The organism is Paenibacillus sp. E222 (assembly GCF_013401555.1).
Taxonomy (GTDB): domain Bacteria; phylum Bacillota; class Bacilli; order Paenibacillales; family Paenibacillaceae; genus Paenibacillus.
Window position 1 is genome coordinate 4,094,156 of sequence record NZ_CP058552.1, and the last position, 115,343, is coordinate 4,209,498.

At 43.6% G+C, this 115,343-nt stretch carries 120 protein-coding genes, 3 pseudogenes and 1 riboswitch (2 of these 124 running past the window's edge); of the genes and pseudogenes, 91 read left to right on the forward strand and 32 right to left on the reverse strand.

Going from position 1 to position 115,343, the window contains the following annotated elements; all coding sequences use genetic code 11:
* The 3 genes from HW560_RS18520 to HW560_RS18530 form a co-directional block, all read left to right on the forward strand.
* Positions 1–304 carry the final stretch of an abortive infection system antitoxin AbiGi family protein gene (locus tag HW560_RS18520; protein ID WP_090900084.1) on the forward strand. It extends 566 nt beyond the left edge of the window, so 304 of the gene's 870 nt are visible here — the last part of the coding sequence; the start codon falls outside the window, past its left edge; it ends in the stop codon at positions 302–304.
* A 3-nt stretch (positions 305–307) separates the two neighbouring features.
* A complete protein-coding gene (locus HW560_RS18525) occupies positions 308–1,498 on the forward strand; it encodes an abortive infection system toxin AbiGii family protein (protein WP_090900081.1) in 1,191 nt (396 codons plus the stop codon).
* 491 nt (positions 1,499–1,989) lie between these two features.
* Positions 1,990–2,142, forward strand: coding sequence for a hypothetical protein (locus tag HW560_RS18530; RefSeq protein WP_177185746.1), 153 nt, complete (start codon positions 1,990–1,992; stop codon positions 2,140–2,142).
* A gap of 284 nt (positions 2,143–2,426) precedes the next feature.
* On the opposite strand, the gene HW560_RS18535 is transcribed toward HW560_RS18530, so the two are convergent.
* A complete protein-coding gene (locus HW560_RS18535) occupies positions 2,427–2,897 on the reverse strand; it encodes a hypothetical protein (protein WP_179264213.1) in 471 nt (156 codons plus the stop codon).
* A gap of 315 nt (positions 2,898–3,212) precedes the next feature.
* Here HW560_RS18535 and HW560_RS18540 point away from each other — a divergent pair, with 315 nt between their 5' ends.
* From HW560_RS18540 to HW560_RS18570, 10 genes are all read left to right on the forward strand, one after another.
* Positions 3,213–4,145, forward strand: coding sequence for a hypothetical protein (locus HW560_RS18540; protein WP_179264215.1), 933 nt, complete (start codon positions 3,213–3,215; stop codon positions 4,143–4,145).
* A gap of 439 nt (positions 4,146–4,584) precedes the next feature.
* Positions 4,585–5,193, forward strand: coding sequence for a hypothetical protein (locus tag HW560_RS33910; protein ID WP_257031364.1), 609 nt, complete (start codon positions 4,585–4,587; stop codon positions 5,191–5,193).
* 19 nt (positions 5,194–5,212) lie between these two features.
* The gene (locus HW560_RS33915; RefSeq protein ID WP_257031365.1) at positions 5,213–5,494 is read left to right on the forward strand and encodes a hypothetical protein; all 282 of its coding nucleotides are present in this window, start codon (positions 5,213–5,215) and stop codon (positions 5,492–5,494) included.
* Positions 5,495–5,994: 500 nt separating this feature from the next.
* Complete coding sequence (locus HW560_RS33920) at positions 5,995–6,342, forward strand: S-layer homology domain-containing protein (protein ID WP_256222138.1); 348 nt, start codon at positions 5,995–5,997, stop codon at positions 6,340–6,342.
* Positions 6,343–6,372: 30 nt separating this feature from the next.
* Positions 6,373–6,510, forward strand: a complete 138-nt coding sequence (locus HW560_RS33925) for an S-layer homology domain-containing protein (protein ID WP_256222136.1) — start codon at positions 6,373–6,375, stop codon at positions 6,508–6,510.
* 187 nt (positions 6,511–6,697) lie between these two features.
* A complete protein-coding gene (locus tag HW560_RS18550; RefSeq protein ID WP_090900072.1) occupies positions 6,698–7,642 on the forward strand; it encodes an ABC transporter permease in 945 nt (314 codons plus the stop codon).
* On the forward strand, positions 7,636–8,532 hold the full coding sequence (locus HW560_RS18555) for a carbohydrate ABC transporter permease (RefSeq protein ID WP_090900070.1): 897 nt from the start codon (positions 7,636–7,638) through the stop codon (positions 8,530–8,532). The genes HW560_RS18550 and HW560_RS18555 overlap by 7 nt, the downstream gene beginning before the upstream one ends.
* Positions 8,533–8,641: 109 nt before the next feature.
* Positions 8,642–10,246 (forward strand): extracellular solute-binding protein, encoded by a 1,605-nt coding sequence (locus tag HW560_RS18560; RefSeq protein ID WP_090900067.1) that lies wholly within the window; start codon positions 8,642–8,644, stop codon positions 10,244–10,246.
* 121 nt (positions 10,247–10,367) lie between these two features.
* Entirely contained in the window at positions 10,368–11,813 is a 1,446-nt protein-coding gene (locus tag HW560_RS18565; protein WP_090900064.1) for a response regulator transcription factor, read from the forward strand.
* 21 nt (positions 11,814–11,834) lie between these two features.
* Positions 11,835–13,640, forward strand: coding sequence for a cache domain-containing sensor histidine kinase (locus HW560_RS18570; RefSeq protein WP_090900061.1), 1,806 nt, complete (start codon positions 11,835–11,837; stop codon positions 13,638–13,640).
* Between the two features lie 45 nt (positions 13,641–13,685).
* Here the strand turns inward: HW560_RS18570 and HW560_RS18575 are convergent, their stop codons facing one another.
* Entirely contained in the window at positions 13,686–16,391 is a 2,706-nt protein-coding gene (locus HW560_RS18575; protein ID WP_090900059.1) for an MGH1-like glycoside hydrolase domain-containing protein, read from the reverse strand.
* Between the two features lie 146 nt (positions 16,392–16,537).
* Between HW560_RS18575 and HW560_RS18580 the strand changes: the two genes are divergently transcribed.
* The 9 genes and pseudogenes from HW560_RS18580 to HW560_RS18620 all read left to right on the forward strand — a co-directional run.
* Positions 16,538–17,470, forward strand: coding sequence for a helix-turn-helix domain-containing protein (locus tag HW560_RS18580; RefSeq protein WP_090900056.1), 933 nt, complete (start codon positions 16,538–16,540; stop codon positions 17,468–17,470).
* Positions 17,452–18,369, forward strand: a complete 918-nt coding sequence (locus HW560_RS18585; RefSeq protein ID WP_090900053.1) for a helix-turn-helix domain-containing protein — start codon at positions 17,452–17,454, stop codon at positions 18,367–18,369. The genes HW560_RS18580 and HW560_RS18585 overlap by 19 nt, the downstream gene beginning before the upstream one ends.
* An 85-nt stretch (positions 18,370–18,454) precedes the next feature.
* Positions 18,455–18,832, forward strand: a complete 378-nt coding sequence (locus HW560_RS18590) for a VOC family protein (protein WP_090900050.1) — start codon at positions 18,455–18,457, stop codon at positions 18,830–18,832.
* 238 nt (positions 18,833–19,070) lie between these two features.
* Complete coding sequence (locus tag HW560_RS18595) at positions 19,071–19,292, forward strand: AbrB/MazE/SpoVT family DNA-binding domain-containing protein (RefSeq protein WP_090900048.1); 222 nt, start codon at positions 19,071–19,073, stop codon at positions 19,290–19,292.
* Between the two features lie 616 nt (positions 19,293–19,908).
* Positions 19,909–21,828, forward strand: coding sequence for a family 43 glycosylhydrolase (locus HW560_RS18600; protein ID WP_090900044.1), 1,920 nt, complete (start codon positions 19,909–19,911; stop codon positions 21,826–21,828).
* Positions 21,829–22,045: 217 nt separating this feature from the next.
* Positions 22,046–22,198, forward strand: a complete 153-nt coding sequence (locus HW560_RS18605) for a hypothetical protein (protein ID WP_177185745.1) — start codon at positions 22,046–22,048, stop codon at positions 22,196–22,198.
* A 373-nt stretch (positions 22,199–22,571) separates the two neighbouring features.
* The gene (locus tag HW560_RS18610; protein ID WP_256222135.1) at positions 22,572–22,898 is read left to right on the forward strand and encodes a hypothetical protein; all 327 of its coding nucleotides are present in this window, start codon (positions 22,572–22,574) and stop codon (positions 22,896–22,898) included.
* Complete coding sequence (locus HW560_RS18615; RefSeq protein ID WP_090900038.1) at positions 22,891–23,133, forward strand: uroporphyrinogen-III synthase; 243 nt, start codon at positions 22,891–22,893, stop codon at positions 23,131–23,133. The genes HW560_RS18610 and HW560_RS18615 overlap by 8 nt, the downstream gene beginning before the upstream one ends.
* A pseudogene (locus HW560_RS18620) lies at positions 23,073–23,514 on the forward strand (nitrilase-related carbon-nitrogen hydrolase); the annotation flags it as partial. The gene HW560_RS18615 and the pseudogene HW560_RS18620, both read left to right, overlap by 61 nt.
* Before the next feature lie 161 nt (positions 23,515–23,675).
* On the opposite strand, the gene HW560_RS18625 reads toward HW560_RS18620, so the two are convergent.
* The 3 genes and pseudogenes from HW560_RS18625 to HW560_RS34250 all read right to left on the reverse strand — a co-directional run bounded on the left by HW560_RS18625 (position 23,676) and on the right by HW560_RS34250 (position 25,814).
* On the reverse strand, positions 23,676–24,866 hold the full coding sequence (locus HW560_RS18625) for an MFS transporter (protein ID WP_256222134.1): 1,191 nt from the start codon (positions 24,864–24,866) through the stop codon (positions 23,676–23,678).
* A 105-nt stretch (positions 24,867–24,971) separates the two neighbouring features.
* Positions 24,972–25,064: pseudogene (locus HW560_RS34245) on the reverse strand (sugar ABC transporter permease); the annotation flags it as partial.
* A gap of 57 nt (positions 25,065–25,121) precedes the next feature.
* Positions 25,122–25,814, reverse strand: a pseudogene (locus HW560_RS34250) (DUF2306 domain-containing protein).
* 239 nt (positions 25,815–26,053) lie between these two features.
* Here HW560_RS34250 and xerS point away from each other — a divergent pair.
* Positions 26,054–27,133 (forward strand): tyrosine recombinase XerS, encoded by a 1,080-nt coding sequence (xerS, locus tag HW560_RS18635; RefSeq protein ID WP_090900035.1) that lies wholly within the window; start codon positions 26,054–26,056, stop codon positions 27,131–27,133.
* A gap of 213 nt (positions 27,134–27,346) precedes the next feature.
* On the opposite strand, the gene HW560_RS33935 is transcribed toward xerS, so the two are convergent.
* The 3 genes from HW560_RS33935 to gap (HW560_RS18650) form a co-directional block, all read right to left on the reverse strand.
* Positions 27,347–27,481 (reverse strand): SOS response-associated peptidase family protein, encoded by a 135-nt coding sequence (locus HW560_RS33935; RefSeq protein ID WP_306459202.1) that lies wholly within the window; start codon positions 27,479–27,481, stop codon positions 27,347–27,349.
* A gap of 122 nt (positions 27,482–27,603) precedes the next feature.
* Positions 27,604–27,843: a NifU family protein gene (locus HW560_RS18645; protein ID WP_090900032.1), complete on the reverse strand. Its 240-nt coding sequence runs from the start codon at positions 27,841–27,843 to the stop codon at positions 27,604–27,606.
* A 220-nt stretch (positions 27,844–28,063) separates the two neighbouring features.
* On the reverse strand, positions 28,064–29,074 hold the full coding sequence (gene gap, locus HW560_RS18650; protein WP_179264217.1) for a type I glyceraldehyde-3-phosphate dehydrogenase: 1,011 nt from the start codon (positions 29,072–29,074) through the stop codon (positions 28,064–28,066).
* Positions 29,075–29,307: 233 nt separating this feature from the next.
* On the opposite strand from gap (HW560_RS18650), the gene HW560_RS18655 reads away from it, so the two are divergent.
* Entirely contained in the window at positions 29,308–29,907 is a 600-nt protein-coding gene (locus HW560_RS18655; RefSeq protein ID WP_090905499.1) for a TetR/AcrR family transcriptional regulator, read from the forward strand.
* A 570-nt stretch (positions 29,908–30,477) separates the two neighbouring features.
* On the opposite strand, the gene rarD is transcribed toward HW560_RS18655, so the two are convergent.
* The 9 genes from rarD to hemQ all read right to left on the reverse strand — a co-directional run bounded on the left by rarD (position 30,478) and on the right by hemQ (position 39,889).
* Positions 30,478–31,380 carry an EamA family transporter RarD gene (gene rarD, locus HW560_RS18660; RefSeq protein WP_090905501.1) on the reverse strand — a complete coding sequence of 301 codons (903 nt, stop codon included), beginning with the start codon at positions 31,378–31,380 and terminating at the stop codon, positions 30,478–30,480.
* 43 nt (positions 31,381–31,423) lie between these two features.
* Positions 31,424–33,151, reverse strand: a complete 1,728-nt coding sequence (cydC, locus tag HW560_RS18665; protein ID WP_090905503.1) for a thiol reductant ABC exporter subunit CydC — start codon at positions 33,149–33,151, stop codon at positions 31,424–31,426.
* Positions 33,148–34,914, reverse strand: a complete 1,767-nt coding sequence (cydD, locus tag HW560_RS18670) for a thiol reductant ABC exporter subunit CydD (protein WP_090905505.1) — start codon at positions 34,912–34,914, stop codon at positions 33,148–33,150. The genes cydC and cydD overlap by 4 nt, the downstream gene beginning before the upstream one ends.
* Positions 34,915–34,957: 43 nt before the next feature.
* Positions 34,958–35,971: a cytochrome d ubiquinol oxidase subunit II gene (locus HW560_RS18675; protein ID WP_090905507.1), complete on the reverse strand. Its 1,014-nt coding sequence runs from the start codon at positions 35,969–35,971 to the stop codon at positions 34,958–34,960.
* On the reverse strand, positions 35,971–37,335 hold the full coding sequence (locus HW560_RS18680; protein ID WP_090905509.1) for a cytochrome ubiquinol oxidase subunit I: 1,365 nt from the start codon (positions 37,333–37,335) through the stop codon (positions 35,971–35,973). Before HW560_RS18680 ends, HW560_RS18675 begins: the two co-directional genes overlap by 1 nt.
* A gap of 58 nt (positions 37,336–37,393) precedes the next feature.
* Positions 37,394–37,669, reverse strand: a complete 276-nt coding sequence (locus tag HW560_RS34255; protein WP_306459203.1) for a chlorite dismutase family protein — start codon at positions 37,667–37,669, stop codon at positions 37,394–37,396.
* Between the two features lie 109 nt (positions 37,670–37,778).
* The gene (locus tag HW560_RS18690; protein WP_090905511.1) at positions 37,779–38,237 is read right to left on the reverse strand and encodes a Rid family hydrolase; all 459 of its coding nucleotides are present in this window, start codon (positions 38,235–38,237) and stop codon (positions 37,779–37,781) included.
* A gap of 205 nt (positions 38,238–38,442) precedes the next feature.
* Complete coding sequence (locus HW560_RS18695; RefSeq protein WP_179265848.1) at positions 38,443–39,000, reverse strand: NAD(P)H-dependent oxidoreductase; 558 nt, start codon at positions 38,998–39,000, stop codon at positions 38,443–38,445.
* A 142-nt stretch (positions 39,001–39,142) separates the two neighbouring features.
* The gene (hemQ, locus tag HW560_RS18700) at positions 39,143–39,889 is read right to left on the reverse strand and encodes a hydrogen peroxide-dependent heme synthase (RefSeq protein WP_090905515.1); all 747 of its coding nucleotides are present in this window, start codon (positions 39,887–39,889) and stop codon (positions 39,143–39,145) included.
* Positions 39,890–40,798: 909 nt separating this feature from the next.
* On the opposite strand from hemQ, the gene HW560_RS18705 reads away from it, so the two are divergent.
* The 3 genes from HW560_RS18705 (at position 40,799) to HW560_RS18715 (ending at position 43,787) form a co-directional block, all read left to right on the forward strand.
* A complete protein-coding gene (locus HW560_RS18705; protein ID WP_090905520.1) occupies positions 40,799–41,998 on the forward strand; it encodes an MFS transporter in 1,200 nt (399 codons plus the stop codon).
* Positions 41,999–42,234: 236 nt separating this feature from the next.
* Positions 42,235–42,810 carry a TetR/AcrR family transcriptional regulator gene (locus HW560_RS18710; RefSeq protein WP_090905521.1) on the forward strand — a complete coding sequence of 192 codons (576 nt, stop codon included), beginning with the start codon at positions 42,235–42,237 and terminating at the stop codon, positions 42,808–42,810.
* The gene (locus tag HW560_RS18715) at positions 42,807–43,787 is read left to right on the forward strand and encodes an NAD-dependent epimerase/dehydratase family protein (RefSeq protein WP_090905523.1); all 981 of its coding nucleotides are present in this window, start codon (positions 42,807–42,809) and stop codon (positions 43,785–43,787) included. Before HW560_RS18710 ends, HW560_RS18715 begins: the two co-directional genes overlap by 4 nt.
* Before the next feature lie 360 nt (positions 43,788–44,147).
* Here the strand turns inward: HW560_RS18715 and HW560_RS33945 are convergent, their stop codons facing one another.
* From HW560_RS33945 to gap (HW560_RS18735), 4 genes are all read right to left on the reverse strand, one after another.
* Positions 44,148–44,498, reverse strand: coding sequence for a hypothetical protein (locus HW560_RS33945; protein ID WP_257031367.1), 351 nt, complete (start codon positions 44,496–44,498; stop codon positions 44,148–44,150).
* 167 nt (positions 44,499–44,665) lie between these two features.
* Positions 44,666–45,655 carry an aldo/keto reductase gene (locus HW560_RS18725; protein ID WP_053779478.1) on the reverse strand — a complete coding sequence of 330 codons (990 nt, stop codon included), beginning with the start codon at positions 45,653–45,655 and terminating at the stop codon, positions 44,666–44,668.
* Between the two features lie 210 nt (positions 45,656–45,865).
* Entirely contained in the window at positions 45,866–46,105 is a 240-nt protein-coding gene (locus HW560_RS18730; RefSeq protein WP_163753924.1) for a NifU family protein, read from the reverse strand.
* Positions 46,106–46,325: 220 nt separating this feature from the next.
* Positions 46,326–47,336 carry a type I glyceraldehyde-3-phosphate dehydrogenase gene (gap, locus tag HW560_RS18735; protein ID WP_179264219.1) on the reverse strand — a complete coding sequence of 337 codons (1,011 nt, stop codon included), beginning with the start codon at positions 47,334–47,336 and terminating at the stop codon, positions 46,326–46,328.
* Between the two features lie 193 nt (positions 47,337–47,529).
* On the opposite strand from gap (HW560_RS18735), the gene HW560_RS18740 reads away from it, so the two are divergent.
* Positions 47,530–48,129 (forward strand): TetR/AcrR family transcriptional regulator, encoded by a 600-nt coding sequence (locus tag HW560_RS18740; protein ID WP_090900026.1) that lies wholly within the window; start codon positions 47,530–47,532, stop codon positions 48,127–48,129.
* Between the two features lie 366 nt (positions 48,130–48,495).
* Here HW560_RS18740 and HW560_RS18745 read toward each other — a convergent pair whose 3' ends face one another.
* Both HW560_RS18745 and HW560_RS18750 read right to left on the reverse strand, forming a co-directional pair.
* Complete coding sequence (locus HW560_RS18745) at positions 48,496–48,846, reverse strand: hypothetical protein (protein ID WP_090900023.1); 351 nt, start codon at positions 48,844–48,846, stop codon at positions 48,496–48,498.
* 287 nt (positions 48,847–49,133) lie between these two features.
* Entirely contained in the window at positions 49,134–49,955 is an 822-nt protein-coding gene (locus HW560_RS18750) for a hypothetical protein (protein WP_179264221.1), read from the reverse strand.
* A 1,178-nt stretch (positions 49,956–51,133) separates the two neighbouring features.
* Here HW560_RS18750 and HW560_RS18755 point away from each other — a divergent pair.
* From HW560_RS18755 to HW560_RS34275, 14 genes are all read left to right on the forward strand, one after another.
* Entirely contained in the window at positions 51,134–51,463 is a 330-nt protein-coding gene (locus HW560_RS18755; protein ID WP_090900014.1) for a hypothetical protein, read from the forward strand.
* Between the two features lie 232 nt (positions 51,464–51,695).
* Entirely contained in the window at positions 51,696–52,127 is a 432-nt protein-coding gene (locus HW560_RS18760) for a hypothetical protein (protein ID WP_090900012.1), read from the forward strand.
* 201 nt (positions 52,128–52,328) lie between these two features.
* The gene (locus HW560_RS18765) at positions 52,329–53,225 is read left to right on the forward strand and encodes a DUF6744 family protein (RefSeq protein ID WP_090900009.1); all 897 of its coding nucleotides are present in this window, start codon (positions 52,329–52,331) and stop codon (positions 53,223–53,225) included.
* A gap of 93 nt (positions 53,226–53,318) precedes the next feature.
* Positions 53,319–53,636: an AAA family ATPase gene (locus HW560_RS33950; RefSeq protein WP_256222133.1), complete on the forward strand. Its 318-nt coding sequence runs from the start codon at positions 53,319–53,321 to the stop codon at positions 53,634–53,636.
* Positions 53,557–54,414, forward strand: coding sequence for an AAA family ATPase (locus HW560_RS18770; protein WP_257031368.1), 858 nt, complete (start codon positions 53,557–53,559; stop codon positions 54,412–54,414). The genes HW560_RS33950 and HW560_RS18770 overlap by 80 nt, the downstream gene beginning before the upstream one ends.
* Before the next feature lie 3 nt (positions 54,415–54,417).
* A complete protein-coding gene (locus HW560_RS18775; RefSeq protein ID WP_090900006.1) occupies positions 54,418–55,785 on the forward strand; it encodes a vWA domain-containing protein in 1,368 nt (455 codons plus the stop codon).
* Between the two features lie 58 nt (positions 55,786–55,843).
* A complete protein-coding gene (locus HW560_RS18780) occupies positions 55,844–56,179 on the forward strand; it encodes a DUF262 domain-containing protein (protein ID WP_090900002.1) in 336 nt (111 codons plus the stop codon).
* A 1,327-nt stretch (positions 56,180–57,506) separates the two neighbouring features.
* The gene (locus HW560_RS34450; protein WP_373565004.1) at positions 57,507–57,650 is read left to right on the forward strand and encodes a hypothetical protein; all 144 of its coding nucleotides are present in this window, start codon (positions 57,507–57,509) and stop codon (positions 57,648–57,650) included.
* 613 nt (positions 57,651–58,263) lie between these two features.
* A complete protein-coding gene (locus HW560_RS18790) occupies positions 58,264–58,659 on the forward strand; it encodes a hypothetical protein (protein ID WP_090899995.1) in 396 nt (131 codons plus the stop codon).
* A gap of 405 nt (positions 58,660–59,064) precedes the next feature.
* On the forward strand, positions 59,065–59,511 hold the full coding sequence (locus HW560_RS18795) for a hypothetical protein (RefSeq protein ID WP_090899992.1): 447 nt from the start codon (positions 59,065–59,067) through the stop codon (positions 59,509–59,511).
* Positions 59,512–59,607: 96 nt separating this feature from the next.
* Complete coding sequence (locus tag HW560_RS34260) at positions 59,608–59,925, forward strand: hypothetical protein (RefSeq protein ID WP_090899989.1); 318 nt, start codon at positions 59,608–59,610, stop codon at positions 59,923–59,925.
* Complete coding sequence (locus tag HW560_RS34265; protein WP_306459247.1) at positions 59,876–60,067, forward strand: MFS transporter; 192 nt, start codon at positions 59,876–59,878, stop codon at positions 60,065–60,067. The genes HW560_RS34260 and HW560_RS34265 overlap by 50 nt, the downstream gene beginning before the upstream one ends.
* Before the next feature lie 73 nt (positions 60,068–60,140).
* A complete protein-coding gene (locus tag HW560_RS34270; protein ID WP_306459204.1) occupies positions 60,141–60,302 on the forward strand; it encodes a hypothetical protein in 162 nt (53 codons plus the stop codon).
* A gap of 17 nt (positions 60,303–60,319) precedes the next feature.
* Positions 60,320–60,475, forward strand: a complete 156-nt coding sequence (locus HW560_RS34275) for a hypothetical protein (RefSeq protein ID WP_306459205.1) — start codon at positions 60,320–60,322, stop codon at positions 60,473–60,475.
* 1,052 nt (positions 60,476–61,527) lie between these two features.
* On the opposite strand, the gene HW560_RS18810 is transcribed toward HW560_RS34275, so the two are convergent.
* Positions 61,528–62,019: a hypothetical protein gene (locus HW560_RS18810; protein WP_090899983.1), complete on the reverse strand. Its 492-nt coding sequence runs from the start codon at positions 62,017–62,019 to the stop codon at positions 61,528–61,530.
* Positions 62,020–62,541: 522 nt separating this feature from the next.
* Between HW560_RS18810 and HW560_RS18815 the strand changes: the two genes are divergently transcribed.
* From HW560_RS18815 to HW560_RS18845, 8 genes are all read left to right on the forward strand, one after another.
* Entirely contained in the window at positions 62,542–62,898 is a 357-nt protein-coding gene (locus HW560_RS18815) for a hypothetical protein (RefSeq protein WP_090899980.1), read from the forward strand.
* A gap of 914 nt (positions 62,899–63,812) precedes the next feature.
* Positions 63,813–63,986: a hypothetical protein gene (locus HW560_RS33955; protein WP_257031369.1), complete on the forward strand. Its 174-nt coding sequence runs from the start codon at positions 63,813–63,815 to the stop codon at positions 63,984–63,986.
* Positions 63,983–64,231: a DUF1963 domain-containing protein gene (locus HW560_RS33960; RefSeq protein ID WP_090899978.1), complete on the forward strand. Its 249-nt coding sequence runs from the start codon at positions 63,983–63,985 to the stop codon at positions 64,229–64,231. Before HW560_RS33955 ends, HW560_RS33960 begins: the two co-directional genes overlap by 4 nt.
* 387 nt (positions 64,232–64,618) lie before the next feature.
* On the forward strand, positions 64,619–65,161 hold the full coding sequence (locus tag HW560_RS18825; RefSeq protein WP_090899976.1) for a hypothetical protein: 543 nt from the start codon (positions 64,619–64,621) through the stop codon (positions 65,159–65,161).
* Between the two features lie 203 nt (positions 65,162–65,364).
* Positions 65,365–65,976 carry a DUF4073 domain-containing protein gene (locus tag HW560_RS18830; protein ID WP_090899973.1) on the forward strand — a complete coding sequence of 204 codons (612 nt, stop codon included), beginning with the start codon at positions 65,365–65,367 and terminating at the stop codon, positions 65,974–65,976.
* A 382-nt stretch (positions 65,977–66,358) separates the two neighbouring features.
* Positions 66,359–67,732, forward strand: a complete 1,374-nt coding sequence (locus HW560_RS18835; RefSeq protein ID WP_179264223.1) for an XRE family transcriptional regulator — start codon at positions 66,359–66,361, stop codon at positions 67,730–67,732.
* Positions 67,729–67,881 carry a hypothetical protein gene (locus HW560_RS18840; RefSeq protein ID WP_177185743.1) on the forward strand — a complete coding sequence of 51 codons (153 nt, stop codon included), beginning with the start codon at positions 67,729–67,731 and terminating at the stop codon, positions 67,879–67,881. Before HW560_RS18835 ends, HW560_RS18840 begins: the two co-directional genes overlap by 4 nt.
* A gap of 123 nt (positions 67,882–68,004) precedes the next feature.
* Positions 68,005–68,172: an aspartyl-phosphate phosphatase Spo0E family protein gene (locus HW560_RS18845; RefSeq protein ID WP_090899966.1), complete on the forward strand. Its 168-nt coding sequence runs from the start codon at positions 68,005–68,007 to the stop codon at positions 68,170–68,172.
* A 1,112-nt stretch (positions 68,173–69,284) separates the two neighbouring features.
* Here HW560_RS18845 and HW560_RS18850 read toward each other — a convergent pair.
* On the reverse strand, positions 69,285–69,839 hold the full coding sequence (locus HW560_RS18850) for a hypothetical protein (protein WP_090899963.1): 555 nt from the start codon (positions 69,837–69,839) through the stop codon (positions 69,285–69,287).
* Between the two features lie 18 nt (positions 69,840–69,857).
* Entirely contained in the window at positions 69,858–70,565 is a 708-nt protein-coding gene (locus HW560_RS18855) for a hypothetical protein (RefSeq protein WP_090899961.1), read from the reverse strand.
* Between the two features lie 261 nt (positions 70,566–70,826).
* Between HW560_RS18855 and HW560_RS18860 the strand changes: the two genes are divergently transcribed.
* Together HW560_RS18860 and HW560_RS18865 are read left to right on the forward strand one after the other, a co-directional pair.
* Complete coding sequence (locus HW560_RS18860) at positions 70,827–71,258, forward strand: hypothetical protein (protein ID WP_090899958.1); 432 nt, start codon at positions 70,827–70,829, stop codon at positions 71,256–71,258.
* 23 nt (positions 71,259–71,281) lie between these two features.
* Entirely contained in the window at positions 71,282–71,710 is a 429-nt protein-coding gene (locus HW560_RS18865; protein WP_090899955.1) for a hypothetical protein, read from the forward strand.
* A 123-nt stretch (positions 71,711–71,833) separates the two neighbouring features.
* On the opposite strand, the gene HW560_RS18870 is transcribed toward HW560_RS18865, so the two are convergent.
* Positions 71,834–72,505, reverse strand: a complete 672-nt coding sequence (locus HW560_RS18870) for an SOS response-associated peptidase (RefSeq protein WP_090899952.1) — start codon at positions 72,503–72,505, stop codon at positions 71,834–71,836.
* Positions 72,506–72,773: 268 nt separating this feature from the next.
* On the opposite strand from HW560_RS18870, the gene HW560_RS18875 reads away from it, so the two are divergent.
* Positions 72,774–73,061 carry a hypothetical protein gene (locus tag HW560_RS18875; RefSeq protein WP_090899949.1) on the forward strand — a complete coding sequence of 96 codons (288 nt, stop codon included), beginning with the start codon at positions 72,774–72,776 and terminating at the stop codon, positions 73,059–73,061.
* A gap of 621 nt (positions 73,062–73,682) precedes the next feature.
* Complete coding sequence (locus HW560_RS18880) at positions 73,683–74,018, forward strand: YolD-like family protein (RefSeq protein ID WP_090899944.1); 336 nt, start codon at positions 73,683–73,685, stop codon at positions 74,016–74,018.
* Between the two features lie 424 nt (positions 74,019–74,442).
* Here the strand turns inward: HW560_RS18880 and HW560_RS18885 are convergent, their stop codons facing one another.
* A complete protein-coding gene (locus HW560_RS18885) occupies positions 74,443–75,102 on the reverse strand; it encodes a CatB-related O-acetyltransferase (RefSeq protein WP_179264225.1) in 660 nt (219 codons plus the stop codon).
* 557 nt (positions 75,103–75,659) lie between these two features.
* Here HW560_RS18885 and HW560_RS18890 point away from each other — a divergent pair.
* Complete coding sequence (locus tag HW560_RS18890; protein ID WP_179264228.1) at positions 75,660–76,961, forward strand: aldehyde dehydrogenase; 1,302 nt, start codon at positions 75,660–75,662, stop codon at positions 76,959–76,961.
* 111 nt (positions 76,962–77,072) lie between these two features.
* Here the strand turns inward: HW560_RS18890 and lexA are convergent, their stop codons facing one another.
* The gene (lexA, locus tag HW560_RS18895) at positions 77,073–77,699 is read right to left on the reverse strand and encodes a transcriptional repressor LexA (RefSeq protein WP_090899937.1); all 627 of its coding nucleotides are present in this window, start codon (positions 77,697–77,699) and stop codon (positions 77,073–77,075) included.
* Positions 77,700–78,005: 306 nt separating this feature from the next.
* On the opposite strand from lexA, the gene HW560_RS18900 reads away from it, so the two are divergent.
* The 8 genes from HW560_RS18900 to HW560_RS18935 all read left to right on the forward strand — a co-directional run bounded on the left by HW560_RS18900 (position 78,006) and on the right by HW560_RS18935 (position 85,030).
* The gene (locus HW560_RS18900) at positions 78,006–78,383 is read left to right on the forward strand and encodes a LysM peptidoglycan-binding domain-containing protein (protein ID WP_090899935.1); all 378 of its coding nucleotides are present in this window, start codon (positions 78,006–78,008) and stop codon (positions 78,381–78,383) included.
* 96 nt (positions 78,384–78,479) lie between these two features.
* Positions 78,480–78,689, forward strand: a complete 210-nt coding sequence (locus tag HW560_RS18905) for a DUF896 domain-containing protein (protein WP_062325454.1) — start codon at positions 78,480–78,482, stop codon at positions 78,687–78,689.
* 126 nt (positions 78,690–78,815) lie between these two features.
* A complete protein-coding gene (locus HW560_RS18910; RefSeq protein WP_090899932.1) occupies positions 78,816–79,328 on the forward strand; it encodes a hypothetical protein in 513 nt (170 codons plus the stop codon).
* A gap of 27 nt (positions 79,329–79,355) precedes the next feature.
* Positions 79,356–80,162, forward strand: a complete 807-nt coding sequence (locus HW560_RS18915; RefSeq protein WP_090899929.1) for an HAD family hydrolase — start codon at positions 79,356–79,358, stop codon at positions 80,160–80,162.
* A gap of 569 nt (positions 80,163–80,731) precedes the next feature.
* Positions 80,732–81,661, forward strand: coding sequence for an ABC transporter permease (locus HW560_RS18920; protein WP_257032032.1), 930 nt, complete (start codon positions 80,732–80,734; stop codon positions 81,659–81,661).
* 12 nt (positions 81,662–81,673) lie between these two features.
* Positions 81,674–82,543 (forward strand): carbohydrate ABC transporter permease, encoded by an 870-nt coding sequence (locus HW560_RS18925; RefSeq protein ID WP_062325447.1) that lies wholly within the window; start codon positions 81,674–81,676, stop codon positions 82,541–82,543.
* A gap of 76 nt (positions 82,544–82,619) precedes the next feature.
* Complete coding sequence (locus HW560_RS18930) at positions 82,620–84,251, forward strand: ABC transporter substrate-binding protein (RefSeq protein ID WP_179264232.1); 1,632 nt, start codon at positions 82,620–82,622, stop codon at positions 84,249–84,251.
* A 104-nt stretch (positions 84,252–84,355) separates the two neighbouring features.
* Positions 84,356–85,030 (forward strand): GntR family transcriptional regulator, encoded by a 675-nt coding sequence (locus tag HW560_RS18935; RefSeq protein ID WP_090899923.1) that lies wholly within the window; start codon positions 84,356–84,358, stop codon positions 85,028–85,030.
* An 89-nt stretch (positions 85,031–85,119) separates the two neighbouring features.
* Here HW560_RS18935 and HW560_RS18940 read toward each other — a convergent pair whose 3' ends face one another.
* Positions 85,120–85,665, reverse strand: a complete 546-nt coding sequence (locus HW560_RS18940) for a cupin domain-containing protein (protein WP_090899920.1) — start codon at positions 85,663–85,665, stop codon at positions 85,120–85,122.
* 179 nt (positions 85,666–85,844) lie between these two features.
* On the opposite strand from HW560_RS18940, the gene metH reads away from it, so the two are divergent.
* The 27 genes from metH (at position 85,845) to HW560_RS19070 (ending at position 113,200) form a co-directional block, all read left to right on the forward strand.
* Positions 85,845–89,285 carry a methionine synthase gene (gene metH / locus HW560_RS18945; protein ID WP_090899918.1) on the forward strand — a complete coding sequence of 1,147 codons (3,441 nt, stop codon included), beginning with the start codon at positions 85,845–85,847 and terminating at the stop codon, positions 89,283–89,285.
* 73 nt (positions 89,286–89,358) lie between these two features.
* The gene (rnz, locus tag HW560_RS18950; protein WP_179264234.1) at positions 89,359–90,297 is read left to right on the forward strand and encodes a ribonuclease Z; all 939 of its coding nucleotides are present in this window, start codon (positions 89,359–89,361) and stop codon (positions 90,295–90,297) included.
* 128 nt (positions 90,298–90,425) lie between these two features.
* Positions 90,426–90,554 (forward strand): hypothetical protein, encoded by a 129-nt coding sequence (locus HW560_RS33965; protein ID WP_257031370.1) that lies wholly within the window; start codon positions 90,426–90,428, stop codon positions 90,552–90,554.
* A gap of 98 nt (positions 90,555–90,652) precedes the next feature.
* A complete protein-coding gene (locus HW560_RS18955; RefSeq protein WP_090899914.1) occupies positions 90,653–91,462 on the forward strand; it encodes a TIGR01457 family HAD-type hydrolase in 810 nt (269 codons plus the stop codon).
* Positions 91,463–91,469: 7 nt separating this feature from the next.
* On the forward strand, positions 91,470–92,291 hold the full coding sequence (locus HW560_RS18960) for an Fpg/Nei family DNA glycosylase (RefSeq protein WP_090899911.1): 822 nt from the start codon (positions 91,470–91,472) through the stop codon (positions 92,289–92,291).
* On the forward strand, positions 92,281–93,129 hold the full coding sequence (locus HW560_RS18965) for a deoxyribonuclease IV (RefSeq protein ID WP_090899908.1): 849 nt from the start codon (positions 92,281–92,283) through the stop codon (positions 93,127–93,129). Before HW560_RS18960 ends, HW560_RS18965 begins: the two co-directional genes overlap by 11 nt.
* 21 nt (positions 93,130–93,150) lie before the next feature.
* Positions 93,151–93,489, forward strand: coding sequence for a cyclic-phosphate processing receiver domain-containing protein (locus HW560_RS18970; RefSeq protein WP_179264236.1), 339 nt, complete (start codon positions 93,151–93,153; stop codon positions 93,487–93,489).
* Positions 93,489–93,806, forward strand: a complete 318-nt coding sequence (locus HW560_RS18975; RefSeq protein ID WP_053780884.1) for a thioredoxin family protein — start codon at positions 93,489–93,491, stop codon at positions 93,804–93,806. Before HW560_RS18970 ends, HW560_RS18975 begins: the two co-directional genes overlap by 1 nt.
* Positions 93,803–94,582, forward strand: a complete 780-nt coding sequence (locus tag HW560_RS18980) for an ABC transporter ATP-binding protein (RefSeq protein ID WP_179264238.1) — start codon at positions 93,803–93,805, stop codon at positions 94,580–94,582. The genes HW560_RS18975 and HW560_RS18980 overlap by 4 nt, the downstream gene beginning before the upstream one ends.
* 6 nt (positions 94,583–94,588) lie before the next feature.
* Positions 94,589–95,638: an SAM-dependent methyltransferase gene (locus HW560_RS18985; protein WP_179264240.1), complete on the forward strand. Its 1,050-nt coding sequence runs from the start codon at positions 94,589–94,591 to the stop codon at positions 95,636–95,638.
* A 179-nt stretch (positions 95,639–95,817) separates the two neighbouring features.
* Positions 95,818–97,296: a serine/threonine protein kinase gene (locus HW560_RS18990; protein WP_179264242.1), complete on the forward strand. Its 1,479-nt coding sequence runs from the start codon at positions 95,818–95,820 to the stop codon at positions 97,294–97,296.
* Between the two features lie 26 nt (positions 97,297–97,322).
* Positions 97,323–98,345, forward strand: coding sequence for an SAF domain-containing protein (locus HW560_RS18995; protein WP_090899893.1), 1,023 nt, complete (start codon positions 97,323–97,325; stop codon positions 98,343–98,345).
* Positions 98,346–98,413: 68 nt separating this feature from the next.
* Positions 98,414–99,127 carry a hypothetical protein gene (locus HW560_RS19000; RefSeq protein ID WP_090899889.1) on the forward strand — a complete coding sequence of 238 codons (714 nt, stop codon included), beginning with the start codon at positions 98,414–98,416 and terminating at the stop codon, positions 99,125–99,127.
* Positions 99,124–99,954, forward strand: a complete 831-nt coding sequence (locus HW560_RS19005) for a CpaE/TadZ family protein (RefSeq protein WP_090899886.1) — start codon at positions 99,124–99,126, stop codon at positions 99,952–99,954. The genes HW560_RS19000 and HW560_RS19005 overlap by 4 nt, the downstream gene beginning before the upstream one ends.
* Before the next feature lie 6 nt (positions 99,955–99,960).
* Positions 99,961–101,787: a P-loop NTPase family protein gene (locus HW560_RS19010; protein ID WP_179264244.1), complete on the forward strand. Its 1,827-nt coding sequence runs from the start codon at positions 99,961–99,963 to the stop codon at positions 101,785–101,787.
* Positions 101,777–103,843 carry a hypothetical protein gene (locus HW560_RS19015; protein WP_179264246.1) on the forward strand — a complete coding sequence of 689 codons (2,067 nt, stop codon included), beginning with the start codon at positions 101,777–101,779 and terminating at the stop codon, positions 103,841–103,843. Before HW560_RS19010 ends, HW560_RS19015 begins: the two co-directional genes overlap by 11 nt.
* A gap of 54 nt (positions 103,844–103,897) precedes the next feature.
* Positions 103,898–104,383, forward strand: coding sequence for an ABC transporter permease (locus HW560_RS19020; protein ID WP_076289114.1), 486 nt, complete (start codon positions 103,898–103,900; stop codon positions 104,381–104,383).
* Positions 104,384–104,399: 16 nt separating this feature from the next.
* The gene (locus tag HW560_RS19025; RefSeq protein ID WP_090899877.1) at positions 104,400–104,798 is read left to right on the forward strand and encodes a hypothetical protein; all 399 of its coding nucleotides are present in this window, start codon (positions 104,400–104,402) and stop codon (positions 104,796–104,798) included.
* A complete protein-coding gene (locus tag HW560_RS19030) occupies positions 104,795–105,346 on the forward strand; it encodes a hypothetical protein (RefSeq protein ID WP_090899874.1) in 552 nt (183 codons plus the stop codon). Before HW560_RS19025 ends, HW560_RS19030 begins: the two co-directional genes overlap by 4 nt.
* On the forward strand, positions 105,333–106,316 hold the full coding sequence (locus tag HW560_RS19035; protein WP_090899871.1) for a hypothetical protein: 984 nt from the start codon (positions 105,333–105,335) through the stop codon (positions 106,314–106,316). The genes HW560_RS19030 and HW560_RS19035 overlap by 14 nt, the downstream gene beginning before the upstream one ends.
* 132 nt (positions 106,317–106,448) lie before the next feature.
* A complete protein-coding gene (locus HW560_RS19040) occupies positions 106,449–107,999 on the forward strand; it encodes an ABC-F family ATP-binding cassette domain-containing protein (protein ID WP_090899868.1) in 1,551 nt (516 codons plus the stop codon).
* 64 nt (positions 108,000–108,063) lie between these two features.
* A riboswitch (TPP riboswitch) is annotated at positions 108,064–108,173 on the forward strand.
* Between the two features lie 238 nt (positions 108,174–108,411).
* Positions 108,412–109,086: a thiamine phosphate synthase gene (locus tag HW560_RS19045; protein WP_177185742.1), complete on the forward strand. Its 675-nt coding sequence runs from the start codon at positions 108,412–108,414 to the stop codon at positions 109,084–109,086.
* Between the two features lie 4 nt (positions 109,087–109,090).
* Positions 109,091–110,320, forward strand: a complete 1,230-nt coding sequence (thiO, locus tag HW560_RS19050; protein WP_179264248.1) for a glycine oxidase ThiO — start codon at positions 109,091–109,093, stop codon at positions 110,318–110,320.
* Positions 110,317–110,520 carry a sulfur carrier protein ThiS gene (gene thiS, locus HW560_RS19055; RefSeq protein ID WP_090899859.1) on the forward strand — a complete coding sequence of 68 codons (204 nt, stop codon included), beginning with the start codon at positions 110,317–110,319 and terminating at the stop codon, positions 110,518–110,520. The genes thiO and thiS overlap by 4 nt, the downstream gene beginning before the upstream one ends.
* Before the next feature lie 3 nt (positions 110,521–110,523).
* Positions 110,524–111,291 (forward strand): thiazole synthase, encoded by a 768-nt coding sequence (locus tag HW560_RS19060; RefSeq protein ID WP_090899857.1) that lies wholly within the window; start codon positions 110,524–110,526, stop codon positions 111,289–111,291.
* Positions 111,288–112,337: a MoeB/ThiF family adenylyltransferase gene (locus HW560_RS19065; protein WP_090899854.1), complete on the forward strand. Its 1,050-nt coding sequence runs from the start codon at positions 111,288–111,290 to the stop codon at positions 112,335–112,337. The genes HW560_RS19060 and HW560_RS19065 overlap by 4 nt, the downstream gene beginning before the upstream one ends.
* A 173-nt stretch (positions 112,338–112,510) precedes the next feature.
* A complete protein-coding gene (locus HW560_RS19070; protein WP_090899851.1) occupies positions 112,511–113,200 on the forward strand; it encodes a winged helix-turn-helix domain-containing protein in 690 nt (229 codons plus the stop codon).
* Positions 113,201–113,339: 139 nt separating this feature from the next.
* On the opposite strand, the gene HW560_RS19075 is transcribed toward HW560_RS19070, so the two are convergent.
* Both HW560_RS19075 and HW560_RS19080 read right to left on the reverse strand, forming a co-directional pair.
* Positions 113,340–113,840 carry a C40 family peptidase gene (locus HW560_RS19075; RefSeq protein WP_090899849.1) on the reverse strand — a complete coding sequence of 167 codons (501 nt, stop codon included), beginning with the start codon at positions 113,838–113,840 and terminating at the stop codon, positions 113,340–113,342.
* Positions 113,841–114,122: 282 nt separating this feature from the next.
* On the reverse strand, positions 114,123–114,764 hold the full coding sequence (locus HW560_RS19080) for a thiamine diphosphokinase (protein WP_179264250.1): 642 nt from the start codon (positions 114,762–114,764) through the stop codon (positions 114,123–114,125).
* A 186-nt stretch (positions 114,765–114,950) separates the two neighbouring features.
* On the opposite strand from HW560_RS19080, the gene HW560_RS19085 reads away from it, so the two are divergent.
* Positions 114,951–115,343, forward strand: partial view of a trimeric intracellular cation channel family protein gene (locus HW560_RS19085; protein ID WP_090902466.1) — the 5' portion only. The gene runs 276 nt beyond the window's last position; the window shows 393 of its 669 coding nt (coding positions 1–393); its start codon is at positions 114,951–114,953; its stop codon lies off the right edge, out of view.

Here is a 115,343-nt window from a genome sequence, read left to right on the forward strand (position 1 = left end):
ATGGAGATTCGTCCCCAATTTTAGTGATGTATATACAGATTTGAGTTTGATAATTCCACAATCGGTTTTGGTGAATAATTTGAACAATGTGGTATGTAATGCATACTCAGACGGCATTGAACAAAAAGAAGAACTGTGGTTGAAATTTGATTATGATAAGATTGAATATCTAATCGTGGATACGGTTGAAGATCGAGATAATTTAATTCATTTCATCATGAATGATTTACACACTGATCAAACCACAAAATATATTCTAATCTCTAAAATTATGGTATTTACTCAATTAGAGAAGGATTGGTGAAACATGTTTTCCAACTTTAAAGAATCATTTAAAAAATCAGACGGTCGTATAATCCCAAAAGAAATCGTTGAGTCTCTCAACAAAAGGTTGCCTGATGGTCTTATATATAAGCGAGTAGCTAATGACCTGGTTGTTGCAGTGCCTAGTGAAGGTAGGGCTATGCAGATGTCTGCCAATATCAAAATCCCTGAAAGTTTAAGAATCTACAAACCGGAGGAACTTTTCGATATAATCTATAGAAGTCAAACTGAACTTAAAATTGATAAAAATGTGCCAGTTAAAATAAACGGGATCGAGATACCATTAGATGAAGCGGCATTAGCTCCTTTATTAGCAAGTGAAAATACTGAATTCTACTTACAGCCAAAGCCATTCCCGCCACCTCACGTAGTTGAATTTTCTGGATATGGGCACACTAGATCTCTAACTATGCAAAGGCAGCCGCTTGCTGATCTTAATAAAACGCTATTAAAAAATATAGATAATGACGGTCTGCAGGTATCCATGACAGTACTTGAAGATATAGAAACACTTCAATTTTCCTTTAATTTTAATCTCCAAAAAGTTAATTCCATCGATGAATTATTAAGTGTTTTATTAGTATATCAGGCATTTATTCAAGGCGACGGGCAGGTAGTTGGAATGAGATTACCCCCTTCGCCAATCAACGATGTAGAGAGTGGGACATTGAATGAACTATTAACGTTTTGGAAAAAGATGAAAAGTGTTGAGAACAAGTTGGGAGTCCATTTTTCACTAGATTTGCCTCTTAGTGATGAGGAAGACATCTGGTTAATTAAACTGTACTCGTCCTTTGTAAAAGAAGTGCCGTTCAGAGAAAATATTAAGTATACTTCGATTACATTCGATCCTCCTGAGGATTTTGATAAAGATCGGTTAATCAGTCAAACCGCCGGTTTTACATTTGTGCAGCCTGAGAATATTAATTTACTTGAGGTAGATCTGGAATTGTTTGCAGTGATGGGCGTATATAATTTGCGTATTTCAGATATAATTCCTAGTATAAAAGAGCAAGGTAAGTTGGAATGTATACTTGAAAATAAGTCCTCTCAGAAAAGCTTTCGATCAATGAGATACTTTAAGACGTATGAAGAGGCTTTGGAGTTTCAAAAGAACATAAGACCACTTCATGAGGCCAGAGATTTGTTCAGCATTTTTGAAGAAAATAAATAACTTTATCTTAGTGAGCAGTTTTACTCTAATGTGTAGATTCAATTGGATTGATTTTTTCATATCGTGATAAGATCGATCTAATTTATAATATTGACTAACTAATATAGAGAATGGTGAATAGATGCTACTACGTAAGCGGCATGACACGATGATGGACCTTGAAGTATTTTATGACGACGTGATTCGGTAGTAGCGGTTTAATCTGGTGTTATTCAAATTTGGCCAATTTATTATGGCTGCCTTCATTGGCAGCCTTTCCAGTGCTTCATGAAGGATATACCATAGTTCTCATTTTTGTTTTCATTTTCCGAAAGTTAGTATTGAAGTGATTTGAATAATAGCCACAGGAAACAGTCGTTTACCGCGGTGGTGGTTATCTTGCACCGAATTTTGGATGGAGTCAGCTCGTAGTTCTCAAAAAGTTGTAACTTTATATCACATTAAAAGCCGCTAACTCGTTTTATATGCAAACTATAGAAGGAGTAATTGCTATGAGAACATTATCTTGCGTCGTCATCGGTGCCGAGTATGCGGGAATACATGCCATTAAAGAAATCCGAAAATTGTGGGGGGACAAGAACATGATCCGATTGCCGATTAGAAGTATATCTATTCTAACTCTGCCTGCTAAGTCATTAAGCTAACGGGCAGGTTAACGTAGGAAAATAGATATGGACGTGACTGAAACGGAGCTTTTAAATCTATATAGATTGAACTTGAAAATATCTTATAAGGGAAGAGAGACGGAGGAGAAGTTAGAAAATGTAGGAGCGATAGCGTCCGCCTTTGTCACCGGATTTCTACCGTGAATATCTGGGAACAACAGCGGCCGGAAGTAGAAGCATTCACTGGAGTCACGCTAATTCCAGAATAAAAAAAATCAGGAGCCATTGTCGAAAACAATGGCTCCTTCTTTATGAAATTACTATTATGATAAACTTGATGGAACATCAGTATCAGTCGGGTTTTCATCTTTTTCATTTAAGAGCAACGAATTGGGATACGATTTAAGAAATGTTGATTCATCTACTTTTAAAAAAAACTCGCCTTCAAAAATTAGTTGATTCGTATTAGGTCCGATTTGATCTAACTTTCTTGCTATCTCAGATTCCTTAAAGATACTTTGTTCATCTGCTCGCAAGAACATGCCATGAGGTGTATATAGTTGACTAAAATACCCTTTTGTGAGTTTTGATTCTACGGATTCTACGATTTTTACTGATTCTTCGAATTTTACGGATTTTACGTTATTTGTTGAAAAATTAGTGTTAACAGGATTTTCAACTGTCTTATTTACAGTTTCCATTTCTGGATTGGTGTCTGCTTTTGAATTCGATATTAATTCCACTCCTGAAATAATAGTCACTGCAAAGGCTATTAAATATATTTTTTTAAACATATTATCCTCGCCCTTTCTATACCAACAATTATTTCCTACTTTAAAACATTATATTCACTAAAATGGTAAGGGCCTATTTGGCTTTGCAGTACAACTAGTTTCCGAAACAAAATCCCGACTCATGGCAGCTCATTTCGCGCAGGACACCTATTGAACTAACGGGAAACGATAGCGTAATAAAACCAAGAAAGCAGCTGATCACTTTGATCAGTTGCTTTAATTCAACTAACGGGCAGGTCACTGGAATAAAAAGGGGTTTGCATTGATGATATAGAACTATTTTAATGACCAATATTTTTGAGGTGAGATTAAGTAGTGATAAACATACAACCTATAGATTTGCATAGCGTTAAAGACGGGGAGATTATCAACGGACTTATCTACATCACTGATTACACACCAAAGACAGATGCGGCAGGTAAGGCACCTATATACGGTACTTGTCATTACTACGGTAAGACAATAGGTTTCAAGATTTGTGACGAGTACCTTCAGAACAATCTCAACATCAACAACCTTGTAGGGGCTATTGCCTTGATTAAAGGCAATGTTGATTCCTACAACGATAAAATCGAGTTGACATTAACAGAAATAAACTTCCAGCACGGTGTAACGGATATCAATATCTTTTACAAGCGAGTAGATGTGGAATCGGTTTTCAAAAGTTTCGTGCAATTTGTAAACAGTAACCTCACTCAGCCCGCTGCAACTCTATTATTCGGCATTTTTCAGAAGGAAAATTTGTTCGATCCGTTCAAGGTTACTTGGGCGGGTGCGAAGATGCATGACGCTCAGATCGGTGGTTTGATGAACCATACGATGAAGATGCTTCGTCTTGCTAGAACCTTGATCGAAAATGATTCTCGACTAGCTCCTTGGGCTGATTTACTCTACCTGAGCATTATCCTTCATGTTATAGGTAAGGTGTTAGAAATTGAAGATGGTGTTTACACAGAGTTGTCCTATATAAGTCACAGGGTTTTTGGTGCTGAGATCACTATGAGAAATAAAGATGAAATCGTGGTGACGTTTGGCGAGAAGTTTTATTACGATATTATCTCAGTTCAGTTGGGGCATCACGGTGAATTTGCCGATAAGCCAGTAACCATTTGGGCTTACATCGTTCACCTCATTGACATGCTTGAAGCTCACACTACAGGATTCTTAGACAAGTTGGAGAATGGCGACTTTAAGACTAAGAATGGTCAGAAGACGGTGTATGTCAACTCGTCCAATCTGGTCGTATAGAAGGCGTATCTGATGTATCGATAGATAAGTTACCTTCATTTCTTCCCCTCTGGCAAATGATGTTGGAACGAAAGGGTTTGGTAAAGATTGATTCCGCCTAACGGGTTAACTAAGAGATGCCGTTAATAATCTTATGTATCAATACCTTTGAGCTTACCGGCTGGATAGCGACCGGCGGTGATGAACTTGATAGTTGAAATTGATGGTTATTTTGAAAATGTACTTATCATCGGCAAGACATGTTCAATTTCGGAATTAAAAAGGAAATATAAAAAAGGCAAAACCCGTTGTACAGACATAAGTAAATTTGCAGATATTTTTTGTAGGATGATTTTTGTTTTATTGAGCTAACGTTTCCCGTTAGTTCAATGTCTTGGCGCATAAATACGGTCAGTATCCGTATCAATTACAACATCTGGCCTAGGGTCTTGATGAGATCGTGAAGCAAGCTCGCAGCCGAATAGACAACTTCTCGTATCCGCTAGGCGAAGGGTTGGGAAGCTATAGCCGATCTGCGTACGATGCCCTTCTCGCTAAACTCGACCATGCGGAGGAATTATCTACCGACGCAAGTTTGACGGAAGAGCAATTCAACGAAGAACGGAGTTCCCTTGCCGAGCTGGAAGCCGCTCTGTTAGCTTCGCTCAATAGTACGCAAGATGGCGTGTTTTATAACGCTTATCGGGATTTCTCCAGCGATGAGACGGGTAAATACCCATTTGGCTTTAACATCGAAGACCTGACCAATGGCGCTACCGCAACAGTTCAGGAAGAGGAAGGAAATAAATTCCTTCGGTTGACCACAACCGCTACCGCAGGCAAAGCCAACCTGTTCCTGCCTTATCTGGGTGAGGTGACAGCTGGGGCAGATCAACGCATTGTTATCGAATATCGCGCACGATTAAACACCAACTTCCAGTACGCCAATGGCGCTATGACGAGGAACGACAGCGGGACTAGCAATTATTCTATGGTCTCTGCGTTTGAAGGGCAAGCTGATCGTGCAGGATGGCGCTTCCAAGAAGACCGTCCAAAACTACACCATTAACACGTGGTACAAAATTAAAATGGTAGCCAACTGGGATGCCAAGACTTATACCGTCTATATCAACGATAATCCTGATCCGGTCGCTACTGACTTCGTTTTCCGCCATACGGGCAGCAACAAGCTGACCGGCCAGCGGTTTGGCATCGACGGCTATGCCAACGCGTCCATCGACTTTGACGATTTCAAAGTGATGGTTACCGGAGGAGCTAAGGCAACTCCTGTTGGACTTGGGTCAAGTAATGAAACAGCGGCAGGCGCTAACGATGGAACCATCACGGGCGTGAACGCCTCTATGGAATGATCTTCGGACAATGGGAGCACGTGGTCCATTGTAAAGGGGGATACTCTGCACAATCCGGCTCCGGGAACTTATTGGATTCGTTACCGTGAGATCGATGACTATAAAGCCAGTGCCCATGTGGAGTTAACCATCAAAGGTTATGATCAACCGACGAACCCCTCTGGGCGGAGGTGGATCTAGCAGCTCTACCAACACGTCTACAACAGTCAAAAACGAGGACGGCAGTACGACAACCATCGTTACGAATAAGACAACCGGTACAGTAACCGAGACCACCACTTGGCCTAATGGAGTTAAAGTGAAACGATCACGACTTCCCTTGCGGAAGTAACCGCCAATGTCCATCTACCAGAAGGCGTGGCAGATGCGCGGATTACGATCCCCGCGAAAAATGCCTCTGCTTCGACTGTAGCCTTACGGTCAGGGAAGACGGCTCCTGAAAAATCATTGGAGACTCTGTTCTAACCAAAGATGGAGTGAGCTTTATAGCCAAAGGCGATATGACGGTTAAATTGATCGACAACAAGATTACCTTCAAGGATGTGCCTGACAGCTATTGGGCGGCCGAAGCGATAACCTTTGCCGCCAGCCGAGAACTGTTCCTTGGAACGGGGCAAGGCGTATTTATTCCGGGTGAATCCATGAGCCGTGCCATGTTCTTTACTGTGTTGGCTCGCCTCGACGACGTTGAGACCGAAGGCGGTGCGAATTGGTACACCAAGGCGCAAAACTGGTCTGTAACGGCCGGGATTAGCGACGGCAGCGCCCCGGATGCAGCCATTACCAGGGAGCAATTGATCACTCTTTTGCCCGGTACGCCGACAACCTGCAACAAGCGGCAACGGTAAGAGCTATGCCGACAGCGGCGAGGTTTCCGTTTGGGCAAAGGAAGCGATGAACTGGCTGTGGCGCAAGGGATCATGAACGGCAAGCCGGGGAACCTTCTGGCGCCTGCAAGCAGCGTCACTCGAGCTGAAGTATCTGCCATACTTGCCCGCTTTATAACTTCGCGCTAGCTAGGCATCACCCGTAAAGAGCCTTGAGCAATCAAGGCTTTTTACGGGTTTCTTTCGGATTACTTATATCACCACGATTTTAAGTTATTACAAAATTCATTTAAATGAGTACATTTTTATAATTTCCCCGGTAGCTATAATGAAAATATGAGAGCTCCTCTTAATACAGCCGGAAGGAGGGAAAGAAATGAAAGCGGTTTTAGAACAAGACTACGCTTCAATTAAGAAGAAAAATAAATTTCTTCACAACGTCAAAAGAGACAAATGGTTATACGCTCTTTTACTGCTGCCCTTTGCCTATATCCTGATCTTCAAGTATGCCCCGATCTACGGCGTTGTTATGGCCTTTCAAGATTACAATATTTTTGCGGGAATACAGGGGAGTGAGTGGGTTGGATTGGATGTGTTTGAGTTCATTTTCCAGCAGGACAGCTTCTACCGTGCGCTCAAGAATACGCTGCTGCTGAATGTTTATGACTTGATCGCGGGCTTCCCAGCGCCGATTATTCTAGCGATTTTGCTCAATGAAGTGAGAATGGTGAAATTTAAGAAAATAACGCAAACCGTATTATATCTGCCTCACTTTTTATCCTGGGTGATTATCGGCGGCATGGTCTATCTGATGTTCTCCAACAGCGGCATGGTCAACACGTTCCTGGCGAACCTGGGCCTTGTGAAGATCGAGTTTCTGTCGCAGAAGGTGCCTTGGTTAATGACTTATATCTCGGTTGGCGTATGGCAGCATATCGGCTGGGGAACGATCATCTATCTGGCGGCAATGACGGGAATCAACAAGGAATTGTACGAGGCCTCCGATATTGACGGATGCAGCAGACTTCGCAAAGTATGGCATATTACGCTGCCCGGCATTAAGTCAACGATCAATATTTTGCTGATACTCCAGATTGGCAGAATGGTTTCCATAGGGTTTGATCGACCGTTTGTAATGGGCAATTCATTAGTCAGCGATTACTCCGACGTGATCAGTACATTCGTATACAGAGTTGGTATTAGTTCGGGGGATTTCTCCCAAGCGACTGCGGTAGGATTGTTCCAATCCGTCGTTGGCCTAATCCTGCTGATGGGTGCTAACTATATCGCGAAGAAATTGGGTGAGGATGGGATATGGTGAGCATGGCGAGCAGTTTAGGCAAAAAGAAAAAAATGAGCGTGGCGGATATCGTCATTATCGTATTTATCGTGACGTTATCCTTCACGTGTATCGTTCCGTTCCTCTATATGATTGCGCTTTCCTTAAGCTCCAACGAAGCGATTATCTCTCAAAAGGTAGGGCTGTGGCCGGTGGGCTTCACCCTCGAAACGTACAAAACCATCTTAAGCGACGGGGAGATGCTGTATACGCTTGGTTACAGTATTCTGCTTACGGTTTTCTACACCGTAGTATGTATGTTCCTGACCATTTGCGGAGCGTATCCGCTGACGAAAAAGCGGCTGATGGGAAGAAACTTTATCTTGTCGGCATTGGTCTTCACCATGTATTTCAGCGGTGGTTTGATTCCTTCTTATATACTGGTTAAAAACCTGGGGATGATGAACACGGTGTGGAGCTTGGTGTTGCCGGGCGCCATGAGCGTGTTTAACCTAATCATCCTGAAGACGTTCTTCACCAATCTTCCAGAAAGTCTGGAAGAATCGGCTGCGATTGATGGCTGTTCGGATCTGGGCATTCTCATGAAAATCGTGCTTCCTCTGTCGCTGCCCTCGATCGCCACGTTAAGCCTCTTTTATGCGGTGGACAGATGGAACGGTTTCCAGGATGCCCTGTTCTACATTACGGATAAAAATCTGTATCCGATGCAGATGAAGCTGTACCAGATCATTTCGGCCAATCAGCAGCTGGACAGCCAGCAAGGCGGAGAAGGAAGCGCCGGCTCCTTCATTGTGCCCGAGTCATTGAAAGCGGCCAGCGTTATGTTTACGACCATACCGATCCTGCTCATCTATCCCAAGCTGCAGAAGTATTTCGTAGACGGCGTAATGACGGGAGCCATTAAGGGCTGATAAGGAAAATTCGGATGGAAAGGGGTGATTGCCGGGCTGGGCTGGTGGATGTAAAGAGGCTTTGCGATAAGAATCAGTTCATATCTATCATTTGAAAGGGTGGTTTTGAGTGAATACTGGTATAAAGAAAAAAGCAGCCATTCTGTTTAGTACAGCGCTGCTTGCCGGTGTTATGGCAGGCTGCGGTGGGAATAACGGCAATAATGAACCGGCGGCATCAAACGGTGGATCCCCGGCAGCAGAATCATCTTCTGGTCCCGTTGAAACCTTGACTGTAGAAGTGTTCGATAGAGGGATTCAAGGACAGCCGGACTTGAATAACAACACGTGGACCAAATACGTCAACGAAAAATTCGGTAAGCCTAATAACGCCGTCGTAAAATTTGTTTCCGTGCCTCGTTCCCAGGAAGTCGACAAGCTGAACGTACTCATGGCTGCCAACGAAGCGCCAGATATTTCCTTCACCTACGACGGTACGACCGTAACCCGTTTTGCCAAAAACAATGGCCTTTATACGCTGGACGAATTGCTCGAGAAGGATGGCCAGCAATTGAAAGCTTATCTCGGCGATACCGTTCTTGACTACGGGAAATACGATGGCAAACAGGTCTCCATCCCGGCGAAGCGGACTTTGCTTGCCTGGAACGGATTGTTTATCCGCAAAGATTGGCTCGATAAGCTTGGACTGCCCGTTCCGACGAACAAGGACGAATTGTACGATACGCTCGTTGCCTTCCGCGACAAGAACCCCGGCAATGTAAATGGCGTCATTCCGTGGGCGACTGCGGCTGCCGGCATGAACTACACCTTTGGCAATCTGGTTCCATCCTTCTGGAGTCCTATGTCGGAGGAAGAATTCGTTACCACCACCAACTGGCTGAAGCCCGGCAACAAGGATGCGTATAAATGGCTGAATAAGCTGTACGCGGAAAAACTGATCAGCCCCGACTTTGCTTTGGACAAAACGGCTAAGCAGGCGGATGCCGACGTAACGAACGGCAAGGTAGGCTTCTATGGGGCCAACTGGGATTATCCGATGGTGCAAAAAATTCGCGAGCCGCTGAAACAAAATGCGCCGGACGCGAACTATGTTCCGATCGATGCCTTCAAGAACGCGGAAGGAAAATATATCAAAGAGACGTATAATGAAAACGGACTTTTCTCTTTTATTCCGAAAAGCAGCAAACATGCGGAACTGGCTATGAAGTATCTGAACTGGATGGCCGATCCGGAAGTGTTGTTCTTCCTGCAGTTCGGCGAAAAAGGCGTCAACCACACGATGGTAGACGGCATCCCGCAAGGGATTGCGCAAACCGGCGAAAATATGCAGATGAGCAATCTCAATCTGGATTATACGCTCGTTGTTAACGGCGCGGAGCTGGGCGACACCGAAAAGAATGTCAAAACGTACGCGGCAGCCTTGGCGACCGGAGATAAAGACTATGAGAAAATGGCTGTTGATTCCTATAAGATCAACACGACAGACGGCTATACCGGCTTTTACTATGGTGTCCCGAACGAAGCCAGCATCAAATACGGCAAAACGCTGGGTGATATGAACAAGCAAATGACGGATCGGCTGATTGTTGTCAAGCCGGCCGAATTCGACGCCTTGTATGACAAGCTGGTGAAAGAATATATGGACGCTGGCGGTAAAGCGGTTCAAGAAGAGAACGTGAAGCATTACAGAGAAATTAAAGAGAGCAGCAAGTAATTCATAAGATACGGATAAACCCATCGTTTGCTAATGACCGTGGTTTATCCTATTTTAGATTGCTATTACCGGGAAGCTTTGCTATCATTTCGAAGAAATCCACAAGTTCAGGAGGATACCCATGTACAAGGTCATGATTATTGATGATGAGTCGTGGGCGATTAAAGGAATTCGCAACGCCTTTGACTGGGATAATTACGGTTTTGAAATTATAGGCCAATTTACAAGCGCTTACAAAGCGTGGGATGCTATTCTAGCAGAGAAACCTGACTTGGTATTTACGGATATACGCATGCCGGACCTTTCCGGACTTGATCTCATGAAGAGAGCCAAATCGCATAATCTGGACACTGAGTTTGTCGTCGTTAGCGGATACGCGGAATTTAAATATGCCCAGGAAGCGCTGCGCTTCGGCGCGCTTAATTATTTCCTGAAGCCTTTGGATGTAGATATGGCAGATTCATTTATTGAGGAGCTTGCCATGCATTTCTCCAAAAGAAGCGCGGCACGCAATCAGCTCCTTCTGGATGCGCTGACCTCGCCCAATGAGGAGGAGATCAAACGTTATTTGCCTCTTCCGGGTAGCGGGGAGGTATGTTACTACCAAGTGCTTTCTATCGATTTCGCAGGCGGCAACAAGGATTTCGGAAAGCTGCTCTCTTTGGAAGAAAAGCCTGTTACGGCTGTGGTCGTTGAATCCGGAACGAGTAAAAGGCTGATTGTTCTGATAACGGAACATAAAGCTTGTTTGGAAGAACTTTGGGATGAATTAGTCGCGAACAATACTGGCATGAATACGGTGGGCGTCAGCAGCATTTCCAGTCAGCTAACGCATATGAGCAAGCTGATTAAAGAGGCGGATCTGTCTGCCTCACAGGTTTTTTTGAACGAAATTGGAAGGGTCGTTCATTACGAACCGAAGGTTCATTTGGTGAAACCATGTATCGAAGAGATTAATCGGATCGTTCGGGAGGACCAGCCTGGCGACATGGATGCGTACTTAAACGGGCTGCAGGCATACTTCAAAGAACAGCAGCTCGGCATGAGCGAGGTTGTCTACTTATGGAACCAGGCAGTCGGGATCCTTATAAACGCCTACGCCGAAGAATTGAAGGATATGGAAATGGAATTCCTCAATTATTCCGAGATTAAAGAACGATTCGAACACTTCGAATCTTTGTGCAGCTTTTTGCATGACGTCCTCGCTTCCATTACGCAAGGGAACAACCGACCGTTGCAGGAAGGGGACATTGTATCTTGCTTTAACCGAATGGTAGCCTATATCGACGGTCACTATGAACAGAAATTGTATTTGAAAGATTTGTCCGCCCAGTTCTATATTAATCAGGTGTATTGCTGTCAATTATTCAAGAAAAATTTGGGCAAAACCTTCTCCAAATACGTGTCGGAGCTCAGGATTAAGAAAGCCCGCGAGTTGTTGAGGAAAACGGACCTGTCGATCGAGGAGATCGCCATTCAGACTGGGTATGTGGAATACTACTATTTCAATAAGGTTTTCAAGAAACATTGCGGAATAACGCCTTCTAAATTCAGAAAAAGCAGTTAACGATGAACGGAGCGGCAGGCCATGAAGACCAGTAGACTGAAATTGAAACATCAGATATGGCTTATCTTTTATTTCGCTATCGTTATATTTACAGTCATGGTGTTGTATTTCTTCAATAGCTTCTCTCATCTAACCCAGAATAGGGCCGCCAATTTTGGAAACCAAATGATAGAGCAAACGCGAAGCAAGATTGATACCGTGTTTAATGATATCCGGGTCAGCACCGGCATTGCGGTCAACAGCAAACTGATTCAGGAATATACCGTAGTGGATGATGATTACAAAAGGGCGTTTGATAGCGGTAATTATGCACTGGATCTCATGGATTATATGAGATCCTTTAATTCGTATGTGAGCGGAATTGTCATTGATGACGTTCGGGGGAAGCAGCTTTACAGTCTGGATTCCTCGGGCGGCGATATTTTCTTTCTAAAACGTTACGAAAGCTTTATCCGGACGTATAAGAAGGACCCTTCGCTTCGGGAAAAGGGGCAGTTCACCACTACTTTAAAAGACGATAGCACGGGATCGGAACAGTTTTTTTATATCGCGCCGATTTTGGAATCTATTGGTGGCATCTATTTCTCGCAAATAACGGGTTACTTCACCGTAATGGTTAATATGGACAAGCTTCAGGGGCTTGTGGAAAATACGGAATTGACGCCGCACTCCACTTTGTACATTCTGGACAGCCAGGATGAGGTTATTGCGTCCACGAATGCCAAGACACGAGGCATGTTGTTCAAGGATGTACTGTCTATGAATAAGGACAACCTGCTTAACGGCGTGAACACAACCATCGACGGGGAACGTATTCTCGTTCAGGTCAAAGGTTTGGAGCAGGCGGATGGGTGGCGAATTGTTAGTTTGATTCCGGTTCATGAACTAACTGCGGACATGAACCCTATGAGGAAGGTCAGCATTATCGTGGGGATCGGGATTATTCTCATTCTGATTATGATGGGCATTTTCTTCATGAATAGCCTGATGAATCCGGTGATGGGGCTTGTTATGGATATGAAGAGGGTAGGGAGAAGGGACAGGGGCTTCCGAATTAAAGTCCGCTCTACCAATGAAGTAGGCTCGCTGGCTCGCGATATCAATCGGATGATGGATGAGATGGAGGAAATGACAAGGGATATGTTTAATACCCAAGCCAGATTGTACAAATCCGAGCTCAGCCAGAAGCAAGCGGAGTTTTCTGCCCTGCAGAGCCAGATCAACCCGCATTTCCTGTATAATACGCTGAATTGCATCAGCAGCATCGGATTGGAATACGGAAGCAGGGAAATCGCGCAAATGACGTCAAGCATGTCCAAAATTTTCCGGTACAGCATCAAGCAAGATGAGCTTGTGCAGATCAAGGAAGAAGTGGACTGTATTCAGGCCTATATAAAGATTATCTCTATTCGGTATGATAATAAATTCTCTATGAACGTGGATGTGGAAGAGCGGCTGCTTGAGTTGAGAACTCCCAAGATGATTCTCCAGCCTATTGTCGAGAATTCCGTCTATCACGGGCTCGAGCGGATGGACCAAGGGGGGCGGCTAGAGGTTACCGGGAGCATGGATGAGCAGGGGGATGTGTGCTTCTGTATCAGGGATACCGGAAAAGGAATGGAACCGGAGGAACTGGCCGCTCTCCAGGCTAAGCTGGACACGGATTATCCGGAACGCGCGCAAGACGGCCAACCGTCGCAAAGCATCGGATTAACCAATATCCATAACAGGCTTCGGCTCCTTTTCGGAGAGCGCTATGGGATCACCATAGAAAGCCGGATTGGCTATGGAACAACTGTAGTCGTTAAGATTCCGTCATTGGAATAGCAGGCAACTAGTAAAGGCCTGAATGGCGTATTCAGGCCTTTACCTTTATTCAGCGGGCTGAATCCGGATCGACGCTTGCGACAGGCAGTTGGTTATCATGAGATCCACTCCTCCGTCAGGGTGGCTTGTGCATACGACTTCGCATCCTGTGCAGTTAGCCTCGTATTCGAATCCTTCGGCCAGATTGACCCGTATATGAAAGGGCTGATCGGATTGTCCGGCGTAATGAAACTCTGCCTCATATTCCGTAAAGTCATCCTTAATGCGTTGCTGCAGCATCCAGACGTTAAAGCCTGTCGTAACCTTACCCAACTGATAATAGGACGCAAACCAATTGATGACAGGCGCCGATAACCCTCCGAAGTGATGCCAGCCTGCGCCGCGTCCCGACTGCACGATAAAATGCTCGTAACAATTGTAAGTGGCTTCGTTCTCGCGTTTCCATAATTCCAGCGCCGTGTTTGCAATACGGTAAGCGAGGTCCGGATAACCGTAATCGAACATCGTTTTCCAGAAAAACCACTGATGAGGCATCCAGACCGCACCGTTCCAATAACCGTCTGCCCGATAATACGGGGCGCTTTGATCAACGGTGGATAAGCCGATTGGCGTCCAGAAACGTTGTTCGTCAAACAAGGCTTCAATCAGACGCCGGGCACGGTCTTTGCTGCAGATCCCTGCCAGGAGTGGGTATAAACCATCCATCCCCCTATTGTAATTCGCTCCGGAGCCGTGATGCAGAAGACCTTCGTATTCTCCTTTTTCGTTATGCAGCACATAGCCGTAATAGCCGGTCTCCTCATCCCAGGCATAAGCGTCAAGGGCATTGCTCCATCTACGGATATCCTTCTCGTATTCCTGGATGTCTATATCCCAATCATCAGAAGATGCCGCCGCCATCCTAAGGATTTTGGCGATTCGTATGAGCTGACTCGTCGTAATGACGGGAGCTGCTTTATTTTCTAATTTTTGCTCATGCACGTATTTTTGAGGAGGGTAGTCATCCCATCCCCCGGAGTTATAGAAATAATCCCAGGTTTGAAGCAGACCGGTTTGAAATACGTCCGTTGTTGAACCATTCAATTTGCCTGCAAGGAATAAGTAGTATTGCCGTAATCTCGGGTAGAAATAGTTAAGGAACTCTGGAGACTGCTTGCGGTTCCATAACTCGTGGAACAAATAATGCTGCACGGGAACCGGGCTGCCGTGATGAATAAAGGCTGCTTCAGGATCTCCCGGCTCCGTCATATAAGCATTTAAGCAATCAATCGCCCGGCTGTCATCGAGATCGGCGAAGCCAAGTCCGATAAACCCGGAATCCCATGTATACAGGGAATCCCACCATCTCCCCGGCGTGTTGTGACGAATAAATTGTCGCTTGGTGTAGACCGGGAAAACCGTATTAGTCAGCAAGGTCGCCCGCATGAGCTGCTGGCTGAAGGAATATCGGTCGCCCGAAGGATAAGCGGGAGGAGACTCCAGCTTTTTGCGTTCCGCTAGATAGATAGACTCGCAGCTGCTGGCATCCAATGCAAAGCATGCCAGACGGGCATGTACTTCTTCCAAAGTCCCGCCGCACACCAATCCGTGAAGAACAAGGGATGAAGCCGGGTTTAGGGGAATAGGACGCATAAACACATTCGTATAATTTCCTTTTCCGTTGCCTTGCAAAATAGCATTCACATGATTGTGCACCGTGTGACGGGCGAAATGATCAAGCTCGTCCGTTCTGAACTGTCTGATCTCCGCATCGGGATAATTCCACAACAAGCCGTAATAGCAGGGGTTATCCGGATAATGAAGAATAAGACTGCCGGGAACGGGACCTTCCAGTAGTTTCGGTTCCAAGCCCCAAGGGAGATACACGAACGCAACCTCTTCGGAAGTCTGCTGCTCGACAAGCGTAAAGCCGTCAAGAACAAGCGGGTTAGCACTCCGCGTGCGAAGACTAACGGCAACTTTTCCTGCAGGCAAGTTCCCGATATGCAGTTCTGACAACGTTAAGCTGCCGGATGGTTCCAGATGAAGCCGGTACTTCTGCTCCCCGAGCCGAAGCTCGAGCTCCGCTCCTCGAATGGCTTGACCGCGCAGCAGGAACACGGCGTCCTTCAGGGAGGTCTCGAGGTTTATCTCATATCGGAGCAGATCTCCGGGATCCGTTCCGAATGAACCGCCAACAGCCGATCCGCCCGTAAAATGCTGTCCGCGAATTTCCCCGCGCGCCAATCCGGCGTAGACAAGACCGTTTGCAGGCCGTGGCTTGGCAAAGATCAATTCCTTGTAATCCAGCGCATTTACCCATTTTGCTCCATCAGGAAGCCGTGCTTCCGCGAAGATTTGGACTTCGCCGTGTCCCGGCAGCCGGGGAGGCTGGAGCGAAGCCATCGCGTGCAACACCAGATTTTGCGGATACTCCGTTTGATTGGCGAAGTTAAGGCGGATAAGCCGACTCTGCTCATCAATCCGGCTGAACGATATATCCGCGTAGACGCGGTCCTTCCATTCGAGTTCATGACGATGGGAGAAATGGCTGAAATCCGGCGAAGCCTCCCAGGGATGATAGCCGGATTCCCATAAGACATTAGGAATGTCTATTTTTCGCCGATAGAATCCGGGCATTAAGCTTAAATCAAATCGAACGCCTTTCGACGGATCGTTAATGTGGGAGATACCTATATATTGCTTGGCATAAGGTCCCCAGGAAGGCAGGTTCAAGTCATGATTATTGGAAAGACGCTGATAGTCATTCATGTCGGACGGCTCCTTCGGCTATGGCATTTTCTCTTTATTGTAAAGGCAAGGTGCCCGAAAAAGCCTCTTGATAGCCGATTCCTTTGTCTTGAAAACGGACATTCATGATACGATAAAGGCACTATAGCCAATGTGGAGGCAGGAAAATGACGGTGAGTTTCAGTGCTTATGACAGGGAACAGGTCGATTACGCCGATCCATATTTTCGCATGAAAATATGGAAGATTAACCACCAAAGTTTAACCTCCGAGGAATACGGACCATGGCACTATCATGAGGAAGTGGAGTGGATTGCTGTTCTGAAGGGCACGATGGCCATTGAAACAACGAATCATCATTATCCGCTGCAAGGCGGCGACGTGATGCTGTTAGGCTCAAATGAGCTTCATCGATCCTATAAATACGGAACTTCCGAACTGATTTACATCGTGTGCCACGTTGATATGACCGCTTTTATGGACCCGTCCCTGCTGACGTATTATGCGGCTTTTACGGGCAAATCCGCCAATCTGACGACGCTGTACGAGCCGTTAAGCAAGTCCGGCTCAAAGGGACAAGCCTTGGAGTTGCTCAATAGAATGCTTCAGGATATTACGGCCAAGAAAAGAGGATACGAGCTCGCCGTTAATGCCAGCTTCAAAATGCTTTTGTATACGCTGATTCAAATCGATGACAGGAAGGTTATTGCGCCGATGGACCCGCATCTGGCGGAAAAACTGCGGCCTGCGTTAGCGCTGATTGAGCAGCAGCTCGAGACATCCTGCCTGATCGCCGATATCGGCAAAGAGTTGAATTACAACGGCAGTTATTTTTCCAAGCTGTTTAAGAGAGGAATGGGAATGACGTTTACGTCTTATGTGCAAATGCGGAGGATGAAGCGGGCCGCGCAGCTTCTACTCACGGAGTCTTGGTCGGTAACCGAAATCAGCGGCAGAGTGGGATTTGCAAGCCCGGCTCAATTTTATCAGTTGTTTAGAAGACATTTTGGTTGCTCCCCGAAGCAGTTTATATGCCGTCATGGACGGGATAACGGATCGATAGGGGAATATTCGCTCATGCAATGGGAAAGCGGAGACTGATGCGTTTTTACCGCAGAAAACAAAAAAAATCAGCCCTTATTCCTTATGGAATAACGCTGGACTCGTATAGCTATTTTTGGACCCACGATAAATACATAAATGAACAAGCAAATGATGGATCGGCTGATTGTTGTCAAGCTTCTCACAACTTCCGGGAGTTTGCGCCGAGCCGTCGCCTGGCGTCGCATGTAGCTGCCTACTGGACGGTGGATTTCCTGCCGGTACCGGGAAATCCGGGGCATCGAGTCATCCCCGATGGCTGTGTCGATATTACAGTGGACCTGCTCGCTTCATCAAGCAGGCAGGCCGCTTATGTCGTAGGGCTAACGACACAAGTCGAAGTTATGAACTTTACAATAGCACGCTCGGTATGGGGCATCCGGCTTTATTCGGAGTCGGCCCGCACGATCCTGAAGTCTCCAATATCGACATTAGCGGCAAATCGTGTGTTTTTGGAGGATCTCTGGGGACAAGAGGCTCTGGATTGGGTCGAAAAGCTGCTGACTGCCCAATCGTTACCAGACAGGATCGAGGTCGTCGAGCAGCAATTGGGCCAAATACTGGCTGCGACCGAGGCGCCTGCTCCCACTTTGGTCTACCAGAGCATGCAGTATATATACGAGGTCAAAGGTAATCTTTCCGTAACGGATTTGGCGGATAAAGTGAATTTCAGCGAGAGGCATCTGCGAAGGGCTTTTGAACTGGAGCTTGGCCTAAGCCCGAAGGAGATGCTCGGAATCGTCCGCTTTCAAAGCGTTCTTGAGGAATTGAACAGCGGAGACTATTTCAGCTTGACGGATTTGGCCCTTCAACACGGGTACTACGATCAGTCACACTTCGCTGGCGTTTTTAAACGATATTACGGACTTCCACTTAAACGGCTGACCAAGCAGGAGTGAGGAAGTCCGTTTTTACTATTTTGCAATGAGGGACAATTACTATAATGGGATTGAAAATCAAACAAGGAGAGGGGAGCTGCAAAGCATGACGGTAAAGTTGAAACGAGTCGCGATTTACGTAGAAGAGATGAAGAGGTCGTTGGATTTTTATAGCGTGCTGGGGCTGGTTATTCCGGACGGCGCAGACGAAGCGCATCACGTAGACGTGGAGCAAGAAGGAATTGTGTTTGCATTCGATATGCTGGAATCGGTAAAGAGTGTTTTTGAAGGCTGGGAAGATCCTGTCGGCTACCGGACCGAGCTCGCTTTTCAGTTCTCCAGCAACGAAGCGCTGGACGACGTGTACCGTCAGTTGACGATGCTTGGGTATAACGGATTCCTCGAGCCGCGAGATACACCGTGGGGAGAGCGATATGCGATCATTAAGGACCCCGATAACAATTTAATCAGTCTCGTCGCTTAGCGAAGAGAAGGAATGCGCCATTAAACAACTAGCAAATGGGAAGCACTTATGGATTGGCCAACCTTTCGATCCATCTGTTTCTCACTCTATTTACACTGCTTTACATTGAACATAAATAGCCCATTGCCATGTAAAATTGGAAAATAAAAGCTTCCAAATTACGGTGATGGGCTCATTTGCATTTTTCAAAGTACTACACTACATTAGACTCCTACCGTCGTCGCTGAACTGATATGATATTGTACGTAAAGTCGACGAATTGGGTCGTGTTGTTATTCCAATCGAATTGCGCCGTACCCTTGGTATTGGCGAGAATGATGCTCTGGAGATCTATGTAGACGGCGAGCGTATTATGCTTAAGAAATACGAGCCTGCTTGTATCTTCTGCGGCAATGCAGAAAACGTATCCTATTTCAAAGGCAAAATTGTTTGCCATAATTGTTTATCTGCAGAAAAATAGTACCTATCAGAAGCGGCTGTTGAGCTAATGCAACTTTAGTTAAATAACCCATTACCGGCGGGGAATCCAAAGTATTCAAATCCAACTAGCGAAAACAAACAATTCAAAAAATATGTAGACCAGTTGTAGCTCGATTAAAAATATAAAAAAAATCAGCGTTACCGAATTAAAACGGTAACGCTGATTTTTTTTTTGGACAGCAGGAGTGCATTTTTATCATCTCTTCAAATCTTTATTTTTTTGCAAAAATCATTTATAGAATTACATTTTAATCAAAATTCATGAGCGTATAATACTTTACATGAGATCTCTGTTTAAGATTACCGACAGAGACTCCTGTCGAATCACATTTGTGCTGTGCGGAGACCACATGGCCGTAGAGAAAGATTTCAAGGAACAATGCGTGTCAATTCATAATCGGGATTACAGGACAAGACTACGCATCCATATCAGCTAGGCAGCAGTGGCGAAGACAGCTTCTAGGAGGAGGTCAATATGTAACGATTGATTCAATAGGTGATTCAGTAATGAACCATTCAAATTCCATTAATTTGTAAGCGCTATCTTGTAACGAGGGGAGTAAACTGTCAAGTCAACTACAGAAGGAGGTTGTATTATGAAAAAAACTAAAAAATCTAATTATGTATTGTTTTGCTTTTCGATTGTATTTTGCTTGATTGTATCTTTACCGGGACTAGCAAATGCTGCTCCAATTCACGCTGGTCCACAATTTGTGGATGGCTATTATGCAGATCCTGACGTACAGATATATAATGGCACATATTGGGTGTATCCGACTCGTTCGACTCAAGTTGGTGAATCCGACACTGGCGCAAAATCGGTGGACATCTTCTCTTCAACAGACATGGTCAATTGGACCAAATACTCGAATGTCATAAGCTCGGCCAATATATCATGGTTGCAACACTCCTTGTGGGCGCCGAGCGGGGCTTATCGCGATGGGAAATACTACATCTATTTTGCTGCTAACGCAATCAATGGCGATGGACAATTAGGCGGAATAGGCGTTGCGGTCGCTGATAATCCACAAGGTCCATATACCGATGCGATTGGCGCCCCCCTTATCAACGTTGTACGAAATGGTGCAGGCCCAATGGATCAAGATGTATTTATAGATGATGACGGTCAAGCGTACATGTATTATGGCAGTTGGGGCGAGTGTAATGTTGTAAAACTTAACGCGGACATGAAGTCTTTGGGAACATGGTCTGACGGAACCGTCTATAAGAAAGTTACGCCCACTAAAACGGGCGATAATGATTATTTTGAGGCGCCTAAAGTGTTCAAGAGAAACGGGATATACTATTTGACTTATGCTGCAGGCGTTTGGGCAGATTCATCTTATAAGGTCATGTATGCAACGTCCAGCTCTGTAACAGGACCATTTGTACCGCAAGGTATTATGTTACATACCGATACGACAACAGCAGATGGACCTGGTCATAACGGTATTGTTCAATCACCTACAACAAATGATTGGTACATTTTTTACCATAAGCGTTATCTGAGCAGTTCACAACGCGTACTGGCATTTGATAAATTTGAGTTTAATGCTGATAATACGATAAAACCAGTCGAAATGTCAGAAGAAGATACCTTTGATGACAGTACTGATACGGGATGGACCAAATATGGCGGTGCATGGACCGTATCTGGCGGCCAGTATAATGTAGCATCAAATCCGGGTGCCAAGGCACTTTTGGATACCAATTTCTCAGATGTAATTTATGAAGCTGATGTGACACCGGGGTCAACCGGCAATGCGGGTCTGGTATTTAGAGTATCCAATCCTGGAACGGGTGCGGATGCTTACCAAGGCTACTATGCTGGACTCGATGTTCCCAATCAGAAGGTTTTGATCGGAAAGGCTAACAACAATTGGACATCGCTTTCCACTGCTTCTATGAGCTTAACGGCTAATACAAAGTATCATGTTAAAATCGTCGCACAAGATGCTTCCATAAAGGTCTATGTTGATGATATGACGATACCTAAGATTAATGTAACGGATGCGACCTATATTGGGGGCAGTGTTGGTCTTAGAACGTATGATTCAGCTGCCAAATTTGATAATATTTCAGTTCAAAGCAGCCGATATGAAACAGAAAATTTATTTGTAAGCGCAACCTCTGGCGACAAACACACCATGTTTGGGAATGGAACCGGTCGAGACCTAAATTTGAGCGGTGGATTTGGAACTGCACTAGACGCCAATGCAGTCAACGACTTTGTGACATACACGGTGAATGTGCCCGAAGCGCGAAGCTATAGTGTAAGGGTCGGCGTGAAAAAGGGAGCGAACAGAGGGCAGTTTCAATTGTCTGTAAACGATGTCAGTCATGGTCTGATTCAGGATTTATATTCCTCTGCATTTAACTATGTAGAACTGAATGTTGCTACTATCACCTTCAGCTCGGCAGGCGATAAATCTTTTAAGTTTAACGTTGCAGGTAAAAATGGCTCAAGTTCAGACTACGATCTGTTAATTGATTACATTAAACTAATACCAAACTGAAGCAAAAATGCAAAGGTATATGTAATTAGAAGTTAAGCAAAACACCTATGCCTATAGCGAGGCCACTGAAAAGTAAACTAATCAAATCGATCTGCACCAGGACGCATACCGATAGCAGATCAACAATTACGTGAGGCAGCTGCCGGCCAAAAGCTGGCCGCGCGTAGCCGTGAGCCAGTTGCAGGGAGTCTCGGCCGGCAGAGGAGGCATACTGACGATGAAAGCATTTATTCTTTACCGAGATGGTGTAATTAATGTTGGTAGCAGCATTAACAAGAAGAAGGAGTTTATCCTGATTGCTGGTGTACCTGAGGTTAAATACGGAATTTGTGAAAATGTCTGCGAAAAATCAAGCAATCAATGGAGCTGACCGTAAAGATCTTAAAGCGGTTGTTGCAATTATGATGAAATATTTTGTCTTTTTAATGCATTGAGCTAGAATTGAAGTGTCAGACTAGAACTACACACACAAACGAAATAAGCCTCCGTTTCCACGGGTACCGTGGAAACGGAGGCTATTTGTTGTATAACGGGCAAAGGGTAACTCCAACCAGAATGGGTGGGTACAAATATACCGATATTGGATGGTTATTTTTAGCGTTTTTTCGTTTATCATTTTGATCAAATCAGAATTAAATAAGGGAGTGAGTTCGGTTTATGAAAACATCAAATGACGAAAAGATATCCAAGGTCGAGATCATCAAGCGGTAGGGCCGTCATCTAGGGGCACAATAAAGGAAGCGTTGCAGGACGAAGAACCGTATTTTTCCGAGGATAATATTCAAGTGCTCAAGTTTCATGGCGTCTATCAGCAGGATGATCGGGATTTACGGGCACAGCTTAAGATAGAGGGGAAGGAGCGGCATTACAGCATGATGATCCGCGCCCGCATTCCGGGCGATGTGCTAACTTCGGATCAATATCTCGTCTTTAACAAGCTGGCGGATGAGTATACAGATTACAAAAATATGCTCATCACCACCCGCCAAACCTTGCAGCTTCACGGAATTCTCAAGGGTGATTTGAAAACGACGCTCAAGAAAGCAGGAGTAGGTGAACATTTTGCCTAAAGGATTGTCAGGGCGAAAGGTCGCCATCACCGGCTCACGCAAAATACAGGAGCTCGGTGAGATTATTGAGCGGCAGGGCGGTGAGGTGATCGTTCGTCCGCAGCAGGGTTTGCTTGTGCTGCAAGAGCGGGAATTGGAACGGGACTTATTTCGTCTGCTCGAAAGCGGCACGGATTGGACCATCTTCACAACAGGGACGGGACTTGGAGCTCTGCCGGACAAGGCGCGCAACTGATCGTGTTCCCCGAGATATTCCTGCCCGGGTATCCGCGGGGTCTCAGCTTCGGTATGCGTGTTGGCAGCCGTACAGTGGAAGGGAGAAAAGATTGGCAGCGCTACTGGGAAAGTTCGATTGACGTTCCGGGATCCGAAACTGAAATGTTGGGCCAATTGGCAAAAGAATTGGGAGTTTATTTGATTATCGGCGTGGTAGAGAGGGATCAGGAGTTCAGTACGGGCACTTTGTATAATGTTTTATATCAGGCCGGACGGGACTTTACTGGGCAAGCACCGTAAGCTGGTTCCTACCGGCTCCGAACGTATCCTGTGGGGGCAAGGGGATGGCAGTACGTTAAATGTCATCGATACCCCGTTCGGCAGAATAGGTGGCTTGATTTCAAATTGTAGATTGGAAAAGCACAGAACTATAACAAAAAACACTTCAACTCCACAATTAGGAGCACCTGCTTTTAAAAACCTTGATTGATAAATAGAAAAGGTCCTGAATCGTTAGGTTGGAATACCAAACGACTCAGGACCTTTTTTGTTGGAGAGATATTAAGCTGCTAACTTGGATGCATCTTTTATATTGGACTTACGGGTAAGAGGTATAAATAATAGGATAGATAAGAACCCAAGTAACAAGAAGACAATTCCTACCCACATGACGCTTTGAATACCCATGCCATTGATAAATGCACCACTAACCATTGTACCAATGGTAACTCCAAGATTTGAAAACGCTACGAACAGACCGTTAGAGAAGTCTGGTGCTTCGGGCGCGGATGAAGTGATCATGTACTGGGAGATATTAAGGCCAAAAGTAAACAATACGCCCCAGAAAGCAATAAGAAGTATCATGGGAACAGTAAACGATCCGAGCAAGAATAGTACCAAATAACTACCAACAAACACGAGTGGATAGACAAAGGCAGTCTTTAACGCATTATTTGTAAGTAATTTACCTGCGAGTAAATTACCTATCATCCCTGTTAAACCAAATAGAATAAGCATTAAGCTAATCGTATTTGAAGACATTTCCGTTACACGCCCAAGGTACTCTGCAAAGAAGCTGAATGTTGCATACATACCAGAAAGGATAAAGATTGCACCAAAGATGGCTGCCCAAACAACACCTTTCTTCAAAATACGAACCTGTGAACCATAAGACTGTTTTTGTTTCACGGGAAGGGAAGGGACAAAGAGAAGAATGGCCAAGAATGTTAAAGCATTTACAACAGCAAAGAATAACATCGCTATCTCAAGATTCGCATAGTCCGCAATGAAAGAGGCAATTGGAATTCCAATAATCATACCCGCGGTGAGACCCATGAATACACGACCGATTGCTTTTGGAGCCATTTCTGGACTAACTGAGGAAGCAGCTGCAGTAAAGGCAACAGACACGTAAACCGGATGTAGGAATGCAGGAACAATTCTTGCTATTAAGGCTATTGTAAAATTGGGGGCAAACATAGAAACAACGTTACTAACCACAAATAGCCCGATAGCAAGAAGCATAACACCTTTACGGTTAAATCCTGAGAATAACAATGGCAAGATAGGACCTGAAATTGCAACTGCGAGTGCGAATAGGCTAACAAGCAGGCCTGCAGTTGAAACGCTAACTCCAAAGTTTTCAGCAATGAGTGGCAATATCCCGATAATGCCCATCTCTGTATTAATGATTCCAAAAATCCCTAAAGCTAGGATGAAAATAAAAAATGCTTTTGATTTGGTAACAGACACAATATTCACTCCTATTTATATTATTTTGTATAACTACTGTGAAAATGAAAAAAGATATACTGGTATTTTTCTATTAGGAATCAATCTATACTCAAAGATTCATCAGAGCATCTTCCCGATTTGTAAAATTAGCAAAATAACAATGGTAGGCTTAATCCCAGGCAAAGTAATATGCCATATTTTACGAAGCCTGCTCGCCAGCCTTGCGTCTCCGAATGGTCCATTCCGCCGCCAAGAAAAGAAGTACGATCGTTCCTATAACACTCGCCGTACCTCGTAGCTCATTCCCAGCGCGTTGATGAAGAGAAGCATAAGCGTATGTATTATCTGATTTGTAAAGCAGAACGCGTAGCTGCGGATCATCCAGCGGCGGTGGTTTTCAACCCGTCCTTGTCGAATATGCAAGTATGCGTTCACTGTTATAAATATCTAAATGATATTAAGCAAATTGAAGGCTACACTCACGATCTTGCCTCCGGTCGCAAAAGGAGCCATATAGCCTGATGTGATGCATACGGCCAGTACGGCGACGACATAGACGTAGCCGAGAATACGATGCATCTTCCGGTACTTACGGAGCTTGGCACTAGCAAAGTTTATGACTCCCGCAGCGATTGCGATGCAGGCGAAGATGACGTGAACGTTCAGCATAGTTAGCCAGACAGGTAAATTCATCGGACGGATGAGCTTGGTCTTGTGGCTCAAAAAAACCGACGCATCCGGATCCAGGGCGAAACGATTCAAGAGCGTCCAGAAGACGAAGGCTGCAGCAACGATAATCAGGAGGCGGAAAGCACTTTTAGTGTTCATCAGCCTGGGCGCGTTACCTATCAATCGGCGAGAATCACGTTGACTGCGCAACCGGGCAAAATGGAAACCGGCGAATGTGAACAGTGAAATGAAAAAACAGCAATTAAGCGAGAACAAGAGACTGCGACTAATCGTCATGGCGCAACTCCATTACATGTTATTTAGAGTCATCAGCGCCACCTTGAAAACTCTCCAGTCTGATGGTCGTTATGAGTCACCAAGATAACCGGAAAAGATGACTCGTCTTTCTTTTATAAAACTAACTATCAACTTAATTACGCATAACTCTTGTTAGGCGTAATCTATACACAGGAACAAATGTTTGGTATACTATGAATATACGTTTTTAACAAATATGTCATATTTGGAGGTAACTTATGCACAATGATGAACGGAAACGTCTTTATGAAAAAACAGAAATTAAAATGGATCAATTACCTTGGTATGCTAAGGAATATATCATTCGTAACCTTCGTAAAAGGTCACCTAATACTCTATTAGGTTATTGTTCAGATTACATCTCTTTTTTGGATTGGTTGAGTTCAGAGGGATTCTATAATGGAACTAGACTCGATTGTCCTCTTTCTACACTGGAGTCTTTACGCGTAGACGATGTTGAACGGTACAAAGACTTTCTTTCAATAAAACATGAAAACTCATTGGATACTATAGCCAGAAAGATCGCCTCTCTAAAGTCATTGTTTCAGTACCTATCTGTACTTTCCGAGGATGAAAATGGATACCCATACATAAAGCGCAATGTAATGGTCAAAATTGAGACGGAAAAAGAAAAGATTACTGTAATGGCAAAAGCAGATCGAATTAAGGATAAAATCCTCCGTGATGAAGAGATTTTTGAGTTCAGAGAATTCATTGCTGAAGGATTTCAGATCGTATGCAAAGACAATAAACGAATTCTGAATTCCCACTTGAAGAACAAAGACCGTGATTTAGCATTCGTAAGTCTTATTCTTGGTTCAGGTCTACGAGTGTCTGAAGCTCTGTCCCTTGACCTTCCTGATATAGACTGGCTTAAAGGCAAGGTCTTGGTTAACAGAAAAGGTAATAAGAAAGATTCAGTACCTGTAAGTAATATTGCATTGGATGATTTAAAGTCATATTTGGCCTTTCGTCAAACCAATTATGGTGTAGATGACAAACAAGAAGCAATCTTTCTTTCACTTCCTACTGGACCTCACGGGAAAGTAAGCCGATTAACTGTTAGGGCTTCACAAAAAATGCTCGATCGCTATGTGAGTTCTTTTGGAAAGCCGGCACTGACAATTCACAAGTTAAGACATACATTTGCAACCAAGTATCATAAGGAAAACAAAGATCTTGCCTCGTTAAAGGATCAACTTGGCCATTCCGATTTAAACACAACTATGATTTACACACACGTTGGAGAAGAAGAACGCCGTGAATCTGTAAATAGAGCAGATAGCTTAAACAGGTGATAACTTGGTTCGGGACCTCAAACAAAAAATCACTTATGGAAAGGAGATTTTACAAGACCATGCACAAAACACAATACGCCGAACCCATCTTCCGAGACCGGCGTATTACGCTAGTCATCAAGTAAATCGCATTCACATCTCCTAAATCTTTTGTTATGAAACTTCTTGGGATCTTTGTTATTGTTCCTTACATTACCCACCGAAGAATCCACCTTATGCACGCATCTCTTCTGCTGCAAATGGTCTGAGAAGTCCTGTAACGCTCTTCTTGTCCTTTTCTCTGCTTAACCACTCTGCTTCATCATGCGGACTAATTATGGCCGGCATACGGTTATGGATTTCAGCCATAAGACTGTTGGGCTCTGTGAAGCTGCGTGCGTTTCAAGTTAGCTTACGCTCTTATTGTAGCGAAAAGGCAGGTCCAAACGTATGTCAGCAAGGAAGCCGTTTGTTTTTGGTCACCCTTTTTTCTAGAAGACTTGAACGACTTCATGAATGCCATCCACTTCTTCAAAAATGGCACGTTCAATGCCAGCCTTCAATGTGATCGTTGCGCTAGGACAGCCGTTGCACTCTCCCAAGAATTTTAATTTAGCCACTCCATTCTTAACTTGAACCAATTCGGCATCTCCACCATCGCGGTTTAAATAAGGACGCAGTTTTCTCAATACATCATCTACATCTTTGAACAATTCCTCAGAATCTCTCATTTCATGACTCCTTTCATAGAGGCTGTGTTATCAGCTTCACCGTTCGCATTTTCTCTAATTCATCAATCATGTCTTGATAAAACTTAACTCTTCACCTGGAATAACTTTCTAGAAATCGGAAGTACCGATCTTGCTCCTGCTTATGCAGCTTTCCGTACAGTGCATATAAACCCTGCTCTTTTGACGCTTGCAGGTAGAATCAAGAAGCAATGCAGCAGTGTTACTTGGCGATTTTTGCGAAATATTCTAATGTTCTAACCAGTTGCGCGGTGTAAGACATTTCATTATCGTACCAGGCTACAGTTTTCACTAGTTGCTGGTCGCCAACTGTTAGAACTTTTGTTTGAGTGGCATCAAAAAGAGACCCGAATGTCATTCCTCTAACATCGGAAGATACGATCTCGTCCTCAGTATATCCGTATGTTTCTGGATCTGATGCTTTTCTCATAACGGCATTAACTTCTTCAACCGTAACCTTCGTGTTCAAAACAGCTACGAGTTCTGTTACGGAGCCTGTTGCTACAGGTACACGCTGAGATGCACCATCAAGTTTCCCCTTCAATTCAGGAAGAACGAGGCCTATGGCTTTAGCAGCGCCGGTGGAGTAAGGAACAATGTTCTCTGCTGCAGCCCGTGCTGCGCGGAAGTTTCCTTTTGAATCTGGCGCATCAAGGGTATTCTGGTTGCCTGTATAGGCGTGAACGGTTGTCATCAACCCGGATTGAATTCCAAATTTATCGTTCAGAGCTTTAGCCATGGGAGCCAGACTGACCGTTGTGCAAGAAGCACCGGAAATGACGGTTTCCGTTCCGTCCAGTGTTTCATGGTTTACGTTATACACGATGGTCTTCATGTCGGCTGTTGCCGGAGCAGAAATAACAACTTTATTTGCTCCGCCTTTCAGGTGAAGCTCGGCCTTTTCTTTGGTGGTGAAGAAACCTGTACATTCAAGCACGATATCTACGCCGAGCTCGCCCCAAGGAATCTCTTCGGGATTACGGTTAGCCAGTACTTTAATTTCTTTGCCGTTAACAGTAAAGGCTCCATCATGAACTTCGATGTCTCCATGGAAAGTGCCTTGCGTAGTATCATATTTGAGCAGATGAGCCAGCATTTTTGCGTCAGTCAGATCGTTGATGGCCACAACCTCGATATTGCCCACCTCTTGAATTCGACGAAAAGCGAGTCTTCCGATCCGCCCAAAACCGTTAATGCCTACTTTTACACTCATTGAATAAACCTCCTGTTTTCGTTCGAAATCCATTCCATATTATTTTGTCCAATAGAACTTAAAGGTAAGCATTGACCCGAAGCCAAACAAGCTTGCCTTTGGAATGGGTTTGTTTTAAAATAAAAGATACCGATCGGTATCTTTATTATATCAGGATTTGATACATTGGCAAGGCTTCGGCCGTAAAATTTTGATATAATGTTAGATTGGAATAAGGTCATTCGGAGGAACCCATGAAAAAAGGAGATCGAACAAGAGAGCACATTATTATGAAATCGGCAGCAATCTTTAATCAGAGAGGATATGCCGGTACATCGTTAAACGATATTATTGCCGATACCGGGATTAAGAAGGGGGGCATCTATCGGCATTTTACAAGTAAAGATGAAATTGCGCTTGAAGCCTACAACTACGCCGCCAGTAATGTTATCAGCAAATTTGCTGAGGCGGTCGACCGGGAGCAATCTGCGTCAGGGAGATTACTTGCTTTTTTTCGTGTTTATGAAGATGTTGTTGGTAATCCACCATTTGTTGGCGGATGTCCTATGCAGAATACAGCAGTAGAAAGTGACGATACTCATGTGGAGCTTCGAGATCAGGCAAGACAAGGGCTGCATAACCATTTGGATATGATAAAGAGTATAATTCTTAACGGGATAAATAGTGGGGAGTTTAAGGAGGATTTAAATGCGGATGCTCTTGCTTCATTTGCCTTTTCCTTGCTCGAAGGAGGCATTTTACTCAGCAAGTTAGATGGGGATAATAAGCATATGCAAATGAATACAGCATCCTTTGCATTTTATTTACAGAATTGTTGTTTGAAAAATAGTTAATCAGTTGTGCTTGGAAGCGTAGAGAGAATAAGATGCTTATATGATCTCTCTCAACATTTTGGAGGTATATCCCCATCCTCGAAATCCCTTCCACTGCTGGAAGGCAGCCTTCCGCCAATAACAAATATAACTTATATACGGTGAATTTCCGCGCAACATCGACGTAGTGCATCTCGCTTAGTAGGGAAGGATGGTTTCTTCCGGAATCAATATATTGAAGAATGCTGGATATTGAAGTAGGCTTTTTCATGAGGCCGCCTCGTTTCGGGAGATTGCAGGGGTACAACAATTTACCGAATGAGGCGGCTTTTTTACCTTTTTTGGCTAACTAACAGGCTTTGCCCAAAACAGCCATCTTTCCGCGTTCCAATCATAGATGATATCGCTGCCCCATTTCTCTTCGAGCTTCGTCGCTTGGAACTCGCGGTTTAACACATTGTGTTGAACGGGCAGCTTATTATTGGAGAACCATACACTGTGTCATGGTTAATCTTCAGTTCTCGGGTGACATCTGTCATCGTTTGGACGCTTTCATTAATATGTTGTACTGTCTAACACCTGAAGGCCTCGTCATACATAGGTTTTATCATGGTGCACATTCACCTTCGTGACTTTTGTGCCACGAACTGATGCCACAGCGTATATAACAAGCGCTGTCCAAATGAGTGCAAAACCGACGAGAAGGGTAGACGAAACCGATTCCTTGAACACAAATACGCTCAGTAACAGCATGATTGTCGGCCCGATGTATTGTACGAATCCGAGTGTGGAAAACGCCATGCGGGCGGCTGCTCGTGCAAAGAAGAACAGCGGCAGTGCCGTTACTACGCCCGAAAGGAGTAGTTCGATGAACATGGACGGAGGCAGTGTCCATGCCATCGCCTTGCCCACGGATGCCAAATAGACCCAGTACCCGAGCGCAATGGGTAGAACTACAACTGTCTCCGACAACAAGCCTACAGAAGCGTTTAGCACAATCTTCTTTTTCGCAAGGCCGTATAAGCCAAACGACGCAGCCAGCGAGATTGCGACCCACGGAAATCGCCCATAGTCGATTGCGATAATGAGCACCGCCGCGCCAGCGACGGCAATCGCGAGCCACTGGCCACGATTCGGCTTCTCACGAAGGAAGACGATTGCTAGTAACACGTTCAGCAGCGGGTTTAAATAATAGCCGAGGCTTGTCTCAACGACATGGTTGTTATTGACAGCCCAGATGAAGATGAGCCAATTAGCAGCGATCAACAGTCCGCTGGCGGTGAGTGATAGCAGGAGCGTACGGCTAGTCACAATCCGCTTCATATCACCCCAGCGGCGCTGGACGGTGACGAGAATACCCATGAAGACAAACGACCAGACAACCCTGTGTGATAAAATCTCGCCTGCAGGCACATCATTAAACAACTTCCAATAAAGCGGGAGAACTCCCCACATGATATAAGCGATAATAGCGTTGATTAACCCATTATTCATAATCAATTTCCTTCTTCCCGCTCCGATTCTGAGTGCAATCTGCTCAGTCCCCCGTAGCGCCAATTAATTGTAACTCAATTTGTTTCATCTTATAAAAATAGCCTTTTTGCTCCATCAATTCGGAATACGAACCCGTTTCTACTACCCCTCCTTGCTCCATAACGACGATTCTATCCATTCCTTCCAAACCGTTAAGCCGGTGACAGATTAGCAGAAGCGTATCTTCGGACGCCTGCTCGTATAGGTACGTCAAAACACGTTGCTCTGTCACATAGTCCAGCGAAGACGTCGGCTCATCCAGTAGCCATAGCTTTCCCTTGCGAAGTATGGCCCGCGCCAGGGCCAACCGCTGTTTTTCGCCTTCCGATAAATTTACTCCCTTTTCGTACACGGGATCCGTTAACGAGATGGTCGGCAATTGCACTTTAGCGAGAATATCCAACAGGTCGCCGTCAGAATGATTCTCACCATCCATGAGCAAGTTATCCCGGATCGTTCCCCGGAAAAAATGGCTTTGCTGCAGCACGACACTAGCCGTTTTCCAAATGCTCGACTCCTCCAGTTCCTGTACTGATATGCCGCTCAGTCGCAAATCCCCAGCCGTTGGCGTACGTAGCTTGAGTAACAACTCAATCAGCGTAGACTTTCCCGAACCGCTAGGTCCGACAATCGCTGTTTTAGATCCTGGTGGAATTTGCAACGAAAAGTTCTTTAATGCTGGTCTCCACTCGTCTTCATATTGAAATGAAACGCCGGATAGTTCAATAGAAACGGCATGCTCGGTATTTAACGTACAACTTGGCAGAACCGGCTGCATTGCAGGAGTCAATACTGCTTCCGTCAGCCGCTTGGCTGCATGTTCGCTATCTTGCTTATATGCTGGCAACGTGGCCATAGTCGCTGCTTCTTCAAATACAGTTAATGAGGCCATGACAAGCATAGCCAGATATACGCCAGCTAGCATTCCATCCGATATCAGATAAGCACCAAGGGCCAACACCCCCCAGGAAATCAGATATGTGACAAAGGCATGCATCGTTTGTCCACGTAGCAGTTGTCCGGCCGCTCGCTGCTGCTCGGCTGCCAATGTAGCAGAAGCTTGGCGAAGTTGCTGTTCCCGCTGCGCAAGCTGCCCATAAACTTTAAGATCCCGGAAACCATACAACACCTCTGTTACTTCCGTAGACAACAGCGCTCGCTGCTTGCGAACATGCCCATTGATTTTCCGATATCCTAGTAATACGATTCCCGGCACGACCAATACGGTTCCCAGCATACCGAGTAGCATCAAGCAAGCCATCCAGAAAGAAAAGGAGGCGGTAGCCAGCATTGTCGTCAAGAACACCATGACAACAATGATCGGCGGATACGCGACGCGTAAAAAATAGTGCTGCAAACTCTCTACATCCCCAACGATTCGTGCAAGCAGATCCCCGCTTCGGTTTTTATTTAAAATGCCTGGCGTTAAGGGAATGAGCTTGGCAAAAAAGGATGATCGCAAACGGCTAAGCATAGAGAATGTCGCTCGGTGTGAATATAAGCGCTCGCCATAACGACTCACCGCTCGAAGTAAACCAAGCAGCTTGACCAACGAAGTAAGTACGATCAGCGTATAAAGCGGAGGTGCAAACACCGTTTGCGAAATCAGATAGCCGCTCGCAGAAAAGAGGATCACACCGGCAATACCGGCGACAAATCCGCCTAAAATCGAAAGAATAATATCTTTGCGCTCCCGAATCATAGATTGGAACAAAATAGCCAACTCGTTCATCCCGGCACCCCTTTGCGTTGGACATCGACCATCTCTGCATACGCAGGCAGGCGTTTAATAAGCTCGTCGTGATGTCCCGAGCCCATTAGGACGCCATGGTCCATAAACAAAATGTTGTCCGCATTTCGAATGGTATACAATCGGTGAGCCACCGTAATCATCGTCGCCGATTTTGCCAAGGTTCCAATCGAATGTTGCAGGATGCTCTCGGTGTGAAGATCGAGTCCGACGGTCGGCTCATCGAACAAAATAATGGAAGGTCGCTTCAAAAAAGCCCGCGCTACGGCAAGCCGTTGCTTTTCCCCACCGGATAGTCCTCTACCGCCTTCACCGACGGGGGTATCAAATCCCTGCTCCAGTTGGGATACAACCTGCGAAAGACCCGCGTCCGCAGCCGCTGCCTCAATTTCAGCCCTGGAGACTTTCCGCCCGGCACCGATTGCGATATTATCAGCGAAGGTACCTGCAAAAATGTAAGGATGCTGCGTAATGTAGCTGATATGTTCGAACCATATCGTCTCATTCTGTTGAGTAAGCGGGTTTCCACTCACTAGAATGGTCCCCGACACCGGTCTTAGTAAACCCGCTATAAGATGGAGCAAGGTTGTTTTACCGGATCCGCTATGACCAACAAGGGCAATATGATCTCCTGGTCGAATTGTGATCGAACCTGTATTCAGCTCAAATGAGTCAGGTGCATACTGAAACCGGACATTGTCCAGTTCAATGGTGGGCGGCATTGGAAACAGCTTCTTCGGAAATGTCTGGAGCCCTACCGGCTGATCCTTCAGATCGTTTCTATCGTTCGTGTCCGCGAGCATGGTTTCAACCTTGCGAACCGCCCCCATACTGGTTCGCCCATTGTGAAAGGCTGTTCCCGAACTCTTTAGTAAGCTGTAAAATTCGGGCACGAGCAACAATACAAAAAAGGCCGTGTGAAACGACATCGATTTGAAAACAAGGAGCTGAATGGCCAGTTCGAGAGCAACAATCCCGATGCTCAGCATCACAATTGATTCCAGCATGAGGGTATTCGTAAACGCAATCTTCAAAATATCCATTGTGGCATCACGGTATCTTAAGCTACTACGTTCGATTTCTTGCTGCTGATGGCGGGCCCGTCCGAATATTTTTAACGTAACGAGCCCTTGAAGAGAATCTAGAAATGTACCGGAAAATTCAGCCAACTGCGCATACTTTTCTTCTGATTTATTTTTTGTTTTCAGCCCTACCAAAATCATAAAAATCGGTATAAACGGTGCTGTAACCAGCATGATAATACCTGAATTGGCATGTTGGGTAAACGAAACGACTAAAATCAGAATGGGGATAATGACCATTTCCACCATACGCGGCATGTATTGACTGAAATAACTATCCGCCTCATCCACAGCATCCAGCGCAATGCTGACCTTTCCCCCCGTTTGCCCTTGAAGAGAGGAAGGCATGGAAGCATGCATGAAATTTTCAAGCACGGCTGCTCGCATATTTATTTTGGCGGTTGCTGCCATTTGCAAACCAACTGTCGCGTTCCCTAATGACAACAGTGTACGCATCGTCATCACGACCAGTAGGATGCCAAGTAGTAGGGCAACCGATGATAAAGATGCTTTCTCTACAAAGATCTGCTGGACGGCTTCGGCCAGCAGTGCAGCCTGACTTACAATCGCGGCGCCTAGTGCGAGCGAGATGAATGACAGGTAAATGAGACGTTTGCGTTGCGCGGTCAACTGTATAGCAATCAAGCTTCTTTTCTCCTTCACCAAACTCAACTCCTTTTATGGTAGTAGCCTGCGAGTAATCAGCCTACTTTTTCCCTTTCACGTAATCCGCATCAAATAGAAACAGCTTGAAAACCAAAATAAGAGAAGGAATTAATAGACACATACCCCCGATAAATACGACAACCAGCGCGAAGCCCATTGAGGATGAGGTAACGCTGCTTTGAATCGTAATGTAGGGATCAAGAATATAGGGATACTGCCCAATCCCGTAAGCGAAAAAGGCACAGAGAAATTGCAGCATGATGCAAACAAATGCTACCCCATAGCGACGGCCGCGGTATAACAGCCACAACGCAATGATGAAAAAGGTAACAGAAAGTGCTAACAGCCACCATAAATCCATCATATTTTGATAGTGCCGCTCATTGTGTTGCCCCAAATAGATAAAGGCCGTCAGGGCGATAATAATCGTCGGTGTGCTCCAGAACAGCGCATAGGTCCGCATAAGCTTTAGGGCAGCTTTGTCCTCTGCTCGTGAAGCGTAAAACGTCAAAAAACAGGCACTAATAAACAAAACAGACACAATCGCCAATCCAACGATGCTCCACGATAATGGATTGGTTAATAAAGCCCAGTAATCCAGAGAAACCGTCTGATCCTGCTTCAAGATAAAGCCGCCTTCAGACAGGGTCAGCGCCACGGACAATGAAGCCGGGATCAGCAAACCCGTTGCGCCGTACAAAAACAGATAGACAATATTATTTTTGGACCCATAGTTTTCAAATGCATAGAACGAGCCACGAATAGCAAGCAGCACGATTGCGACACTCCCTGGAACAATAAGCGCCGAGCCATAATAATACGCTGTATCCGGAAAAAATCCGATCATGCCGATGTAGAAAAAGACGAAAAACACATTTGTGATCTCCCATACGGGTGACAAATAACGAGAAATCAGACGATTAATGAGGTGGTCCTGCTTGGTCAGGCGGGCATAAAAGGCAAAGAAACCTGCTCCAAAGTCAATGGAGGCTAAAATAAGATAACCGTACAAAAACAGCCAAAGTACTGAAATTCCAATCAAATCATAACTCATCAGGCATGCGCATCCTTCCCGGACCTCTTGTTACCCGCATGCTGTGCCCACTTCTCCATCTCAGTTTCTGCCGGATTATTGTGGAATAAGCGCCGAAGAACAAGAACACTAACCGCGCCTAATACGATGTAAAGAAGAAGGAAGAGGAAAAAAAGAATTCTCACGCTGGGCGATGTCGTCGCCGCTTCTTCTACACGCATATATCCTCGTAGAATCCACGGCTGCCGCCCCAACTCGGCGTAAAACCAGCCCAACTCGACTCCCAAAAATGCGAGCGGCGCACCTAGAGCAATAATGCGGAGCAGCCATTTATTGTGCTCATTGCGTTTTTTCCAGAATGTAAATAGGAAATACAGAACGGATATGCCCAATAACGCAAACCCTATGCCAGCCATCAAATCAAAAAAATAATGCACAAGGAGCGGAGGTTGTTCATCTGGAGAAAATTCATTCAGACCTGTTACTTTCGCATTAAAATTTCCAAAAGCCAGGAAGCTGAGAATCTTCGGCAGGTGAATTGCGCCAATAATTTTATGCTCGGCATTAAGCCACCCCAATAGAATCAAATCCGCGCCGCTCTCGGTCTCAAAATGCCATTCCGCAGCAGCTAGCTTTTCCGGCTGATGCTCGGCCAAGAACTTGGCAGACGCATCTCCAGCTACTGTGTTTAGCAATCCGAATAACATAACAACGGCCATCATAAGCTTTAACGCTTTTTTGTGGTATCCAGTAACCCCTTTTCTAAGCATCGTAAAAGCCGCAATTCCTGCTAGCAGAGCCGCTCCTGTTAAGTAGGCTGAGCTTAATACATGGAACACTTTGGAGAACGTCGCCGTATTCAGCATCGCTTGCACAGGGTTAACGGCTGTAAATTGTCCACCTTGCATTGTGAATCCCCCAGGTTGGTTCATAAAACCATTCACAGTCGTAATAAAAACAGCAGACATTCCTGCCCCTAAGACAATGGGGAGTGTGAGCAGCCAATGAATATAGGGATTCTTGAACCGATCCCACGTATACAGATAAATGCCTAAAAAGATAGCTTCAAAAAAGAATGCAAATACCTCCATGAATAACGGAAGTGCAATAACGTTCCCTGCCAATTTCATAAAATTCGGCCATACCAATGCCAGTTGCAGTGAAATTGCCGTGCCTGTTACGACACCAACTGCGACGGATATAACAAACCCCCGCGCCCACCTCTTAGCCATCAGTGTGTAATGAGAATCTTGCTTGCGGATGCCGATGAACTCAGCAATCGCGATCATGAGAGGGATACCGACACCAATCGTCGCGAATATCATATGGAACCCTAGTGTCATTCCTGTCACCAGCCTGCTCCATAGTACCGTATCAATTCCCATTCCTTACGACCTCCCTTCCAAAGCCATTTGTAATTTGTGTTGATTATATATCTGTCCCTCAGCAATCTGGTTTTACGAATTTGGCGAACCGAGAACGATTAAATGCGTTCTCCGCTGAGTTCAGCTCCTTGAGTGTGTCGCGTAGGTTTATAAACATAATGTCTGCCTTCTGGCCGACGATGGCATACATTGCCAAGCTGCCTTCCATCCGGGATTCGACCGCCATAACGACAATCCGTTGGTCCTGGAGACGTCTAAAAAGGTATTTAAACAACATAAAGACGTGACTGGATTGACCGTTATCAGCGACCAAGGATGCCAATACACGTCTCATGCATAACACGACATGCTGCCACAGGTTGGCACACAATCAACATGTCGTTGGGGGCAGTTGTCTTGATGGGTTCGTGATGGGCACGCCTCCTCGTCAAACCCGCGTCCGCTTAGGCTTGAGGCAGCACTGCCTTGAAGACGATTTCGATTAGTTGCTCTGGGAAGCCCAGTCTCGGTACGCCGATCAAATTGCTGGCGACCTGAGGCCGCGGCGTCCCGTAGACTTCTTTCCGAACCTTGCCTGCGACCGCAAACGCCGCATCGACATCGAGGACGTAGAGCGTATCTTCAACCACGTGGTCGAAGGTGGCCCCGAATTGTGCTAGGATCTTCGCGGCATTGGCATAGGTTACCCGCATCTGCTCCTCCATCATCGAGAAGTCGGCCGGCTTCCCAGATTCATCGAGCACCGCGGGGAAGACCATCGCCCCATTTTCGTCGTGGCTGAGTTGGCCGGAAACATGGATCGTGTTTCCGATCTTGATTGCTTGTGCATAACCGTAAGCGTCTTCCGCCGGCACACCATGATAGGCGGCCTCTTTACCATTCGTTGCGTTCGTATTCGTCATCTTCTTATCTCCTTTTCGTATACGCTGACTCGGATATCCGAGCCGCTTTTTCTTGTGAGCCGATTGCATTGTCGTTGCTGATGGATAACATTATGCTCAGGAACCGTTCTTTTTTTATACACCAGCAACGATTACTGGACATATGAGCGCAGCGCCGCTTATGAGGGGTTAAGTTTTTGGATGACTCCCCGAGTGAGATCCCCCCTTAGGATTCAACTGCAATCAGAAATGGCTGAGTGACGAATTCAGCATACTTCTTAGCCAGTTTTTCAAGAGCTTCGTCATTTACTTCTATAACACCACTAATTTCAAAGGAGGGTTTATAAAGCATTTTTACACGATTTGCAGAAGCCTGGAAGGGTCTCAGCAGCTCGCTATAAGAATATTGATGGAATCCGCCGGCTTGATAAGCTTCACGAACACCGCCGGTTGAAATGGCCAGCCGCAGTTCCTTACCTTCCAGCTTATTTCCTCCCGGCCCGTACGCCCAGCCGCTGCCCCATACTTTGTCCAGCCATTTTTTCAACAAGTAAGGAGCGCTGTACCAGTAAAATGGGAATTGAAGTACAATCCGGTCGTAATTTTCCAAAAGTTGGCGTTCTTTTTCCACGTCGATTTGTTCGTCAGGGTAAGCTTCATACAGCAGGTGGACAGTGACTTCTTCATGTATTAATAGTTCTTCGGTCAGCCGTTTATTTATTCTTGAGCTATTTAAGTTAGGATGGGTTACAATGACCAATGTTTTTTCCGTCTGGTTTGTCATCAATCTAAGTTTCTCCTTATCCGGGTTGATTTTTTGTTAAGTTTCCTCGATACTTTGCAATTGGGTTTATATTTTCGAAATGGACCTAGAACTGTCACGAAATATAAAAAAATTAAAAATCCGTGAAGCATAATTTAGCCCTTCACACGTTCAGCAACTCTGTCAAGCCAGCAGGTGTGAGTATGTTGCCAACGTAAAACTGGCCGAATTCTCCGAAGCGTGCGCTAGTCTCGTCGAACCGCATCTCATAGACGAGCTTCTTAAACTGCAGCGGATCGTCGGCAAACAGTGTAACACCCCACTCCCAATCGTCGAAGCCGACCGAGCCGGTGATAATCTGCTTGACCTTGCCTGCATAAGTGCGGCCGATCATACCGTGACTGCGCATGAAGTTTTTGCGCTCCTCCAGAGAAAGCATGTACCAGTTATCGTTAAGCATGCGTCGCTTGTTCATAGGGTAAAAGCAGATATGTTTCGCCTTGGGTAAGATTGGCTTAAGGCGAGCGGCTACTTCGGGAACTTGCATCGGATCGGAGCCGGGAGGGGCTAAATAATTGCTCAGCTCGACGACACTGACGTACGAGTAAACTGGTTTTACGAATTTTGCGAACCGAGAACGATTAAATGCGTTCTCCGCTGAGTTCAGCTCCTCGAGTGTCTCGCGTAGGTTTATAAACATAATGTCTGCCTTCTGGCCTACGATGGCGTACATTGCCAAGCTGCCCTCCATCCGGGATTCGACCGCCGACCATTCATAGATTAGCGTCATCAAATCATGCTTTGCATACTCGCGTTCCTCTGTGGTTGCACTTTCCCAGGCAAGCCAGTCGATGGTGCGGAAATCATGCAGTGCATACCAACCCTCTATCGTTTCTGTTGCTTCACTCATCTTACTTCAACTCCCCTGGTTGTTTTGTCTTATCCAATAGCTTTCTTTTTTTTGAATTTCATTTCTTGATCTTAGAACAAAGAGTGATTTCATCCTGATAAGGAGTTGCTGCATCTAATGTAACGGGACTATAGTCGAACTGTCGTGTTTTAAGAAATGATGATTTATCATCATACACTTGATCGACCATGCAGTCTTTCTTCTCAAGATTTGATTTGAGAAGCATTTGAATGCGTCTATCCCGAGCAACAATGAGAATTTTAGTTCCGTATTTTAACAAATATATAATCACTTCCTTGTCCTTGCGTGCACTACAAATTCATTATGTGACAACTCTTTAATTCGGCGAAAAAAAGGTCAGATCAGTTCAACGCCTTTAAAATCTACTTTTCAGTCATTCTCAAGTCCTCCTATAAGTTTTAGTTATTCCAAAAAGGTAATAACTCTCATGAAAACAAAATGGCTCGGCGCTATTTCATTCTAGAACAGCTTGTTGTACAATAAAAGATACCGAACGGTACCTTTTATTGTATCATGATTCTATTGAAAGGCAAGACCGGAATCGTATGTTCGATTTTTTCGTGACAGGATTAAAGCTGGGGAGTTTAGGGGGATCTGGATTTAAGGAGTTTTGCTCAGTAAATTGGATAGGCTAACAAGCGCGTGCTAATGAATATAACATTCTTCTCGTCTTATTTGCAGGAATGCTGTTTCGCAAGGAAACACGAGTAGATGGAACAACCATTGTGCGTATATGTATGACAAAATGGTGAGCTATATCGAAGGAGTAGCAGAAAGAGCTTGTCGAACGGGGCTTGTGAATAATGCAGGAATCACCCGAGTCTGGTGCTAAAGCTGCTGGTTTTCGAGTGCTTTCTTATTGAGAAAAACGGATAGGTGGTTATTTATTTGGATGCAGTGAATATAGAAAATAAACCAGAAAGTAAAAGACCGACTTTGGCGCTATTAGCGCTGACAATCGGGGCATTTGCGATTGGAATGACTGAATTTATTATTATGGGGTTACTTCCTGAAGTGGCCGAAAGCTTGCAGGTGTCCATCCCCTCAGCAGGGCTACTCATTACCGGATATGCACTGGGTGTGGCTATAGGAGCTCCTATCATCACAGTCGCCACTCATCGAATGAAGCGAAAGCAGTTGCTTCTTTTTCTTATGATTCTGTTCATATCAGGTAATGCATTGGCTGCTCTTGCACCGAACTATGGAGTATTAATGGTAGCTCGTATCGTGGCTGCATTAACTCATGGGTCCTTTTTTGGCGTTGGATCTGTTATTGCAGCTGGACTGGTTCCTAAGGAAAAACGGGCTGGAGCTATTGCAATCATGTTTACCGGTCTGACACTTGCAAATATTCTTGGCGTTCCGATCGGTACATTTATTGGTCAAGCCTTTGGATGGAGATCCACTTTTTGGGCGATCACTATCCTAGGTCTGATTGCTTTGATTGGGATTGCCGTGCTCGTTCCAAAAGTAGAATCAGCTTTATCGAACCTTAAGCAGGAGCTTAGTGTACTGCGTAAGCCAACCGTTTATATTGCTCTTTTGATGACGACGTTTGGTAATGGAGGGCTCTTTACGGTATTCACTTATATTTCACCGATTTTAACTGATATTACTAAGTTCCCGGTGAATTCGGTTTCTTACATCCTTGTTTTATTCGGGATCGGCATCACGCTTGGGAATATTATCGGAGGCAAGCTGGCTGACCGCAAATTAATGCCGTCTCTCCTCGGGATACTCGTTGTGTTGGCCATAGTTTTGGCATTATTCTCAATTACGGATCAGCATAAAGTGCCTGCTTTGATTACTATTTTTATATTAGGAATGGCTGCTTTTGGAATTATACCAGGATTGCAGCTTCATATGCTGAATATGGCCAAAGAAGCTCCAACGCTGGCGTCGACTTTAAATGTTGCGGCTTTTAACCTGGGTAATGCGTTTGGTGCGTATATCGGAGGCTTGGTTATAGATTTACAATTTGGGGGAGGCCTAACAGCCGTTCCTTGGGTTGCTTCCATCGTAACCGGCGTGGGAATTTTATTTACTCTCTGGAGTGTTCAACAACAAAAGAAAAGTACTAGGCCGTAATTTTAGGGTAAGCTTTGCTTATCGTCCATGAGAAATCGTGGGTCTTATAGAGACAGACTTTGATGGGGGATTGCTCGTGTTTGCCACAATCACTGAATCAAGATGGATTTTCAGCGTCCGTACGGGAAACGGATATAGTCGCGTCGGGAACTGGGGTTTTATTGAATGTCAGGAGGGGATTGGCACCAATATAGCATCGCTATAGACAAACTAAGTAGCTGTGCTATATTGGTCGCATGAATACACACGACGCTCTACTCAATGCGGCTTTACAAGTTCTCGAGGAAGAGGGCGAGGCACAGTTCACAACCCGCTCCGTCTGCGCAATAGCGAAGGTGACCGCACCGACGCTGTACCATCACTTCGGCAGCGCCGACGGGCTACTGAGCGCCGCCATTAAGGAAGCATTTGCTCAGTTTCTTGAGAGTAAAAGGACTGCTACGCAATCCTTCGATCCGGTTATGGCACTACGCGAAGGCTGGGACGATTACGTGCGCTTCGCGGCGGCTCGTCCACGGCTCTACGGGGTGATGATGGGCCGCGTTCTCAACGATGCTGAAATTCCCGCCGACGAGCAGGCATTTGCGCTCCTCATCCAACGCATCGCGGCCATCGCTGCTGAGGGTCGGCTCAGGCCGACGGTGGAGGTGGCTGCTGATCTCATGTGGGCATCTGCGAATGCTGCATCCCTACTATACGTCACAGCTCGGCTACGCAAAGCGGTGCCACCCACTTTAGAAATCCTGGAGCAAATTCGTGAGGGGGCCATACGGTCCATCCTACATCCTGAACAGAAAGGACGAACACAATGAAAATTCTTGTCACGGGAGGTACTGGTCTGCTAGGCGGTCGCCTAATCCCGAAGCTCATAGAGGACGGTCACGAGATTTTCGCACTCACACGCTCCATATCATCTCACGCCAAACTCAAGTCCATGGGTGCTACGCCAGTCGATGCCGATCTCGAAAGCAGCACGCCACTCATATTGCCGGTGATTGATGCGGTTGTGCACGCAGCAGCACTGTTCCGCTTTTCAGGGCCTCGCGAACCCCTCTTTCGTACCAACGTTGATGGAACCGTAGCCTTGTTGAAGGCAGCCGAGTCCGCCGGTGCGAAGACATTTGTCTACATCAGTGCAGCGGGAATCCTCATGGATAATGGCGGTACTCCCAAACGCAACGTTGATGAAAGCACGCCGATTTTCCCGAACCACTTCTCCGCCTACCTGGCAAGCAAGGCACGGGCCGAATCGATGGTTCTGGCAGCTAACAAACCTGGCTTTCGCACCATCGCGCTTCGCCCGCCGGCTATCTGGGGGCCGGGTGATCCGTTTAGTCAAGGGCTTCCCGAAGCAGTCAGATCTGGACAGTTCGCCTTCATCAACCGCGGAGACTATGCTTTTGCAACCTGCCACGTGGACAATGTGGTAGAAGCGATACAATGCACACTCACACGCGGAGAAGGCGGTCATGCCTTCTTCATCAAAGACCAGGAAGGGCAGACTTTCCGTGAGTTCGTCACCTCGCTCGCGAACTTACAGGGCTTGTCCATCAATAAGCTGCATTCGATGCCCTACTGGCTTGCCTCTGCCATTGGCCGGCTGCTCGACACTATCTGGGCCGTCACGCGGAAGGACGGGGATCCGCCGATCTCACGCTCGATGATACGCATGATCGGGCGTGAGTTCACAGTCAACGATGCCGCTGCACGTCGAGAGTTGGGCTATGTCGGAAGAACTTTGCGTGATGCGGGCTTGCAAAGCTATGAGGAAACATCTGCTCGACGATAGTGCTTTGGAGGGCGAACGCAGACAATCGCCGGTTAGTCGTTCTACGGACTTGCCCCCTTTTGTCGATATAGCAGACAGCAGAGAAAAGAACGTACTTGAAACAAGTAATATGAAGTTCTTAAAGATCAAGGGGCAATAAAGGTAACATTAAGATCTGATGATTACTTCCTTGGATATTTCTCTATAAATAATTTAGAATATAGTATGGAAACAAGGACAAGCCATATGAAGCAAACTCCACATGGCTTGTCCTTGTATTATTTGTAACGACTAAGATCAAAGCGACTGACTGCCAGGATAAAGGCAATTGTCAACTGTTGTTTGCAATTTGGATCAATGGTGCCATTTCGTTTAGCGTATTTATTTATAAATCCCATAACGGATAATCAATCTGGCTTCAGCTTCTTTGTCACCTTGTTGTGCTAAATGAAGCAGATTAGATACGCTATTCATATTTATCCTCCTTAATACGAAATGAAAAATAGCTTTAATTCGAAAGAAAAAAGCAGCGATGCCGCCAATAGCCAGAAAAGGAGCCAGTGGCAATGCTGTTTGTTTAGTATCTTGAAAGCCGAAGCGGAAACTGCTGGCAACAGCAATCAGCAGCACCAGCGTCAACCCGCCGATAATGCTTTGCAGTGTGCCATAGAGTGGAGCTAATATAACGCCGCAAGCAGCCATCAGCTTGTTGTGTGTGTTTTCAAACTGCACTTTTGTTGACAACTCCAGAGCATGATCCGGAAAATAAACCTGTAATGAAAAGGGATGAGCAAGGAGTAGAGTGTAAAGGCTCAGTAGAGCGCAAGCCCATGCATGGGCTGTAGATAGAATAGAATAAGCGGGGACCGTTGTCCCCGCCCTCCATATTGAAAAGTAAACTATCCGGGCAAAATGGCTTCGATTTGCTCCAGCTCTTCTGCACTAAGTTCCGGTGCATTCAAGGAGGCGACCGCATCCTCAATTTGGCTTACCTTGCTGGCTCCAATCAGGGCGGAAGTCACTCTGCCGCCGCGAAGCACCCAGGAGAGAGCCAACTGCGACATTTTCTGTCCGCGAGCAGCGGCAAGATCGTTCAGTTTCCGTACTTTACCGAGGACATCATCCGTAAGCTCTTTTTCAGAAAGGAAGACACTTGGTCCGGCGGCACGGGAATCGGCTGCGATGCCGTTTAGATAACGGTCAGTCAGGATGCCTTTTTCCAGCGGTGAGAACACGATGCTTCCAATACCTTCTTCGTCCAGTACATCCTGCAAGCCGCCTTCAATCCAGCGGGACAGCATCGAGTAATTCGGCTGATGAATCAGGCATGGAGTTCCGAGCTGGCGCAGGATTTGCGATGCTTTGCGGGTATCTTCCGCACTGTAATTCGAAATGCCGACATACAGGGCCTTGCCTTGGCGAACAAGCAGATCCAATGCAGACATCGTTTCTTCCAGCGGCGTGTTAGGGTCTGGGCGGTGGTGGTAGTAAATGTCTACATAATCCAGTCCCATCCGTTGCAAGCTTTGATCCAGACTGGATACGAGATATTTCTTGGAGCCCCATTCTCCGTAAGGGCCTGGCCACATATAATATCCGGCTTTGCTGGAGATAATCAGTTCATCACGATAAGCGGCTAAATCCTTCTTCAGGATTTGTCCGAAAGTCTCTTCTGCGGAACCGGCAGGAGGCCCGTAGTTGTTGGATAAATCAAAATGGGTGATTCCCAGATCAAAGGCTCTTCTCACCATAGCTCTGCCGTTCTCGAAGTTATCGATCCCGCCAAAGTTATGCCACAGACCTAGCGAAATAGCTGGCAGGAGCAGGCCACTGCGGCCAGTACGGTTATATGTCATCTTGTCATATCGGGTGGAGCTGGCATTATACATGAATGTTCCTCCTAAATGTGATTTGAAACGTGATCCTTTGAAGCACTTGGAAAAGCCGTTTTTTCCGGAAGCGCATACTTTTGTTGGATCTAGCGCAATCTTCATCATAAAGCTGCATTCGTTTCAAGTTTGGTTTACGCTCTTATTGTAGCGAAAAGGCAGGTCCAAACGTATGTCAGCAAGGAAGTAGTTTGTTTGGTCACCCTTTCTCTAGAAGACTTGAACGACTTCATGAATGCCATCTACTTCTTCAAAAATGGCACGTTCTATGCCAGCCTTCAATGTGATCGTTGCACTAGGACAGCCGTTGCACTCTCCCAAGAATTTTAGTTTAGCCACTCCATCCTTAACTTGAACCAATTCGGCATCTCCACCATCGCGGTTTAAATAAGGACGCAGTTTTCTCAATACATCATCTACATCTTTGAACAATTCCTCAGAATCTCTCATTTCATGACTCCTTTCATAGAGGCTGTGTTATCAGCTTCACCGTTCGCATTTTCTCTAATTCATCAATCATGTCTTGATAAAACTTAACTCTTCACCTGGAATAACTTTCTAGAAATCGGAAGTACCGATCTTGCTCCTGCTTATGCAGCTTTCCGTACAGTGCATATAAACCCTGCTCTTTTGACGCTTGCAGGTAGAATCAAGAAGCAATGCAGCAGTGTTACTTGGCGATTTTTGCGAAATATTCTAATGTTCTAACCAGTTGCGCGGTGTAAGACATTTCATTATCGTACCAGGCTACAGTTTTCACTAGTTGCTGGTCGCCAACTGTTAGAACTTTTGTTTGAGTGGCATCAAAAAGAGACCCGAATGTCATTCCTCTAACATCGGAAGATACGATCTCGTCCTCCGTGTATCCGTATGTTTCTGGATCTGATACTTCTCTCATAGCGGCGTTAACTTCCTCAACCGTTACCTTCGTGTTCAAAATGGCTACGAGTTCTGTTACGGAGCCTGTTGGCACAGGTACACGCTGAGATGCACCATCAAGTTTGCCCTTCAGTTCAGGAAGAACGAGGCCAATGGCTTTAGCAGCACCGGTGGAGTAAGGAACAATGTTCTCTGCTGCAGCCCGTGCTGCGCGGAAGTTTCCTTTTGAATCTGGCGCATCAAGGGTATTCTGGTTGCCTGTATAGGCGTGAACGGTTGTCATCAACCCGGATTGAATTCCAAATTTATCGTTCAGAGCTTTAGCCATGGGAGCCAGACTGACCGTTGTGCAAGAAGCACCGGAAATGACGGTTTCCGTTCCGTCCAGTGTTTCATGGTTTACGTTATACACGATGGTCTTCATGTCGGCTGTTGCCGGAGCGGAAATAACAACTTTATTTGCTCCGCCTTTCAGGTGAAGCTCGGCCTTTTCTTTGGTGGTGAAGAAACCTGTACATTCGAGTACGATATCTACGTCAAGCTCGCCCCATGGGATTTCTTCAGGGTTGCGGTGAGCCAGCACTTTAATTTCTTGACCGTTAACAGTAAAGGCTCCAACATGAACTTCGATATCACCATAGAAAGTGCCTTGTGTAGTATCATATTTGAGCAGATGCGCCAGCATTTTTGCGTCAGTTAAATCGTTTATCGCTACAACCTCGATATTTTCCACATCTTGAATTCGACGGAAAGCGAGTCTACCGATTCGCCCAAAACCATTAATGCCTACTTTTATACTCATTGAATAAACCTCCTGTTTTCGTTCGAAATCCATTCCCCATTTTTTTGTCCAATTTGCCTTTGGAATGGTTTGTTTTTAAAAAAAAAGATACCGATCGGTACCTTTATTATATCAAGATTTATGACATTGGCAAGGTTTCGGCCGTAAAATTTGATATAATGTTAGATTAGAATAAGATCATTCGGAGGAAGCTATGAAAAAAGGAGATCGAACAAGAGAGCACATTATTATGAAATCGGCAGCAATCTTTAATCAAAGAGGTTATGCCGGTACATCGTTAAATGATATTATTGCCGACACCGGGATTAAGAAGGGGGGCATCTATCGACATTTTACAAATAAAGATGAGATTGCGCTTGAAGCCTACAACTACGCCGCCAGTATAGTTGTCAGCAAATTTGCTGAGGCGGTCGAACGGGAGCAGTCTGCGTCAGGGCGGTTACTTGCTTTTTTTAGTGTTTATGAAGATGTTGTTGGTAATCCACCATTTGTTGGCGGATGCCCTATGCAGAATACAGCAGTAGAAAGTGACGATACTCATACGGAACTTCGAGATCGGGCAAGACAAGGGCTGCATAACCATTTGGATATGATAAAGAGTATAATTCTTAACGGAATATATAGTGGGGAGTTTAAGGAGGATATGAATGCGGATGCACTTGCTTCATTTGCCTTTTCCTTGCTCGAAGGAGGCATTTTACTCAGCAAGTTAGATGGGGATAATAAGCATATGCAAATGAATACAGCATGCTTTGCATTCTATTTACAGAATTGTTGTTTGAAAAATAGTTAATCAGTTGTGCTTAGAAGCGTAGAGAGAATATGATGCTTTATGATCTCCCTCAACATTTTGGAGGTATATCGACATAAAAGTATTTGTAGCTGGTCTACCGGGGTTATTGACCGTATGCAGACTCAACCGGTTTTTGGAAAGGGCCTTGTTTTTCCCTAACTGGCAGATCAAATCTTGCTCAATGCTTCCCTAAGGGACGTTCGCATACCCGTGGCGTTGGAAGGGTAAAGGTGGTATGATCGCGGAACCGAATGACAAAGCACTACCGATTTTCTTGTTTCTGGTAGCGGTCAAACTGTTTAGGTTTGCCATATGACCGGTCTGCGACTAGGATGTACTCCGGGTCCAGCAAATGAGGGCAACGTTTTAAATCGGGCTTATATCCAGTTGTTTCGGAACATTGACTGCTTCATATTCTTTTGCAAAACACAGTTCCTGAGAGTTCGTTATGTAATCTTGTTTAAGCTTCCCAAGTTCACTAAGAACGTGATTAATTTTCAGATCGTATTTTGAGTTATGTGCCTGAATAATTTGTAATTGCTCCAGAGTACCTACATAGACTTGATATGATTCTTGTTGAACTTGCTCATAGAGCTGAACTATTATCTTGTATTTAGAAGTTTTTAGCACCCATTTATGTAGCTTATTAAACTCTTGTTTTATTTTTTTGTGGACTTCAAAGGGATCTCCCTTATCAAAATAAGCCTTATTTTGCATAGTTTATAAACTATAGCCCCGAAGTCAAAATAAAACTCAGTACCAGACGTATAACGAATGGTACTGAGCAATTTATAGTCATTTAGGGGGATTAAGTAAAAAAGCTTACTTTCTTGCCTTTGAAATACCTACTACTAAACTGATGATAGTAGCGCTAAGTAAATTTAGCATATGATCGATTTCATCCCAAGATTTATGTCGTACTAACATATTAAAACCAATAAATACTAAGCTGCAGAGTATGAAGAATCCTAAGAAGTTTTTGAGAAAAATTTTCAAATTCATTTTCAATCCGCCACATACCCGCTCAAAAATTTCGTTGCGGTTGTACGGTCTAATTCATTCGTACGGGCTGAATTACTATAAAAAATAGTGTCCCATTTAGATCCGACAATGACAGTTGTTGCGACTAAGGATTTTTTTTCTGCATACCGCCGTTTATAATATACAAGTGGAATTTGGTCTTGAACAATGGTAAGAGCCATAGTACCTATAACTGATGTTGCAACTGCAGCTGAGGGGTTTGCGGCGGTCGCTAACCCAATAAGTAAGGCTGTCACTGCAGTGACAGTATATCTTTCTATCTTGCTACTACCATCAACCCATGAACCGTAATACCAGGCAGATACAGCACCTCCCATATAACTATCAAAAGGGGTAATCAGATCGCCTCTATCAGGACGCATAGGGATATTGGGGATAGTTGAGAGATCGGTTGGATCGACACCAAAATTTTGTGTTTCTGTTTCAGTTACTCCATTCTCATTAGTAGTAACTTGGAAAAGAGAGTTCTGAGTATCGATGATAGCATTTTGAGTTGCATGCTTAACGAATTCTCCTTCAGCGTTTTTCACATAAATAGTGCTGTCAACCTCAGTAAAATCCTTATTAGCTCTTTCTTCAACTTTATACGTATCTCCATTGCTTTCATAGGTATATACAAGATGCGCGTCTCCCGGTTTTCCTTCTAAGAAAATAAAGTTTTGTTTTTCTTGTGAAAGTTGACTTACGCTAGCTTCCAGTGCATTTGGAGCTGCAAGCATCACCGTAGGAACAACAACCTCAAGGCACAGTGCGATGGATAAAGCAGCTGTAATTAATTTTTTCACAGATAGAATCTCCCTTCGACTTCCAATTGTTTTAGTTGAGAAAAACTCCCTAAATGACTATATTTTCTATTTTATAACATTAAATACGCTTAATTGTATTCATTATGTAATTACAATGTTAATTATGGTTTTTAATTACAATCGATAATGAAGATAAAAAAAGGCAGACAAATGTCTGCCATTTTTCATGTTATTGAAATGTAAGCTTGCAGCTTTTTATTTTCATTAAGCAATTGCTTTATTTTAGTGGATTTAATAGTTAAATAGTTTTTCAAAATCGAATTCTCTTCGTTCATTCGCTGGTTTTTTAAAGATAAAGTCTCTATCTCTGAGACTAATTTATCTCATATTCGTGCCTTGCAGGCAAGGGCAAGACCAGCTTCGTCGATCTGCGAGATATCGGGGAAGCCGCCTCATCTATTGATTTGTTGAACATTTAAAAATGATTTTTTCTAGGACGAGCCTTACGGTTTGTCCTTTTTTTGTTGCTATAAGGAGGTATCAGTAATGAACATCAGAATCGTGCCAACCGATCATATTTACGCAGTAGCTTATAACCCGTAGATAGACCTTCAGCCTGGCGATCCAGAATATGTGAAACTTCGACCAAACTTTTGAGTTCAGTCGAGAACTTTCCTGAATATATATGATTTTCGACGTACTCTTGAACTAAGATGTGCTCCAGTGGTATAATAATTTTATAAATTATTCCTTAACTCCTAAACTCCCATTTTGCTGGAGACAAGGGTCTATCCGTCACTTTGACTTTGGTCTTCACAGAGTTACAAAGTAGGGTAGCTTGTATCGAAAGAACAAGTCTAGTGTAACACCTCAACCTATATCTCCGTTCTGATAAAGACAGAAATGAAGAGAGGATAAAATGTAGGACAAAAGGCTAAAGCCAATGAAGTTCCGCAGCTCCCGTTTGCTGGAGACAAGGAATGAAGAGTACCGAAAGGCTCTTGGAAAAGCAATGTTACTGAGTTTTAAAAGCCAATTTTTGCATGGATTCGTCCGTGCGGAGATCGGCTTTTTTGCGTTTCATTAAAAATCGAGAGGATGATTAAAATGTTTAAACTGTTCAGAGGTAAAGATGCAAAAAGTACGATTCATACAGCGGTAGGTGGGTTCCTCCATGAAGAGAAAAAACGTCATAAAAATGCTGTGGCTTTCTTCAGATGATGGCCGGAGTAACTGTTTATGTCGCTGTAGAAGTATGGGGAACCGCTGAAACAGAAGTGAAAATCAGTGATACCGTCCGTTTCGATATGGAAACTCAAAGTTTCTTTTACAAAACGGACGGAAATGAAATTAACGTGCAGGCTCTTAAAGGACAACCTTTTTGGCAAAGCGTGCAGCAAGTAATGGTCTTTGGACAAGATTTGCTGGATGATATTAAAGAACGTGAAGAAGGTCGTAAGCAGTTGGTATCCAACATTGCTGACCTGACACAACAAATGAATGAAAGTTCAATCGTTGTACCGAGAGTGAAAATGTTTCGTGTATAGCTTGAACAATACAGAAAAGCCGATTTTATGCATGTATCCCATGCGATGAAATCGGCTTTCTCAATTTAATAAGGAAAGTGATATGAAATGAGAAATAATTGGAGAGTTTGTCGAGAACCAGTATCTCATTCAATCGAACGTGTTTTTGATAACTACATGTTAGGCAGAATGACTCGTTTGGAATACTGCCAGCGCGTTGGATATCTGTTGCAGATGAAGGAGGTAAGGTAGGATGAAAACAGTGAAATTTACATATGACCCGCTGGCGCTTGTACGTATTGTCCTTCAGCGGCATGTTGAAGAGAATATTCAAGGAAAGTTTTATAAAGCAAAGCAATTTGCTTGTTATGAATACTTGTCTAAACTGTCGGATGAATCTTTGGAAAACTTGCTCAGGGAGTACACTAAACGACACAATCTTGACCTCATTACGTTGGAAAATTGGAAGCAAGATGGTGAACTCATCTTCGAGATTATTTTTGAACAAGAGGTTTATAGGCAATTGGAAATCGACTTCAAAAAAAGAGGTTTTGGGGCTACTGGTCTTGGTGTACTTGATGTCGGGAATAACGTTCTCTACGATATGTGGATTTGTCCAGCACTGGAGTACGATTCGACATATCGTGGAAAAGTCTTACCCACGATACGCAAAGGCATTGGATAAAATGTACATTTATGAAAGACTTGAAGAGTTTGATGGGGTCACCCGTGAGGAGTTGGAGCACTTTATCACAACCAACTTTGAACTTTATGGTGGCAGCAAGCCAGTCAAAGACTATCTGTAAGCAAGCATATAATGTTGATCTGAACACTTGAACAACTTTCAAGTGTTCTTCTTTATTCCAAAAACGAGGAGGTTTTTTCATTGAACTCAATTTTAAAAGATGCTGTTGTGGTTGCGGCTGGTCAAGGGGATGCAATTGGATTTTTAACTTGGAACTCCTTATCTAATATGCTAATCACGCCTGAAGACTTGAAACAGAAGCTTACCGATACAGGGCTGGGAGAAGGCTGGATGCCAAATGCAATTCGTCTACCAGACGCTTTTAGAAGAGCGACCAGTGAAAAGTTTAAACGGGAGATGTCGCCCGGTGTATATGAGAACTACATGTTTAGAGAAGTGGCATCGACAAGTTCTTTCGTGCAACTTAATTTGGTTTGCGAAACGGTGGATACCAAAGGGAGAAGGTTGAACTACATCCCGGATGTAGGATCGCTAGTATTGGATCGGAAAACGGAGAAGGTAGATGCCAGTTACGTCTCTTCCATGGCGCAGCAACTCGTTAGTAATGCTGCCCTACAATTTGATATCTTCCGAAACAACTATGGGTCTACTACATTACGAACCGTGATTACGAATGCTTTAAAGAGTATGTCACCAACCCCAGTAAGGCCATCTGGAGGTGTCTATTTTGTTCCAGCACAATTTGATGGAAACTTGGATGCACTGATCCGCTTTATTGTTTCACTTGAAAAAGGGGAAGCGGAGAAGGTTCCTGTCATGAACACGTTGGATATGAAAAACATGGTGACTCGGAAATTGATGGATCATCTCCGTTCAACACTGGCTGCTTGTGAGAACGGGGTAGAGAATCAACTCAAGAAGAATGATTTAAAAGCTATTCTTGAGGATGCGAAAAATGTGGTGAGCAACTTTAAAGACTACGAAATTATTGTTACAGGGAATTTGCAAGAAATGGAGGCTTATGTTGCGCTCATCCGTAAGAGAGTTGCGGATGCATTAGCAAATATGGCCGATTGAGTTTCACATTGTCTTGTTGAACGGAGCTACCCCTATTTCTTTTTAGGTTCAGCTCTTTTTAATTTCTAAAACCAATATATGGAGGACTTAAATATGAAAATTAAAAATATTCAAAATGCGTTGTCACAACAATATGCAGAACGTGAAGAAGTCATTGAAGGGCTTATGGTAGCCATGATTGCTCGTCAACATGCCCTTTTGATTGGACCGCCCGGAACAGGAAAGAGCGCAATGGTGAGTGATTTGACCAAGCGTATTACAGGAGCCAATTATTTTCAATGGCTGTCTGACACGCTTCAGTACACCAGAGGAGCTATTTGGACCTGTATCTTTGAAAGAATTGGAACAGGGTGTGTACAAGCGGAACACGGCTGGCAAATTACCAACGGCACATACATCCTTTCTCGATGAGATTTTTAAAGCGAATAGTGCCATTTTGAATGCACTTTTGACACTCATTAATGAAAGGATATTTTACAATGATGGCGCGCCAGCACAAGTTCCGCTCATGTCACTCATTGGCAGCTCAAATGAGTATCCTGAGGAAGGGGAAGGACTGGAGGCATTGTTCGACCGATTTCTACTGAGATTTGAGGTTAACTATATCGGAGAGGATCAGTCTTTTGTATCCATGTTGAAAGGATCTCCACCATCTCCTGCGGATATGAATATTGAAGAACTGTTTCAACTTCAATTTTTTAGTGACACGGTAGTGATTCCTGATGAGGTTTTTGATGCCTTGAGCAAAATTAGGAGAGAACTGATGGATGAAGGGATTCGTCCTTCGGATCGACGTTTTAAACAGACTCTCTCTGTGATCCGCGCGAAGGCCGTACTTGCTGGCAGAGATAAGGCTATCTTGGAAGACCTCATGATTCTCAAGAACAGTTTGTGGGAAAAACCGGAACAACGCGATAAGGTCATGAAAATCGTGCGGAACTATGCTCAGGATGCGGTGAAGACACGTATTCAAGGAATTGAAGCTGAAACAGCAGATATTATGAAAAATTTGGATCAGTCCAGTAATTCTACGGACGTTGCTGTTGAAAGTACGAAGAAACTGAAATCGTTGGTCAATGAGCTGAAAAAACTTCAAAAAGAACAACCAAACAGATCAGAAATTGAGAGTACGATTACAACTGTTCAAAGCTCTTTGAGTGGTATCGCGTCACAAGTGTTGGGAGTGTAGCAGATGAAGGAACCTATGAAATCTGTTTTAAACACAGATGCATATGACCGTAGACGATTTGGACAGTTAATGGAAATGTCGGACAGCCTCAAGAAAATTGGAAAAGAGGGGAAAAACATATTCCCCTTGATCCAACCTTTAATGAGTGATCTATGGGCCGGGTTGTTCAAAATGAAGCCAGAGCTACTTGATGAGGTTCCTGAAGAAATTGGAATGAACCATCAGCTCATGAAAAAAGTCATGACTGATCAAGGATATCTGGATTTTCGTGAGTTTACTCGCTTGGATGATCTGGCAGCAGCCATTGGCACAACGAAATACAGTGAAACCGTTCTTGGATGGTTAAAAGAGCAGGCTAAGCAAGATCAAGACTTGGCAGAAGCTTTAAAGAAGCTCATTCAAGGAGAAAAGGGAGCTTCCCAGCAAGCTACAGATGCTTTATCCGCAGCACTTAATCAGAACGGTTCTCAATTATCACAAATGCTCGCTCAGGCTGCTGATGAGGCGGTAGAGACTAAAGAAAATGTGAAATCTATTTTAGGTGGAATACAGGCCGGAAGTGGTGACAGTGAGCTGAAGAAGGTTCCTTTAAAAGAGCAATTATTTCTTGCTGAAAAGTTGAGTCATAATAAGAATTTGAAGGAAATCGCAAAATGGGCAGGACGAATGAAGGTCATTGCGAATCGTAAACAGCGTTCTAAACATAAGGATGCGATTGATCGGAATGGAATTCGGCAAGGGAGTGATATTGAGCAACTGCTGCCGATGGAGCTGGGCAGTTACGCCAGCCCCATTAGCAAATTGGATTTCTTACGCCGATATGCGGAATGTCAAACTCTTCAGTATGATACGAAGGGAAAAGAGCATCTCGGTAAAGGGCCAATCATCCTGTGTCTAGATCAATCTGGTAGTATGAAGGATCAGGATACTATTTCCAAGGGATTCGCTTTGGCACTCATGAGCATTGCTCGGAAACAGAGAAGGGATTTTGCGTGGATTCCGTTTTCCTCACATGCTTCTGATGCAATCATCTATGAGCGAGGAAAAATTGAAGTGCAAGATATGATTCAGCTTGCTACCGTTTTTCTTGACGGAGGTACGAATTTTGTACAACCCTTAAACAAAGCAAGCGAAGTCATTAAACAAAGTCGATTTAATCAAGCAGATGTTATTTTTGTTACTGATGGGGAAGCGCATGTAAATCATGATTTTTTAAAAGCGTGGACTAGCTTGAAGGAACAAAAAGGATTTTCTGTCTTGTCCTTGTTATTAGGGAAAGAATCCATTCATGGAGTAGACGGATTCTCTGATCGAATTGTTCGAGCCTCGTCGTTTGAGGATCAATCTATAGAGCAGGCTTTTGATATATGACCAAAGAACAGGGCGTGTACAATGCGTCCTGTTTTCTTAATATGAGGAGGATACAAGTATGAAAAGGTCAAGTATTCAGAGAACTACAAAAAGTCTTTTAAATATACGTGAACGTATTCGATTTGATTTGCCATTCCAACGCAACAGCGTGTGGAAGAATGATCGACGCTCGTACCTGGTCGATTCCGTCATTAGGGATCGCTACATCCCAAATATTCTCGTTTGGAATAACGGAGACGGATATATCTGGGTTATTGATGGTAGACAGCGTTGGGAGTCAGTTTTCTTCTTTGCCGATGGCGATTACAAGTTGAGTAATGGAACAGCGGATCTCAATGGTGAGTCGATTGCCGGTAAACGACATCTGTCGGTGACAAGAACATGTTCCCATTGAAGTCTGATATGCTCCCCTCATAGTAACCGTAGAAAGTTTTGTTTTTTTCTACTGTCTACTATGAGGGGAGCATATCAGTCGCTAATTTAGCGGCTTTTTTATTTTATCGGTACAAGTTCTTGTCCCGAGCCAAGGACAAGAACTTGTACCGATTGCCGGAATGGACAAGAACATCGTCCGATTACCGATTAGATGAATAGCTAAGTGTGGGTAGTGAGTCCTTTTGATCGACTAACAGACTAAATGGTGGATTACAATCATAAAGCAGCTGCTTCAACTGTTGAATGACAAGAACATAGTCACGGGAGCCATTAAAATTACAAGAGGGCTCTACCTTTAGTTTAGTTGACTGTGATGAGAGTACTCCGGATGAAGAAAACGATCTAAGCCAGGATTCCATTGAAGAACAACTGGACCTTCCGCTTAAAGAAATGGAGAAAATGTTGATTGGTTTAAAGGTTAAATTGAATATTAGGCTTTCTTCGCAAGATTGGGTCCAAGAGATTGTCAGTATACCATTTATCATTCAGGAGGTTGCCTTCAGTTATAAGACAATTCATGGACTGGAACTGCAGCTCAATGGCTTTGAACAGTTTCAAGTTTCAGTTCATAAAGACTATCATTCCAGTGCAGACTGATACGTCGGGGCGATTCTCTATTTCGTCCGCAGGTACGTATGGCGATGCTATCCTGGATGTGAACCTAAGAACGGAAGGGATGATCTATTACATCGGGGTCAAAAGAGGCACTATGAACGCGTCGGATTATTCAAGCTAAGAAAAAACTCCCCACGAACGCGTTTGTAAACTCAATATCAATAGAAAAGAAGCCTCCGATTCGGTTCGGAGGCTTCTTCGTGTCGAGAAAGTCCGACTTGAGCAAAATTCAGTGAACGCAAAGGTTGAGGGACAAGAACATTTAGCGGCCTCATTAATTTTATAATGGAATGTTGTGCACTAAGCAGGAATGTCGCCAAGAAATAGCTGATAATGCAGGGTTTGAGTTCGGTGATGTGGTAGCAGAAGGCACTATCGGTTAGACATAGACGCCAAGCAGTTGGACTGTGGTTTTGATATGATACGGCAATCGGTACAAGTTTAAAGCGATTACGAATAGTTGGATGTTTACGATCACTTAGTATAGATGAAATATTTATTACGTACGATACGCAGAATTTGTTTGGAGATAATTTAGACATTTACTCGAAAGCTTCAGGAGATTATTAAAACAGAAATGGGGTGACCCACTGCGATTGGGCTAGGAGATAACATACTCCAGAGCAAGATAGCACTCTATATTCTGGACAAATATCGAAGCGACTGGTTTCATTGATGAAGTAAGCTATGAGACATTTCCGCAGAAAATTTGGAACCATCCCGTCCGCGAGTGCTGGGGTGTTGGAGGGAGGAAGGAACGAAACTTAGCCCGTATGGGCATTTATACTATTGGGGGCCTGGTCAATGCAACTTAGCGACCATGAAAGCACGTTTTGGGATCATCGGTGAACAGCTTGTAATACACAGCCGAGGAATTGACCTAACGCATCCTTTCCATGACCTGATTTAAATAATAATGTCATCAGTCAGAAAAGTTTTGGAAGTGGTATTACCTTAATGAGGACTATAACCATGCTGAAGACGTCATTCCCGTCATTTTGGTAAATTTCTGCATCGGTTCAAAGACATTCTCTCGTTGTCCGGTTTTTTATCAGTAAAAGTTCGTTAGACTAACCTAGGGCAAAAACTTGCAGGGATTAGAAAAAACAAAATAATAAGTACAAAGAAAAAAGTGAACTATTTGGACATTATAGAATTTGATCAAAAAATTTGAGATTCATCTGGCGATTATTCCTTTCGTGTGAGAATGATTAGCTCAGTTGGGTTATTTTTCTATGCCTCGATTTTTTCATAAGAACTACTCACTGTCCAGTTAATTACGTTAATGAACTAAAATCAATTTGTAATGTTCTTTCCATATATTATTAAGATTAGATTTACTTTGTTAGGAAACAATAAGTTTGCAATATAATACCTCAATTGCAATTGAAATCGACAATCCAGAAACTCAATACAGGAGGAATAGAAATGCAATATTCACACGAGAATTTTCACGATTCTGAAACAAATCTTGAACAAAATAGTTTTATGGTTGATGATGATAACGGTGGTACAGCAACTTTAGAAAGAGTTCGTGTTGCACAAGAAGTAATTGAATTAACAAAAGAGGATGGTCCAAAGCAGTGGCATGTGAAGAACAGGGCAAAAGTGTTTATGTGCAAAAAAGCTGGGGGACAATATCCATGCGATTGCCCTGGTGTTAATTTATTTGTTGAAATCAAAAAGTCTAATGATCAAAGTATTATATTTAGTGGGGAAGTTGCAACAAATATAGATAGAAAATTCGATTTCGATATTGATGTTACTATCTCTAATCAAGATACTGCTCCCGGCTCGATGTATGTTCACCTTGAAGAACAATAATTTACTAACCGTAAGAGCTGTTGATTGACTCCCAATTGGTAATCCTATGGAAGCCGATAGCCTTCAAAATTCTAAATTGTCTATGCGCGCCTACGAGCGCTGACAGGCCACAAGCATTGAAACTTACCTTGAGATCATCCCTGATTGCGCGGGGTTATTAATCTAACAACTATTTTTCCCATTCATTTGGTGTCATTAACCGGGGCGCTGTCGAGTAGTTTAAAATAATTAGCTGCTTTCTTTGATCACTTAACGGGCATAGTTATAGAAGAAGTTATTGGAGATCTTCTTTTGAAGGAAGATTTTAAATTGAAGAACTATGATTTTTCCTGACAACAGCGTCTTGGTGTTCGTACCCCGTGAGATCCGAACAAAAGTCCATTGGCCTATGTAGGAGGATTAGTTATGAATGGTAGAATAATAAATAAGACAAATGAAATTTTATGTGTGTATGGTGGAGATCCGGTAGGCGGTTTTGATAATAGTTGTTTTCCTTTAAAACCAGGTGAAGCAACTTCTTCAAATTTCGATTGTGACGGATTTTTTGTTCCAAATGATAGACATGTCGGACAGGTATCATTTCCTGCACAAAAAGGTCCAGCAGCTGTTAAAATAAAGGACTATCAAACACTTACTGTTACTCAAGATGGAAACTTCTACCTTTTGGATTCACACAATTGGGGTATTTACCGGGCTGGTGAATTAAATTGGGCAATATATAATACTGATTATGCCTATACTGTTCGATGGGCTAGTCAGTATGGTAGCAACAGACCTATCGAAAGATATCTTAATCACGAATTGCCCGTTGGCGAACGTAACGGAGAGTTTGGAACAGAGATCCCTATCTAAACTCAAAAACCACAAAATCCCATGTAGTGCACCCCTTAGAATAGACATTGGAAAAACCCCCGGGTTTAGAGGATGAATTCTAGGGGGTGTATTTTTATGGGACAGAAATTTAAAACGTATTCCTTTGAACTGAAAAAGGAAGCTATACAGGAAAGATATCAGATCATGGACAAGGTAGCATCCTACGGAGATGTCCAAAAACTCGCTCGTGTGTTTGGGGTTTCCCGAAGTGGGTATTACGCGTATTTAAAGCGTAAACGAGTGGATCGCGATGCGAATGCGAAAAAACAGGTACTTCGAGCCTATCAGCGTTATGGCGGAAAATATGGTACAGCGGTAACGATGATTATGTTTGCAGATTATGATGCTTCTGCCACTATATCTTCAAAATGCCCGCGGCTATACAGCAATTGAAGCAGGCCTGCTTATGCTTCCCGGAGCACTCATCATGGGTTTTCTGATGCCTGTTACAGGTAGGCTGTTTGATCGCTTCGGAGCCAAGCGGAAGTATTATTGGGCAGCTTATTACGATCGGTACGACCCTAGGCTTTATTAACCTGACGGAATCGACGAGCTATATCTTTCTGCTACTAATGTCGTCTGCGAGACGAATTGGGATGGGAATGCTTATGATGCCTATTCAAACAGTGGGATTGAATGAGCTGTCGGCTAAGTTAAACGGTCATGGAACGGCTATTACTAATACTATACGCCAGGTTGCCGGAGCGATCGGAACATCCTTGCTCGTAACGGTTATGTCTTCGCAGACACGAGCCATTGGAATAAAATAGCAGCTTCAGGGGCCGCATTGACAGACAAATTGAAACTGGGAGCAATGATACAAGGTATCAACGATTCGTATCTTGTTCTTGTAGGCATTGGTATCCTTGGTTTGGTTCTGTCGTTCTTCATCAAGCGTACGGGGGAAGATGCTGAACTAAGCAACACTTTGGCAGAAAATTAGGCGGGAGATGAGCATCCATTTTCGAAAATGGCGATAAAGTAGGGCACCTGGGGACGCTTAAAAGACTTCTAGTGATTTCGAGTTGGCAAATGATCAATGTTCTATTTGGTGAAATGAATGTGTCGATGGAACCATAGGCATGTGCTTAGAATAAGTTACTGTTAGTTCTAACAATAACTTTAAAGGAGCAAACGTAATGGGAAATTGTTATATCGAATACAAGGATGGTAGACCACCTGTCTGCGGGCAAGCATCGTCCAAACAAGTTTGTTTTAATACTGCAGCATTAAAAAATGTAAAGTCTGCTGCTTGGTATGATAACCAGCCATGTCCATCTTACTTTCTACCCTCAATACTATTATCCAATGCCTCCAGCTCATTATTATTATCATCCTGTCCCTGAAGTAATGATGAATCCACAAGATTCTAACATTATGACAATATCAGTGGTTACTAATCCAGCTCTAGCTCAGGGATGGCAGGCACTGTGTAATGGTCATTTCGGAGGATGGTATGGTCAATGTAGAACTAATAGCGCTGATGCTAAAGCAGATGCAGATGAACATAATAGGACATCACACGGTGGAGAAAGATGGGCTACTTATGTAAAACGCTCATGTTAATTAGGTTCAAAGACGAGATTTAGTAGTCTCGTCTTTTTATTTGAGGTGGTGAAATGGAGAACTACTGAATTGCATGCTGGACTGCCGTGATTTACTTATGTTTATTTTAAAATTTAATGTGATGGCTGCCTTGCAGATCAGCACAATTATGAATGAGTTATTTGCTTCCAACACTATTCACGTTCACATAGTGAATTTCAATGCACAAGTCCTCAAATATATAAACTCTCGTGCAGAAGATGCCATTGAGATCCTTCGAGTTATGTTTAAACCCTGCTACCATAGCTCCGTTTCCCATTGATTCTTTGTATAACCGGCCAATCCACCCATGACGGCAGGACATTTGTTTTTACTCTACTTACTTGGTTACTTTTTAAGATAATTACGGGTGGAACGGTTAACGTTAAAAGTGATACTAACTACTACAACTCATTTTGGAGCTTTGGAGGGATCCGTAATGCGTATATAGTATCTAATTTCCGGTAAATCAAGATTGCCATCACCAACTATACTATAAATGGGATTGTAAATATCTATGTCATTGTTAATTGTCATTGCTATATCCATGCGATTAAATACAACATTTTTTGATTGGTACCAAGAAGAAGAAGCAGGATCTATCTTATGCCATGCTGTTTTTAAATTTGACATTGCTAGGGCTGATGAGTAGTTGTCCAAGTGAAAAATTGGTATTGTGTAGTCATTTGTACCATTTTGTAATCTATCATTTTTATTTTGATGCCATATTTTTGCTCCGGTTTGCAAAGAGTAAATACACGTCGTGTTCTCTTTTTCTCCCAAAAAATCACAATGCATACTAATGGTATGTTTAGGGGGAATTTCAATTAGAATTGTATTTACAATATCAAGTTTATTTTTATCATCAGGTCCGAATCCAGGTTGGTATTTAAATGCGTCCATATACACTCTCCCTTCGTAAATTCTAGATTGACTGAATAAACTCACACATCATTATTTGTGAATGACGTTTATGAGCAGATTGCTGATCGACATTAATGAATTCAAGCATAATTTTCATGTATAAAGTCTATCCAGCTTATAAAAAGCTTATTCATGAATAAGCTCTCACGGGAAGTTTCGTTCAGTTGGTTTTAGAGATACTATAAGCGCAATTGGCTGTTTCCGGGCGGTGCTGGCGGAAAGGGCAACTGATGTTGCACCAAAAATGGACAAGAACATGGTGTTTGCTGGGAAAGGGGAAATCTCGAAAGCTGCGTATAGCGTTAAGAACAAACATAACCTCTATCTCATGACGCTTCTTCTTTTTTAGGAAGTGCGTGTGTTCAGTGATACGCATCACATCATTAAAGGGAAGCATTTGTCGAGTAACACTCGGTTCGAGATCCTTTGCAAAAAGAACAAATGGGAGGATGCCCTCCATTCGTTAAGCGGAATAGGTGACCCTATTCAGTTGGAGGAGGGGTGACCGATACGGGGTATGAGAAGCCGGTAGAGTTTCGTTCCATGACGTCAATACCGATCAGTTCTCATGGAGTGGTAGTTGACAGTTCCTATGAGCGGGATATCTACAACGAATGCCATTGTCAGCAGCGGCAGATTATCCGGCCGCCGTACAACCTAAAGTATTATCCGACTTGGAATGGCATGTTGCCTGATGGCTTATTCCTGGATACGTCTCCGGAAACAATCGTCGAGATATTTGGAATGTCAGAGTATCATGAGCGGAAGCTTCAAAAGACTGCACATTTTACTCAGCTGAAGGGATTTAAGAAGAAGCCGTATTCATTCTGGTATAGGAAGCTTATAGTAGGGGAGTGACATCAAATAATAAAATGAATAAAAAATGTTATATGGGGACACAATATTTTCTAGTTAACAAAAATTGAAAACAAAAAATAATTCATGTAGGAAAACTAAAAACAAAAAAATGCCCTGTAGCAAAATAAAGGATTTGTACAAGTGTTGAGGGACCAGAACATGGTCCCATTGAAGTCGCTAATTTAGCGGCTTTTTTAATTTATCGGTACAAGTTCTTGTCCTGAGCCAAGGACAAGAACTAGTCCGATTGCCGATTAGATGAATATCTAAGTGAGGAGTTTTATAACCGTTAATTCATTAAACTAACGGGTAGGATAGTTTAAGATCATTCCTGAATCGTACCACAAGGAAGGGCAAGTTTTTTATTGTACTACACACCGATTAACTCGTTCTTTAGAATAGGACGTAACCTCTTTTGAACAGAGGTTGTCCACTAACTTGAAAAACTCTTCTGACGATAAATCCTTTTGTCGCTGGAGCCAAAGACGAAATAAGGAAAGGGAGGTTGACAGGTAAAACTCAATCAAATATGGCGTTAAGGAAGGGTTTTGCGGAACATTTAATTAACCGATTTAGAGTGATTTCTTTTTTAAGCGTTTTAAAAAACGGGGACTTCCATAAACACCTAAAAGGGCATTGAGAACCAAAAGATGTTCTTTTTTTGTCCAGACAATGGAGCGCATCTTGAACCGCATGCATCGATAGCTCTTTTTTCGCCAATTCTTCTTTTATGTCGCTCAATAAGTCATTTTCGAGAGCATCTAACAATTCGTATATATCAGAGTAAAGTATTGATAAAAGGTGCTACGGTTATATCCTGACTTATTCGCGATTTCCTGAACTAAAATTTTCTCGATTGGTTTTTGGCTATATAACTCACAAAAAACTCCAGCAGAGGTGTGGGGAAGGCAAGCTTGATCCAGCTGTTTCTGAACAGGAAACAGCTTCCGATCTATCCTGTCAAGAACGGAGAAGGCTGGCTGCTCATCGAGCATCAGTCGGTGGAAGAGCTGCAATTGATGATAACACCGGAAGGAGCAGCGATGATTACCCATGCTGGGAAGAGGCTTGGAAATATGTTGACTTGACGGAAGTGAACGAGGATGAAGCTGCGCACGATCAGTTCTTCGATGAATTCGACAGTTACCCGCAAACGAAAATAGGAGGATACGCATCCTATATCCAGTCACCGGTTTCCTTAGAAGATTTTCAGTTTATCATGCAGATCGGAAGCGAGGAAAAGCCGGGAGTTATGGTGGGTGACAACGGGGACGATGTACTGTTAAGGTCTCGTTCGAATGGTGAATGGCACATGCATTGGGATTGTTATTGAGGGTTTGACGGCCAGATAAGATAATCTGGCGATAAAAAGCAGATTTTTCTACCCAATGGGAAGTAAATAAGTTGAAGCGGCTAATCTGAAAGTTTAGCCATGGACCCGGGGAAATTGAGAGTGAAAAGAGGAATTATACAGCAATAGGTAGAAGTTCTTGTCCTTTAATGGTACAAGTGTACAAGTTCATAACGAATTATCTTCTGATGCACAATTTGAATTCCTTACGTACAACTTCACAGTGACCCAGTTTAGTGAATGTACTTTTGAGCTTTAATAGTAATTTCTTGTTTTACTCATGAATATAACCCTGCAATAATATCTATTGATTGATTCCTTTATTTAACTTAAAATGAAATCTGAAACTAAGTATATAAGGGGATACATATGAGAAAAGCATTATTGTTAGTTATGTTATTTACTTTAATTTTTCCAGTCCAAGTGTTTGCAGCAAGATCAATGTCTACTAGTGAGATTGAAAGAATTTATTTTGAGGACTACAAAGACAATGTAAAAGAGATTAAGAAGGCACAAAAAAAACTCAAAGTAGTATTAGGTACAGAAGTTGCTTCACTCACAGAAAAATTAAAACAGGCGACAGTAAAGTACAACCAAGCAGTAAAAAATAAATCAAGTAAAAACTCAATCGAAGTCTTGAAAAAGGAGAAAGAAAAGATCAAAAAGGACCTTGCTGCTGCCAAAAAACAGTTGGCAGAAATGATTAAAAGTTATACAAGAGAAAGCAATTTTCTACTAAAAAGTATAGCTGAACAAAAAACTGAACTTGTTAAATTCATTAAGGATCATTACGATGGTAAAGACAAGTTGACTGAAAATCAATTTAACAAAGAGGCATTGAATAAATTAAACGAAATAAATCAAAGTTTCGAACTTGCAATCGAATATCTTAATGAAGCGTACATATATTAATAGCCAGCAGACAACAGAAAACTGTTGTCTTTTTTATTTGAAGCAAATGATAGAAATGTAAATGTAATAAAAAGCAAGCAAACATACATTGTTTGTAATATAAAGAATTAGAAGATTTGGATTGAAAAACATAAGTTTTAGGCTATTACAGTAAACGTTGGGCCATTGAAACCTATTTTTGTACGGCGAAAGTTCAGCTGGACATGGATCGTTACCAGGTTCGCTCGGCAAAGGCCATTGACTGTTACTTGCCTTCCATCGACGATGGTGTGAAATGGATTACTTATGATGAAGTAAACCCTCCTATTTTCCCTGGAAGCGTATCTGTAAGAGTTAGAGTTAAAGCTGATCCAGTTAGTCAGGTTCCATCTGGGAAAACGAAGTTTGTTAGCTTTGTAGAAAATGTAGCAATGTATATTCGTATTAATGATGCTAGTAACACATTTGAAAAAGCGTATATATCATCAGCAATGGAGTATTCCTCAAATGACGGAGAAACGTGGACTACGTATAATGAGGCAAATCCACCACAATTCCCTGGAGACCTTACGATCCTTCTTCGCGAAAGTGCAAACGATTTTCTTCCAGCAGGACCAGCCAAAAGTTTTACATTCACATCTAATGTTTATGTCCTAACTGGAAACAATTCGCTATCCACGTCATTGTCGACGCTTGAATATTCTCGGAATGGTGGAGAGTGGGTTGCATTGAATGTGGATCAAGTAGTACCCATGCAATCCGGTGACGTTGTACAAGTTCGAGAAGCGGCTCGTGATCCATTCCCAGCAGGAACGCCAACATCTTATGATTACTAATTTCATAAAGTGAAGAGAATGTTCAGTTTTAGAAGAACCCCAATCATTATATTTTTGATTTGGGTTCTTGTTTTAAAATGTTGAAGTAAGCCAAATAAAATTTCATTAGATAAGCCGATTAATTAAACAACTGCGAATTTACTAGTGATTACTGGTTCAAATCAAACCTAATTTTAAATGAAGTTCCTAAAAGGGCCGCGTTAATTTAGAACCTTTTTTTGTTGTTCGTATAAAAAGTTAGCTTATAATTCTGCGAAATTAAATTGTTTAAGTATTTTTGCAGAAAAATGCATTGACCGATGGTAGAATAATCCATATCATTACCTATATAGATGATAAAGACATAAAAAATGGATTTTTATCAGTGGAGGTGAAATCATCCTTGGAAGTGAAAACTCAACAAACAATTCGGGCAGAGTTGTTAAATTACATAGAAGAAAATCAAATGCTTGTTTATCATTTTGCTGAAATATCGGGTATAAATTCTGGAACTCTTAGTCGCTTTATCAATGGTTCTCAGCTCATTCCGATTAAAGCTCTTGATAGAATGACATACACGATGGGACTTGAAGAGGGCACTTTTTATGATCTATATGTAGATGAGCTGCTGCTTGATCCATCAACAGACTGGAGAAGGTTACGGCCGTTTCTAACTAGATGCTCACAGTTAAATAAACTATTCTGTATTGAAAAAGTTGTTGATCTTATGTTGGAGAAATCTTACTATATTTCTTCACTATTTGATTTTGCTGAATCTCTGTATGAGGGAGGCAATACCACGGCATCACTTCTTATCTATAAAAAAGTCTCAGAAGGAGAACGTTATCAGCATGCCGAAAGGTTAGCTGTGTGTCAATATAGAATCTTCAAATTATCACTAGGGAATGATCAGCATATCAATTATGAACTTGCTCTTGTATTCGAACCTTTTGTCACAAGGTTGGGTGAATTAGAACAACTTGATGCTATAAAAGATCTCGTTAACTTGTATGTTTCTTTGCAGAAATGGGAGAAAGCAAAACAATTAAGCACTGAAATGGGACGAATAGCTAGAATACAATACGATTTAAAACATAAAAGGAAAGTAAATGAAATCAGTGTGAGTGGACCTAAAAAAGTGTTATTTGGGTATATTTTGTATTCGCATTTGATATTAGGGACAGTAGCTGAAGAGGCTCGGGATTTCAATGAAGCTTTTTATCATTTAGAAAAATATGAGGATCACAGTTGGATCGTTGAAACCGACGCTGCAGCCGAGCAAACAAAGAAACAATTTTTAGTCTGGGCCACCGCGAATAGAATGCTTTATAGAATAATGACAGGGGATATCCAATTAATTGAGAATTATGTAGATTCTTTGGCTAGCAACGATAACGAAATACTTCTGGCTCTATTCAAAGTTGTGAAAGCTGCGCTGAAATACTCCTGTAATATCGACCATATTTTAGAGCGCTATAACGAAATGATTCAAAACCAGGTAATCTCCCAGAAAAAGGTGGGGACATATACTTCTCAAGTAATTAACGACAGATTTGTGATTTTCTTAGCTGATTTAGCTGAATATTATATTAGATCTCTACGCCCTAATATTGGTATAATCTTTGTGTTAGATAGTTTGGCAATATCTGCTAAACTAAATAATGATGCTTATCTGGTCAGATGCTTCTGCTTATTTGAGAAATTGAGGCATTCAGCAACAGTGGATCAACTAGATAAGTATAAAGCAATTTTAAAGGAGGGCGAATTAGTTATATGAAGAAGATAATGATCGTTTCTTTGGCTGTGACTTTAGCAATTTTGGTAATTGCTCCATTTAATCAGGTATCAGCTGATAACTACGAAGTTATTCCAAAAAAAGATATTTCCATAATAAAAACGAGCTCACATGGTGCTGGCGGTTGGTAAAACAGAATAGTAATGTCCAAAACCTCCTTGGATGGAGGTTTTTTAATTGTCTTTTTTGTATATATTCACCAATCTGAAATTTGAATAGAAAGAGTTAGGATTAGTTATAGAGGTGATTTTGTTATGTCTACTAATCCTACAATTAAAGAAAAAATAGAAGAAGAGAGGGATGTCTTAAACAAGTTAGTTAACATATATGGTATTGAACATCCTTTGGTTATCAGACAATCCGAACTATTAGATGAATTAATAAATCAACACAACAATGATACAAAAACATCATCCAGTTAGATCCGTGTGCTTAGTGAATTATGATATAGAGTAATGGAGCCGTGGGAATCGTGGAACATTAATCAAGCTCTTGCTCAGGTTAAAGGGTTAAAGCCATAAATAAAATTCAGGTGTATTTGTATGAAAGAAAACTATGATCCTAAAATGGATAATTATTTTTCACGACTTATAAGAATGGTGAGAAATTATTGATAGTAGTAAGGTTAAAAACTCACTACTCATGTATCTTGCAGTTTATCGTTTGAATATAAGTTCTACTACGGGTCTGGTTACATAATTTTTAATTGATTACAACGTTTATTGATCCACAAATAGAGCATAAAATGCTTTCATTCATTTGAAGTGTTTAAGGGTAGGCAAGTTTTTTATTCACAGCAAAAATAATGCTCTCATGACTAGAAAAGAAATTCAAATACTAAGCCTGGCATCATGGAGGACAGTAAATGAACAATCACACAATTTATTTCCCATGGGATATACAGAAGCGAAGTGCAGAGTGCTATGTAAGAGCGATTATAAAAGAGTTTGAACTACCGCTGCCTTTAAAGATTAATTTAATCTTACCCTCAAACGAGTACATTTTAGAAATCGAGGTTTGAGTTTATATGTGTAATAAAATTCTATATGCTGAGCCCTGAAAGCATCAGGATGACCCAAAATATAAAGATCACTTAACAAGCGTTCTGAAGAAGATGTTGAGCGTTAAGTAATTAGAGGAGGTACTGAATCTACTCCGTGTCCGTTTAACCTCGCATGTTGGTGGACAAGAGGACTTCATCTTCCTACTTAATAAATTAATCAAGGTTTAACCTAAGAGCACCCAAACGGGTGCTTTTCTCTATGAGCAAAAGTAGATTCAACATGGCTTACGAAACAGAGGGTTCTGTCGTCATCAGAAACAAAGGGACGGTATGGGCGTGGCTGGCGCAAATAAAATTTCTATCGTAACAGGAGAGACAAACTTACCTGCACTGGGTGACGGCAGGATCAATTATGTGACGGCTTATGCTCTAGGTCGGCAAAGCAAGAGGAGTTGATACTTAGTTTATGCTTTGCATAATTGAACAAAAATAAGACTCTCACGAAACTAAGTCGAAAGAGTCTTATTTGTCTTATCGTGGTAATTCACCTGAACCTACATATTTATCTTTCTTACTATTCCACTTATAGCTTGCAACTGCGATCTTCCAACCACCTTCTGGATAGTAATTCTTCCACATTTGAATTATTTCCCCGGTTTTCGAAATCTCTATTCCAACATCACCCATAACAGATAACTTCTTTTTAAGAGTACCATTCTGATATTTATAAACGAGCAGTTCTGTATTTGATGGTAAATAGTCAAGAGTAACAGCTACATGCTTTTCTTTAGCCGAAACATTGAGGATTTGGATTGTTGGTTCTTCATCGCTATAGTAATTTGTATCTATAAGTACTATGACACCTTTGGAATTAATAAGATAAAAATTGCCTGATTCAGTGATCAATAAGTGTTCCTTCTTTTTGTCTACGTTTAGGTCTACTGACTTACTGACCTTTACCTGCTCCCGTGGGAATTTCTTTTCTAACAGAGTCTTTGGATTTACAGTAGCAGCCTCGATGTAAGATGCGTTAAATATGAATCCAAACATTGTAATGGCACATAGTAGAGCTGTTACTCGTTTCATAGTAGTCTCCTTTATAAATTACTTATCGTTTGCGTCACTAGCACTAAACATAATTCCGATCGTTTCCGAACCAAGTACAGTGTATCGTATTCCGTTTACTTCGGTTGATTCATCAACTGTACTCCAGTCAACTCCTTCATCCAGTATATGCATATCTGAAAGGATATTTGCGACAGAACTTGCGGGCACATCGGGATTAACAGAAAGAATAACTAAACCGATAGCTAGAACAATATCAGCTCCAGATGTCATGGTTCCATTTCCTTGACCGATCATTGTAACATCTCGTACAGAACCATCAGCTTTGTTAATGGAACCAGTGATACCTATGTAATCTGTAATGATATACTGAAATACATCCTGAACTGCTCCTTTTTGTATCTCAAGTTTCTTCCCTATTTTTAATTTCGAATTTCCGATTTCCTGAGCACGTTTGTTAAATGACTTTCGAAATTCTTCAGGTGTCATATTTAAACTTCCAGGGATCTCTAGTTCCTTCTGATCTTGCTTCTTTACATTTTCTTTTGCTACCTTTACTTCCTGGGTTTTAGCAACTGATTTTTCAGTTACAATAGTCTCTGACTTGCTTTCAGTCGGGATCGATACTTCGGTTGATGCAACCTCGTCTTTTTTAGAATTCTCCTCATCTTTGTTTCCAAAAATCCCTGCAACTATAATCACAACAATAAGCCAAAACCACCATTTTTTCTGAATAGGCTTTTTCAATCTTCTTCCTCCTGATATAGTAATAATTAACAACATAAAATAGTCTATCAGACCCAGGAAAATGTGGCTATATTTAAATTGGAACAATTTACAGCCACTATATTTAAATCCGATAGCATCGGTGAAAAGGTTCCACTAGTATAACGCTGGTGGAACCTTTTTTTTATTTAACAGATATTTTACACATTTCCCCTTACTTCGACATTGGAAATATAATACTATGATCCAGTAACATAAATACAAATATTTGGAGGTATTGGAATGATTGCGTCTATGAAAAAGAAATTGGTATTAGCTATGTCGACTTCCGTACTCGCTCTATCATTTGTTATTGCTCCAATCTCCGCATTTGCTAGCACACCGAATCCTGTTGACAGAGCAAAGATTGAAACGCCAGTTGTTACTCCACAACCAGTTGATGATGGCACTGTTACGACAATGGGATTCAAAAAATCAGCCTTTGTATTTGCTCTAAAGCATGGAGGGGAACTGCTCGAAGATTTGTTAGAATATCTAGGTAAAAAAGAGTATGCTGATTATGTGAAAGAAAATCGTTTATCTATCGCGAACTTTATAGAAGAGACTGAACTAGTAGTAGAGAAAAACTTAATTGGATTTTTAATATTCGAATGCAGTATTCCACAAGGTGCAGCGACAGTAATAGCTAAGGCTATTATGTTTATTGCATTTTAAATAATTTACAAGGTGGGAATGGAATGAATGTAGATGAACAGCTTGAGCTTTTGAAATATCAAATCAAGCTCATTAGAACAGTGGTTGCCTCGGATGAACATCCATATTTCATGTTCCTACTTGATCACGATTTTAATGAAAAGCAAACTCGTTCTTTGACTGATGTGTTATACATATTTAACCGCAGGCTAAAAGCACAAACTAGTGCAAGAGACGAACAAATGGAGCATTTTCACAGGGAGAAGATAGAAGATATAAAGGAAAGAAATAAATTCTTTTCAGTTCCTGATGATTTCCTATTGAGTGATTCTCCACCAACATATGATGAGTTCGTATCTCTTGTGAAGTTGATAGCGCCGGCAGATGTTAACCCATCATATCTTTTGAAATCTCTTCAGATGCAAGAGATGTATGTTAATCTATGTGAACATCTGTTAAAACAACAAAATTGAATCGGTAAAAGACACTGCTGGCATAATGCTGGCAGTGTCTTTTTTTGTTCACATATATATTTTTATCAAGCAACGTGTTCAGTTCTTATTTATCTGCAGCTGAGCTGCAGCTTTGCGGCATGTTCAGCCTACTTCTCTAATCAAATCCTCGTTGTTATTACGTACGTTACCTACTCCCTTTGGTACTTCGTATGCGCGCATCTCTGATGCTTGATACGGCTTCAACAGACCGAGCAACGACTGAACATCATCATTATCTCTTCCAAGCCATTCCGCCTCGTCCTCTGGACGCAGGATAACCGGCATACGATTGTGGATGTCTTCCATCAGTTCATTGGGCTGAGTAGTAATGATGGTGCATGTGCTGAGCTTATTGCCGTCCGGATCCGCCCAGGTATCATAAAGGCCAGCCAATGAAAAGATACTTTCATCCTTCATCAGTATGCGCATCGGCTGTTTGTCTGTCCCTTCTTTCTTCCACTCGTAGAATCCGCTGCATGGGATGATACAACGCTTGGAGCTGATCAGTCGTTTAAAGGCCGGCTTTTCATTTAGTGTCTCAGCTCGAGCGTTAATCATCTTGTTACCGATCTTGTCATCCTTGGCCCAAACGGGTACCAGTCCCCATCGGAGTGAGCCCAGCCTATTGCCGTCTTTGCTCCCTATAATGGTGGGGATGTACTGCATAGGTGCAGCGTTGTAATTAGGCTTGTACTCAAATCCATCTGCAATAGATGCATAGTACCGGTCTAATATAGCTTCAATGGGGTCAGTGATTGTAAATCTACCACACATACAAAACACCTCCTGTATTGTCTTTGCAATATATAATCACACAATAAATTGATCAAACATTGGTTTATGGAGTAATCCTGAAGATTGAAAAATACATTAAAAAATCTCAATCCAATTATATCGTTTTGCCATAAAGGATAGATGCGGTAAGTTATGGGTTAGGAGGTGTGTGATTATCCTAATTATGTAACGAATGTTACATGAATACATGTAAAAAATATAGTATTGTTGTTTGTGTAATACATATAAAATACTAGGAGATGATCTTGTGGCTTTGAAAAAAATCTTAACTGCTTCTGTTTTGTCTCTTGCGCTTTTGTCTATATCGGTGCCAGTAATGGCAAGCCAAGCTTCAGATGTAACGATTATGAACAAACAAAAAAGTGTGACCGTTTATCAAGATTACCCATCAAATGCTAATATTCCTTCAACCTATTTTTATACTGATGCCGATCATTATTATGGCACTCTTCAAAGAACGAATATCGTTCAAGTTACTCCATCACAAGTAAGAGCCTATTATTCAGGAATTGTTACACAAGATTCCGGTTTCTAAACTTACTAAAGGAAAACCCGCCAACTACTAAGGTTAGCGGGTTTTTGCTAATCCCAAATAATTCTACGATCTTGATGCACTTCAAACTGGTTACCTACTCTGTTGCCTGCATCTCTATTGTCTGAAGAACTTATGAATTTATTCAATATCTGCTCCATACCTGCCTTCAAGAATAAAATTACATAACATGGTGTAAGCTATTATTACTCTCTCCTATGAGTGCTACTATAAATGTACCTGGTCTGCTCGACTGGTTTTTTTTGTTGTTTATAAAAGAACAAATGTTCGCATATAATGAATTCGAGGTGGTTAACATGTTGACAGATTATCAACGTAAGGTCCTACGGATCTTGTACAACTACAGTGGTGGGCGGCGACGGCTGCCTACAATCCATAAATTGACTGTTAAAACGGGTAAGCATAAGCCAGACGTCATGGCTGCCCTGGACGCTCTTATAGCCTCGGAATACATACATTGGGATGACAAGTCAGATACGGCTAGTATCGTTATTTTGGAAGACTGGGAACGAGAGTCTGAGCTGCCTAAGCTTCCTAAGGCACCGTCGCCGGCGCAGCCAAATGATTTAAGCTATTGGACTGAATACTGAGGAGGAATGCAATGTGTCGAGCAAATTGACGGCTAACGGGATCTTTGAAGGATCTCGCATTATTCTTCCAGAACATCGGGAAGCATACTTAAACGAAATGAAGGAACAAGAGAGACGGGGGAAGCCTGCCTTGGATGAACAGGAAATGCAGCTCATTGAGGAAGCGATCCTGGAATCTTACCAAGAATGCCGCTCTGTTACGTTGACTGTATTTAACCCATTTGATGACGAGATTATGCGGGGCGTTGTGACATCGATCGATAAGCCAAACAGGAGAATTAAACTTGTACGCGCTGATGAGGATTATAGTTGGATCAAGATCGAAGAAATTACTGCGGCAAGCCGATAATTGATAGAGCCCCAAGGGATTACTCCAGGGGCTCAGTTTTTTTCCTTCTATTATATAGGGTTGTTTCGGACATATGATTTGTAATCCATCGGAGCTGTACTGACGGTTCATTTGAAGTTCGGGGACATCCCCCAACTCGTCCCCCAAACGTCCCTCAAGTCATGCAAAGCTATGATTGAATACGAGCTTTTGTTTCTATTGGATTCCATATTTAGCGCTTATATAATGAAAGAAACAATAATATGAAGCCATCGTACATAAATCGTACCCAAGTCCACCAATGGGAACGCGATTAATATATCACGTTGTACTAATAGCTGAATCCCTTGGCGCTCTAGCGCTGAGGGGTTTTTCTTTTTGTGGGCGGGGGATATAAAGAAGCTAGGTAGAATATTATTCTACCTAGCTTTATATATATAGGAGCTCAGTCCTTAATTTCTGATAAATAGTACTCATATAACTCATCAATAGAAGAGCCAGAAAGTAAGTGAGTGGCTGCTTCAATTGATTCTCTTTTCCAATCAAACCAGCGCATTTCTTTTAACTTCATGATTTCTTCTTCTGAGAAACGCTTTCTAACTTCTTTTGCAGGATTTCCACCAACTATCGTGTAAGGGGCGACATCTTTTGTTACAATTGAGCCTGCTGCAACAATCGCACCTTCACCAATGGTAACACCAGGCATAATCATGGCATTCATGCCGATCCATGCATCGCTTTCTATAATGGTATCTCCCTTGGGTGAGAAGGAACGGCTAATTTGATTAGCGAACGGATAAACCGTGATCCACTCCGCATGGTGATTGTTATTTCCTCCCATAAGAATAACGACACCGGCTGCGATACATACATAATTACCAATAATTAATCGATCTATTTGCCAACCAAATTCCTCAATTGGGTTGAATAAGCTCCTCGATTTTTCATCTCCCCATAAATATCTTACGCATCCATCTTCAAAAGATGAATGGTTATCGTAATAACCAGAGTAATAGGAGTAATCGCCAACATCAATTAATGGATTGGTTACAATGTCCTTTAAATACTTAATTTCGGACCAGTGATTAAAGTGGTTTATATTCATTTTAAATTCCTCGCTTCTAAGTTATATTTCTGAGTAACTTAGAAGCGTGATGCGGTAGCCACATTCTTTAGTTTTTTTAGACGACGAATCATCTGAATCATCCTTCCTTAAGATATGAGGGCCATTGTAGCAATGACCTCTTTTTTTGTCAATCCTATTCTCGTAAACATATGCAGTAAGTATCCTGATTCCAAGTATATATCAAGTGTATTTAATGAAGAGAAAATTCAGGAAGAAATAACATAGGCAGAAACCGTGTGTGCTATCGAGAACGATTACTATCTCACGTTGTAGTAGATCAGGGACCGAAACAAAAAGGTAAAGGGAAAGCTGGTATTCGTAGTGTAGGTCTTGGCATCTTAGCATTGAGGTTTTATGTAGACAATAAGAACGAGAATGGTTAATTAAATTTTGATTATATCGTTGAAGCGAAAGTACATATTAATTGTTTCCTCTATTTCAACAGTATCTATATGTTGATAGTTTCATATAATTGCGTTATAATTCATTTATGTTTTTAGAAATTAAATTTTGAACAATTAATTGGAGATGTTAATATGGAACAAGAGAAGCAACTGGTTTCCGCACAGCGGACATTTTTTTATACAGGTCAAACGAAGTCTATTGAGTACCGTATTCGTGCTCTTCAGCAATTAAGACAAGGAATTGAGAAATATCAGCAACGTATTCTTGACGCACTCCGTGCGGATCTAAATAAATCTGAAACAGAGGCTTATGGCTCCGAGATTCGAATTGTGTTGGGTGAACTGGATTTTGCATTGGAACACTTGGAGGAATGGGCAACACCAAAACCTGTGCCTACAAATTCTGCTATACCTGATGGTACAAGCCTAATTTATCCAGAACCTTATGGAGTTGCTCTTATTATTGCACCATGGAACTATCCGTTCCAGCTGGCTTTCGGCCCTCTAATTGGAGCCATTGCTGCGGGTAACTGTGCTATTATTAAGCCGTCTGAATTAACTCCAGCCGTATCACGTCTGACTTATAATTTGATTCATGAGATATTTCCTAGTGAGTACCTGGCAGTTATGGAAGGAGAAGTCGAGACCAGTACAGCATTGCTGAAAGAAAAGTTTGATTATATTTTCTTTACAGGCAGTACAGGTGTTGGCCGCATTGTTATGAAGGCAGCTGCTGAGCATTTGACTCCAGTTACGTTAGAACTAGGGGGTAAGAGCCCAGTCATAGTTCATCAGGATGCGGATTTGAAGCTGGCGGCTCAGCGCATTGTTCGTGGTAAATTTCTGAATGCTGGGCAAACCTGTGTCGCTCCTGACTATTTGCTTGTACATGAGGATGTACATGACAAATTAGTGGAATTGATCGGTGCAGAAATTCAGGACAAATTTGGAGACGATGTGTTGCAAAATGCTGATTTTCCGCACATTGTCAACGCACGTAACTTTGATCGTTTAGCGGTGTTACTCCAAGATGGCAAAGCAGTGATTGGTGGACGATCTGAACGTGATCAGCTGCTCATTGAACCAACAGTACTGGGGGAAGTGGATTGGAAATCCCCAGTGATGCAAGAGGAGATCTTTGGTCCAATTCTTCCTGTGTTTAAGTATACTGATCTTAACCCGATGCTAGATGAGATTGTTCGCCGTCCAAAACCACTGGCATTATATCTCTTCACGCAAGATGAAAATCTGCAGAATCAGGTTCTGAATCAAGTATCTTTTGGTGGTGGTTGTATTAATGACACATTGTCTCATATGACATCACATTATCTTCCATTCGGCGGCGTAGGAGAAAGTGGAATGGGTTCTTACCATGGTCAACAGAGTTTTGATGTGTTCTCTCATCATAAGAGCATTCTTAAACGCAGCGAATAGTTGTTAATGTAGAACAATATAAGTAATATGTAGAAAAAAAGAGGTTGTCCCGTTGAACGGGACAACCTCTTTAAGTATCTTATTGTGAAACAGTGAACAATAAGATACATATTAATGAATATCACGGAAAAGGCCAATGACTTTGCCCAGGATGCTAACGTGTTTCAAACGCAATGGTTCAAAAGTCGAATTTTCCGGTTGAAGACGAATATGATCTTTTTCTTTGTAGAACGTTTTTACCGTTGCTTCATCGTCTTCAGTCATGGCTACTACGATGTCGCCGTTATCCGCAGTTTGCTGCTGACGTACGATAACATAGTCTCCGTTAACAATGCCTGCTTCAACCATACTGTCTCCCACGACCGAAAGCATAAATACTTTCTGATCGCCTACATAATGCGTAGGAAGAGGGAAGTAATCTTCGATATTTTCTGTTGCTGTGATTGGAACCCCTGCAGTAACTTTACCCACGACTGGAATGCGAGCAACGCTGTGAGCAAACTGATGTGAATGCTCTGACTCTTCCTGGCTGAGAAGTTCAATGGCTCTTGGTTTGGTTGGGTCGCGTCTAATCAGACCTTTCTTCTCCAAACGATCCAGATGTCCATGTACTGTAGAGCTGGAAGCCAACCCAACGGCCTCACCAATTTCGCGTACGGAAGGAGGATACCCCTTCAACCGGACTTCATTGCGTATAAACTCCAGAATAGCCTGTTGCCTGCTGGATATCTTCGACATACCGTATCAACCCCATTTTAGTAACGTTTGGGAAAATTATAACATAGAACCTCCGTTCGTACAAACATAAGTTCTAAATAAAATGCCATAAAATCAATGTTTTTTTTGCAAATTAAGATGAAAAATTTCTTTTAGTCTAATCAAATACTGCAAATGACAGTTCCCATACAATAGAAGAAAGATAATGGAATGTAGGATGTTACAAAAAAAAGCGAACAATTGTTCTAAAAAGTTATTGTACAAAACAAGTGTTCGTGTTATATTGATTTTAACGGATAGGAACAAACGTTTGGAGGTCGATATTTAATGAGATATTCTACTTATCAAAGCATTTACGAACCGGTGCATTCAGAAGTGGTTGAAACGAACATAAGGAATTTTAAGAAGGTTTTTGCAAAAGGTAATGTCCCAACATGGGTCTTGAAATTAATAATCGTAAGCTTAATTATACTGGTTGGATGCAGTACAGTATTGACAGTGTTTGCTGGTAATGAAAATGATCTGTTGCCTGGCGGGAAGATAGCAGTTTCACAAGGAGATACACTATGGAGTATATCATTGAATCACAAACCGGAAACAATGGATACACGTATATATATAGAAGCAATTAAGAAAGTCAATCAACTTGGATCAACTTCAATACAAGTGGGGCAAGTCTTAATACTGCCTCAATTCACACAATAAAACTGCATATTCACACGCATTAATGCGTGTCAGCTTGACAAGCTGCCCTTATCATGTCAAAGTTAATATGACTTTGTATTTTTGGAGGGGACAAGCTTGGATATAGATAGTCTGGTAGCACGTATTAATGAATTGGCTCGCAAGCAAAAATCTACTGGATTGACAGAGGAAGAGCTCGCTGAACGTGCCAAGCTTAGAGAAATCTATTTGAATAACATTCGAAGCAATTTCAGACAACAACTGGATTCGATTGAAATCGTAGATGATGAGAACGATCAAGGCCACCAAGGCAAACTCAAACATTAAGGAAACCTAATGATATCATTATGATATTTAGGTTTCTTCCTGTTATCTAGAGGTTGCAAATTATAGGGGGAAATGTTGGTTTACTGTTATGTAAGCCGATACAAAGAACATCTAAGGGGGATTCTCATGTCGCGTTCGTTCGAGAGAACGGTTCGGAAAAATTCTAAGCAGTTGAATCAGCAACGTAAAAAAAGCGGTCAACCGATTTCAGGTACACCAGGTGAGGAAGTATTTAAAGGACGCAGCCTTCTGTTTCCTATTTTTCTGATCGGACTAGCATTCCTGTACCTCTTTATGAGTACATTTCTTGTCAAAGCTCCGATGACCACCTGGGACTGGGTGACCATGTTGCTGTATGTATTTTTGGCAGTCATCTTCATGCTCCGTCGTCCTTATGTCAAAATAGGAAGTAACCGGATTTTGACGACAAAAGGGAACCGTGAGCGTTCAATTGGAGTCGACGATATCGTGAAATTCAGATTTGAGCCAGGCACGGTTGTGATTGAGCATAATGCACGAGGTAAGAGATGGGTATTTACCAAACTACTCAATCGTTATGATACCGATGCAATCACTGAGCGTCTTCTGAAATTCGCCAAAGCACATCAAATCACCGTGGAAACATACGAGAAAAAGTAATTTTGCATAAAGGGGAAGATGACCGAAATGGCGTTAAAAGCGATTTTGTTCGACCTGGATGATACTTTGCTGTGGGATGAGCGCAGTGTTCGAGAAGCCTTTCATGAGACTTGCCTGATCGCTGCTCAAGAGACTGGTGTTAAACCCGAAGAACTTGAAGAAGCTGTTCGTAATGAGGCACGTAATCTGTATGAGTCTTATGAAACTTTTTCGTTTACCAAAATGATTGGGATTAACCCGTTTGAAGGTCTTTGGGCTAACTTCACGGGTGGGGATCAGCCGGAATTTCGCCAGTTGGAGCAGCTTGCACCTGCATATCGTAAAGAGTCATGGCGTCGTGGCTTGTTAAAGCTGGGTGTTGATCGTGAAGATCTGGCGGAACAACTCGCCTCACAATTTGGGGCAGAGCGGAGATCAAGACCCCATGTCTATGAAGAAACGATGGAAACGTTGAGTCATCTACAAGGGAAGTTCAAGCTTTTGCTTTTAACCAACGGCTGTCCTGCTTTACAACAAGAGAAGCTTGATGGCGTTCCTGAATTGGCTCCTTTTTTTGACGAAATTATTATCTCGGGTACATTCGGTAAAGGAAAACCTGATCCTTCGATCTTCGAGCACGCATTGAGTAAGCTGGGAGTGCAACCTGAGGAGAGTTTAATGGTTGGAGATAAGCTTACGACTGATATTCGTGGAGCGTTGTCTGCAGGTATTCAATCTGTTTGGATTAACCGTGAGAACAAAGAGAATACCGAATCGTATGTGCCTGACCATCAAATCAAGCATTTATCCGAATTGGAACGAATCATTGCTGAATTCTCAATTAGTGCATCATAAATCGTTTTTTTCTTGTACTGCTCAAACATTGTTAGGTTTTATGAGATGTATTTTATCCATAAAACCTAACAATGTTTTTTTGTTTTGGGACAGCTTGAACTGAACCGTAATTACGAAATATAAAATTTTTTATTAAAAGTTATTGATATTATAGAACTGCTGATTTAGAATATAACTAACATACTAGTACAACTAGTATGCGAAGAAATGCAGCGGATATCTGTGACTTACTCGAATGAAGTGAAACAGGAGTTATTCGCTCTAATTTTGCTTTCTATTGTAAGCGCTTTAAATAATTTAAGAAAGCCACTTAATTCAGTAAAAACAACAGGTAGTGGTTAGTAACAAAATGATGGTAAGCATCTTAACCGATATGTATCTCTAGTGATTGCCAGAATTGATACCGCTTACATTATTGATTTTGTAGTGGGGGTGAAGTTCATCTAAATACTTGTCTTCTACAAAAGGAAGAGATGATAAGACTTGACCGAAAACGCTTTTAGTTTATCAAGCTAAGGATCGGAGTGAAATAATATATGGAGTCTGAAACCGCTAAAACTACACTAACGATGATATCTTTACGTAAAGAAAGCAGGTTAAGAACGGCTGCAGCTCTGCTTCGCAAAGATTGGCAGCTGTACTCGCTGTTAATTCTTCCAATTATCTATCTTATTATTTTCAAATACGGGCCAATGCTTGGTAATGTAATCGCCTTTAGACGATTTGTACCGGGAGGCAGTATTTTTGGAGAGACGTGGGTTGGATTCAGGTATTTTCAGATGTTCATTCAAGATCCAACCTTTTGGAAAGTATTTGGAAACACACTTATGCTCGGTGGACTTGCGTTACTTTTCACCTTCCCAGTTCCGATCATTTTTGCATTGCTGCTGAATGAGGTGAAAAGCAACCGCTTCAAAAAGTTTGTGCAGACCGCATCGTATCTTCCGCACTTCTTGTCCATCGTCATCGTTGCCGGAATGATTCTGCAATTAACGGCAGTTAATGGCTCAATTAACGGAATGGTATCATTTTTTACCGGAGACAGCATTCCTTTCATGCAGCGAGCCGAATGGTTCAGAACAATCTATATCACTTCTGAGGTTTGGCAAGGAATGGGGTGGGGAGCCATTCTATATTTGGCTGCATTGACAACCATTGATGATTCTTTGTATGAGGCTGCGCGGATTGATGGTGCGAACCGTTGGAAGCAGACCCTCCATATAACCATACCGGGTATTCTCCCAACGATCGTTACATTGCTGATTTTGAACATGGGTAATTTCCTTGCGGTTGGATTTGAGAAAATCTTGCTCCTTTACAATCCGCTGATCTACGAGACATCTGACGTGATTTCTACTTATCTGTACCGGGTAGGTTTGCAGTCGAGCAATTTCAGCTATGCTACCGCCATTGGGTTGTTCGAATCCATTATTGGGCTGATCCTGGTATTCTCGGTTAATGCAATTTCACGCAGGCTGACACAACGAAGCTTGTGGTAAAGGAGGAGCAATATGCTGGAGTCAAAATCATACAAAGTATTTAAAGTGTTCAATGCCATCTTTTTGCTGCTTGTGGTGTTCATCACGCTCTATCCGTTTCTGAATGTTGTGGCCCAATCCTTCAGTAGCGAGGCTTATATTAATTCAGGCAAGGTGAGCATTATCCCAAGAGGATTTAATGTTGAAACCTACAAGACGATCTCTCGTGACAGCATGTTCTGGACCAACTATAAAAACACAATTATATATACGGTTGTAGGTACTTTAATTTCCATGTTCATGACGACGATTTTCGCTTATGCCTTGTCCAAGAAAAGATTAATGGGACGAAAGTTTTTGACGATGTTTGCAGTTTTCACGATGTTTTTCAGTGGCGGCTTGATTCCTAACTATGTCTTGATTAACTCTCTAGGCTTCAATAATACGATGTGGGCACTGGTTGTGCCTGGTGCAATCAGCATTTATAACATGTTAATTATGAAATCATTTTTCGAAAACATGCCTGAGGAGCTTGAGGAAGCGGCAGCAATCGACGGTTTGAATACGTACGGCATTTTGTTGCGGATCATTCTACCGCTGAGTAAAGCTGTCATGGCAACGATGGTTCTGTTTTACGCTGTAGGACACTGGAATTCATGGTTTCCCGCATTTCTGTATCTCGACAAAAAGGAACTGTTCCCAGTAACAATCTACTTGCGTAATATGATCGCCGGCGCGACTGGTGGGGCTTCCGCGGGAGCATCAGCAGATAATTTGACTCAGATCGCTGCGAATATTAAATCGGTCACCATGGTACTTACCATTCTTCCTATTCTGACCATCTATCCTTTCGTCCAAAGATATTTTGTAACCGGTATCATGTTGGGATCTGTTAAGCAGTAAAACAGTAATCCTAAAACGATATAGTTCAACATCTTGATTGTAAGCCAATCTAAACCACATGCAGGGGGAGAATTGAATGAAACAGAGACCACGTAAGCTGGTAGGCAAGATGGTATTGGCAACAATGATGAGTGTCGTTCTGGCAGCATGTAGCAGCGGAGCTGGTGGAGACAAAGTCGAACCAGAATCCAAGGGAGCCATGGAATCCTATGGTGTAGGGCAGACCTTTAAAGCCACTGAACCGTTTAATCTATCTATTCTGTACAGTGACCAGCCTGCATACCCGTACAAGAAAGATTGGCTCCTGTTCCAAAAAATCTCGGAAAAAACCGGAGTTACGCTTGATCCTACCATCGTACCGATGAGTGACTATCCCCAGAAAAGATCTCTTTTGATCAGCTCTGGAGATGCTCCACTGGTTATTCCGAAAACCTATCCAGGTGAAGAAGCGGCTTTTGTATCCTCGGGTGCGATTTTGCCAGTGAGTGACTATGTTGATTTGATGCCTAATTTCAAGGATAAAATAGAGAAATGGGGACTTGAGGATGAGCTGGAGGGCCTTCGACAAGAAGATGGGAAATATTATGTACTTCCAGGTTTACACGAAGAGGTATGGCCAGACTATACGCTTATTGTGAGAACTGATATTTTTGAGAAAAATAACATTGCCATTCCGAAGACATGGGATGAATTGTATGAGGCTGCCAAAAAGCTGAAAGAAATTTATCCGGATTCCATTCCATTCTCTGATCGATTCAAGTTCAATAGTACGCTGGGTATTGCAGCTATTGGTTTTGGGACAAAAGCTGGATGGGGATTCGGTAATGGTCTGACATATCAGGCAGACAAGGATGAATTTGTATACACGGCTACAACACCGGAATATAAAGATATGTTAACTTACTTCAACAAGCTTGTATCGGAAGGACTTCTGGATAAGGAAAGCTTCACGCAAGACGATGATCAGGCTACACAAAAATTCGTTTCTGGTAAATCATTCATGATCAATGGTAACTCACAAACGTTAGTACTGCACCGTAATGACATGAATAAAACATTGGGAGAAGGGAATTTCTCCATCGCCAAAATTACGGTCCCTGGTGGTCCAAAAGGCCAACTGATGTCTGGCTCCAGACTTGAAAACGGTGTCATGATTTCCGGGAAAATTAAAGACAGCGAAAACTTTAAAGCAACCATGCAATTTATTGACTGGTTATATTATAGTGATGAAGGTCAGGAATTTGCTAAATGGGGTGTTGAAGGCGAAACCTTCACCAAAAAGGACGGCGTTCGTAAACTGGCAGAAGACGTGAATTATAACGGATTGAATCCGAAGGGCACGAAAGATTTGCGTATAGATTACGGCTTCTCTGGTGGTGTGTTTGCATATGGAGGCACGACAGATTTGCTGCAATCCATGTTTAGTGAGGAAGAACTGAAATTCCAACAAGACATGAAAGATACAAAAGAAGTGATTCCTGCAGAGCCACCAATTCCTTACTCGGATATCGATCGTGAACAAGTCACGCTGCTCAGTACACCACTCAAGGATTTTTCGGATCAAAATACACTTAAATTCATTTTGGGAGAACGCAAACTTACCGAGTTTGATGCATTTGTAAAAGAATTGGAAAGCCAAGGATTGTCTCAATATATGCAGCTTGCCAACGACACGTATAAGAAGTACAAAGAAAACAAGCAACAGTAGTTCTGAATTGAAATTTGCCCATTGCCGTTTCACTGAGGGAATTTTAGTGGAGCGGCAAATTGTGCTAAGATGGATGAATACGGCTGAGAGGAAGAGGTTACGGAATGTCACTTAATCAAAAGATTAGAGGTTCGACCCGGGATTATTCATACAATCTGATAAAGGAACGAATTCTGCACCTTGAACTTGAGCCTGGTACCAAGATTTCCGAGAAGGAAATTGCCGATGAATTGCAAGTAAGCAGAACGCCAGTACGTGAAGCATTCATGAAGCTTGCCGAAGAAGAATTACTGGATATCATTCCACAGAGTGGAACCATCGTGTCCCATATTAATCTGGAGCATGTTGAAGAAGGCAGGTTTATGAGAGAGAAGATGGAGAAGGAAATTGTTACTCTGGCTTGTACTTCTTTTCCGGAAGAATTCAGATTCAGACTTGAAACCAATATTGCCATGCAGGAAGTATGTATAGGAAAAAATAACTTCTATCGGCTTTTTGAACTGGATGAAGAGTTTCATCAAATATTGTTTCAAGGCACAGGAAAAATGAGAAGTTGGAAAATGCTGCAGCAGCTCAATATTCCCTTTAATCGCCTTCGTTTGTTACGCCTGTCTGAAGATTCCGATGCAGAGGTTATTATTTCACAACACAAAGAAATATACCGACTCATCACGGAACGTGAAACCGAGCGAGCTGTTAAGGTTATGGAAGCTCATCTCAGACTCGTTGTTGTTGAACAAGAGAAGATGAAGGCCAAATATCCGCATTATTTTATATAAAACATCAAATGTTGTATACTTTCTCCATATGCAGAAACCCCTGTTCGAAATGAACAGGGGTTTGTTGAGCAAATGATAGAATTTGCTAATTAGGCTTGTTTGATAAACGTTGGATCAGGGTACGGATCTGCGATCCAGCCATCTTTTTCAATGAACAGCCGCACGGCAATGATTTGTTTATTCTCCATCAATGTGAAGAAGTGTGGGGTGTTCTCAGGTACCGAGATAACGTCTCCAGGAGACAATTCTACATTAAAGTAACCTACATCATCTGTAGCTTTGATGACAAAGATTCCTTTGCCGGCTACAATTGCACGGATTTCATCTTCAGCATGAGTGTGAATCTCTTCAAATTTGGCAAGCTTCTCTTCAATATCTGGTGTTTGTTCTGATAACGTTATTACATCCCAGATTTGGTATCCGCGACGTGCAGCCAAGTCTCTGATTTCATAGTCATATGTTTTTAGGACTTCTTCTTTTTGTTCATCTGTGAGTCCAAAGTTGTTTTGCAGATCAGTGTTTAATTTTGACGCGTCCCATTTTTCAAATAAAACATCATATTTGTTTAAGAAATTTCGAACATTTTCGTCTCCAGTGATACGTTCGTTCGTATTTCGGATTACAATTTCAGCCATGTTCTTTCCCTCTTTTCCACTTGGTTTAATCGCTATTATATCGGATTCCTCTATTTTTGTCGATTCACAAATTGATTCGAACTTCAACAAAAACCGCCAGGGGACTGATCAAACCCGATCTTTCACATTAAGTTAGTTTCTGTTAAACTAAGATTTAACGTTTTGCGGAGGTGACGATATTGGATAAGCTTAGCTTACATGATGCATTAAAACAACGAATATTGATCCTCGACGGTGCAATGGGGACAATGATTCAGCAGGTTGAACTCACAGGCGCAGATTTTGGCGGAGAAGACCTGGATGGGTGTAATGAAATGCTTGTACTTACACGTCCAGAGCTGATCCAGCGTATTCATGAGGAATATCTGGAAGCCGGTGCTGACTTGATTGAAACAAATACGTTTGGTGCAACTTCAGTTGTACTTGCTGAATATGACATTCAGGACCGTGCACGTGAAATTAATCTCGAAGCAGCCAGAATTGCAAAAGCGGCCGCGGATCGATTCTCGACACCGGAGTCTCCACGTTATGTGGTCGGCGCTATGGGCCCTACTACCAAAACGCTGTCTGTAACAGGTGGAGTAACGTTCCAAGAACTCATCGACAGTTATTTTGAGCAAGCGCTTGCTTTAATTGAGGGAGGCGTTGATGCGCTGCTGCTTGAAACCTCACAAGATACGCTTAATGTAAAAGCAGGTAGCATTGGAATTCAACAGGCATTCGAGCAAAGTGGTATCAAGCTTCCCTTGATGATCTCAGGAACGATCGAACCGATGGGTACAACCCTCGCTGGTCAGAATATTGAGTCTTTTTATATATCCTTAGAACACCTTAACCCAATTTCAGTGGGACTAAACTGTGCTACAGGTCCGGAATTCATGCGTGACCATATTCGCTCGCTTTCCGGGATGGCTTCAGTTGCGGTAAGTTGTTATCCAAATGCAGGTCTTCCGGATGAGAACGGTAATTACCATGAATCCCCTGATTCGCTTGCTCAGAAAATCGGCGCTTTTGCCGAGCAGGGCTGGTTGAACATTGCGGGTGGCTGCTGTGGGACAACACCTGCACATATTCGGGCAATGCGGGATACACTTGCCAAGTACCCTCCAAGAGAAATGAATGGAACACATCCACCAGCATTGTCGGGAATTGATCCAGTCTACGTTGAACAGGACAATCGCCCTTACATGGTTGGGGAACGTACGAACGTACTTGGATCACGGAAATTCAAGCGTCTTATTGTTGAAGGGAAATATGAAGAAGCTTCGGAAATTGCTCGGGCTCAGGTGAAAAATGGGGCACATGTTGTCGACGTTTGTGTTCAAGACCCGGACCGTGAAGAAGCCGAAGATATGGAGAAATTCCTTGAACTTGTTGTCAAAAAAGTAAAGGTGCCACTTATGATCGATACGACGGATGCAGCCGTTATCGATCTTGCACTGCAATACTCTCAAGGTAAAGCGATAATTAACTCCATTAACCTTGAGGACGGCGAGGAAAAGTTCGAGCTGGTCACTCCGCTCTTGCATAAATATGGCGGTGCTGTCGTTGTCGGAACGATTGATGAACGTGGTCAGGCCATTAGTCGTGAGGACAAGCTGGAGGTAGCCAAGCGATCTTACGATTTGCTGGTGAACAAATATGGGTTAAAAGCAGAAGACCTAATTTTTGACACCCTGGTGTTTCCAGTAGGGACGGGCGATGAACAGTATATCGGTTCCGCCAAAGAAACAATTGAAGGTATTCGTGTCATTAAAGAAGCGATGCCTGAATGTCATACGATACTGGGGATCAGTAACATTTCATTTGGATTGCCTGAAGCAGGGCGTGAAGTGCTGAACTCTGTATTTTTATATGAGTGTACCAAAGCAGGTCTCGATTATGCCATCGTTAATACAGAGAAGCTGGAGCGTTATGCATCCATTCCGGAAGAAGAGCGCAGACTCTCGGAAGAGCTGTTATATAATACGAATGACGAGACACTGGCTGCTTTCGTAGCGGCGTTCCGTAACAAAAAGGTCGAGAAAAAAGAAAAGATTTCGAACCTGTCGTTGGAAGAACGTCTCGCATCCTATGTTGTTGAAGGAAGTAAAGAAGGCTTGCTGCCCGATCTGGAGCAGGCACTGACCAAATATACAGCCCTTGAAGTAATCAATGGACCGCTGATGCGGGGCATGGAAGAAGTAGGGCGACTGTTTAACAATAATGAGTTGATCGTAGCAGAGGTGCTTCAGAGCGCGGAAGTCATGAAGGCTTCGGTAGCTTATTTGGAACAGTTCATGGAGAAGAATGAGACGTCAGTTAAAGGGAAAATTATTCTGGCGACGGTCAAGGGCGATGTACACGACATCGGCAAAAACCTTGTGGAGATCATCCTTTCCAATAACGGTTACCGGATCATTAATTTGGGTATAAAAGTACCACCAGAGCGAATTATCGAGGCGTACAGAGAAGAAAAAGTCGATGCGATCGGTCTATCCGGTCTGTTGGTAAAATCGGCGCAGCAGATGATTCTTACCGCTCAGGACTTGCGTACAGCAGGAATTGATGTACCTATTATGGTTGGTGGAGCGGCATTGACACGCAAATTCACCAAGAATCGTATACGCCCGGAATATAACGGCATGGTTGTATATGCAAAAGATGCGATGGACGGTCTGGATTTGGCCAACAAGCTCATGAACCCAAGCACTCGTGAAGTGATGCAGCTGGAGATGGACGCAGAAAAAGAGGCGGACGCAGCTGGTGCAGAAACCGTTACCTCACTTCCTGAGCTTACACGGGTAGAACGTTCGGATATCGCAATAGACAACCCGGTCCTTGTTCCGCCGGATCTGGAACGACATGTTATGCGAAATTATCCGCTATCACACATCTTACCGTATGTGAACATGCAGATGTTGCTAGGTCACCATCTTGGTTTGCGTGGCTCAGTAGAGCAGTTGCTTGCTTCGGGTGATCAGAAAGCTACTGACCTGAAAGCGGTAGTGGATGATATTATGCAGGAAGCTGTTCGTGACGGGATTATTCAGGCTCATGCGATGTATCGTTTCTTCCCTGCTCAGTCCAGCGGTAACAGCGTCATTATCTATGACCCGGAGGATACAAGCAATATCCTGCATACATTCACGTTCCCTCGTCAAAAAGTTGAACCATACCTCTGCCTGTCCGATTTCTTGAAGCCAGTGGAATCCGGACAAATGGATTACGTTGGTTTCATGGTCGTTACGGCTGGGCACGGTGTACGGGAGTTATCGACAGCTTGGAAGGAGCAAGGTGATTATCTTCGCTCACATGCTCTGCAATCCGTAGCGCTTGAAGTAGCAGAGGGATTAGCTGAGCGGGTTCATCATATGATGAGAGATATCTGGGGATTCCCGGATCCAGCACAGATGACCATGAAGCAGCGTCATGGAGCACGCTATCAGGGAATCAGGGTATCATTCGGATATCCGGCTTGTCCCGATTTGGAAGACCAAGGGCCGCTTTTCAAGTTGTTACAGCCTGAGGATATTGGTGTGGAATTGACTGAAGGTTTCATGATGGAACCTGAAGCATCCGTATCAGCGATGGTATTCAGCCACCCGCAAGCGAAGTATTTTAACGTGGATAAGGCTTAAAAGTAAAAGGTCAGGCAAAGCCCTCCGCATTGTCGGAGGCTTTTTGCTGGCAGCAGAAAGAGGTGCGATCCAGATGGAACTATATTTCCTGGGAACTAACGCTGGTGTACCGACGCTTCAGCGGAATGTAACTTCCATAGGGCTGCGCATGTTGGATGAGCGTAGAGCATTGTGGTTGTTTGACTGCGGGGAAGGAACCCAGCATCAGATTTTAAGTTCTCCGCTTAAATTGAGCAAATTGGAGAAAATATTTATAACCCATTTACATGGAGATCATGTATTTGGACTTCCAGGTCTGCTCTCCAGCAGAGCATATCAGGGTGGTACTACGCCGTTAACGGTGTATGGTCCGCCAGGAACTGAACGAATGATCATGACAACCATGGAGCTGAGTCAATCACGTCTAAACTATGATCTAAGCATTGTAGAGCATACAGGCGGAGTGCTTTTCGAAGACGAGAGCTTCATTGTGGAATCTGCGTTGCTGGAACATCGTATCGACAGTTATGGGTATCGGATTACCGAAAAGGATCGTCCGGGCAGTCTGGATCCTGCAAAACTGGCTGAGTATGGCCTGAAGCCAGGGCCGCTATTTGGTCGCTTGAAGCGGGGAGAAACGATTACCCTCGACAACGGGGACTTCCTTCGCCCAGAAGATGTGTTGGGTGCACCCAAGCGAGGGATGGTCATTACCATCTTGGGAGATACGCGTCCATGTGAAAATGTACAGCCACTTGCACTAAATGCGGATGTTCTTGTGCACGAAGCTACGTTTCTGCATGATTTGGCTGATACGGCTCATGAGTACTATCATAGTACATCGAAGCAAGCGGCTGAGGCGGCAAGAGCGGCAGGTGCAGGACAGCTGATCATGACCCATTTTAGCTCTCGTTACAAAGATGAGGATCAGCTGCAGCCACTTCTGGAAGAAGCACAGTCGATATTCCCGAATACAACACTTGCGATTGAGCACGAGCTTATTCCAGTTGTTCACCGTAAGAGCGAATCCTAATGGTGGATGTGCGAAACAGTACAGCCAAACACGACGGAAGAAGAAGCCGTTAATTGCACGGGACTGAGGGGAAGTTACTCCCGAGGTCCCTTTTGCAATCTGGCCGGAAAGCGTGTAGGATGGGCAATATGAGCAGGGAAATGATTCAAATTATTTTCCGGGAAAGCGCAGGAAATGACAAGCTTGTACAGAAGGCGCGCGGGGCCAGACGTCTGTGTTCGATTCGGTTCGACGTGTTACGTGCAGATGCGAGCTAGCTATTTTCTTGTACTGTATACATAGGTTGGCATTGAAGTTCGAGGCAAATGGTTAATGACATGAAATGTTAATGAAATAAAGAAAGGAAGTGCTGTATATGATTAAGGCCTATCTGATCGACCTGGACGGTACGCTCTATCATGGCAGACATCGTATCGAAGGAGCCGATAAGCTTATTCAGACATTGAATGAACAAGGCATGCCTTATTTGTTTGTGACTAATAATTCTTCGCGTACTCCGCAAGGTGTGGCAGATCATCTGAACGGGATGGGTATCCCTGCCGATGCATCACAGGTATGTACTTCTGCGGTGGCGGCTGCGGAATACGTGGCCCAAGAGTCTCCAGGTGCGAAAGTGGCTTGTATCGGAGAAGAGGGGCTGTTGCAAGCTATAGAAGCTGCAGGGCTTACACTAACGGATGATGAACCTGAATACGTAATACAAGGGATTGATCGTGAATTTTCCTATCATAAATTGACCAAAGCGCTCCGCTGGATCAACGGTGGTTCTAAATCTGTCATGACCAACCCGGACTTGCAACTTCCTTCTGATGATGGACTTACGCCAGGAGCGGGAACGATTGGGGCAGCGATAGAAGCTGCAACCGGAGTTCACCCTACCGTCATTGGCAAACCTTCAAGTATTATTATGAAGTCTGCCATTAGCCGATTGAACTTAAAGTCTGATGAAGTTGCTGTAATCGGAGACAATATGCGTACAGATATTGCGGCAGGAGCTGCGGCAGGATGCGAGACAATGCTGGTTCTTACCGGAATAACGACACGAGACAATATGGATAGTCACATCCAGGCGACCAAGGTTCGTCCTGATCATGTGTTTGAAGATTTGCATAAACTGATTGAGTGGCTGTCGCAGACGACAAGCCAAGCATCCAAGAAGGGGTAGATGTACGATGCCAGAATTGCCGGAAATGGAAAACTACCGGACCTTGCTGTCCGAGAAAATACTCGATTTGCCGATTACAGGTGTGGTGGTTAACCGTGAAAAGTCGATTAATATCGATCCTGATGTGTTCACACGTGAACTGACAGGCAATCGTATCATATTTGTAGAGCGCCGGGCCAAACATCTGATCTTTCACCTGGCTAATGGTAAGCGGCTTGTCCTGCACCTCATGCTGGGTGGAATGATTTTCTGGGGCACAGAAGCTGAACGTCCTGATCGCTCCACTCAAGTGGAAATTCAGTTTGGAGAATATACGTTATTCTTTATCGGGCTCCGTTTAGGATATCTGCATCTGCTTACTTCCAAAGAGACGGAAGAGGCTATGTCTGACCTTGGACCTGAACCTCTTGATCGGCGCATGAATGCAGAACGTTTTGCTGCCCTGTTGAAAGGACGTCGGGGGACACTCAAAACTACACTGGTCAACCAGCACATTATTGCAGGCATCGGAAATTGTTATTCAGATGAGATTGCATTTGCAGCAGGCCTGAGACCAAGCTCCAAGACGCAAAATATTGCCGCTTCGCCTGAACTCACAGCACGTTTGTACCATTCTGTGCAATCCGTGTTGCGGGAAGCTGCATCGGAAGGCGGTTATATGGAAATGCCGCTGATGCAGGGAGACACCAAGACGGGAAGTTTTGACGAGCAGTGTCGAGTGTATGATCGTGAAGGGGAAACTTGCCCTCGTTGTGGGGGAACGATAGCACGCGTGGAAATTACGGGCAAGAAGGCTTTTTTCTGTCCGGATTGCCAGCATGAGGCCTAAAAGCGGAATCGGGGCACATGTCAGCACCAGAGGTGGATTTCTACAGGCAGCCAAACGGGCATATGATATGGGGGCTACGGCATTTCAATATTTTCCGAAGAACCCGCGGAGCCTTGGCTTGAAAGAACTGGACCTCAAAGATGCTGAACAGTGTCGGGATTGGTGTGAGACGCAAGGGATATCTTCCATTGCCCACTCACCCTATCCCACGAATCCGGCTTTGGGCAGAACCCGAGGAGAGGCGGGTTTTCATGCAACCATCGCATCGATACAAAATGATCTGCATATTGCAGATGCCTGTGGTTCAGTAGGGACTGTAGTTCACTTTGGACATCTCAAGAGCAATGAACCACTTGAAGGATATCAGAATCTCATATCCTGTCTGGATACCGCTTTAGCAGATTGGAATGGACAGGCTAAGGTTCTGCTTGAAAATCAGGCTGGAGATCATGGTCCCATGGGGACAACGATGGAAGAATTGATACAGATTCGTAAGCTAAGCCGGTATCCTGAACATATTGCTTTTTGTTTTGACACGTGTCATGCTTTTGCTTCAGGCATGTGGACGTCAGGCAATGAGACATCCATGCTGGAGAAAGGCAGATTGTTGGGATATTGGGATGCTCTTGCGGCTGTTCACTTTAATGATTCGAAATATCCTTCCGGTTCATGCAAGGACAGACATGCACGGATTGGACAGGGTTATATAGGAAAAAAAGCGATGCAGGAACTGTTATGTGCGCCTGAATTTCAGCAAGCAGTAGTTGTGCTGGAAACCGAATCAGGCGAAGATGGAACACACCGTGGAGACATTGAGCTCATGCGTTCCTGGCTTTAAATGGGGAGAGGAGCGATTGTAATGCATGTTTTTTTGGATGATTACCGGGCATGTCCGAAAGGGTTTGTTTTGGCTACCAATGCAGAAGAGTGCCTGATGCTGCTTAGAGAAGGTGATGTGGACATTCTATCTCTGGATTATGAATTGGGTCCAGATTCGCCGAATGGCGGAGAAGTTGCTGCTTCGATCGTCCGGGAAGGTTTGTTTCCACGTCAGATCTATTTGCACACGTCCAGCATGTATGGCAAACGTCAAATGTACGAATTGTTGTACAGCAATAAACCAGACTCTGTCACCGTCCATAATGGTCCGATGTCGGGTGAGGTTATGCTTCGTGTTGCTGCAGGAGAAGAAAGCTGATGAAGCCGATTACGACCAAAATGTTAATGCGTGGAGTATGGGAAGGCATGCCTCAGGCTGTATTTATCTATACCCCGCTGTGCGGAACTTGCGCAGCAGCACGTCGAATGCTTGAGATCGCCGAACATCTGCTGCCCGAAGGGATTCTGACCGAGATGAATATTCACGATATCCCGGAACTTGTTCAGCAGTTTCAGATTTCAAGCGTGCCTGCGGTTATGCTGTTTGATGGAGAACATGATGTGCCCAGAATGGTCTATCGGATGAACTCTGTTGAGCATCTGTTAGGGGAAATCCGAAAGGCGGTGCTAAAATGAGTGTAATCTCGATGGAGCATGTCTCTCTTAGACGGGAAGACAATCAGATTCTGGATGACGTTCATCTGCATGTTAAAAAAGGCGAGCATTGGGTGATTCTTGGGCGCAATGGTTCAGGTAAAACAACGCTGCTGGAAATGATGAATGGATATATGTTTCCCAGTCAGGGGCGCATTGAAGTATTGGGCAACCTTTATGGTCAATGTGACGTGCGGGAGGTACGGAAAGAGATTGGTTATATCAGTCAGACATTGATTGAGAAGCTGACACCTCGAGATCCGGTATGGGAAGTTGTCGCAACAGGAGCTTATGCTTTTTTGCGTTTCTATCAGACGATTCCGGATGATGTGAAAGCCAAAGCGATGAAACTGCTTGATGAAATGGGCTTTGCAAAACTGGCTAATCATCCGCTCGGCACCCTTTCTCAAGGGGAACGCAAAAAAGTAATGCTGGCTCGTTCATTGATGGCAGATCCCAAATTGCTGATTATGGACGAGCCTTGTGCTGGACTTGATTTATATGAACGTGAGAAAATGCTAGCCGAAATTGATCGATTGCGTAAGCGTAATATCACTGTCGTTTATGTAACGCATCACGTTGAAGAGATCGTACCTTTGTTCACACATGTGGCCTTGATCCGCGATGGACGTATTGCTGCGGCAGGTCCCAAACATGAAGTTTTAACACAAGATACAATTAAGCATACGTACGATGTTCCGGTTGATATCCAGTGGGATGATGGACGTCCCTGGATCCGCGTACGTTCTGGAGGGTAACACATTTTGAGTACACAGTCATCTTGGGGTGAAGGAGACTTCTCCCGTTTTATCTGCACAGCCAATCATGGCTTTGCGCCCTATGCTCAGGAGGAATTGCGCCGTACGTTTGGGGCAGTTAAGAGCACGGTACTCGTACCAGGTGAAATTCTGCTTGCCGGTCTTCCGATTGCGGAAGAAGAGGTAGCGATCAAGCTTTTGGAAGAAAGCCCGACGTTTTTACGTCATATTCAACCTGTTCAATTTCAGGAAAATACGGAAGATTCAGCGCAAGCAATGGAAAAATTGATTTCATTTGTGTTGAACCATACGGAGTTAACAGGCACTAAAGTTGCATTGCAGGTTCGTAAAACCGAAGGTGCCTTCTGGCAGGAAAACGCTGCTTCATTGAAACAGCTCTTGACTGAGAAGCTGGATGACCTTGGCTGTGAGTGGGTTGTCCGTGATGCGGATCATGTTATATCTGTCTTCGTTGCGGATGATATGTTATATGCCGGTGTATCCAGACCTGATCAAAATCTGTCGGACTGGAGTGGCGGAGCAGTTCGTTTTCAGAAGGAAGAGGGACAAATCTCTCGGGCCAAATTCAAATTGCTTGAAGCGGAGCAGACATTCGGCATCGACTTTACTTCTTTTCACAAAGCATTGGACATCGGTGCTGCACCAGGTGGATGGACCTCTTTCCTGCTTGAGCGCGGGCTTGAAGTTACAGCTGTTGATCCGGCCAAGATGGATGCAACCCTGCTGGAATCGCCAAAGCTCACCTTTTTGAAAAAAAATGCAGGTGATGTACGTTTCCGTGAAGGAGAATTTGATCTGCTCGTATGTGATATGAGCTGGAGTCCCAAGCTGATGAGCCGTCTTATATCAGACCTGTTTTATAGCCTTCAATCAGGGGGAACAGCAGTTGTGACCGTGAAGTTACTGCATAAGAAGCCGCTTGCGTTGATTAAAGAAGTCATCGATACATTTGAGCGCTCCCGGATGCAGATTCAGCGTTCCAAACAGTTGTTTCACAACCGTGAAGAAATCACGCTATATATGATTAAGTATTAAGATATTAAAGGCATTAAATTTTATGCTTTACAATACCTTATTGCCTATACTATAATGATACCAATATTAACCATAACAAGTTGAGGGAAAGCATCCCGAAGTGAAGAGTCCGGATATCCGGTCTGTTCCACTTCGGTGAAGCTTTCCCTTTTTTGTTATGCATACAAGGAGGAGTCTATATGAGATATCCGGCCAGGCTCGAGCGTGGAAGCCTGCTGGGAGGAAGATATCGTATCGTATCCATTCTCGGTTCGGGTGGAATGAGCCATGTATATGAAGCAGAGGATTTGAAATTACCAGGCAGAACCTGGGCGATCAAAGAAAGCGTGACGGCGATGCCATACGAAGGCAGTATGGAGTCTGAAGCTGCTCTCCTGACATCTCTGAGGCATCCCAGATTGCCGCAAATCGTAGATTTTTTTGTCCCGGATGAGCACGGGTATACCTATCTTGTGATGGAGTACATTGAGGGGTTGACACTTAGTGACTATTTCAAGCAATGTCGCGGGAAGATTCCGCTTGAACATATGACGGAGTTTGTGCTTCAGTTGCTGGATGTATTAAGTTATTTGCACAGTCTGGACCCGCCTGTCATCTACCGGGATTTGAAACCATCCAACATTATGATTACACCGGAACATGAAGTCAGACTAATTGATTTTGGGATAGCGCGGAGTTATAAAGCACAAAGAGTCGATGATACGGTTAAATTGGGAACGGCCGGCTTCGCTGCACCCGAACAATATGGTTCAGGGCAGACGGATGCACGTTCTGACCTGTACGGGCTTGGAGCATTGCTGCTCTATCTCATGACTTGTGGGACATATACGGAATGGATTCAGGGAGTAGAGAGTTCCATTCGCAGTGATGCTCCGCGTACCTATATTCCTGTTGTGAGAAGGCTGTTGCGATTGAATCCGAATGAACGCTTTCAATCGGCTGATGAAGTTCGTAAGGAGCTGCTGCGCAGACCGGGAATAGCGTCTGTAAGTTCAGAAACGACAGTGACGATAAGCGGAGGGACCAGAGTAATCGCTTTGACGGGGGCATCATCTGGAGTTGGAGTTACGCATACGGCCATAGCCATCAGTCACTATCTGGAGCGGCAGAACTTCAAAGTGGCCATAATCGAGATGTCACCACGTTCCCAATCGTTTGCACGGATTCAACAAGTGGCGCATGCAGGTAAACCCGTGCCAGCAGGCAGACAGTTTGCAGTAGATGGTGTACATTACTGGAAACAATCGGGACGTGCAGACATCCTATCTTTATTGGGAGGCAGCTATCAGTTCATTGTGATGGATCTGGGCAGTGGTCAGGATCAGAACCGGCTAGAAGAGTTTCTCAGAGCCGACTTGCCCATTGTTATAGGTTCGGGTGCCGAATGGAGACAAGCGGAGATTGGATCTTTTGTCCGTTCACACAATCGGTACCCAAGAGACAAATGGATCTACTGTCTGCCACTGGCAGCAGCTGACGCCGTTCAGCGCATGCGCAAAACGTTGGACACTTCGAGTGTATATGGATTGCCTTTACATATCGATCCCTTTGATCGTGAACCACAGGTGGATAAGGTTTTTGCTCATATTCTGACTCATATGATTGGGCAGCTTCCTAAGAAACGTTCATTCTTTGCAAGAAAAAGAGTACATGATTAGAAGAGATTGCGAAAGGAGAGCCTCTTTTGTCTAAATTAAGAAAACAAAGCCGTCAACTGATTTATGCTGGGCTGACGGGAGCAGGAGCAATCGGTTTGCTGTTTGGGGCATATGTCATTTACAATGTCAAAACCATGAGTGATACGAGGGCTGAAGTGGAGGCCCGTTATTCATCAGCCTACGAACAAAAAGAAGCTGAATTGATGCAGCAGTGGAACTCAGGGGCACAGGGATGGGTGACAATACGGGATGTTGAAGCAGGAGAGCCGATATTGCCCGAGGATATCAAACTCATAGCCGTTCCAGATGCACAGGCACCAAGGAATCTGTGGTCCAGCTCCAAGCAGATGGATGGTCAAGTGGCGAAAATAGAATTAAAAAAGGGAACTGCCATTACAACTGAAATGGTGTATGAAGATACCCCGGCACCGCCGGATTTAAGAAACCGTGAACTACAGGTTGTGTTATTACCTTCTTCACTTATTAAGGGAGACATCATTGATATTCGTATTCAGTTTCCAACGGGTCAAGACTACATTCTCCTGTCCAAAAAGAAAGTCGAAAGATTAAATGCAGCTACACTATGGATTACGATGACGGAGGAGGAGATCCTGTCCCTTTCAAGTGCAATTGTAGATGCCTATTTACATAAAGCTTCAATCTATGCCTTAACCTACGTAGAACCACAGTTCCAGACACCAGCGATCCCGACATACCCTGCCAACAATGAGGTGTTAAAACTGCTGGAGAGTGATCCTAATCTTGTGCGGCGGGCTGAAGTCGAGTTGGCGCGGCAGGTACGAAGTTCGTTAGAAAGCTCACTCGCCGCATCCATCTCAGCGCCCTCCCAAGGTGTGGAGCAGGACGTTGCGCAGTCCTCCGTTTCATATAATAGTCGCCCTGGAGCGAATAACTCTTCATCTACTGATGGGGTCATCTGGAATGACGGTTCAGGTAACGGTGGAGCGACTGGAAGTGGCAGCAATGATTCTTCTGCGTCAGCTTCGAGTACGGATGAGCAGAAAAGCTTGCTGACGGGCGGGGAGTAAAACGCAGGAAGAACAATTAATATTCATTTAACAACGTATAAAAGTAACATGAAGGAGCTTTGATAGCTATGCAAACATGGATTTTTGCCGGGTTATGCGAGAAGAATGACCTGATGCTGTACCTTTGCAAAATACTAGCCTCCTCCGGTAAACGTGTCTTGCTTGTTGATGGAACATTACAACAGAAATATGGATACGGCGTTGGGGAAAGTCAGCAATCTCTGCGTATTACAGAATTTGAAGGTTTTGATATCGCATGTCAGTTCGTAACTTCAACAGCGGTTGAGAGTCATCTTGAAGCGAATGGCGAGAAATTGGAGAGTTATGATTACGTTCTTTACGACATGGAAACATCGCACTTTGCATCACGTGAACTATGGCTCATGGCAGATACTCGTGTCTGGGTCAGTGACTATGAACGTTACAATCTAGAACGGGGCAAAGGGTGGCTCAAGCGTTTGCTTGAGGAGCAGTCCCTGCCAGCAGAACTACCATTTCAGCGCATTTTGATTAATGCCGTTGATTGCAAACTGGAAGCTCGATATTTGTGGGCGTATCTGGAAGACAGCCCATTTGTATGGACAGGAGAATCGCTGATATTGCCTTGGGATGAACTGACTGCAGCAGTCAAACTGGAAAACGAGCATCATCGTCGTATTCGCCTGGGGCCATTGTCACGGAACTATAAAAGATCGCTATGCAGGTTAGTGGAGCAGTTGACCGGATGGGAAAATGTCCAGAGTCGCAGGGCCATTAAAGAAGCTGAAAGGATGAGGGCATGAGCAGCATTACGTTTTGGAGTCCTTTTGCAGGAACAGGCAGCACCTCAAGTGCGCTAATCAGCGCCTATGCGATGGCACTACAATATAGGACAAGAATTTTACTTGTAAATACAGGTCCAGTCGGGAGCAGCACAGAAGCTGCCCTTCCACCTAAAGAAATAGAGGACACGGGATCAGCATTCACGTTTGAGGAAGGGGGTTGGGATGCTGTGGAACGGCTGCATACCAGCGGGAGTCTGAACAAGCATAATTTGAGGGACTACACCAAGCCGCTCCTCAAAGATCGTCTGGATTTGTTGACTGGCAGGATTAACAGGCTGGAGCGTTCCTCAGAAGAGCATGTAGAGACATTAAAAACGCTGCTGCACGTAGCCAATGAATATTATGATCTAGTTCTACTGGATGCAGACCGTGCAGGTATACGTGACCAGGTTCTGCTGGATCAAGCCGACTATGTTGTGGTGAACCTAAATCAAAATATGAGGGATCTGGAGTATTTTTTTGAAAAGATCAGACCCGAAAGCCTGGGGGATCAGAAGCTGCATGTCGTACTGAATAAGTATGACCCACATTCACGCGCAACCATTACCAATATTCGTCGGCGTTTTCGATACAAAGGATCGATATCGGTGTTGCCGTATACCACCGGATTTCTGGATGCCTTCAATCGTCGTGATGCGGCAGCGTACTTGCAATTGGAAGGTCTGAGCAACAATAAAGATATGCGTAAAGGGAGCTTTGCCGCAAGTATGGCTGAACTTGCTCGCCTCATTATGGACGGGGCGGGGATGCGAACCGTACTAAAGAGGTTGGAAAGGGGAGCCTGAACTCTGATGCTCTGGAATACCCTATGGTTAATTTTAGTTTTGCTGTTATGCCTTGCGTATGTTTGGTTCAAGTTCAGAGCTTCCCATCGTGAAAAGAATAACCGTGCTCCTGAGCGCGAATCCTTCACAATTGAATTGCTGACGGAGAAAGTAAAGAACTCGCTTCATGAGCTTAGTCATAGTCAACTTGCGGATGTCGGATTACATGAAGAAGAGTATCGGCGAAGAATCAATCAGCGTGCCGAGATGCGCAAGGCGCTTAAAGGTTGTGTATCAGGAAGCATCAGTGACAAAACATATGTCAAAAATCTGATAGGTGATCTGCTTACCCGCAGCCTAGGACTGAATAAGTCAAATATCGATGAAGTCATTTATTTTGGAGACACTGAGTTACTGACGGTTCAGGATCAATTCGAAATCGTGTTTTATCTATACCGGCAGCAATTTGGTGTCGATGCTTTGTCGCGCATGATAGACACTTATGATCTTGGCAGACTGAGGCTGGGTGAAGGTGCAGACGACGGAGGAAGTTACTATATCTCCGAGGAGGATATCCGATATGTGTTTGAATGTGAGTACAGAGAGCTTGGCTTCAGAGAAAAAACGGATATCATCGTTCAACGGATCTACCAACATTACAAAGGCTTCTCGGTGGTTGATGAAATAAGAGATCAACGAATAGATGGCGTTAGTGGTGGTGTGAGCGGCATGCTGGATGCCCTTCAGGATATGGGGCTACGGCAGCCAGCTTCGTGGAATGATCTGCTCGCGGATGGACTTGAAGATGCTCCCCTCGAAGAACCGCTTAGTGGAATGGAAAGTGTCTGGATTTTCTATAAAGGTAAGTCCATTCATCTGCCCTTCCTGTCATTTGGCAGTATCCGTGAACTGAAGAGGGTATGTCAAAATATTTATAAATACAACTATCCGGGACAGCTTTCGGAAGCGAATGGATATAAGGTAAACGAGATGAAGGACGGATCACGCGTCGTTGTTGTGCGTCCTCCCTTTGCCGAATCATGGGCATTCTTTGTCCGGAAATTCGATATTCCTAATGCTTCACTTGAACAGCTGATTACTGGTAACAACGCAGATTTGCCAATCAATTTGCTGCAGTATTTGATGAAAGGCAGTAGAATTACAGCTGTAACAGGAGCACAGGGGTCGGGTAAAACGACGCTTCTTATGGCAATGGTCAAGCATATTTATGCTTCATATACCCTGCGTGTACAGGAGATGGCTTTCGAGTTACAGCTGCGGCGTATATACAGTCGACGTAACATTCTAAGCTTCCGGGAGACCGAGCACATATCTGGTCAACAGGGACTGGATTTACAGAAAAAGACCGATGGTACTGTAAATATTCTCGGTGAGGTCGCAAGTGACGAAGTAGCCGCATGGATGATTCAGATGTCCCAGGTTGCCAGTCTGTTCACCCTGTTTACCCATCATGCCAAAACGTTTCGTGATCTCGTCTTCTCCCTCCGTAATTCACTGCTCAAAACAGGTATGTTCCAACATGAACATATTGCCGAGGAGCAAGTCGTAAGTGTCATTAATTTTGATGTACATATGAAAAAGGACGCAGAGGGTCGAAGATATATCGAACGAATCACGGAGTGTCTGCCACGTGCGAATAAAGGGGATAGCGTGGAAGAACGGGCTGGATTTTCGTTTCGCAATGTGATCGAGTATAGAGATGGCAATTACGTCGTCACAGCTCCGATCTCCATAGGAAGTATTACGGATATGCGGGAGCAGATGACACTACAAGACGCTGCGCTGTTTGAGCAGTTCATCAAGCAACATTGGGGTGATACCTATGACCGTTAAGCTTGTTCTTCTGTTGGTGCTGGGGATATGTGCAGGTGGCTTGATAATCACGCTACTTGTACTGAACCTGTTACGTCACAGAGGAGGTGACTCTGCAACTAAATCCATAGGGATCGCTACACTTAACGGCAATCGTATGCTGCGGTGGGGATCGTTCCTGTTACAGTCTTATCGCTGGGGCATGAAAGTGCCGCTGCTCTCTGCGTATATTTTGCAAGTACAGAAACGTATTTCATTCCGGCATGTTGGAGATGAACCAGCATTAAGACGAATGAGTATGAGCGTGGTTCTAATGATCCTCGGAGGATACGGAAGTATCAGTGTAATTCTTTTCCTTATGCAGCCGGGTATCGCCTTTGTCATATTGTCGGTACTCTGCGCTGTCGTTCTGAACAGCCTTGTACTGGATATGTGTTTGAATCGTATGGAGAAACGACTGTTGGTACAGATGCTGGACCTGTTTGCCGACGTGAGACATCGGTATCATCAGCATGGAATGGTAGAGGAAGCACTGTATGAAGCAGCGGAAGCAGGTAAAGGAGAGGCTGCTGATCAAGTGCTGTTGATCTATGAAGCATTGACTTCTATCGATCCGAACGAAGCTTTGGAACGGTACTATGAGATTGCGCCGAATCGCTTTCTTAAAGGTTTTGCCGGTATTTCATATATGGTGATGGAGTTCGGAGATAAAGACAGAGCACAAGGTTCGATTTACTTGAAAGGCCTGGGGAATCTGACGCAGGAAATTCATCTTGAGATTTTGCGGAGGGACAAACTGGACTATCTGTTAAAAGGGTTGAATATCATCGCCCTGGCCCCCGTCCTGTTCACAGCTCCAATTGAACGTTGGGCTAGGGGAAGTTTTCCAACTATGGATGAATTCTATCGCAGCAAAATCGGGTTTGTAACCAAAATATCGATCTACGTCATTATCATACTTGCCTACCTGCTTTTGCAAAGACTTCAGCAGTATGATGAAACCCGCTATCGGACAGGACGCAAACACTCCAGAATGGATCAGTTCCTATACAAGCAGACGTTCATTCGAAAGGTGGCGATGTTGTTTGCGCCCAAACCTGGCAGTACCAATTACAGTCAAACCGTAAGACTGATGCGGGAAAGCAGCTCGGAACTGAAATATGAATGGCTGGCTATACGAAGGCTGATGTTATTTGCAAGTTGTTTTGTGCTGACCATTGGCTGTGTCTTGGTGCTGCATCAGGTTGAACGAAATCATATCTTATATGATCCCGTGAGAGATGACCGGATGTTTGGAGCGATGGGAGAGGAGGAGTTAAAGCAGGCTACAGAAAAGACAAGCTTGGATAAAGCTGTACTCGAGCGCATCGAAATGAAGCGGGGTGCAACTTTTGATGAGATTTCGAAAGCATTGCAGTCCGTAAATCCCGTGCAACTGGATCATGACACACAGACTGAAACTATTGCACGCATTCTGCAGAAGCTGGAAGGCTATAACAAGCAATACCTCCACTGGTGGGAATTAATTATTGCAATGTTGGTAGGTATAACGGGTTATCACATGCCGATCTGGCTAATGATGTTCCAGCGCAAGATGAGAAGTATGGACATGAGGCATGAAATCTATCAGTTTCAGACGGTTATCTCGATCTTGCGAGAGATGGACCGTATGTCTGTAGAGGAGATATTGGAATGGCTCAATCGCTTTGCTGTTATTTTCAAAAGGCCGCTGCAAAAATGTCTGCTGCACTTTGAACATGGGCCTGAGCATGCACTTGAACAGTTGAAAGAAGAAGCAGGTCTGCCTGAATTTCAGCGTCTGGTTGATAAGCTGCAACTTGCACTTGGGAAAATTTCGATTCGAGAAGCATTTGATGATCTGGAAAGCATGATGGCCTTTTATTTTGAACAAAGGAAGCAGGAATACACCAAGATGATTGATGTTAAAGCATCATGGGGAAGAATGATCGGGTTTACACCGATGTATGCCCTGATCTTCCTCTATCTGGTCATTCCGCTGGTAGGTATGAGTTTCCTGCAAATGAACATTTATTATGAACAGATTCAGAAACTGTAACGACCATTACGTCACAGTCTGAAATAAATTAAAAACGATACAGGAGGATTTATCATGAACAATGCATCAAGCGCTTTAAAGGTGGCAGCAGGCATCTTTCTGACCATCGCCCTTATTACAATTGTAGTTCTGTTGTTTATTTCGGCTCAGGAGGCGACCAAAACAGCGCAAAACAATTTTGCCGATATCCAGACCGAATTGTCCCAAGCTGCATTTACGGTATATGACGGAACTACCATTAGTGGGTCACAAGTCACAAACGCGCTGCGTAAATATGCGGACAAAGACCAGTTCGGGATTCAAGTGATTACAGGTAAAAATAAAGGAGGACAATGGTACGGTAATCAGTTGAACATCTCCCAGGATCTCAATAATGCAGATTATGGTTCTGTTATTAAACCTGACGAGAAAGTGGGTGTTATCAACCAGACCATGAGTGAAAAAGACAATCAATATGTCAATCCAAGTGGTAAATTCAAAGCAATTATCGTAAAAGACAAATCCAATGTGGTAAGAGGGCTTATTTTCCAGCAATCCTGACAGGAGTTGGTTTAACATGTCCCAGAATACACAGCAGCTCATGTTGTTCTGTACGGCGGTTGTCCTATTTGTGACAGCCTGCCTGTACGGGCAGCAGAATGTTCGAATTCTATCAGACGCTTTGAATCACTTGGTACAGACGACAGCAGACATGGAAGGACGGTTGAATACCACGCTGCATATAAGCGAGCCAATCCGTTATAGTGGTGCGGAAGTGTTACACACTGTGAGGCAAATGACAGGGACAACAGTCAGCGTGCAGGTGGACGGGATTGCATATGTCATTGATCCCCTTGTAAACAGAAAAGAAACTATTCCTGTCCAGCTTGCTGCATCGTATACACCCAAGTTCATAAGAAGTGAGGCTGGCGAACTGCTGAAGATTGCATTTTGGAAGGAGGCCAGTACACCTTGATTAATGCTGCATCCAAGCTGCTTGCTGTTTTGCTGGCAGTGATTTTGCTTTATGTTTACCCGGCAGCAGAAACTGCTGATCGACAGGATGACATGGCACGTATGACCGTAGTTCAGACGGTTACCCGTTTTGTTGATGCGGTCAGAACAAAGGGATACATTTCCCCTGCCATGTATGCAGAGTTCGAAGAACAGATGGCTCGAACGGGGAACGTCTATGAGATTTCTATGGAGCACTTGCACAAAAAATATGTTCCTCATTACTCAGATCCAATGGATCAGAGCACATTCTCTGGTACCTATGAAACTGTACAAGATGGCTACTATGCAGCCCAAATTAAAGCAAAGCTGTTTCCTTCGTCCGGTGTGCAGGCTTTAGACGATCCTGGGCGCAGATATACACTGGCAATGGGGGATTTCTTCACAGTAACCATCAAAAATACCAATCGCACACCTGCCATGCTGATTCGTGAGTGGTTGAACGGGTCTGCACAGGCTGCGGCGGTGTTTACCACATATGGAGGTATGGTGCTTAATGAAGATTACTGATCTCTCCATTGTATTTGTACTTATCTTTTCACCTATATTCTGGGTTATCTCTCACAATACAAACAGTGTTCAAGAGGCTCAATATTTAAGCGATCGGTATAAGATGGCACTTCAGAGTGCCGTACTGGATGCAGGGGCTGTGATGCATCAAAATGAGAAGCAAAACGATGAAGCAGGATATGATTCGACCAAATTTGTAAAAGCGGACAAAGAGCTCGCCTTAGCTACGTTTACCCAAACAATGGCGCTAAATATGGGGATTTTAAATGATCCTGCTGCTATACGGGCCATGTTCAATTACATTCCAGCATTAGTCGTGCTGGATTATGATGGTTATTATATTTTTGCGATCGAAACAGAAATGACCGGAAAACTTGAAGAGTCATTCCGGCAAGTTTGGAGTCCCAAAAAGCCCTATACATATTCTGATTCAAATGGTAACAGTATTAATTTCACACTCGATGGGTATGTGTATGCCTATGACGCAGGTTTGGGCAAGTGGGTGGAGGGTTTCCAGAAAGAATTGGCCTCCAGCACGCAAATCCCCCTGCTTCAGAATGCCGAGACGTTTGAGCAGGTCAGACGAAGCCGGATCGTGACAAGTGTGCAGGAAGATTTGGCAGATGTTATTAACCGTCATAATGAGTTTGCAAGAAGGAATGGTGTTTCCTATACCTTTACCATGCCTTTGATTTCTCAGGAAGACTGGTACAATTCAATTAATGACACGGGGCTTATGGCGTTTATTCAGGGAATTCCTGTAGGTAATCAAAAGTTTAACAACTATGCCATTGGTGGTGGCAGACTGGTGAAGAAAACGGCGATTGTTGGCGGAGTTGATCCGGTAAGTGCGATTAAATACTATTACCCATCCACATGTAACAATGGTTACAGAGCTGAAGAAGTGTTTACAAATGCCAAACAAGCGGCAGCGCAAGGGTATTTTGAGTATAGCTGTTCAAATAATTAAAGGCAGTTTATATGAAATATAAAAGCGAGGTTGCATGAGATGTTTGCATTACTTTCAGAAAAGGCGACACCTGTGCTAAAATAGGGTTTCGGAACGATAGTAATGTCCAATAGATAGGAGCAACCTCATCTTATGAGTTTATTGTCAGTAGAGAACGTGAGTCATAATTTTGGAGACCGCACGTTATTTAAAAATGTATCTTTTCGTTTACTTGCCGGAGAGCGTGTAGGCCTTGTTGGTGCTAATGGTGTGGGAAAGTCCACACTGATGAACATCCTTACCGGGAAATTGTTAAAGGACGAAGGGAAGGTCGAATGGACCCCCAAAGTTCGTTATGGATATCTGGATCAGCATACCAAGCTCACACCTGGAAAAACGATTCGTGATGTGCTTAAGGATGCGTTTCAGCCCTTGCTTGAGTTGGAAAAAGAAATGATGTCCATTACCGATCAGATGGCAGACGCCGATCCGGACAAACTCGAATTGTTGCTGGAAGAAATGGGTGACATTCAGGAGCAATTGGAGCAAGGTGACTTTTATCTGATTGATGTGAAAGTGGAAGAGATGGCAAATGGACTGGGCTTGTCCGCCATCGGTCTGGATCGTGACGTTGCCGCGCTTAGTGGTGGTCAACGTACGAAGGTATTGCTTGCCAAGCTTTTACTGGAAAAACCAACTGCTCTTTTGCTGGATGAGCCAACGAACTATCTTGATGTGGAACACATTGAATGGCTGACGCGTTACCTTAAGGATTACCCGTATGCGTTTATTCTGATTTCGCATGATACGGAGTTTATGAATGAGGTCGTTAACGTTATTTATCATCTGGAATTTGCCAAGTTGACGCGTTATGCAGCGAACTATAACAAATTCCTTGAAATGGCCGACATGAATAAGGCGCAGCATATTGATGCTTATGAGAAACAGCAGGAGTATATCAAGAAGCAGGAAGATTTCATCCAGCGGAACAAAGCCCGTGCTTCTACTTCCGGTCGTGCCAAGAGCCGTGAGAAGCAGCTCGGCAAGATCGAACGGATCGATCGTCCAGACGAAGCGGCCAAACCCACATTTAAATTCAAGGATGCCCGGGCGAGTAGTAAAACCGTCTTTGAGGGCATTGATTTTGAAATTGGATATTCGTATGCATTATTGCCCAAAATGACGATGACGATTGAGCGTGGCGAGAAAATTGCCATTGTTGGCTGTAACGGTGTAGGTAAATCCACACTGCTCAAGACCATCTTGGGAAAAATCCCACCAATCAGCGGTAAGACTTTCTTGGGTGACTATTTGGAGACAGCCTATTTCGAACAGGAAGTACGTGCAGGAAACATTACCCCGATTGAAGATGTGTGGAATGAATTTTCTCATCTGACACAGAATGAAGTCCGGGGGCATCTCGCACGTTGTGGATTGAAAAATGAGCATATCACCCGTCCGCTTAACGCGCTTAGTGGTGGTGAACAAGCCAAAGTTCGTTTGTGTAAACTTCTGATGCGTGAAAGTAACTGGATTTTGTTCGATGAGCCTACAAACCATTTGGATGTAACGGCCAAAGCAGAGCTGAAACGTGCCTTGCAAGAATTCAAGGGTACCGTGCTGCTCGTATCCCATGAACCTGATTTTTATGAAGATTGGGTTACCAAAACGTGGGATGTTGAAGCTTGGTCCGAGAAACAATAACGTAATAAATGGAAATGTACGGTGACAAAAAAAGGTGTCTATGGTAACATAGGCTACAGCTTCATATGAACACTAGGGGGGCCGCACGATGCGGCTGAGATGGAAGAATGCGATTCCGGACCCTTTGTACCTGATCTGGATCATACCAGCGTAGGGAAGTGGCGCGTTTCAGCTAATGACAAAGGGCGTTATCGATAACTTTGCGATATGGCCTGCAAGATGATTCATGCGGTTTCTAAGTATACAGCGTTGCGACTATGTTGGTTTCTGTAGTTGTTATGCATTATGTATATATAGAGTAATCCCATGCGACAGTCATTCAGTTGATCCATGAATTCTAAATTCGTGGCCACTCCCCTACGGGAGTGGCTTTTTTGTTGTTTTATATCCGCTTAAATCATACAAGAGGAGGGTGAACAGGACGGAAATCTTCCACGAACAGTTAACAACACGATTATTCGAACTGCATGTGGTTTCACCAGGTACAGGAGACTTGGACTCTTTTCTGAATATTGCTAAGGATATATGGCGGTGGGTCGATTATATCCACATACGGGAAAAAAAGCTGCCCCTTGAGCAACAGATGTATTGGGCGCAAAGTCTCAGAACACGAGGTGTCCCATTTAACCGAATCATTCTGAATGGCTCCACTCAGCTTGATCATCATGCGTTGCTTGGTGGTGTGCATTGGGGTCAAGCAGTTATTCGGAAATACGATAAGGATGTGTTGAGGAGAAACAATCGGCTTCGCGTAGGAGTATCGGTTCATTCTCTGGAAGAAGCAAAAGTTGCAGAAGAACGTGGAGCGGATTATCTCTTTTACGGGCATGTATATGCCTCACCCAGTAAACCAAATTTCGAGCCCAGGGGACTTGCTTCGTTAGCAGAGGTATGCGCTAAAGTTTCAATTCCGGTCATCGCGATTGGTGGGATTGCAACGGAGAATATTGCTGCCATTCGAACTGCTGGTGCCCGTGGAGCCGCTGTGATTTCGTCGATTTGGACGAATGATCAGCCGGAACTGGCTGCCGCTGCATTGCGACTGGCGATTACGGATTCAGAGAAATACGCCGAACCAAGGAGATGATGCCATGAGAAAGGAAGCAAGAAGCCGAAGCGGGAATCGTTCAGGGTATCATCCAGGCACAGTATCGAGGAGTAAAGTTGGAGCAGAATTTCGAGGCAAGCTTCATGCAGAAACCATTATTGTAGGCGGAGGCGTTATCGGTTGTGCTATCGCATGTGAACTCGCTACCCGAGGTTATGACGTTCTTCTGGTTGAGCGTGCTCGGATCGCTGGTGGAACTTCCTGTGCAGCCGCAGGCATGCTTGCCGCTGACAGTGAGGAATTTACTCATGCTGTGATGGCAAAGCTTGCCCGGCAGAGCAGAGCTTTGCTTCATGAGCAGAAGGAACGAATCAGTGCGCTTAGCGGCGTTGAAATGGGGCTGCAACAGCAAGGTTTTATTACTCCTTTTCGCTCATACAGTGAGGTCAGCAGTTACAAGAATAATCGATGGTCTACCTTATCTACAGAACATATTTGGTGGGATCGTGTCGCTGTCCAACAGGAAGCTTCATGGTTAAACAGGGATACGTATGGAGCATTTTACAGACCTTCCGAGAGCGAGGTTCTTCCTGTCAGCTTAACGCAGGCTTATGTCAGATCGGCTCAAGCCATGGGTGCAAGGGTGATGGAAGGTGTACAGGATGTCCGTTTGCATACGGATGTGAATGGAGTGCAAGGGATCGAGACTTCAATAGGAACGATGACATCGAGAAATGTCATTATTGCTACAGGGTTACATGGTGAAGAATTGATGAGACATGTGGGTCTGAAATCGCCTGTTTTACCAGTAAAGGGAGAGATTGCAGCCGTGCAGTTTTCACCTCACCATGCCGGGTACAGGCCAGACAAAACGGTGTATGCAGAGGATATATATATTGTTCCCAAAGCTAATGGAGAAGTATGGATCGGTGCAACAAGCCTTCCTGGAAGAACAGATATGAACGTTTCGGTGCAAGGCATTCAGAAGCTGCTTGCAGCTGCAACAAACTGGATACCTGGCATAAAGGAAGCCCATTTTATCCGAGCGTGGGCGGGTGTCCGTCCTTCGACTCCGGATGGATTGCCTTATGTGGGGGCTTGCGAAAGTGTTCCCGGTTTATTCGCTGCTTTTGGACACTATCGTAACGGCATATTGCTTAGTGCGATTACAGCGAGCCTCATGGCTGACTTGATTTGTGGCAAAACCTCGGAAGAGCTGGGGATTCAGGACCTTAGTCCAGAACGTTTGAACACAAAGGAGATGTTGCAGTGAATATCATTGTCAACGGACAAACCATGCAAATTGAAGATAGCTTAAATCGTGTGGACAAATTGCTCCATTCATTTAATTTGCAAGTAAAAACCGTCGTGGTTGAGTTGAATCGTCAAATTTTAACGCGGGAATATCATGAAACGACCACTTTAAGAGACGGAGACCGAATTGAAATTGTACATTTTGTGGGAGGCGGTTGAATCATGTTGAGGATTGGGAGTTATACGTTTGAGTCAAGATTGCTTATGGGTACAGGCAAATTTTCGGACTTGGAAGTGCAGAGCCAGGCGGTTGAAGCCTCAGGTACGGAAGTATTAACGTTCGCCGTTCGGCGTTTGAATCTGGAAGAGCGCAACAAACAGCACTTTCTGGACACCCTGGACTTGAAAAGGTATACCCTTCTACCTAATACAGCGGGTGCTTCAACAGCAGAGGAAGCTGTGCGAATCGCTGAACTTGCTCGAGCGTCAGGGCTTTGTGATATGATAAAAGTAGAAGTTATCGGCGATGGAATCACTTTGCTTCCTGACCCAATTGAAACCTATAAAGCTTGCGAAATTTTGCTTGAAAAAGGCTTTACGGTACTGCCTTATATCTCGGACGATGTTATGCTGGCCAAACGATTGCAACTACTCGGCGTACATGCTGTTATGCCTGGGGCTTCACCGATAGGGGCGGGAAGAGGCATTATTAATCCCTATAACCTGGAGATTATTATTGAACAAGCCGTCGTTCCTGTTATTGTGGATGCAGGACTTCGAGCACCTAAAGATGCTGCTTATGCGATGGAGCTGGGAGCTGACGGTGTTTTGTTGAATACGGCTGTGTCCGGATCCGGAGATCCGGTGAAGATGGCGAAGGCAATGCGATTGGGGGTTGAAGCAGGTAGACTGGCTTATGAGGCAGGCATGATTCCCGTTAAGCGCTATGCAGCAGCGAGCAGTCCCGCGGAAGGAATGGTTCACACATGACTAATCAGACACGATCTTCTGAACAGGGAGACCGCTATTCCAGACAGGAACGGTATGCACCTATCGGTAAAGAAGGTCAACATCGATTGAATAACAGCAGAGTATTAATTGTTGGAGCGGGCGCGCTTGGTACGGGCATTGCTGAAACGCTGGTACGTTCAGGAATTGGCCATATCACCATTGCAGATCGTGACTATGTGGAGTGGAGCAACCTGCAGAGACAGCAATTATATATCGAGCAAGACGCCATTCAGCGAATGCCCAAAGCGATGGCAGCAAAGAAGCGCCTATCTGACATTAATTCTACTGTTGAGGTTGTAGCCAAAGTGATGGACGTCAGAGTAGACGAACTGGAGGAACTGGTTCAGAATGCAGACTTGATCATGGATGCCACAGATAATTTTGATACCCGGCTATTAATAAATGATATGTCTCAAAAGTATCGTATTCCCTGGATTTACGGCGGATGTGTGGGCAGTTATGGAATTACCTACACATTTCTACCTGGCGAAACACCTTGTTTGAACTGCTTATTAGGTGAGGTTCCGTTAGGTGGGGACACCTGTGATACGTCAGGCATTATTCCTCAGGCGGTGCAGATGGTTACAGCTAATCAGACTGCGGAAGCGATGAAGTTTCTCAGTGGTAATTCAGGTGCGCTGAGACGCAAATTGTTATCATTCGATGTGTGGAGAAATGAATACATATCCATTAACGTCGATGGTGCCCGGAAAGAAGATTGTCCATCCTGCGGAGCAAAGGCTAACTATCCGTACCTCTCTGCCTCAAACTTGGAAAAAACCGACGTACTATGTGGCAGAGATACAGTACAGATTCGCCCTTCACGGCGAATGAATCTGGATCTACAGCATACGGCTGATCGCCTCGTTAAGCTGGAGGAAGGCCGCGTGGAGGCTAATCCGTTTTTGGTTTCTTTTACAACTGGAGCGCACAGGATGGTCATTTTTCAGGATGGTCGCGTCCTTGTTCATGGCACAAAAGATACGGCAGAGGCGCGTACGCTGGTTCATCGGTACTTTGGTTAAAGAAGAAAATGAATGTTCCGAGTCCGTTCCTTCCGGGAATGGACTTTTTCATTTTACGGCATGATAACTATACAACAATGCTGCGATACACAACGGTCACAAGATTGTGGAGTTCAAGTGTAATTTAAACCAACAAATATGTAGCAGCGTATAAGACAGGCCGGGTGAAAAAAATGAAAACATCCATATTACTGGTTGGCAGGGGCGAGCTGGTATCTTCTACTCAAGGCATACTGTGTGCTGAAGGCTACCAAGTCGAGCAAATGGAATGGACAGATCTGAACCGTCTTTCTGAACTAACACTCACGAATCTCAATATGATCATATTAATAAATGAAGGATGCCATGAAGCTACCCTAAAAAATGGACTGGAGTCCTTCGTACACATAGGAGTTACTTCTCCATTGCTTGTCATAACTCCCAAGATATCGCCTGAATTAATTGTGGAATTGCTCGATTATGGCGCTAACGATGTGATGGAAGCACCTATTCACGATAAGGTGATGATGGCCAGAATACGGAATCTTTTACGTGTGTTCTCGCATACATCACAGGAAGATGAAGAAGTCATTGTAGTGCATGATCTCAAGGTTAATCTGCGTTCACGTCGCGTAAGTCGTGCAGGTGAATATCTGGTGTTGACTCCGAAAGAATACGAATTGCTGGAGTTCTTGGCGCGTCATGTGAACGAGGCATGTCCCCGGAGTGTTATTTTGAGGGAAGTATGGGGATATGATTTTGCAATGGATACGAATGTGGTAGATGTGTATATCAAACATTTAAGGGTAAAGGTAGATAAGGGAAGGAGCGTCAAATTAATTCATACCGTGCGTGGAGTCGGTTATATGCTTCATACCCAATAAAAGCGGTCGTATCGCCGCGGCTAACGAATTGCCTGTTTTCCACATAACTCCTGTTTGAGCTGAGAATTTCATTGGGTAAATATAAAAGGACCGGTCATTAGATCCGGCCCTACTCGCTTCTTTATCTTCAAAATATGAGCTACAGTACGCGGCGAGCTTTAATATATGTTTTTTTCCAGTTCCCCGAGTTCAAGTCGGAAAGAGTTACACCTGGTGATCCGTACGTGTGCAGAATTTTTCCGTCGCCTGCATATACGCCTACGTGAGTAATATTGGAGCCTGTGGAGCGACTACCGCTGGAGAAGAAGACCAGATCTCCAACTTGCAGATTAGCTTTAGATACAGCTACGCCTTCTTTGGATTGCTTAACGGATGTACGTGGCAAATCAACACCATACTTTTTAAAGATGTATTTCATAAATGAAGAGCAGTCAAAATTTTGTGTAGTTGAAGTTGAAGCGCCAAATTTATATGGAGTTCCTGTAAAGGTTTTACCATAGTTCACAATTTGTTGTCCTGTGGATACAGAAGCGCTTGCTGCCTGTGCAACAGGTGCATTCGTCATTAATACAGCTCCAAAACCTAGTGTAGCGCACAACCCGACGGTTACGGCCTTTTGGACAAAGATGTTTGTTTTCATGTGAGTACCTCCAAAATTCGTTTTCGTTTAGTTGCTAGAGTGAGTATAACAGCTTTGTAACAGCCTAGAAATTGGATGGAACCTGATCATCCTTAGGGCCGCAACAGTTTGGGTTTGTTTATTAAAATACCATTAAAAATGTCAAAAAATTAATCATTGACGAGCCTTGAACGTTACAAATATAGAAAAGACCCTTGATATATCAAGGGTCTTTGATGTTTTATTTGATTATTTTTAATCTAAATCATAGGTTACAAAAACGTAATAAGTATAAGCGGAAGGTTAATCTTTGCTTTGAATAATGAGTAATAACCCGCTATCGATTGAGACGGTGCCAGTCTTTCCGAGCAGTTTGTTGCTAATCCCCAATGATTGACCCATACGTATAGTTGCTTGATCAAGCGGGTACATGAAACCTTCCAGCGTAATACCTGTTACTTCATTAGTGAGTGGGAGCAGGGAGATGTACTCATATCCACGGTCTTCCACATCAGCTTCGGAGGTCGTTAGCATCATATAATTGTGTTCATCCTGCAGAGTGCAGGAAATATGATGCTGCATAGCGCGGACCATAATATGTACGTTAGCCAGTGTATGATCCATGCGAGTGCCCGTTGCACCCAACATAAGAATGTCAGACGGCTCGAGATCCAACGCTATTTCAAATGCCATCTCGGTATCCGTCAAATCCTTATGCACCGGATCGCAGGTGATTATCCGTTCGCTGTGATCTCGTACACTCTCCCGTTCCTGCTCGGTAATGGAATCAAAATCTCCTACTGCGATATGTGGCTGTACCCCGTTTTCTATTAAGAATAACGCCCCACGATCGGCCGCGATAATAAGGTCATCTTTACCGATTTCATTTAGAAATTGGGGAGAGAGATTTCCGCCCGTAAAAATAACAACTCGTTTCTTAGTCATTCTATTTCATCCTTCCTGATCAATAAAAAACAATTCACTTCTAATTAAGGTGTTAATATGATGCAAAAATCATTCACAAAACCAGTATAATCCACAAAATGTGGTTGCACAATTTCGGCATGCGCGGATACAATGGGTAGAGCAACATGGAGATGACTTGAAAAGTGAGGTTTGAACAGGTTGGACTTGCACATTTTTGAAGTATTCAGCATTATAGGTACCATCGCATTTGCAATGTCCGGAGCTTTCGTGGCAATGGAAGAAGAGTATGATATTTTGGGCGTGCTGGTGCTGGGTCTGGTGACCGCATTCGGAGGGGGAGTCATTCGTAATGTTCTCATTGGTGTACCCGTAACGATGCTGTGGAGCCAGGGAATGCTGATTATGCTCGCTCTTATATCTGTCGCGATTGCGTTTGTACTTCCTCTTAAGTGGATTGGTCACTGGAAGCGGACTGAAGCGCTGTTCGATGCGATTGGACTTGCAGCATTTGCGATTCAAGGGGCGTTATACGCGGCCGATATGGGACATCCCATTAGTGCGGTTATTGTAGCCGCAGTAATGACCGGTATAGGCGGA

Excerpts from the sequence above, each read along its gene's own strand:
- HW560_RS18525 (WP_090900081.1), top strand. The coding sequence starts at position 308 with ATGTTTTCCAACTTTAAAGAATCATTTAAAAAATCAGACGGTCGTATA.
- HW560_RS18530 (WP_177185746.1), top strand. The coding sequence starts at position 1,990 with ATGAGAACATTATCTTGCGTCGTCATCGGTGCCGAGTATGCGGGAATA.
- HW560_RS18535 (WP_179264213.1), bottom strand. The coding sequence starts at position 2,897 with ATGTTTAAAAAAATATATTTAATAGCCTTTGCAGTGACTATTATTTCA.
- HW560_RS33915 (WP_257031365.1), top strand. The coding sequence starts at position 5,213 with ATGGTAGCCAACTGGGATGCCAAGACTTATACCGTCTATATCAACGAT.
- HW560_RS33920 (WP_256222138.1), top strand. The coding sequence starts at position 5,995 with ATGACGGTTAAATTGATCGACAACAAGATTACCTTCAAGGATGTGCCT.
- HW560_RS18550 (WP_090900072.1), top strand. The coding sequence starts at position 6,698 with ATGAAAGCGGTTTTAGAACAAGACTACGCTTCAATTAAGAAGAAAAAT.
- HW560_RS18555 (WP_090900070.1), top strand. The coding sequence starts at position 7,636 with ATGGTGAGCATGGCGAGCAGTTTAGGCAAAAAGAAAAAAATGAGCGTG.
- HW560_RS18565 (WP_090900064.1), top strand. The coding sequence starts at position 10,368 with ATGTACAAGGTCATGATTATTGATGATGAGTCGTGGGCGATTAAAGGA.
- HW560_RS18570 (WP_090900061.1), top strand. The coding sequence starts at position 11,835 with ATGAAGACCAGTAGACTGAAATTGAAACATCAGATATGGCTTATCTTT.
- HW560_RS18575 (WP_090900059.1), bottom strand. The coding sequence starts at position 16,391 with ATGAATGACTATCAGCGTCTTTCCAATAATCATGACTTGAACCTGCCT.
- HW560_RS18580 (WP_090900056.1), top strand. The coding sequence starts at position 16,538 with ATGACGGTGAGTTTCAGTGCTTATGACAGGGAACAGGTCGATTACGCC.
- HW560_RS18585 (WP_090900053.1), top strand. The coding sequence starts at position 17,452 with ATGGGAAAGCGGAGACTGATGCGTTTTTACCGCAGAAAACAAAAAAAA.
- HW560_RS18590 (WP_090900050.1), top strand. The coding sequence starts at position 18,455 with ATGACGGTAAAGTTGAAACGAGTCGCGATTTACGTAGAAGAGATGAAG.
- HW560_RS18600 (WP_090900044.1), top strand. The coding sequence starts at position 19,909 with ATGAAAAAAACTAAAAAATCTAATTATGTATTGTTTTGCTTTTCGATT.
- HW560_RS18605 (WP_177185745.1), top strand. The coding sequence starts at position 22,046 with ATGAAAGCATTTATTCTTTACCGAGATGGTGTAATTAATGTTGGTAGC.
- xerS (WP_090900035.1), top strand. The coding sequence starts at position 26,054 with ATGCACAATGATGAACGGAAACGTCTTTATGAAAAAACAGAAATTAAA.
- HW560_RS33935 (WP_306459202.1), bottom strand. The coding sequence starts at position 27,481 with ATGGCTGAAATCCATAACCGTATGCCGGCCATAATTAGTCCGCATGAT.
- HW560_RS18645 (WP_090900032.1), bottom strand. The coding sequence starts at position 27,843 with ATGAGAGATTCTGAGGAATTGTTCAAAGATGTAGATGATGTATTGAGA.
- gap (WP_179264217.1), bottom strand. The coding sequence starts at position 29,074 with ATGAGTGTAAAAGTAGGCATTAACGGTTTTGGGCGGATCGGAAGACTC.
- HW560_RS18655 (WP_090905499.1), top strand. The coding sequence starts at position 29,308 with ATGAAAAAAGGAGATCGAACAAGAGAGCACATTATTATGAAATCGGCA.
- rarD (WP_090905501.1), bottom strand. The coding sequence starts at position 31,380 with ATGAATAATGGGTTAATCAACGCTATTATCGCTTATATCATGTGGGGA.
- cydC (WP_090905503.1), bottom strand. The coding sequence starts at position 33,151 with ATGAACGAGTTGGCTATTTTGTTCCAATCTATGATTCGGGAGCGCAAA.
- HW560_RS18675 (WP_090905507.1), bottom strand. The coding sequence starts at position 35,971 with ATGAGTTATGATTTGATTGGAATTTCAGTACTTTGGCTGTTTTTGTAC.
- HW560_RS18680 (WP_090905509.1), bottom strand. The coding sequence starts at position 37,335 with ATGGGAATTGATACGGTACTATGGAGCAGGCTGGTGACAGGAATGACA.
- HW560_RS34255 (WP_306459203.1), bottom strand. The coding sequence starts at position 37,669 with ATGAGACGTGTATTGGCATCCTTGGTCGCTGATAACGGTCAATCCAGT.
- HW560_RS18690 (WP_090905511.1), bottom strand. The coding sequence starts at position 38,237 with ATGACGAATACGAACGCAACGAATGGTAAAGAGGCCGCCTATCATGGT.
- HW560_RS18695 (WP_179265848.1), bottom strand. The coding sequence starts at position 39,000 with ATGACAAACCAGACGGAAAAAACATTGGTCATTGTAACCCATCCTAAC.
- hemQ (WP_090905515.1), bottom strand. The coding sequence starts at position 39,889 with ATGAGTGAAGCAACAGAAACGATAGAGGGTTGGTATGCACTGCATGAT.
- HW560_RS18710 (WP_090905521.1), top strand. The coding sequence starts at position 42,235 with ATGAATACACACGACGCTCTACTCAATGCGGCTTTACAAGTTCTCGAG.
- HW560_RS18715 (WP_090905523.1), top strand. The coding sequence starts at position 42,807 with ATGAAAATTCTTGTCACGGGAGGTACTGGTCTGCTAGGCGGTCGCCTA.
- HW560_RS18725 (WP_053779478.1), bottom strand. The coding sequence starts at position 45,655 with ATGTATAATGCCAGCTCCACCCGATATGACAAGATGACATATAACCGT.
- HW560_RS18730 (WP_163753924.1), bottom strand. The coding sequence starts at position 46,105 with ATGAGAGATTCTGAGGAATTGTTCAAAGATGTAGATGATGTATTGAGA.
- gap (WP_179264219.1), bottom strand. The coding sequence starts at position 47,336 with ATGAGTATAAAAGTAGGCATTAATGGTTTTGGGCGAATCGGTAGACTC.
- HW560_RS18740 (WP_090900026.1), top strand. The coding sequence starts at position 47,530 with ATGAAAAAAGGAGATCGAACAAGAGAGCACATTATTATGAAATCGGCA.
- HW560_RS18745 (WP_090900023.1), bottom strand. The coding sequence starts at position 48,846 with ATGCAAAATAAGGCTTATTTTGATAAGGGAGATCCCTTTGAAGTCCAC.
- HW560_RS18755 (WP_090900014.1), top strand. The coding sequence starts at position 51,134 with ATGATGGCCGGAGTAACTGTTTATGTCGCTGTAGAAGTATGGGGAACC.
- HW560_RS18760 (WP_090900012.1), top strand. The coding sequence starts at position 51,696 with ATGAAAACAGTGAAATTTACATATGACCCGCTGGCGCTTGTACGTATT.
- HW560_RS33950 (WP_256222133.1), top strand. The coding sequence starts at position 53,319 with ATGAAAATTAAAAATATTCAAAATGCGTTGTCACAACAATATGCAGAA.
- HW560_RS18775 (WP_090900006.1), top strand. The coding sequence starts at position 54,418 with ATGAAGGAACCTATGAAATCTGTTTTAAACACAGATGCATATGACCGT.
- HW560_RS18780 (WP_090900002.1), top strand. The coding sequence starts at position 55,844 with ATGAAAAGGTCAAGTATTCAGAGAACTACAAAAAGTCTTTTAAATATA.
- HW560_RS18790 (WP_090899995.1), top strand. The coding sequence starts at position 58,264 with ATGCAATATTCACACGAGAATTTTCACGATTCTGAAACAAATCTTGAA.
- HW560_RS18795 (WP_090899992.1), top strand. The coding sequence starts at position 59,065 with ATGAATGGTAGAATAATAAATAAGACAAATGAAATTTTATGTGTGTAT.
- HW560_RS34260 (WP_090899989.1), top strand. The coding sequence starts at position 59,608 with ATGGGACAGAAATTTAAAACGTATTCCTTTGAACTGAAAAAGGAAGCT.
- HW560_RS34265 (WP_306459247.1), top strand. The coding sequence starts at position 59,876 with ATGCTTCTGCCACTATATCTTCAAAATGCCCGCGGCTATACAGCAATT.
- HW560_RS34270 (WP_306459204.1), top strand. The coding sequence starts at position 60,141 with ATGATGCCTATTCAAACAGTGGGATTGAATGAGCTGTCGGCTAAGTTA.
- HW560_RS18810 (WP_090899983.1), bottom strand. The coding sequence starts at position 62,019 with ATGGACGCATTTAAATACCAACCTGGATTCGGACCTGATGATAAAAAT.
- HW560_RS18825 (WP_090899976.1), top strand. The coding sequence starts at position 64,619 with ATGAGAAAAGCATTATTGTTAGTTATGTTATTTACTTTAATTTTTCCA.
- HW560_RS18830 (WP_090899973.1), top strand. The coding sequence starts at position 65,365 with ATGGATCGTTACCAGGTTCGCTCGGCAAAGGCCATTGACTGTTACTTG.
- HW560_RS18840 (WP_177185743.1), top strand. The coding sequence starts at position 67,729 with ATGAAGAAGATAATGATCGTTTCTTTGGCTGTGACTTTAGCAATTTTG.
- HW560_RS18845 (WP_090899966.1), top strand. The coding sequence starts at position 68,005 with ATGTCTACTAATCCTACAATTAAAGAAAAAATAGAAGAAGAGAGGGAT.
- HW560_RS18850 (WP_090899963.1), bottom strand. The coding sequence starts at position 69,839 with ATGAAACGAGTAACAGCTCTACTATGTGCCATTACAATGTTTGGATTC.
- HW560_RS18860 (WP_090899958.1), top strand. The coding sequence starts at position 70,827 with ATGATTGCGTCTATGAAAAAGAAATTGGTATTAGCTATGTCGACTTCC.
- HW560_RS18865 (WP_090899955.1), top strand. The coding sequence starts at position 71,282 with ATGAATGTAGATGAACAGCTTGAGCTTTTGAAATATCAAATCAAGCTC.
- HW560_RS18870 (WP_090899952.1), bottom strand. The coding sequence starts at position 72,505 with ATGTGTGGTAGATTTACAATCACTGACCCCATTGAAGCTATATTAGAC.
- HW560_RS18885 (WP_179264225.1), bottom strand. The coding sequence starts at position 75,102 with ATGAATATAAACCACTTTAATCACTGGTCCGAAATTAAGTATTTAAAG.
- HW560_RS18890 (WP_179264228.1), top strand. The coding sequence starts at position 75,660 with ATGGAACAAGAGAAGCAACTGGTTTCCGCACAGCGGACATTTTTTTAT.
- lexA (WP_090899937.1), bottom strand. The coding sequence starts at position 77,699 with ATGTCGAAGATATCCAGCAGGCAACAGGCTATTCTGGAGTTTATACGC.
- HW560_RS18900 (WP_090899935.1), top strand. The coding sequence starts at position 78,006 with ATGAGATATTCTACTTATCAAAGCATTTACGAACCGGTGCATTCAGAA.
- HW560_RS18910 (WP_090899932.1), top strand. The coding sequence starts at position 78,816 with ATGTCGCGTTCGTTCGAGAGAACGGTTCGGAAAAATTCTAAGCAGTTG.
- HW560_RS18915 (WP_090899929.1), top strand. The coding sequence starts at position 79,356 with ATGGCGTTAAAAGCGATTTTGTTCGACCTGGATGATACTTTGCTGTGG.
- HW560_RS18920 (WP_257032032.1), top strand. The coding sequence starts at position 80,732 with ATGATATCTTTACGTAAAGAAAGCAGGTTAAGAACGGCTGCAGCTCTG.
- HW560_RS18925 (WP_062325447.1), top strand. The coding sequence starts at position 81,674 with ATGCTGGAGTCAAAATCATACAAAGTATTTAAAGTGTTCAATGCCATC.
- HW560_RS18930 (WP_179264232.1), top strand. The coding sequence starts at position 82,620 with ATGAAACAGAGACCACGTAAGCTGGTAGGCAAGATGGTATTGGCAACA.
- HW560_RS18935 (WP_090899923.1), top strand. The coding sequence starts at position 84,356 with ATGTCACTTAATCAAAAGATTAGAGGTTCGACCCGGGATTATTCATAC.
- HW560_RS18940 (WP_090899920.1), bottom strand. The coding sequence starts at position 85,665 with ATGGCTGAAATTGTAATCCGAAATACGAACGAACGTATCACTGGAGAC.
- rnz (WP_179264234.1), top strand. The coding sequence starts at position 89,359 with ATGGAACTATATTTCCTGGGAACTAACGCTGGTGTACCGACGCTTCAG.
- HW560_RS33965 (WP_257031370.1), top strand. The coding sequence starts at position 90,426 with ATGAGCAGGGAAATGATTCAAATTATTTTCCGGGAAAGCGCAGGAAAT.
- HW560_RS18955 (WP_090899914.1), top strand. The coding sequence starts at position 90,653 with ATGATTAAGGCCTATCTGATCGACCTGGACGGTACGCTCTATCATGGC.
- HW560_RS18960 (WP_090899911.1), top strand. The coding sequence starts at position 91,470 with ATGCCAGAATTGCCGGAAATGGAAAACTACCGGACCTTGCTGTCCGAG.
- HW560_RS18965 (WP_090899908.1), top strand. The coding sequence starts at position 92,281 with ATGAGGCCTAAAAGCGGAATCGGGGCACATGTCAGCACCAGAGGTGGA.
- HW560_RS18970 (WP_179264236.1), top strand. The coding sequence starts at position 93,151 with ATGCATGTTTTTTTGGATGATTACCGGGCATGTCCGAAAGGGTTTGTT.
- HW560_RS18975 (WP_053780884.1), top strand. The coding sequence starts at position 93,489 with ATGAAGCCGATTACGACCAAAATGTTAATGCGTGGAGTATGGGAAGGC.
- HW560_RS18980 (WP_179264238.1), top strand. The coding sequence starts at position 93,803 with ATGAGTGTAATCTCGATGGAGCATGTCTCTCTTAGACGGGAAGACAAT.
- HW560_RS18990 (WP_179264242.1), top strand. The coding sequence starts at position 95,818 with ATGAGATATCCGGCCAGGCTCGAGCGTGGAAGCCTGCTGGGAGGAAGA.
- HW560_RS19000 (WP_090899889.1), top strand. The coding sequence starts at position 98,414 with ATGCAAACATGGATTTTTGCCGGGTTATGCGAGAAGAATGACCTGATG.
- HW560_RS19005 (WP_090899886.1), top strand. The coding sequence starts at position 99,124 with ATGAGCAGCATTACGTTTTGGAGTCCTTTTGCAGGAACAGGCAGCACC.
- HW560_RS19010 (WP_179264244.1), top strand. The coding sequence starts at position 99,961 with ATGCTCTGGAATACCCTATGGTTAATTTTAGTTTTGCTGTTATGCCTT.
- HW560_RS19015 (WP_179264246.1), top strand. The coding sequence starts at position 101,777 with ATGACCGTTAAGCTTGTTCTTCTGTTGGTGCTGGGGATATGTGCAGGT.
- HW560_RS19020 (WP_076289114.1), top strand. The coding sequence starts at position 103,898 with ATGAACAATGCATCAAGCGCTTTAAAGGTGGCAGCAGGCATCTTTCTG.
- HW560_RS19025 (WP_090899877.1), top strand. The coding sequence starts at position 104,400 with ATGTCCCAGAATACACAGCAGCTCATGTTGTTCTGTACGGCGGTTGTC.
- HW560_RS19035 (WP_090899871.1), top strand. The coding sequence starts at position 105,333 with ATGAAGATTACTGATCTCTCCATTGTATTTGTACTTATCTTTTCACCT.
- HW560_RS19040 (WP_090899868.1), top strand. The coding sequence starts at position 106,449 with ATGAGTTTATTGTCAGTAGAGAACGTGAGTCATAATTTTGGAGACCGC.
- thiO (WP_179264248.1), top strand. The coding sequence starts at position 109,091 with ATGAGAAAGGAAGCAAGAAGCCGAAGCGGGAATCGTTCAGGGTATCAT.
- HW560_RS19060 (WP_090899857.1), top strand. The coding sequence starts at position 110,524 with ATGTTGAGGATTGGGAGTTATACGTTTGAGTCAAGATTGCTTATGGGT.
- HW560_RS19065 (WP_090899854.1), top strand. The coding sequence starts at position 111,288 with ATGACTAATCAGACACGATCTTCTGAACAGGGAGACCGCTATTCCAGA.
- HW560_RS19070 (WP_090899851.1), top strand. The coding sequence starts at position 112,511 with ATGAAAACATCCATATTACTGGTTGGCAGGGGCGAGCTGGTATCTTCT.
- HW560_RS19075 (WP_090899849.1), bottom strand. The coding sequence starts at position 113,840 with ATGAAAACAAACATCTTTGTCCAAAAGGCCGTAACCGTCGGGTTGTGC.
- HW560_RS19080 (WP_179264250.1), bottom strand. The coding sequence starts at position 114,764 with ATGACTAAGAAACGAGTTGTTATTTTTACGGGCGGAAATCTCTCTCCC.